Annotated in this window: 97 protein-coding genes and 1 tRNA gene (2 of these 98 only partly in view); 34 read left to right on the plus strand and 64 right to left on the minus strand. The window is 63.3% G+C overall.

The genetic code is table 11. The features are described from left to right. A protein-coding gene (locus FYJ91_RS11480) for a PadR family transcriptional regulator (protein WP_149522450.1) crosses the window boundary here: on the plus strand, window positions 1-372 show its 3' portion. 252 nt of this gene lie to the left of the window's left edge; the window shows 372 of its 624 coding nt (coding positions 253-624); the start codon falls outside the window, past its left edge; it ends in the stop codon at window positions 370-372. Then, window positions 369-653 carry a DUF2218 domain-containing protein gene (locus FYJ91_RS11485; protein ID WP_149522451.1) on the plus strand — a complete coding sequence of 95 codons (285 nt, stop codon included), beginning with the start codon at window positions 369-371 and terminating at the stop codon, window positions 651-653. Before FYJ91_RS11480 ends, FYJ91_RS11485 begins: the two co-directional genes overlap by 4 nt. Here FYJ91_RS11485 and FYJ91_RS11490 read toward each other — a convergent pair. Together FYJ91_RS11490 and FYJ91_RS11495 are read right to left on the minus strand one after the other, a co-directional pair. Beyond that, on the minus strand, window positions 650-1,720 hold the full coding sequence (locus FYJ91_RS11490; RefSeq protein ID WP_246152586.1) for a DUF418 domain-containing protein: 1,071 nt from the start codon (window positions 1,718-1,720) through the stop codon (window positions 650-652). The genes FYJ91_RS11485 and FYJ91_RS11490 overlap by 4 nt on opposite strands. A gap of 74 nt (window positions 1,721-1,794) precedes the next feature. Continuing rightward, window positions 1,795-3,864 (minus strand): S9 family peptidase, encoded by a 2,070-nt coding sequence (locus FYJ91_RS11495; RefSeq protein WP_425474017.1) that lies wholly within the window; start codon window positions 3,862-3,864, stop codon window positions 1,795-1,797. A gap of 161 nt (window positions 3,865-4,025) precedes the next feature. Between FYJ91_RS11495 and FYJ91_RS11500 the strand changes: the two genes are divergently transcribed. Continuing rightward, on the plus strand, window positions 4,026-5,810 hold the full coding sequence (locus FYJ91_RS11500) for an aminopeptidase P family protein (RefSeq protein WP_149522453.1): 1,785 nt from the start codon (window positions 4,026-4,028) through the stop codon (window positions 5,808-5,810). A 165-nt stretch (window positions 5,811-5,975) separates the two neighbouring features. Next, window positions 5,976-6,521, plus strand: a complete 546-nt coding sequence (locus FYJ91_RS11505) for a CAP domain-containing protein (RefSeq protein ID WP_149522454.1) — start codon at window positions 5,976-5,978, stop codon at window positions 6,519-6,521. Here the strand turns inward: FYJ91_RS11505 and FYJ91_RS20630 are convergent. Then, a complete protein-coding gene (locus FYJ91_RS20630) occupies window positions 6,515-6,667 on the minus strand; it encodes a hypothetical protein (RefSeq protein ID WP_181008472.1) in 153 nt (50 codons plus the stop codon). The two genes, FYJ91_RS11505 and FYJ91_RS20630, sit on opposite strands and share 7 nt — an antisense overlap. Before the next feature lie 121 nt (window positions 6,668-6,788). On the opposite strand from FYJ91_RS20630, the gene FYJ91_RS11510 reads away from it, so the two are divergent. The 6 genes from FYJ91_RS11510 (at window position 6,789) to FYJ91_RS11535 (ending at window position 13,393) form a co-directional block, all read left to right on the plus strand. Next, window positions 6,789-6,863: transfer RNA gene (locus FYJ91_RS11510), tRNA-Thr, on the plus strand. 303 nt (window positions 6,864-7,166) lie between these two features. Continuing rightward, on the plus strand, window positions 7,167-8,363 hold the full coding sequence (locus tag FYJ91_RS11515) for a DUF932 domain-containing protein (RefSeq protein ID WP_149522455.1): 1,197 nt from the start codon (window positions 7,167-7,169) through the stop codon (window positions 8,361-8,363). A 32-nt stretch (window positions 8,364-8,395) separates the two neighbouring features. Then, the gene (locus FYJ91_RS11520; RefSeq protein ID WP_149522456.1) at window positions 8,396-8,740 is read left to right on the plus strand and encodes a DUF2958 domain-containing protein; all 345 of its coding nucleotides are present in this window, start codon (window positions 8,396-8,398) and stop codon (window positions 8,738-8,740) included. 179 nt (window positions 8,741-8,919) lie between these two features. Then, window positions 8,920-11,052, plus strand: coding sequence for a ParB/RepB/Spo0J family partition protein (locus tag FYJ91_RS11525; RefSeq protein WP_149522457.1), 2,133 nt, complete (start codon window positions 8,920-8,922; stop codon window positions 11,050-11,052). Window positions 11,053-11,109: 57 nt separating this feature from the next. Continuing rightward, a complete protein-coding gene (locus FYJ91_RS11530; protein WP_149522458.1) occupies window positions 11,110-12,156 on the plus strand; it encodes a DUF7146 domain-containing protein in 1,047 nt (348 codons plus the stop codon). Between the two features lie 304 nt (window positions 12,157-12,460). Beyond that, on the plus strand, window positions 12,461-13,393 hold the full coding sequence (locus FYJ91_RS11535; RefSeq protein WP_149522459.1) for a DUF2493 domain-containing protein: 933 nt from the start codon (window positions 12,461-12,463) through the stop codon (window positions 13,391-13,393). A 118-nt stretch (window positions 13,394-13,511) separates the two neighbouring features. On the opposite strand, the gene FYJ91_RS11540 is transcribed toward FYJ91_RS11535, so the two are convergent. Both FYJ91_RS11540 and FYJ91_RS11545 read right to left on the minus strand, forming a co-directional pair. Continuing rightward, complete coding sequence (locus FYJ91_RS11540) at window positions 13,512-16,358, minus strand: hybrid sensor histidine kinase/response regulator (protein WP_149522460.1); 2,847 nt, start codon at window positions 16,356-16,358, stop codon at window positions 13,512-13,514. A gap of 1 nt (window position 16,359) precedes the next feature. Continuing rightward, window positions 16,360-17,868 (minus strand): ATPase domain-containing protein, encoded by a 1,509-nt coding sequence (locus FYJ91_RS11545; protein WP_219822589.1) that lies wholly within the window; start codon window positions 17,866-17,868, stop codon window positions 16,360-16,362. A gap of 353 nt (window positions 17,869-18,221) precedes the next feature. On the opposite strand from FYJ91_RS11545, the gene FYJ91_RS20635 reads away from it, so the two are divergent. From FYJ91_RS20635 to FYJ91_RS20640, 9 genes are all read left to right on the plus strand, one after another. Continuing rightward, window positions 18,222-18,386: a hypothetical protein gene (locus FYJ91_RS20635; protein ID WP_181008473.1), complete on the plus strand. Its 165-nt coding sequence runs from the start codon at window positions 18,222-18,224 to the stop codon at window positions 18,384-18,386. Between the two features lie 129 nt (window positions 18,387-18,515). After that, window positions 18,516-18,911, plus strand: a complete 396-nt coding sequence (locus tag FYJ91_RS11550) for a hypothetical protein (protein WP_149522462.1) — start codon at window positions 18,516-18,518, stop codon at window positions 18,909-18,911. 636 nt (window positions 18,912-19,547) lie between these two features. Next, window positions 19,548-19,874 (plus strand): DUF736 domain-containing protein, encoded by a 327-nt coding sequence (locus FYJ91_RS11555; protein WP_149522463.1) that lies wholly within the window; start codon window positions 19,548-19,550, stop codon window positions 19,872-19,874. 224 nt (window positions 19,875-20,098) lie between these two features. Next, window positions 20,099-20,365, plus strand: coding sequence for a transcriptional regulator domain-containing protein (locus FYJ91_RS21100; RefSeq protein ID WP_425474019.1), 267 nt, complete (start codon window positions 20,099-20,101; stop codon window positions 20,363-20,365). 88 nt (window positions 20,366-20,453) lie between these two features. Continuing rightward, window positions 20,454-20,888: a DUF2285 domain-containing protein gene (locus FYJ91_RS21105; protein ID WP_425474020.1), complete on the plus strand. Its 435-nt coding sequence runs from the start codon at window positions 20,454-20,456 to the stop codon at window positions 20,886-20,888. Between the two features lie 139 nt (window positions 20,889-21,027). After that, on the plus strand, window positions 21,028-21,291 hold the full coding sequence (locus FYJ91_RS11565; protein ID WP_149522465.1) for a helix-turn-helix transcriptional regulator: 264 nt from the start codon (window positions 21,028-21,030) through the stop codon (window positions 21,289-21,291). Beyond that, the gene (locus FYJ91_RS11570) at window positions 21,291-21,860 is read left to right on the plus strand and encodes a S26 family signal peptidase (RefSeq protein WP_149522466.1); all 570 of its coding nucleotides are present in this window, start codon (window positions 21,291-21,293) and stop codon (window positions 21,858-21,860) included. The genes FYJ91_RS11565 and FYJ91_RS11570 overlap by 1 nt, the downstream gene beginning before the upstream one ends. Then, on the plus strand, window positions 21,857-22,528 hold the full coding sequence (locus FYJ91_RS11575) for a lytic transglycosylase domain-containing protein (protein ID WP_149522467.1): 672 nt from the start codon (window positions 21,857-21,859) through the stop codon (window positions 22,526-22,528). Before FYJ91_RS11570 ends, FYJ91_RS11575 begins: the two co-directional genes overlap by 4 nt. A gap of 100 nt (window positions 22,529-22,628) precedes the next feature. Next, window positions 22,629-22,793: a hypothetical protein gene (locus tag FYJ91_RS20640; protein ID WP_181008475.1), complete on the plus strand. Its 165-nt coding sequence runs from the start codon at window positions 22,629-22,631 to the stop codon at window positions 22,791-22,793. Window positions 22,794-22,872: 79 nt separating this feature from the next. Here the strand turns inward: FYJ91_RS20640 and FYJ91_RS11580 are convergent, their stop codons facing one another. Further along, a complete protein-coding gene (locus FYJ91_RS11580; protein ID WP_219822590.1) occupies window positions 22,873-23,145 on the minus strand; it encodes a conjugal transfer protein TraD in 273 nt (90 codons plus the stop codon). A 37-nt stretch (window positions 23,146-23,182) separates the two neighbouring features. Continuing rightward, window positions 23,183-23,488: a conjugal transfer protein TraD gene (locus FYJ91_RS11585; protein WP_149522469.1), complete on the minus strand. Its 306-nt coding sequence runs from the start codon at window positions 23,486-23,488 to the stop codon at window positions 23,183-23,185. A 153-nt stretch (window positions 23,489-23,641) separates the two neighbouring features. Between FYJ91_RS11585 and traA the strand changes: the two genes are divergently transcribed. Together traA and FYJ91_RS11595 are read left to right on the plus strand one after the other, a co-directional pair. After that, on the plus strand, window positions 23,642-26,284 hold the full coding sequence (gene traA / locus FYJ91_RS11590; RefSeq protein WP_149522470.1) for a Ti-type conjugative transfer relaxase TraA: 2,643 nt from the start codon (window positions 23,642-23,644) through the stop codon (window positions 26,282-26,284). Next, complete coding sequence (locus FYJ91_RS11595; protein WP_149522471.1) at window positions 26,281-28,047, plus strand: type IV secretion system DNA-binding domain-containing protein; 1,767 nt, start codon at window positions 26,281-26,283, stop codon at window positions 28,045-28,047. The genes traA and FYJ91_RS11595 overlap by 4 nt, the downstream gene beginning before the upstream one ends. Window positions 28,048-28,230: 183 nt before the next feature. Here FYJ91_RS11595 and FYJ91_RS11600 read toward each other — a convergent pair whose 3' ends face one another. The 11 genes from FYJ91_RS11600 to FYJ91_RS11650 all read right to left on the minus strand — a co-directional run bounded on the left by FYJ91_RS11600 (window position 28,231) and on the right by FYJ91_RS11650 (window position 48,811). Next, window positions 28,231-29,154 (minus strand): M14 family metallopeptidase, encoded by a 924-nt coding sequence (locus FYJ91_RS11600; RefSeq protein ID WP_219822591.1) that lies wholly within the window; start codon window positions 29,152-29,154, stop codon window positions 28,231-28,233. A gap of 72 nt (window positions 29,155-29,226) precedes the next feature. Then, window positions 29,227-33,885, minus strand: coding sequence for an NAD-glutamate dehydrogenase domain-containing protein (locus tag FYJ91_RS11605; RefSeq protein ID WP_149522472.1), 4,659 nt, complete (start codon window positions 33,883-33,885; stop codon window positions 29,227-29,229). A gap of 49 nt (window positions 33,886-33,934) precedes the next feature. Continuing rightward, entirely contained in the window at window positions 33,935-35,164 is a 1,230-nt protein-coding gene (locus FYJ91_RS11610; RefSeq protein WP_149522473.1) for a DUF3422 family protein, read from the minus strand. A gap of 281 nt (window positions 35,165-35,445) precedes the next feature. Beyond that, the gene (gene putA, locus FYJ91_RS11615) at window positions 35,446-39,081 is read right to left on the minus strand and encodes a trifunctional transcriptional regulator/proline dehydrogenase/L-glutamate gamma-semialdehyde dehydrogenase (protein WP_149522474.1); all 3,636 of its coding nucleotides are present in this window, start codon (window positions 39,079-39,081) and stop codon (window positions 35,446-35,448) included. A gap of 199 nt (window positions 39,082-39,280) precedes the next feature. Continuing rightward, window positions 39,281-39,781 carry an Lrp/AsnC family transcriptional regulator gene (locus FYJ91_RS11620; RefSeq protein ID WP_246152663.1) on the minus strand — a complete coding sequence of 167 codons (501 nt, stop codon included), beginning with the start codon at window positions 39,779-39,781 and terminating at the stop codon, window positions 39,281-39,283. A gap of 5 nt (window positions 39,782-39,786) precedes the next feature. Continuing rightward, window positions 39,787-40,806 (minus strand): DMT family transporter, encoded by a 1,020-nt coding sequence (locus FYJ91_RS11625; protein WP_246152587.1) that lies wholly within the window; start codon window positions 40,804-40,806, stop codon window positions 39,787-39,789. Between the two features lie 189 nt (window positions 40,807-40,995). Next, window positions 40,996-41,796 (minus strand): aspartate/glutamate racemase family protein, encoded by an 801-nt coding sequence (locus FYJ91_RS11630; RefSeq protein WP_149522475.1) that lies wholly within the window; start codon window positions 41,794-41,796, stop codon window positions 40,996-40,998. 24 nt (window positions 41,797-41,820) lie between these two features. Then, on the minus strand, window positions 41,821-43,494 hold the full coding sequence (locus FYJ91_RS11635; protein ID WP_149522476.1) for a hydantoinase B/oxoprolinase family protein: 1,674 nt from the start codon (window positions 43,492-43,494) through the stop codon (window positions 41,821-41,823). A gap of 3 nt (window positions 43,495-43,497) precedes the next feature. Next, a complete protein-coding gene (locus FYJ91_RS11640; RefSeq protein WP_149522477.1) occupies window positions 43,498-45,579 on the minus strand; it encodes a hydantoinase/oxoprolinase family protein in 2,082 nt (693 codons plus the stop codon). A 180-nt stretch (window positions 45,580-45,759) separates the two neighbouring features. After that, window positions 45,760-48,024 (minus strand): TonB-dependent receptor, encoded by a 2,265-nt coding sequence (locus FYJ91_RS11645; RefSeq protein WP_246152588.1) that lies wholly within the window; start codon window positions 48,022-48,024, stop codon window positions 45,760-45,762. 40 nt (window positions 48,025-48,064) lie between these two features. Next, window positions 48,065-48,811: an aspartate/glutamate racemase family protein gene (locus tag FYJ91_RS11650; RefSeq protein ID WP_246152589.1), complete on the minus strand. Its 747-nt coding sequence runs from the start codon at window positions 48,809-48,811 to the stop codon at window positions 48,065-48,067. A 195-nt stretch (window positions 48,812-49,006) separates the two neighbouring features. Between FYJ91_RS11650 and FYJ91_RS11655 the strand changes: the two genes are divergently transcribed. The 5 genes from FYJ91_RS11655 (at window position 49,007) to FYJ91_RS11675 (ending at window position 52,990) form a co-directional block, all read left to right on the plus strand. Beyond that, the gene (locus FYJ91_RS11655; protein WP_246152590.1) at window positions 49,007-49,630 is read left to right on the plus strand and encodes a helix-turn-helix domain-containing protein; all 624 of its coding nucleotides are present in this window, start codon (window positions 49,007-49,009) and stop codon (window positions 49,628-49,630) included. A gap of 127 nt (window positions 49,631-49,757) precedes the next feature. Next, window positions 49,758-51,047 carry a spinster family MFS transporter gene (locus FYJ91_RS11660; RefSeq protein ID WP_149522478.1) on the plus strand — a complete coding sequence of 430 codons (1,290 nt, stop codon included), beginning with the start codon at window positions 49,758-49,760 and terminating at the stop codon, window positions 51,045-51,047. Continuing rightward, window positions 51,047-51,610: a peptidylprolyl isomerase gene (locus FYJ91_RS11665; protein WP_149522479.1), complete on the plus strand. Its 564-nt coding sequence runs from the start codon at window positions 51,047-51,049 to the stop codon at window positions 51,608-51,610. The genes FYJ91_RS11660 and FYJ91_RS11665 overlap by 1 nt, the downstream gene beginning before the upstream one ends. Before the next feature lie 16 nt (window positions 51,611-51,626). Next, entirely contained in the window at window positions 51,627-51,989 is a 363-nt protein-coding gene (locus FYJ91_RS11670; RefSeq protein ID WP_149522480.1) for an STAS/SEC14 domain-containing protein, read from the plus strand. 17 nt (window positions 51,990-52,006) lie between these two features. Beyond that, window positions 52,007-52,990 carry a LysR family transcriptional regulator gene (locus FYJ91_RS11675; RefSeq protein ID WP_149522481.1) on the plus strand — a complete coding sequence of 328 codons (984 nt, stop codon included), beginning with the start codon at window positions 52,007-52,009 and terminating at the stop codon, window positions 52,988-52,990. Window positions 52,991-53,001: 11 nt separating this feature from the next. Here the strand turns inward: FYJ91_RS11675 and FYJ91_RS11680 are convergent, their stop codons facing one another. The 25 genes from FYJ91_RS11680 to FYJ91_RS11800 form a co-directional block, all read right to left on the minus strand. Beyond that, on the minus strand, window positions 53,002-53,223 hold the full coding sequence (locus FYJ91_RS11680) for a helix-turn-helix domain-containing protein (protein ID WP_149522482.1): 222 nt from the start codon (window positions 53,221-53,223) through the stop codon (window positions 53,002-53,004). Window positions 53,224-53,497: 274 nt separating this feature from the next. Further along, a complete protein-coding gene (locus tag FYJ91_RS11685) occupies window positions 53,498-54,691 on the minus strand; it encodes a TrbI/VirB10 family protein (RefSeq protein ID WP_149522483.1) in 1,194 nt (397 codons plus the stop codon). Continuing rightward, a complete protein-coding gene (gene trbG, locus FYJ91_RS11690; protein WP_149522484.1) occupies window positions 54,688-55,530 on the minus strand; it encodes a P-type conjugative transfer protein TrbG in 843 nt (280 codons plus the stop codon). The genes FYJ91_RS11685 and trbG overlap by 4 nt, the downstream gene beginning before the upstream one ends. Window positions 55,531-55,532: 2 nt before the next feature. Then, the gene (gene trbF / locus FYJ91_RS11695; RefSeq protein WP_149522485.1) at window positions 55,533-56,222 is read right to left on the minus strand and encodes a conjugal transfer protein TrbF; all 690 of its coding nucleotides are present in this window, start codon (window positions 56,220-56,222) and stop codon (window positions 55,533-55,535) included. Continuing rightward, on the minus strand, window positions 56,219-57,532 hold the full coding sequence (trbL, locus tag FYJ91_RS11700) for a P-type conjugative transfer protein TrbL (protein ID WP_149522486.1): 1,314 nt from the start codon (window positions 57,530-57,532) through the stop codon (window positions 56,219-56,221). The genes trbF and trbL overlap by 4 nt, the downstream gene beginning before the upstream one ends. A 3-nt stretch (window positions 57,533-57,535) precedes the next feature. Further along, window positions 57,536-57,904, minus strand: coding sequence for a putative entry exclusion protein TrbK-alt (trbK-alt, locus tag FYJ91_RS11705; RefSeq protein ID WP_181008476.1), 369 nt, complete (start codon window positions 57,902-57,904; stop codon window positions 57,536-57,538). Then, a complete protein-coding gene (trbJ, locus tag FYJ91_RS11710; protein WP_149522488.1) occupies window positions 57,897-58,643 on the minus strand; it encodes a P-type conjugative transfer protein TrbJ in 747 nt (248 codons plus the stop codon). The genes trbK-alt and trbJ overlap by 8 nt, the downstream gene beginning before the upstream one ends. After that, complete coding sequence (gene trbE / locus FYJ91_RS11715) at window positions 58,640-61,093, minus strand: conjugal transfer protein TrbE (protein ID WP_149522489.1); 2,454 nt, start codon at window positions 61,091-61,093, stop codon at window positions 58,640-58,642. The genes trbJ and trbE overlap by 4 nt, the downstream gene beginning before the upstream one ends. A 5-nt stretch (window positions 61,094-61,098) precedes the next feature. Further along, window positions 61,099-61,377, minus strand: coding sequence for a VirB3 family type IV secretion system protein (locus tag FYJ91_RS11720; RefSeq protein ID WP_246152591.1), 279 nt, complete (start codon window positions 61,375-61,377; stop codon window positions 61,099-61,101). After that, window positions 61,377-61,691, minus strand: coding sequence for a TrbC/VirB2 family type IV secretion system protein (locus FYJ91_RS11725; RefSeq protein ID WP_149522490.1), 315 nt, complete (start codon window positions 61,689-61,691; stop codon window positions 61,377-61,379). The genes FYJ91_RS11720 and FYJ91_RS11725 overlap by 1 nt, the downstream gene beginning before the upstream one ends. Then, window positions 61,688-62,617 (minus strand): P-type conjugative transfer ATPase TrbB, encoded by a 930-nt coding sequence (gene trbB / locus FYJ91_RS11730; protein ID WP_149523327.1) that lies wholly within the window; start codon window positions 62,615-62,617, stop codon window positions 61,688-61,690. The genes FYJ91_RS11725 and trbB overlap by 4 nt, the downstream gene beginning before the upstream one ends. Before the next feature lie 272 nt (window positions 62,618-62,889). Beyond that, a complete protein-coding gene (gene xth, locus FYJ91_RS11735; RefSeq protein WP_149522491.1) occupies window positions 62,890-63,711 on the minus strand; it encodes an exodeoxyribonuclease III in 822 nt (273 codons plus the stop codon). Continuing rightward, complete coding sequence (ligD, locus tag FYJ91_RS11740) at window positions 63,708-65,600, minus strand: DNA ligase D (RefSeq protein WP_149522492.1); 1,893 nt, start codon at window positions 65,598-65,600, stop codon at window positions 63,708-63,710. Before ligD ends, xth begins: the two co-directional genes overlap by 4 nt. Before the next feature lie 73 nt (window positions 65,601-65,673). Continuing rightward, the gene (locus FYJ91_RS11745; protein WP_070158206.1) at window positions 65,674-65,856 is read right to left on the minus strand and encodes a DUF3606 domain-containing protein; all 183 of its coding nucleotides are present in this window, start codon (window positions 65,854-65,856) and stop codon (window positions 65,674-65,676) included. A gap of 72 nt (window positions 65,857-65,928) precedes the next feature. Beyond that, window positions 65,929-66,504, minus strand: a complete 576-nt coding sequence (locus FYJ91_RS11750; protein ID WP_149522493.1) for a 3'-5' exonuclease — start codon at window positions 66,502-66,504, stop codon at window positions 65,929-65,931. 30 nt (window positions 66,505-66,534) lie between these two features. Further along, window positions 66,535-66,999 carry an SRPBCC domain-containing protein gene (locus FYJ91_RS11755; protein ID WP_149522494.1) on the minus strand — a complete coding sequence of 155 codons (465 nt, stop codon included), beginning with the start codon at window positions 66,997-66,999 and terminating at the stop codon, window positions 66,535-66,537. A gap of 142 nt (window positions 67,000-67,141) precedes the next feature. After that, complete coding sequence (gene eda, locus FYJ91_RS11760; protein WP_149522495.1) at window positions 67,142-67,750, minus strand: bifunctional 4-hydroxy-2-oxoglutarate aldolase/2-dehydro-3-deoxy-phosphogluconate aldolase; 609 nt, start codon at window positions 67,748-67,750, stop codon at window positions 67,142-67,144. Continuing rightward, window positions 67,747-68,757 carry a glucokinase gene (locus FYJ91_RS11765; RefSeq protein ID WP_149522496.1) on the minus strand — a complete coding sequence of 337 codons (1,011 nt, stop codon included), beginning with the start codon at window positions 68,755-68,757 and terminating at the stop codon, window positions 67,747-67,749. Before FYJ91_RS11765 ends, eda begins: the two co-directional genes overlap by 4 nt. Further along, on the minus strand, window positions 68,754-70,574 hold the full coding sequence (gene edd / locus FYJ91_RS11770) for a phosphogluconate dehydratase (RefSeq protein ID WP_149522497.1): 1,821 nt from the start codon (window positions 70,572-70,574) through the stop codon (window positions 68,754-68,756). The genes FYJ91_RS11765 and edd overlap by 4 nt, the downstream gene beginning before the upstream one ends. After that, the gene (locus tag FYJ91_RS11775) at window positions 70,571-71,242 is read right to left on the minus strand and encodes a 6-phosphogluconolactonase (protein WP_149522498.1); all 672 of its coding nucleotides are present in this window, start codon (window positions 71,240-71,242) and stop codon (window positions 70,571-70,573) included. Before FYJ91_RS11775 ends, edd begins: the two co-directional genes overlap by 4 nt. Next, complete coding sequence (zwf, locus tag FYJ91_RS11780) at window positions 71,235-72,680, minus strand: glucose-6-phosphate dehydrogenase (RefSeq protein WP_149522499.1); 1,446 nt, start codon at window positions 72,678-72,680, stop codon at window positions 71,235-71,237. Before zwf ends, FYJ91_RS11775 begins: the two co-directional genes overlap by 8 nt. 66 nt (window positions 72,681-72,746) lie before the next feature. Then, window positions 72,747-74,042 carry a sugar MFS transporter gene (locus tag FYJ91_RS11785; protein ID WP_149522500.1) on the minus strand — a complete coding sequence of 432 codons (1,296 nt, stop codon included), beginning with the start codon at window positions 74,040-74,042 and terminating at the stop codon, window positions 72,747-72,749. Window positions 74,043-74,064: 22 nt separating this feature from the next. After that, a complete protein-coding gene (locus FYJ91_RS11790; RefSeq protein ID WP_246152592.1) occupies window positions 74,065-74,937 on the minus strand; it encodes an acid phosphatase in 873 nt (290 codons plus the stop codon). Between the two features lie 4 nt (window positions 74,938-74,941). Next, the gene (locus FYJ91_RS11795) at window positions 74,942-75,733 is read right to left on the minus strand and encodes a DUF1868 domain-containing protein (protein ID WP_149522501.1); all 792 of its coding nucleotides are present in this window, start codon (window positions 75,731-75,733) and stop codon (window positions 74,942-74,944) included. A gap of 86 nt (window positions 75,734-75,819) precedes the next feature. After that, entirely contained in the window at window positions 75,820-78,078 is a 2,259-nt protein-coding gene (locus FYJ91_RS11800; RefSeq protein ID WP_246152593.1) for a TonB-dependent receptor, read from the minus strand. A 194-nt stretch (window positions 78,079-78,272) separates the two neighbouring features. On the opposite strand from FYJ91_RS11800, the gene FYJ91_RS11805 reads away from it, so the two are divergent. Then, the gene (locus FYJ91_RS11805) at window positions 78,273-79,442 is read left to right on the plus strand and encodes an ROK family transcriptional regulator (protein WP_149522502.1); all 1,170 of its coding nucleotides are present in this window, start codon (window positions 78,273-78,275) and stop codon (window positions 79,440-79,442) included. Here the strand turns inward: FYJ91_RS11805 and FYJ91_RS11810 are convergent. From FYJ91_RS11810 to FYJ91_RS11855, 10 genes are all read right to left on the minus strand, one after another. Then, complete coding sequence (locus FYJ91_RS11810) at window positions 79,381-80,694, minus strand: MFS transporter (protein WP_149522503.1); 1,314 nt, start codon at window positions 80,692-80,694, stop codon at window positions 79,381-79,383. The genes FYJ91_RS11805 and FYJ91_RS11810 overlap by 62 nt on opposite strands. Window positions 80,695-81,042: 348 nt before the next feature. After that, window positions 81,043-81,642, minus strand: a complete 600-nt coding sequence (locus FYJ91_RS11815; RefSeq protein WP_425474046.1) for an alpha-ketoglutarate-dependent dioxygenase AlkB — start codon at window positions 81,640-81,642, stop codon at window positions 81,043-81,045. Continuing rightward, window positions 81,639-82,055: a thermonuclease family protein gene (locus tag FYJ91_RS11820; protein ID WP_149522504.1), complete on the minus strand. Its 417-nt coding sequence runs from the start codon at window positions 82,053-82,055 to the stop codon at window positions 81,639-81,641. The genes FYJ91_RS11815 and FYJ91_RS11820 overlap by 4 nt, the downstream gene beginning before the upstream one ends. 10 nt (window positions 82,056-82,065) lie before the next feature. Further along, on the minus strand, window positions 82,066-82,329 hold the full coding sequence (locus FYJ91_RS11825) for a DksA/TraR family C4-type zinc finger protein (RefSeq protein WP_061935724.1): 264 nt from the start codon (window positions 82,327-82,329) through the stop codon (window positions 82,066-82,068). Window positions 82,330-82,386: 57 nt separating this feature from the next. Continuing rightward, on the minus strand, window positions 82,387-82,677 hold the full coding sequence (locus tag FYJ91_RS11830; protein ID WP_149522505.1) for a hypothetical protein: 291 nt from the start codon (window positions 82,675-82,677) through the stop codon (window positions 82,387-82,389). Beyond that, window positions 82,664-85,924, minus strand: coding sequence for an error-prone DNA polymerase (locus tag FYJ91_RS11835; RefSeq protein WP_149522506.1), 3,261 nt, complete (start codon window positions 85,922-85,924; stop codon window positions 82,664-82,666). Before FYJ91_RS11835 ends, FYJ91_RS11830 begins: the two co-directional genes overlap by 14 nt. Continuing rightward, complete coding sequence (locus FYJ91_RS11840) at window positions 85,921-87,726, minus strand: DUF6504 family protein (protein ID WP_149522507.1); 1,806 nt, start codon at window positions 87,724-87,726, stop codon at window positions 85,921-85,923. Before FYJ91_RS11840 ends, FYJ91_RS11835 begins: the two co-directional genes overlap by 4 nt. Then, window positions 87,644-88,420 (minus strand): ImuA family protein, encoded by a 777-nt coding sequence (locus FYJ91_RS11845; protein WP_181008477.1) that lies wholly within the window; start codon window positions 88,418-88,420, stop codon window positions 87,644-87,646. The genes FYJ91_RS11840 and FYJ91_RS11845 overlap by 83 nt, the downstream gene beginning before the upstream one ends. An 88-nt stretch (window positions 88,421-88,508) precedes the next feature. Then, entirely contained in the window at window positions 88,509-88,751 is a 243-nt protein-coding gene (locus FYJ91_RS11850) for a DUF6582 domain-containing protein (RefSeq protein WP_149522508.1), read from the minus strand. A gap of 81 nt (window positions 88,752-88,832) precedes the next feature. Beyond that, complete coding sequence (locus FYJ91_RS11855) at window positions 88,833-89,420, minus strand: SOS response-associated peptidase (RefSeq protein ID WP_149522509.1); 588 nt, start codon at window positions 89,418-89,420, stop codon at window positions 88,833-88,835. Window positions 89,421-89,565: 145 nt separating this feature from the next. Here FYJ91_RS11855 and FYJ91_RS11860 point away from each other — a divergent pair, with 145 nt between their 5' ends. Continuing rightward, a complete protein-coding gene (locus FYJ91_RS11860; protein ID WP_149522510.1) occupies window positions 89,566-90,000 on the plus strand; it encodes an SOS response-associated peptidase family protein in 435 nt (144 codons plus the stop codon). Window positions 90,001-90,107: 107 nt separating this feature from the next. Here FYJ91_RS11860 and FYJ91_RS11865 read toward each other — a convergent pair whose 3' ends face one another. Beyond that, on the minus strand, window positions 90,108-94,100 hold the full coding sequence (locus FYJ91_RS11865; RefSeq protein WP_149522511.1) for an nSTAND3 domain-containing NTPase: 3,993 nt from the start codon (window positions 94,098-94,100) through the stop codon (window positions 90,108-90,110). 438 nt (window positions 94,101-94,538) lie between these two features. Here FYJ91_RS11865 and FYJ91_RS11870 point away from each other — a divergent pair, with 438 nt between their 5' ends. The 6 genes from FYJ91_RS11870 (at window position 94,539) to FYJ91_RS11895 (ending at window position 101,933) form a co-directional block, all read left to right on the plus strand. Next, a complete protein-coding gene (locus tag FYJ91_RS11870; RefSeq protein ID WP_149522512.1) occupies window positions 94,539-95,339 on the plus strand; it encodes a sigma factor-like helix-turn-helix DNA-binding protein in 801 nt (266 codons plus the stop codon). Then, window positions 95,336-95,905, plus strand: a complete 570-nt coding sequence (locus tag FYJ91_RS11875) for a hypothetical protein (RefSeq protein ID WP_149522513.1) — start codon at window positions 95,336-95,338, stop codon at window positions 95,903-95,905. The genes FYJ91_RS11870 and FYJ91_RS11875 overlap by 4 nt, the downstream gene beginning before the upstream one ends. Then, the gene (locus tag FYJ91_RS11880) at window positions 95,905-99,339 is read left to right on the plus strand and encodes an ATP-dependent helicase (RefSeq protein ID WP_149522514.1); all 3,435 of its coding nucleotides are present in this window, start codon (window positions 95,905-95,907) and stop codon (window positions 99,337-99,339) included. The genes FYJ91_RS11875 and FYJ91_RS11880 overlap by 1 nt, the downstream gene beginning before the upstream one ends. Before the next feature lie 104 nt (window positions 99,340-99,443). Next, on the plus strand, window positions 99,444-100,205 hold the full coding sequence (locus FYJ91_RS11885) for a multiubiquitin domain-containing protein (RefSeq protein ID WP_149522515.1): 762 nt from the start codon (window positions 99,444-99,446) through the stop codon (window positions 100,203-100,205). Window position 100,206: 1 nt separating this feature from the next. Further along, window positions 100,207-100,647, plus strand: coding sequence for an MPN domain-containing protein (locus FYJ91_RS11890; RefSeq protein WP_181008478.1), 441 nt, complete (start codon window positions 100,207-100,209; stop codon window positions 100,645-100,647). Then, on the plus strand, window positions 100,647-101,933 hold the full coding sequence (locus tag FYJ91_RS11895) for a hypothetical protein (protein WP_149522517.1): 1,287 nt from the start codon (window positions 100,647-100,649) through the stop codon (window positions 101,931-101,933). The genes FYJ91_RS11890 and FYJ91_RS11895 overlap by 1 nt, the downstream gene beginning before the upstream one ends. A gap of 32 nt (window positions 101,934-101,965) precedes the next feature. Here the strand turns inward: FYJ91_RS11895 and FYJ91_RS11900 are convergent, their stop codons facing one another. The 10 genes from FYJ91_RS11900 to FYJ91_RS11940 form a co-directional block, all read right to left on the minus strand. Continuing rightward, a complete protein-coding gene (locus FYJ91_RS11900; RefSeq protein WP_149522518.1) occupies window positions 101,966-105,130 on the minus strand; it encodes a UvrD-helicase domain-containing protein in 3,165 nt (1,054 codons plus the stop codon). Next, window positions 105,127-107,790 carry a PD-(D/E)XK nuclease family protein gene (locus FYJ91_RS11905; protein WP_181008479.1) on the minus strand — a complete coding sequence of 888 codons (2,664 nt, stop codon included), beginning with the start codon at window positions 107,788-107,790 and terminating at the stop codon, window positions 105,127-105,129. Before FYJ91_RS11905 ends, FYJ91_RS11900 begins: the two co-directional genes overlap by 4 nt. Window positions 107,791-108,015: 225 nt before the next feature. Further along, on the minus strand, window positions 108,016-109,302 hold the full coding sequence (locus FYJ91_RS11910; RefSeq protein ID WP_149522520.1) for a tyrosine-type recombinase/integrase: 1,287 nt from the start codon (window positions 109,300-109,302) through the stop codon (window positions 108,016-108,018). Between the two features lie 483 nt (window positions 109,303-109,785). After that, the gene (locus FYJ91_RS11915) at window positions 109,786-111,447 is read right to left on the minus strand and encodes a recombinase family protein (RefSeq protein ID WP_149522521.1); all 1,662 of its coding nucleotides are present in this window, start codon (window positions 111,445-111,447) and stop codon (window positions 109,786-109,788) included. Next, the gene (locus FYJ91_RS11920; RefSeq protein ID WP_149522522.1) at window positions 111,440-111,880 is read right to left on the minus strand and encodes a DUF2924 domain-containing protein; all 441 of its coding nucleotides are present in this window, start codon (window positions 111,878-111,880) and stop codon (window positions 111,440-111,442) included. The genes FYJ91_RS11915 and FYJ91_RS11920 overlap by 8 nt, the downstream gene beginning before the upstream one ends. Before the next feature lie 2 nt (window positions 111,881-111,882). After that, a complete protein-coding gene (locus FYJ91_RS11925; protein ID WP_149522523.1) occupies window positions 111,883-112,422 on the minus strand; it encodes a DUF3489 domain-containing protein in 540 nt (179 codons plus the stop codon). A 157-nt stretch (window positions 112,423-112,579) separates the two neighbouring features. Beyond that, window positions 112,580-112,726, minus strand: a complete 147-nt coding sequence (locus tag FYJ91_RS20645) for a hypothetical protein (RefSeq protein ID WP_181008480.1) — start codon at window positions 112,724-112,726, stop codon at window positions 112,580-112,582. Between the two features lie 45 nt (window positions 112,727-112,771). Next, window positions 112,772-113,194 carry a Ros/MucR family transcriptional regulator gene (locus tag FYJ91_RS11930; protein ID WP_149522524.1) on the minus strand — a complete coding sequence of 141 codons (423 nt, stop codon included), beginning with the start codon at window positions 113,192-113,194 and terminating at the stop codon, window positions 112,772-112,774. 73 nt (window positions 113,195-113,267) lie between these two features. Then, window positions 113,268-114,776 (minus strand): DUF2779 domain-containing protein, encoded by a 1,509-nt coding sequence (locus FYJ91_RS11935; protein WP_149522525.1) that lies wholly within the window; start codon window positions 114,774-114,776, stop codon window positions 113,268-113,270. Window positions 114,777-114,779: 3 nt separating this feature from the next. Further along, window positions 114,780-115,343, minus strand: the end of a protein-coding gene (locus tag FYJ91_RS11940) for a PDDEXK family nuclease (protein WP_149522526.1). 636 nt of this gene lie beyond the right edge of the window; only the last 564 of its 1,200 coding nucleotides appear in the window; its start codon lies beyond the right edge, outside the window; the stop codon is at window positions 114,780-114,782.

Genomic DNA, 115,343 nt, shown 5'->3' on the forward strand with positions numbered 1-115,343 from the left:
GAGGAGCTGACCGGCGGCGCCTATGCCCCCAGCCCCGGCATGATCTATCCCACTGTCACCATGCTGGAGGAGATGGGCCAGATCGCCGAGCAGGACGGCGCGGCATCAGGCAAGAAGCGCCTGTTCGCGATCACCGATGCGGGCACCGCCGAACTGGCCGAGCAGGCCGAGCAGATCGAGGCGTTGTTCGCCCGCCTGAAGGCATTGGCCGAGGAGAGCGGCGCGGACGATCGATCGCCGGTGCGCCGTGCGATGATGAACCTCGCGATGGCGGTGCGGATGCGACATCATCGTGGTGCGACGGGCGAGATCAACCACGAGATCGCCGCGATCCTCGATGAGGCCGCGCGCAAGGTGGAGCGCCTGGCATGACGCAACATGTCGCCCAGGTGCCGACCACCAACGGCAGCCGTTACCTCCAGCAGCTGTGCAAGCATTGGAGCCACAAGATGCCGGTCGAGTTCGACGCGCAGGCGGGGAAGATCACCTTCCCCAACGGTACGATCGCGACGCTGGCGAATGCGGCCGAGACGCTGGACGTAACGATCGACGTCCCCGAGGGGGTGGATGCCGCGCAGATGCAGAAGGTGGTGGCCGATCATCTCGACCGCTTCGCCTTCCGCGAGGCACCGCTGACGTTCGCTTGGAACTAGCCGGTGGGGCGCCGCCCGTAGGTGCCCCATCGCCACAACCATTCCATCGGGCCGTAGCGGAACCGGGTGAACCAGAATGTCGCGAACAATGCCTCGGCGACGAGAATCAAAGCCGCGACGCCCCATTCGCCCCAGCCGTTGAGCCGGCCCCATAGCCCCAGCCCGAAGCCCGAGAAGATGACCGCCGCGAGTGCGGACTGGCCGAGATAGAGCGTCAGTGCCATCCGGCCCATCCGCGCGAGCGGCGCGAAGGCGTTTCGGGCATGCGGCCACAGGGTCAGCACCAGCCCGGCGTGACCCAAGGTCATCCCGAGCCGTGCAACCTGATCGACCATCGCGGTCCACCCGGTCGGGTTCCCGTCATTGCCGAAGATCGCGATCGCCTGCGCGATGCGAAGCGGGAGCCCGATCGCATAGCCGGCGATCAGCATGCGCGGCCGCGCGCCCTCCATCCAGTCGCCGCGCCATAGCGCCATGCCGACGAGCATGAACCCCGCCGATTCCGCAATCCACAGGATCGACGCGATATCGAGCGTCCATTTCGCGGTGACGTGGCTGAGATAGGCGAGATTGTCGGCATAGCTGCCGTGCCGCGCCGCCGCCTCGGTCGCCAGCGTCTCGGGCGAATAGAGGAACTGATCGGCGGGCATCAGACCGATCTCGATCGTCATCAATACCGACATCAGCCCGATCGCGACCAACCCCGCGACCAGCAGGCGGTGGGGCGATCGATCGCGAAAGGCCAGCACCGCGATCCCCGCGATCGCATAGGTCGTCAGGATGTCGCCCGGCCACAGCAGCACCGTCCCATTCGCGACGCCGAACAGGAACAGCATGGCCAGCCGGCGCAGATACAGGCCGTCGCTTTTCCCTGATCCTTCGAAGAACAGCAGCAGCCCGATCCCGAACAGCATCGAGAACAGCCCGCGCATCGTGCCGAACACGAAGAGCTGCGCGATCGTCCAAACCTGCCAGTCGGGATCGGCGAGGCTGGGCGCGGCCATCGGCCGCTCCATCCCCACCGGCCCCGCCATCAACGGAATGTTGATCAGCAGAATGCCGCACAAGGCGATCCCGCGCAGCGCGTCGATCGCCTCGATACGCTGTGCGGGCGCGGTGGGGGCTGCTTCGGACAGGGCGATCAGTCCGCGATCTGGGTCAGGACGAAGGCGAAGGCCTCGGCATCCTCACGCAGGCTGTCGAACCGGCCCGATTTGCCGCCATGGCCCGCGCCCATGTTGATCTTGAGCAGCAGCAGGTTCGCGTCGGTCTTCGCATAACGCAAAGCCGCCGCCCATTTGGCCGGCTCCCAATAGGTGACGCGCGGATCGTTGAGGCCACCGGTGATCAGCATCGGCGGATAATCCTGCGCCGCGACATTGTCGTAAGGGCTGTAGCTGCGGATCAGATCGAAGGCGGCCGGATCGGTGATCGGATTGCCCCATTCGGGCCATTCGCCAGGCGTCAGCGGCAGGCTTTCGTCCTGCATCGTGTTGAGCACGTCGACGAACGGCACGTCGGCCACCACCGCGCCCCACAGATCGGGATCGGTGTTGGCAACCACGCCCATCAGCTCGCCGCCCGCCGATCCGCCGTTGATCGCGATATTGCCCGCACTGGCGAAGCCCGCGTCGATCAGCCCGCGCGCAGCATCGGAGAAATCGCGGAAGGTGTTCCAGCGGTGGGTCGCCTTGCCCTTCAGATACCAGTCATATCCCAGATCGTCGCCACCACGGATATGCGCGATCGCATAAGCCCAGCCGCGATCGACGAGGCTCAACCGGATCGTCGAGAAGCCCGGCGGGATCGCATGGCCGTATGCGCCGTAGGCGTAGAGAAACAGCTTGCCGCTGCCGTCCTTCGGAAAGCCTTTGCGGTAAAGGACCGACACCGGAACCCTCGCGCCATCCCGCGCCGTGATCGTCAGCCGCTCGGTCGCGTAGAGCGAGGGATCATAGCCCGAGGGCAGCTCCTGCACCTTGAGCGTGGTCAGCGCGCGGGCGGCAGGATCATAATCGAATACGGTCTGCGGCGTGACCATCGAGGCATAGCCGATCCGATAGGCGACCGGATCATATTCGGGGTTCGAGCCGAGCGAGGCGGTATAGCTCGCCTCGGGGAAGGCGATGCGATGCTCGGTGCCGTCGTAGGATCGCAGCCGGATCTGATCGAGCCCGTCGACCCGCTCGGTGATCGCGAGGTGGCCCGCAAAGCTGCTGATCCCGCGCAGATAGACCTGATCCGAACCGGGGATGACCGTCTCCCACACGCCCGGCGTCGCCGGATCGGCGACCGCGACGCGGAAATTGACGTGATCGTCGTTGGTCAGAATCCACAGTTTGCCGTGCGCGCCGTCGACCGAATATTCGCGCTTCTCCTTGCGGGGCGAAACGAGGATCGGCGCGGCGGCGGGATCACTCGCGGGGACGAGGCGGATTTCGCTCGTCTGGTGATCGTGCGTGTTGAGCGTGATCCACTGCCGATCCTGCGTCAGCCCGATGCCGACGTTGAAGCCGATATCGTCGGTCTCCTCATAGAGCGTGGTGTCGGTCGCGGGATCACTGTCCAGGATGTGCAGGCGGGCGCGATAGGTGCGCCAGTTGTCGTTGACCTCGGTATAGGCGAGGCTCTTCGAATCCGAACTCCATGCCGTCGCGCCGTTCGTCACCGCGCTGACCGTCTCGACATCCTCGCCGGTCGCGAGATCGCGGATCTTCAGGACGAAACGTTCGGACCCGTTGCTGTCGCTCGACCAGGCCATCAGCCGCCCGTCGGGGCTGACATCGAGCACCTGGAGCCGGAAATAATCGTGGCCCTCGGCCTCAGCGGGTTCGTCGAGGATCACCTCGTCCGCGCCGCCGCTTGCCGGCTTGCGATACCAGACCCGATATTGCCCGCCCGGCCGGAACGCCCACCAATAGAGGAAGTCGCCATCCTTCTGGGGGACGCTGGCGTCATCCTCCTTGATGCGCCCTTTCATCTCGGCGAACAGGGTTTCGACCAGCCCCTCGTGCGGCTTCATCGCCGCGTCGAAATAGGCGTTCTCTTCGGTGAGATAGGCGAGCACGTCCGGCTCATCGATCACCGGATATTTCTGATCCTTCAGCCAGAAATAGGGATCTTCGACAGTCTGGCCGTGCCGCTCATAGCGGTGCGGGCGGCGTTCGGCGGCGGGAGGATTGGAGAGTTCGGGATTTGTCATCCTAACCATCTAACCACGCTCCCTCGTCATTGCGAGCGTAGCGAAGCAATCCATTCCGCAGTTCGGAGTGGATTGCCGCGTCGCCTGCGGCTCCTCGCAATGACGAGGGAGGGTGACGATGGGAGGGCGCAAGACTATCTTGGGCACAACACCATTTCGAAAGCCACACAATGTCCGCCTATGAAGACCGCCTGAAAGCCCTGCGCGAGGAACTGGCGCGGCGCCGGCTCGACGGGTTCGTCGTGCCGCTGACCGACGAGCATATGAGCGAATATGTCGGCGCCTATGCGCAGCGACTCGCATGGCTGACGGGGTTTCAGGGGTCGGCGGGGTCGGCCGTGGTGCTGCCCGCCGAGGCCGCGATCTTCATCGACGGGCGCTATACGCTGCAGGTGCGCGATCAGGTCGACGGCAAGCACTGGTCCTACCAATCGGTGCCGCAGACGAGCACGGCCGAATGGCTCGAGAAGAACGCCCCTGACGGCGGACGGATCGGCTATGATCCGTGGCTGCACACCAAGGGCTGGGTCGAGGCCGCGAAGAAGGCGCTTGCGAGCAAGGGCGCCGAGTTGGTCGCGGTGGATACCAACCCGATCGACTCCGTGTGGCCCGACAAGCCCGCGCCATCCGACGCGCGGCTGGTCGTTCAACCCGACGAACTGACCGGCCAGGCATCGGCGGCCAAGCGCGCCGAAATCGCCGACTGGCTGGAGAGCAAGAAGGCCAACAGCGCGGTGCTGTCCGCGCTCGATTCGATCGCCTGGACCTTCAATGTGCGCGGCACCGATGTCGAACGCACCCCGGTCGCGCTGGCCTATGCGCTGGTCCATGCCGATGCGACCGCCGACCTCTATGTGGCATCGGACAAGATCGACGACGTGGTTCGCCAGCATCTCGGCAACGGCGTGCGCGTGCATGATCGCACCGCGTTCGAACCCGCGCTGCGCGCGCTGGCGGGCAAGACCGTCGCGGTCGATCCCGAACGCGCGGTCGCGGCGATCTTCGAATCGCTGTCCAAGGGCGGCGCGACCCTGATCGAGACGCGCGATCCCGCGGTGCTGCCCAAGGCGATCAAGAATGCCGTCGAAGTGGCGGGCCACAAGTCCGCGCAGGCGCGCGACGGCGCGGCCCTCAGCCGCTTCCTCCACTGGTTGTCGGTGGAAGCGCCCAAAGGCGAACTCGACGAACTGACCGCGCAAACGAAACTCCGCGCCTTCCGCGACGAAACCGGTCTGCTGCGCGATCTGAGCTTCGACACCATATCGGGCGCGGGCCCCAATGGCGCGGTCGTCCATTATCGCGCCAGCGAGGAAACCAACCGCCCGCTCGAACGCGGCAGCCTCTATCTGGTGGATTCTGGCGGCCAATATCAGGACGGCACCACCGACGTGACCCGCACCGTCGCGATCGGCGAGCCGACCGCGGAGATGCGCGATCGTTATACCCGCGTGCTGAAAGGCCATATCGCGATCGCGAGCGCCATCTTCCCCAAGGGCACGCGCGGCGGGCAGCTCGATATCCTCGCGCGCCAATATCTGTGGGCCGCCGGCCTCGATTATGCGCACGGCACCGGGCACGGCGTCGGCAGCTATCTGTCGGTGCATGAGGGACCGCAGCGTATCGCCACCTTCGGCGGGGGCGACGAGCCGCTCCAGATCGGCATGATCCTTTCGAACGAGCCGGGTTACTACAAGACGGGCGAGTACGGCATCCGCATCGAGAATCTGATTCTCACCGTGCCCGTCGCAATCGATGGCGCCGAGAAGGAAATGTACGGCTTCGAGACACTCACGCTCGCCCCCTATGAGCGCGCGTTGATCGATATTTCGATGCTGACGGCTGACGAGCTTGCGTGGATTAACGCCTATCATGCAAGGGTTTCCGCCGAAATCGGCAGCCAGCTGGAGGGCGATGCAAAAGCGTGGATCGAGGCGGCGACGGCCGAACTGAATTAACCTTAGTTAACGCCTCACCGCGCCGCGGGCACGCTTCACAGAAGCGACGCCCAGTGTTAAATAATCCGACAGCGAAGGGGCCGGCTCCACGGGGGACATTGGCGGCCTGCCCCTGCGTTTGCGCCTGCCGGCAGAACCGGTTGGCGGATCAGGGCATAGGGTCGGATGCGTTTGCTTGGCTGGCGCCGGATTATCGTTTGCGTAAGCGCGGCGCCCCTCATCTGGGGGGCGCTGGGTGGCGCTGCGCCGTTGTGGACCGTCGCCGACGTCGATCAACGCCTGCTTGCCGTCCACAATGCCGAACGCGCCCGACTGGGCATCCCGCCGCTCGTCTGGAACGACAAGCTCGCCGCGCGGGCTGCGCAATGGGCCGACGAACTGACCGAGATGGACGGGCTCGAACATGCCGACGACGCCGATTATGACGACGGCAGCTCGGTCGAGGGCGAAAATCTGTGGCGCGGGACCAAAGGCTTCTACACGCCCGAACAGATGGTCGGGCTCTGGATCGACGAGCGCAAGATCTTCGTCAACGGCCCCTTCCCCAAGAACGCCACCAACGGCCGCTGGCGCGACGTGGGCCATTATACCCAGCTCGTCTGGCGATCGACGACCCAGATCGGCTGTGCCATCGCGGCCAGCAAGGAGGACGAGATCCTGGTCTGCCGCTATGTCGAAGGCGGCAATGTCATCGGCGAGAAGCCCTACTGAGCCTCGGGTTCGTCGGCGCCTGCAGCCGCCTTCGCATCATCCTGCACAGCACGCGCCTGCGCCTTGCGCCGCTTCAGATTTTCGCGAAGCTGCCGAGCGAGCCGTTCGGCGCGATCTTCGGGGGTGGAACGGGCGGATCCGGACATGACGATGCGATGCCATCGTCCGCGATATGCCGCAACCGCCTTGACGGACGCCCCACCATTCGCCATAGCCCCGCCACCCCGAGCGGCTACCCGCCGCACGGCGCCGCAATTTGCTGGCGATGCTGCCGTAGCTCAGTGGTAGAGCGCATCCTTGGTAAGGCTGAGGTCGTGAGTTCAATCCTCACCGGCAGCACCAGCATCCCGTGAAAACTCAATGACTTAACCACCCCTTCGGGGGAACGCGGACTATTACGCGCAGCTCCCAGGAGCAAACGTAATAACCGCGTAATTCCCGTGAGGTGTAGTGGTTTCGGCGCAATATACGCGATTGTCTCAGGGGAAGGCTTTCCCCTGCCGCCGCGCCAAAGTCGCGACGGACCCCTTCTGCGGGCGGCTCCGCCCCCGCAACGCCCCGATAGAGAGTGAGAGGAAAACCGGAATTTCCGTGACGGGTAAGGGCTGAGAGAGAGGCTCTCGGCGCCCGTCGTGGAGATTTCCCATGGCGACTATCCTCACTCAATCCGACACGTCCCGACCGGTCTCGGCTGGCTACAAGGTCGATATTTCTCGCGGTCAACGCATCGGCCGCGCTTCGTCCGAGTGGTTCTCGCGTCCCGACGACGAGCGGTTCCTGTCGCTCTCGTCGCTCCATGCCGCAGTGAAGACACGGGCGGATCGCGCTACGGCTCGCACTGTCGAAACTCGCGACGTCCAGGTTGAGGCCAGCCGGGACGATGCGGAGCGGCTGGCTCTTCTCATGCCCGGTCGCGACGAGCCGGTCGTGCCGACCCACTGGTCGTTCGGCCAGCTCTGCAGCCTCGTCGGTGCCCCCTCGGGCTACCTCCGGCAGCTTCCGGCACCGCTCGCCGCGATCAACATGCAGCACGGGCTGCTGTCCCATCGAGCCGAGCTCATGAAGATGCTCGAGACCGATGATGGCCGGATCGAACTGCGTGCCGTCACCGGTCCGGACTATGGCCGCATCTGGGATCATGAGCTGGTCGCGGCGGTGATGAAGATCGCGGGCGACGGCACCGGCGACACGCGTTGGAAGGTGCCCGGCCTGCTTGACTGGTCGACCATGACCCACAATCCGTTCGTCGAGGTGACCAAGGATACGACCACGCTCTACGCGAGCGATCGCGACGTCTTCCTCTTCCTGGTCGACGATGCGCATCCGATCGAAGCGGGCCGTCTCCCGAATGGCGATCCCGATCTCTTCTTCCGGGGCTTCTACGCCTGGAACAGCGAGGTAGGCTCGAAGACTCTCGGCATCGCCTCCTTCTATCTTCGAGCGGTCTGCATGAACCGCAACATCTGGGGTGCGGAAGGCTTCGAGGAGATCAGCATCCGCCACAGCAAGTTCGCCGCCAATCGCTTCGCGCATGAGGCGGCGCCGGCGCTGGAGAATTTCGCGACGTCGTCGCCAGCGTCGTTCATGGCTGGGATCAAGGCTGCGCGAGAGCGTATCGTCGCCCGGAGTGATGACGACAGGCAGGATTTCCTGCGCAAGCGTGGCTTCTCGAAAGGCGACACCGACCGGATCATCGCGACGGTGCTCGACGAAGAGGGCCACCCTCCCGCCTCTATCTTCGATTTCGTCCAGGGCATCACGGCGATCGCGCGCGACAAGCCCCATCAGGACACCCGCCTCGAGTTCGAAGGCAAGGCTGCGAAGCTTCTCGCCAGGGCCTGACACCCATCCTGCTAAAGGAAAGGAGCGATCCGATGATCGTCCTGACGCCGACTGCCCGCTTCGCGTTGCGGGCAAATCATATCAACCGCCGGGCCGCCGCCGAACGCAGGCAATTCGAGCCCGACCCGACCCCCGTGATCAAATTCTTCAACCCACTCGGGGCGCAGACCTGGCTCGCCACCGAGCTCGCCGACGACGACGATGCCGTCTGGGGACTCGCTGACCTTGGCTTTGGGTGCCCGGAGGTTGGCCCCTGGTCGTTGAGCGAGCTCTCCTCGATCCGGCTGCCGTTCGGCATGAGCATCGAGATCGACCAGAACTTCTCATCCGGCGTGCCGATTTCAGTCTGGGCGGCATGGTCCCGCCGGACCGGATGATCCTCTGGACCGAGGCGCTGTTCCGGCGGTCGCCCCCAACCGGCCTGCCTCCCGATCACTGACCCATATTCGGGCTCTGGCGCGGCTCTCACCCTCTTAGAGGGAGAGGGCTGCGCCGGCTCCATGACGGGTTGAGGGTCGAGAGAGAGTCTCCCGGCCGCCCGTCATGGAGAAGACCCATGACCAAGCATGTGAAGATCGTCCTCAGCGGTTCGCGGGACATCCCGTTCAATCAGCTGGTGCTGAGCCAGGCCAACGTCCGGCGCGTGAAGGCGGGGGTCTCGATCGACGCCCTCGCCGCCGACATCGCTCGCCGCGGCCTGCTCCAGAGCCTGACGGTCCGCGCCCAGCGTGATGCCGAAGGTAATGAGACTGGCCTGTTCGAGGTGCCGGCCGGCGGCCGCCGCTTCCGCGCGCTCGAAAAGCTGGTGAAGCAGCGTCGGATGGCGAAGACAGAGCCGGTGCCCTGCATCGTGCGCGATGACGACCAGATCTCGGCTGAGGAAGACTCGCTCGCCGAGAACGTCCATCGCGAGGCGCTGCATCCGCTCGATCAGTTCCGCGCGATGCAGCAGCTCGTGACCCAGGGTACCGACGTCGAGACGATCGCCGCCACCTTCATGGTGACGCCCGCCGTCGTGAAGCAGCGGCTGCGCCTCGCGTCCGTCTCTCCCAAGCTGCACGAGGTCTACGCCGAGGACGGCATGACACTCGAACAGCTGATGGCCTTCTCGGTGTCTGAAGACCATGAGCGCCAGGAGCAGGTCTGGGACATGCTCCAGTCGAGCTACAACCAGCAGCCCTATATGATCCGGTCCAAGCTGACGGAGCAGTCGGTTCGCGCCACGGACAAGCGCGTCCGCTTCGTCGGACTTGACGCCTATGTCGCTGCCGGCGGCTATGTCCTGCGCGATCTGTTCGAGGACGATCAGGGCGGCTGGCTGCAAGACGTGGCCTTGCTCGACCGGATGGTCGAAGAGAAGCTGAAGGCGGAGGGCGCGCGCATCGGCGAGGAAGGCTGGAAGTGGGTCGCGGTCGCGGTGGACTTTCCCTACGACTATGACGAAGACATGCGCATCATCGACGGCGACCAGCCGGAGATGACCGAAGCCGACGAGGCCCGGCTTGCGGCGCTGCGCGAGGAAGCCGAGGCGCTCGAAGAGGAATGGTCCGGCGCGGCCGACGTGCCCGACGAGGTCGATGCCCGCGTCACCGCGATCGACGAGGAGATCAGCGCGATCGTCTCGCGCCCGCTCGTCTATCAGCCGACTGAGATGGCGCGCGCCGGCGTATTCGTCAGCATTGACAGCGACGGCTCGCTCTACATCGAGCGCGGCTATGTTCGGCCGGAAGACGAGCCCGCCCAGGAGCCTGCTGAAGCCGCGGAGCAGGACGTCGAGCTGCCTGCCGATGACCAGCGCGAGACTGAGGATGGCGGCGCCCGCCCGGCGATCGTCACCAACGGTGGCGCGCCTGGTGCGGTTGATCCCGGCGAAGAGGATGAGCAGGACGACCTGCTCCGCCCCTTGCCCGACCGTCTCGTCACTGAGCTGACCACGCATCGCACGCTCGCTTTGCGCAATGCGGTGGCCTCTCACCCGCAGGTCGCGTTCGCCGCTGTTCTCCACGCGCTCGCGCTCGACACCTTCTACCACTACTCCTCGGGCACGAGTTGCGTCGAAATCTCGGTTCGCGGCGGCAGCCTCGGCACCCACGCGCCGGGCATGGGAGACAGCGCCTCGGCGCGCGCGATCGACCAGCGGCACGAGAGCTGGGCCGAACGCTTGCCCGATCAGCCCCAGGATCTCTGGGACGTGCTGATCGCGCTCAGTGCCGAGGATCAAGCGGCGCTCTTCGCGCACTGCGCGTCCTTCGGCATCAACGCGGTCTGGGAGCCGGCCAACCGCTACAATGACGGTCGCGTCTCCGCGCGGACTGTCTCGGGCCGGATCGAGCACAGCCATGTCCTCGGTCGCGCCGCCGCTCTCGACATGGTCGCCGCTGGCTGGACCGCCACCGTCGACAATTACCTCGGCCGGGTGACCAAGGCCCGCATCCTGAGCGCGGTCGACGAAGCGAAGGGCGCCGAGGCCGCGGCGCGCCTGTCGGGTCTCAAGAAGCCCGAGATGGCCAAGGAAGCTGAGTCTCTGCTTGCCGATAGCGGCTGGCTCGCCGAGCCCCTGCGCACACCGGCGCTCGAAGCGGTCGAAGAACCGGCGGCGATCGACGGCGAACTGGTCGTGGAGCCCGAGGCGGCCCAGGAGCACGATGGTCTGGAGGACGAGGAGTCCTTGGCCATTGCCGCTGAATAGCTCAGCGCACCTTGGGGCCTGTCGGATCGGCAGGCCCCATATTTTTGGGAGACGCTTATGGCCTCCATTGCTTCGGAGATTTCTCAGCGGCTCGCCGATAATGCCGAAGCCGTCTGTCGCCGCTATCTGTCCAAGGGCCGAAAGGAAGGCCGTTATTGGCTGGTCGGTGACGTGCACAACACGCCCGGCCGCAGCCTCTATGTTCGCCTATCCGCGTCTCCTGATGGCCGCGGCGCCGCCGGCAAATGGACCGACGCCCAGAACGGCGATCATGGCGATCTTCTCGACATCATCACCGCCGCGCGCAGTTGCCGCACGATGCGGGAGACGCTCGACGAGGCCCGGCGCTTCCTCAGCATGCCGATCACGCCTGCGACCGAAGATCCGCCAGCGCGTCGCACCAAGGCTCCGACCGGGACACCCGAAGCGGCTCGGCGTCTGCGGGCGGCATCGAAGCCAGTCTTTCACAGCCTGGCGGCGACCTATCTGGCATCCCGGCACATCACCGACCTCACCGGCTGCGATGCGCTCGGTTACCACCCACATTGCTGGTATCGCGCCTCGGAAGACGACGATCCCGATGTCCTCCCCGCATGGCCCGCGATGATCGCTGCCGTCACGGATCTGGATGGCACCATCACTGGCGTGCACCGGACCTGGCTGGCGCCCGACGGTTCCGACAAGGCCCCCGTCGTCTATCCCCGTCGTGCCATGGGCCATCTGCTTGGCCACGGTGTCCGCTTCGGGCAGAGCGGCAGGGTCATGGTCGCTGGCGAAGGTATCGAGACCATGTTGTCGCTTCGCCAGGTCATGCCCTCCGCCGGAGCGATCGCTGGCCTCTCCGCCGCACACCTTGCCGCCATCCTGTTCCCGGCCGGACTGCAACGGCTCTATGTCGCCCGCGACGACGATCCTGCCGGAGCTGGCGCCGTCGCGACGCTGACAGAACGTGCGACGGCGACGGGCATCGAGATCGTGCCGCTCGAACCGCGCCTCGATGACTTCAACAGCGATCTGCGGACCTTTGGTCGCGAACGCCTCGCGGCCAACCTTCGTGCCCAGCTTCGGGCCGAGGACGCTCAGCTCTACCTGAGGACGGAGTGAGGCGGTCCGGTCGTCCACGACGTTTCAGCGGACGATTGTCAGACCTCATCGTCTAGGGCGGGCCGCGCCCGGCCTTCCTTGAGAGGGCGACTGCGGCAAACGGCCCGGGCCGGCAATGGCTGCGCCGCGGCTATTTTCCGCCGGGGCTGCGCCCCTTTGCATCGCGAACCAAAATAGCCGCGCTGCGCCATCCTTCGCTGGCGCTCCGGCCGCGCTCTTCAAGCGCGGTTCTGGCCCGGGCCGCCTGCCGCCGGTCGTCGCCAGGAAGGCCGCGAGAGGCGCGGCTCCAGCGACGGAGGATCACATGACCATCGACACCGATCTCGACGAAAACGAACCTCAGCCCGGTTCCACCGCCTACCTCCTGCAGGAAATGCAGCTCTACGGTCACCGGCCCTTCGAAGATGAGCCCGACTACCGCCCGTTGCCGGACGCCCGTACAGCCGGGGGCGCCATCGCCGACATATTCGAAGCCTTGATCTCTTCTCTGATCGACACTCGGATCGAGCCCGACCTCGAAAATCTCGCCTGGGGCATCGTCAATGTCTTCCACCGTGCCGGCGAACGGATCGAGCGCGAGCTCGACGACAACGAGCGCGCGCAGAAGTGCCTCCAGCGCGAGCAGGACGGCAGCGAGGTAAAATCGGTCGAGCTGGAAAGGCGCATCGCCGAAGGCATCACGATGATCGAGCGCCGCGACACTATGGAATTCTTCAGAGACGCAGCCGCGGACCAGTTCCGCACGCATATCCGCAAGGCGTGGCTTCCTCGCTCAGGTGCGATGGTCAACCGCAAGATGCTGACCTCGGCGGTGCTCGACAGCCGCAAGCAGATAGAAAGGCGCGCATATCAGGATACCCGCGTCCTTAACCCCGACGGCGTCCTGATCGCATTCACCGGAGGGGCCGAGTTCAACGATCACCAGCTGATCTACGCCACGCTCGACAAGGTTCATGCTCAGCTACCCGACATGATCCTGCTGCACGGTGCGACACCGACCGGAGCCGAACGCATCGCTGCCTGCTGGGCGCGCGATCGCGACGTGCCGCAAAGGCCGTACAAGCCCGACTGGGAGCGCCATAAGAAAGCTGCACCGTTCAAGCGCAATGACGCGATGCTCGAAGCGGTTCCGAGGGGGGTAATCGTATTCCCGGGCACAGGCATTCAGGACAACCTCGCCGACAAAGCTCGCAAAATGGGCATCCGCCTGTGGGACTGTCGGAAGCGGTCAAACTGAAAGCGGCGACTACCCCGCCGTTCACCCCCGCTCCAATTTGGTCCGGTCTTGTCAAAAGCTGTCCAACAGACTGGTGAAACGCGACAGTCAGAGAGCAGATGCATGAATGAGTGGCTGCTTAGTGCAGCAACGCCAGAAGCGTTGTCGCCAGTTCATCTTTACGAAACGGCTTCGTCAACCTTGGACGGTCCGCATCTACGCCTGCCATTTCGGCATAGCCGGACACCAAGAGAACGGGGAGTTCCGGGCGGATGTGTTGCACATGGCGGGCGAGTTCGGTCCCCGTCATGCCCGGCATGAGGTGATCGGTAACGACGACATCGAACGCCTGATCACGCTCCAGCATTCGCACCGCCTCATCAGCAGAACTCGCTTCGACCACGGCGAAGCCGAGATCGGCGAGCATGTCGGCAGTGCTCATACGCACCAGCTCCTCGTCATCGACAAGGAGGGCTACTCCGCGGTCGGAGACTTCCTCTTCCAACCGGTTAGCGTTCGACGGCAAATCCGCTGCTTCGGTGCTGACGGGGAGCCATAGCTCGACAGTGGTGCCCATTCCCGGTTGGCTTTCAATTGTCAGCGCTCCACCCAGTTGGGAAGCCAGACCGTGCACCGATGACAGGCCGAGGCCAGTCCCTTGGCCGATGCCCTTGGTTGAGAAGAATGGCTCGATTGCGCGGGCGAGCGTCGCCTCATCCATCCCCGTACCGGTATCGGCGACCGAAAGGCGAATATAGGTTCCGCTAGCGAGCTGCGATCGATGGTCGCCGTCTACAGTCTCCGTGCTCGCCGTTATTCGCAGCGTACCACCGTCCGGCATCGCATCGCGTGCGTTCACCGAAAGGTTCAGAAGCGCCATTTCCAATTGGTTCGGGTCAGCCCGGCCCGGTGGCAGGTCTTCGGCGACATCCATGACAACCCTGATTTGTGGCCCCGTAGTGCTCTCGACCAGATCACCCATTCCGGCGACGAGCGCCGCCACGTCGACAGACACGGCTTGGAGCGGCTGACGCCGCGCAAACGCCAACAATCGCTGAACAAGCGTGCGGGCGCGCTCCGCCGATTGCATAGCGCCGGCGATAAGCCGCTGCTCACGCTCGCTACCGATGCCTCTGCGCTGAAGCATGTCGAGAGAACCGACGATCGGGGTCAGAAGATTGTTGAAGTCGTGAGCCACGCCGCCGGTGAGCTGCCCCATTGCCTCCATCTTCTGGCTTTGGCGCAGCGCGTCCTGAGCGCGGGCAAGCTCCGCCTCGCGCGCCTTTGCGTGGCTGAGATCGCGGCCGATCGCGATAAAGTTCACACCATCGGGTTCGGGCGCCACCGTCCACTCAATTGGCTTCCACCCGCCATCGCGCGTGCTGATGCGGTTTTCAAAACGCGCAGGCTGCCCCGTGTCCCGCATATTTTCGATTGCCGCCAATGTGGGCGGAGCATCGTCCGGATGCATGAAAGTGGCGTAGCCGTTTGAGAGCAATTCGCGCTCAGACCAGCCCAGGACCTGCGTCCAAGCGGGACTTACGGCTGACATCATGCCGCCATAGTCGGCCCGGGCAAGCATATCCTGCGACAAGTTCCACAGTCGGTCGCGCTCCGCCACACGCGCCTCGACCTGTAGCTCAAGTGTCTCGTTCAGCTCGCGCAGGCGCGCCTCGCTATCACGGAGGGCATGTTCGCCCCGGGCTCGCTCGACGGCGCTGCGCGTGCGCTCCGCGAACTCGCGGATAAGCGCAAGGTCGGCATCGCTCCAGTTCCGCACTTTCCCGTCATTAACGAAGAACACCGCCGCCAGCCGTCCGCGCTCCAAGACAGGCGCGTTCACGAAGGAACGCGTAGACTTGGCTTCCAGCGCGTCGGCGGCGGCGCCGGAAGTGCGCGGGTCAGACCGGGCATCGGCTATTACCGTGAACTCGCCGCGTTTAAGGCTGTCGATAAAGGAGCCATAATCCCTCAGCGAGGTAGTTCCGGCGAGGCTTTCGACCCCAGGCGCTGTCCAGTCACGATCGACGTAGAGCGTTTCGGCGTCATGATCTATCGCGCCGTACCCGACGCGCGTAACGCACAGCGTTTCACCTAAGATGCGCGCGGCGGCACTGGCGATGCCGGCCGGCTCCTGTACATCCTTCAGCGCCTCAGCGAAGTCGACCAGAGCCACGCGCCGGATCTCGGCCGCCTTTCTCTCGGTGATCTCCAGCACGCTACCTGCGACGCGAAGGCAACGGCCTGCTGCGTCAAACACACCACGGCCTTTGGCAGCGACCCAACGCTCGACGCCGTCTTCCTTCCCGATCGTGCGATATTCGACGTCATACAAGGCACGCGTGGCCGGGTCGGCGGCGGCGGCGTAGGCCAAGCTCGTCGCTTCGCGATCGTCGGGGTGTAGTCCGTTGTAGAAGTCGGCCATCGTGACCGGAACGTCCGGGGAGATACCAAACATCGCCTTGGTACGTGCTGGCCAGATCAAGCGGTCGTTGACAGCATCCACATCCCAAAAGCCCATCTCGGCGTTCTCGACCGCTAGTCGGAGCCGTTCCTCGCTTTCGCGAAGCTGCGCGGTTGTGTCGCGCAATTGGTATTGGCGGTCTCGGGCCTTGAGGGATGAGCGGATCGCCCCGAGCATCGCCTCCGCATGGAGAGGACGCTCCAGCAATACAACGTTGCCGAGCTCTGCAAGGCGATCGGTAGCGGATATCGACCGCGGCGAGCGTGATCCGTTGGCCAGCACCACGAAGGGGACGTCCGACCATGCAGGCTGTGCTGCAACCCACGAGGCGAGTTCGGAAAGCGGCGACGTCGCCAACGCCTCTTCCGTGATCAGAACCGTGCCCGCGCCTTGTTCGAGCATTTCAACGAGGTGGGACTGATCAGAGCAAATCTGTGCGTCGATGCCGTGTCGTGCCAGGAGCTCGGCGGCGATGGCGGCGTCCCGACCGCGGGGAGCGAGGATCAGAACCCGCTTGTGCATGTCAATCGCGTCGATTTTCGGGATCGATCTGACTAGCCATCAACGTATCCCGCGTGCCAGAGAAACTGGGCACGCCCGTCAGAACGCCTTGGAACCTGTCTAGTGGCTCACCCAATCGCAGCCCGTCGCTGCCGATCTGAAACTCCCGGATCGTCCTTTCGTGCCGCGCCGTCCGTGTTTTGATGACGGAGATGGCTTGGCGGACCTCGCCCAACGCCTCGAAGTAGCGCAACTGGACGACCGTATCGGAAAGGTAGCTCAGGTCCACGTCCGCCCGAATGTCGCCAGCGATGCCGTGGAGTCCGAGGATAAGAAGGCTGACGACACCCTTTTGCCCGAGATAACTCAGCATCTCGTGCATCTGGATAATGAGAAACTGCTCGTTAGGCATCGCCTGGAGGTAAGCGTTGAGACTGTCGATCGCGATCATGGTCGCCCCGCCGTCGACCGCTTCCTGAATGCGACCAGCGAACTCGCCCGGCGACATCTCGGCCGGATCGATGGCCCGCAGTTCGAGCAGGCCGCTGTCAATGTACGGCTGCAGGTCTAGACCGAGCGCAGCGCTCCGCGTGAGTAGCGTCGGCGCGCGCTCATCGAACAGAAAGTAGGATGCTTTCTCGCCGCGCTTAAGCGCCGCCTCAACGCACTGGATCGAAGCTGTCGTCTTGCCGACTCCTGCCGGTCCCGAAAACAGCGTGGCGGTCCCGCGCACAAGTCCCCCACCGAGCAGCGCATCCAGCTCAGGCGAGCCGGTCGAGACAGATTCACCGCTTTTCTGGGTTGTGTGGTCCGAAGCGACCAGCCGCGGGTACACACACAACCCACCCCGCTCGATCTCAAAATCGTGATAGCCGCCCCTGAATTGGCGCTGGCGCATCTTCACGACATGCAGGCGACGCCGCTGAGAGCCGAAACCCGCCAACGTCTGGTCAAGCGAGATCACGCCATGGGCGATACTATGCAGTTGGAGGTCATTCCCACTCGCGCCTTTGTCGTCGAGGACGAGCACCGTGCAGGCACGCGTAGAGAAGAAGTGCTTGAGCGCGAGGATTTGACGGCGATAGCGGATAGGGCTCTGCGCCAGCAATCGCAGTTCGGAAAGGCTGTCAAGGACGAGGCGGGCAGGACGGATCTTGTCCACCTTTGCCATGATGTCGCGGACCGTTTCTCCGAGCTCAACCTCGCTGGGGTGCAGCAGCGTCTGCTCCTGATCCTCGCCGAAACCGTCGGGCGGAACCATCTCGAAGACGTCAACCCCCTCCAGTGACCAGCCATGCGCTTCGCCGACGGCGCGTAGTTCGACTTCGGTTTCCGCCAACGTGATGTAGAGGACGGTCTCTCCCACAGCGGCGCCGGCGAGCAGGAAGCGCATTGCCAGCGTCGTCTTGCCAGTGCCTGGGGTGCCTTCGACTAGGTACATGCGCTCGGGCGTGAGGCCGCCGTTAAGAATATGGTCCAGGCCGCTCGTTCCGGTCGAAGCCAATCCGGTCTCTTTATCGTTAGGCGCCACTCTCGCTCCTCCGTTGCAGCCGCCCACGCGCAGGCTCGACTGCCGAAGGTTGGGTCAAACCAATATGATAGCGTCATCGGCGAGCGGAAGCGATCACAACGTTTGTTCGCGACAAAGCCTGGACCTGCCCTCCGACACCGTCCGGCCACGGCACCAATCCCCGCTCTTTGAGGCGCTAGTCCTTCCCGGACCCGCGCCCTTGTTCGATCAACCCATAAAGGGTCCGCTATGCTCCGCATGCGGCCGCTGTTCGGCCTGCGCCCTCACGGACGCGGTGATCGCAGTCGCGCGTCCGGATGCGTCGGCGCCTGTCGAGCGGGGAGTGGCTCCGCTCAGAACGACAGGAGTCGGCCATGAGCCTCGAAGCCGCACAGCGTTACGCCTGGAACCTTGCTTGCACCCTCAAGGTCATCATCATCCTGATCGAGACCGATGAAGGCTATAACGCGATCCCCAGCGACGACTATGATGGCGACGTCGAGCGCGTGGTTCGAGAATATGATGTTCACGCAAGCTGATCTGACCAATCAGTCCGATCGGACGACCCCGCCGGCGGTTTCTCTGGCGGGCCAATTCTGCTATTATACTGACGCGCTGTGGTGGCAGGTGGAAGCGCTTCCAACCAGTTGCCACGAGGATACGACGCCATGCCGATCATGCTTCCCTTGACCCTTCTTGGGGCCGGTTACCTGATCTACCAAATCTTCGCTGGAGCCACGCTGGCTTTGCCGATCGCTCTCGCCATAGCGGCCGGCTTCGGCGCCGCCCATTTCGGCTCCTCGCCTTTGCTAGCCGCCGTCATCGGCTTGATCGCGTTCGTGGGTGTCATCGGCACGAGTAGGTTCGCAGCGCTGAAGCTTGGCGGCCCTTACACGCGGGGGGCTCTCGCCGCGCTCTTTGCCATTCCGGCGGCGCTCGCCGGATATTCCGTTGCGCATGCGCTGGGCTGGTTTGCGGGCGGAACAGGCATCATCGCTGGCCTGATCGGCGCCGCACTGTGCGCTGCAATCGCAGCCCATCGGTTGATTCGTCCCGCAATCTGATCTTCACATCCGCAAGGCTCCAGTTCGCCCCGCCCGGTCGCTCCGGGCGGGGCTTTTCATCTCGGAACATCACCAACTGCCGGAAGGCGTGGTGAGTGGCTGTGTCTCCTTTCTAGTCGTCGTTGTTGCGCGTTGGAGGCGGATGCTCGGGACCCGCCTCATCCCATTATCAGCGGGTTCTTCGTGGCCTCTTGTTTGACGCCTGATCCGCTGTGGCCTTTCCTGCGATGGCGAGAATTCATTTGTCGGCGCGGTGTCGACGATATGGGCGTCACCCCTGTCTGCACCCGATTATATCCGGAGCCACGATCGCCATGTCGGGCTTCTGGAACGGTGCCGAGAAGGACGCCACGTCTCCTGTCGGCGGATCCAGGCCAGTGCCCAAACGGCCTCTCTGAAATGGCTTGATGACCGGGACCGGCTTCGCCTCTGCCGCTCATGGCCACAACGGCTCTGGGTCACTTTTTTCCCCTACCGGCTGCGCCGGCATTCCTCGCGGGTCAAAAAAGCGCCCCGGCGCCGTCTTCCGCTGACGCTTCAGGTCTGACGACTGCGTCCGCGGCAGTCCCGGTCATGTCCCAAGCCATCGAGACCGTGATGGGCACGGACCTCGTGGATCAAGACTGGAGATATGAAATGGCTACCATCGGCACCTTCAAGAAGACCGCGAACAACGAGTTCGTCGGCGACATCGTCACCCTCAGCGTTCAGGCCAAGGGCGTCCGCATCGTTCCCGACAGCAACCGCGCCAATGACAATGCGCCCTCCCACCGGGTGATGGTGGGTCGGGCCGAAATCGGCGCCGCCTGGACCAAGCAGTCCAACGAAGGCCGCGATTATCTGGGCCTCAAGCTCGACGATCCAAGCTTCAACGCTCCGATCTACGCCAACCTCTTTGACGACGAGGACGGCGAGACGTTCAATCTCATCTGGTCGCGCCCGTCCCGCCGCAACGGCGACTGAGCCGACCGCAAACCCCGCCCGGATCGACCGGGCGGGGCTTTCTTTTGGTCCATTTTGAATATACTTATTAACCACTTGCGATAAGTTGCGACTTATTCGCAAATAAGCTGTGGCGTCGTTGCGCAGCGCAGCAATCTGAACATAGGTTATCCCCACAGGGGGCATCGAGGAGTTTCACGATGCCAGGATATAACCGCTTACGCTTACCCGCCCAGTATCGGGCAATGGTCACCTTGAACGCGCGGGGCTTCGCGTGGGAATGGCTGCGTCGTAATCCCGAGTTCCGCGACAACTGGGATGCGGCCAATGATTCCGCGCGACGTGCCAGCCGGAACTCGGAAGCCGCCGTCGGCCGCTCCGCTCGACGGATCGTCCAAATCTCGAAGCATCCTTTGGCACGGAGGTGGTCCCATTGGGGCCTCACCTTTCGCACCCGATTTAAATACGTCGGCGGTCGACGAACCGCCGATCGCTTGGCGTCCGGAAGTTGATGCGTCCGTACTGACGATCGTTCGACCGGTGCCTTGGGCAAGGGCGATCGGCGATCTCCGCTTCGTCTTCGAACGCTGGGGTGACCGGGTGATCCGCATCGCCTCTCCGGGCGGAACGCATCTGCTGATCCGGCGCCGCGGCGCGGCCGAACTGCAGCTCTGGCTTCCGTCCGGACTCGCGCCGACGACCGGGGGAAGCTTCGGGATCTACCTCCATCCCGATGCCAGCCACCCGAGCCGCGTTCACGCAGCCGCGACGTTTCGTCGCTCGATCGGGCATGGCACCCCCATCCGCGCTGCGCCTTACGCGCAGGCGCATCGGCACGCGGCAATGCTCTATGTCCATGATCTTGCACAGGACGGTGCCAGCCTCCGCGACATCGCCGGCATGGTTTTCGATCAACCACCCGAGGACTGGCGATCGAGTTCGATACGTTCCGATCTGCGGCGTCTCGTCGATGCCGCAGCCCAGATGATTGCTGGGGGCTATCGTCTGCTTCTGGGGACACGTCCGCCATCCTAGCAGCGACTGCCGGTTCGATGTGGTCGCAATCCATGCCCCCTCGTTCCGGCCACCACGAGCCTTCTTTCCTCGCCGATCATGACCGGGTTCGCGAGGCGCTTGGCACGCGCCTCGCTTCCTTTGCTCAAGGAGCCCGGTCATGCCCGATATCATCAAGGACACACGTTATCTGCGCACCAAGGAGGCTGCTCATTATGTCGGCCTCTCGGCGCGCACGCTCGAAAAGCACCGCACCTATGGCACTGGCCCCGCCTACCGGAAAATCGGCGGCCGTGTCGTCTATACGCTCGAAGATCTACGTGCCTGGGCAGATCGCGGCGCATGCGCATCGACGTCGGATCCGAACAACGGTTCGGTCCCGCCGGCCGTGCGCCGACCCGACCAGGCGCCGGAGCACAACTAATGGCCGTCGCTCCGCATCGTCAGCCGAAGTCGAACGTCAAAGGCGGCCGATCGCGTCGTCGCTTCGCTCGGCTTGCCCTGTTCGCTGTCAGCACCGCGGCGCTGGCGGGCCTAACCGTTCCGGCGATCCACCATCCCCGTCTGCGCTTCGTCTGGAACGCGTCGGCGAGCGTGCCGCTCGGGCTGTATCGCCTTGCCCCGGCCACGGCGTTGGGCGTCGGCGACATGGTCGCGGTGCGACCGTCGCCCGCGCTCGCGCGCTTCATGGCCGAGCGCCGCTATGTCGAAGCGAATGTGCCCCTTCTGAAGCCAATCGCGGCAACAAACGGCGCGACCATTTGCCGCAACGGGCTACGCGTGGCGATCGACGGGCGGACAGCCGCCGCCGCGCTGGCGCGCGATCGTTTTGGCCGTCGTCTGCCCGCATGGTCGGGATGTTACCGGCTGCGACCGGACCAGCTGTTCCTGATCGCGCCGTCGCACCCGGACTCGTTTGACAGCCGCTACTTTGGGCCGGTCTCGCAGACCCAGGTGCTCGGAAGCGCAACGCCGCTGTGGATCTGGTCATGAGCGCGGGAACGAAGATCGCGAGCGGCATGGCGGCGCTGCTCGCCGCGAGTTGGTCGCTCGGCGCACAGGCCGCTTCGCCCGCAGTCGCGAACGCGTGTGCGAACTATGCGTCGGAAGCCGCCAATCGATCAGGCTTGCCGATCGACATCGTGCTGCGAGTGATGATGGCAGAGTCGGGCGGCAATCCCCGCATTGTCTCATCAAAAGGTGCGATGGGCTGCATGCAAATCATGCCGGCGACGTGGAGCTATCTCAGCGGGCGCTACCGTCTGGGGGCCAATCCGTTCGACGCGCGGATGAACATGATCGGCGGCGCCATGTATCTCGCGGAGCTGAGCTCGCGCTATGGCTGGCCCGGCGCGCTTTCGGCGTACAACGCCGGTCCCGGACGCTACCAGCGCTATGTTCGGAACCGCGTGCCGCTGCCGGCCGAAACGAGCGCCTACACCGCGCGCCTCGGGGGTAAAGTCGATCCTCGGCCTACGGTGGTGCTTGCGCCTCGCTGGCAAGAAGCATCGCTGTTCCTGGCGCGAAGGCCTCTGGAAGAAGTGCCCGAGCAGCCCGCCCAAATTGCCTTCTCCGCTGCTGCCAAAGGGGGACTGACCAATCCACTCTTCCCTCTGTCTCCAGGCCCGGAGCAGGACGAAAAGACCGGCGTTGCCCGATGATGTGGGACGCTCGACCCAATTGGGAATCGCGTGTCCCCGCGCTGCCATTGGACTATACTCCCCAATCCTCCGCCACTGGTGCATCCGAAGGAGCCAGATCATGTTGCACATGGAGAAGGCGATAGAAGCAGCAGCCCGGGCGCTCTGTCGGGCGGAGGGCAACCCCGAGAACATCAAGTTCGAAGGCAAACCCATGTGGCAGAGCTATGTACCCGCCGCGACTGCTGCAATTGATGCTGCGTTGCCGCATTTGCGAGACCGCTGATTTGCAAGCCCAAGCTACGATTGCGGTGACCCATGAACGCAGACCGTGCCGCAGTCAGCAGCTCGCACCGGAGGCGGCATCAGGCTTCGGTATCTGAGGTGGTATTTAGAGCTTTCAGCTTCGCGCTTCGAGATCTGGAAGCTTCTTCCGCTTCGGTCGCGAACGCGCGGGCGCCACGTCGCCGGTACAGCAGCTTTGCTTGTGCCGCGTCCTCGCCCTGGAGGCGAGCCGCCAGATCGAGAAACGCGCCATACAGCATGGCCCGGTCGTCGTCCGCGAGCGTGACGAGTCCGGCTTTTTGCACGAGGCCGCCGAGCTCGATCAGATGTTTGGTGCGTTCGCGCCTGGCCACAACCCATTCTCGCGTGTCGATCCTCGCCCTTGCCGCCTCAAGCCGGTTCCGTGCCTGCCTCAGCCGTCTTGCCGCTTGCATTGTTGCCATTAGCGCGGCGCGAGGATCGCCGGCTTGTCTCCCGAAAGAATTGCGCTCCTCGCGCGCTCCACTTCGTCATGATCGCCTTGTCCGTTTCTGCGACGACCGCAAGCAAGGCGCCGGCAAGGAGATCGGGGTCGAGCGCATCGGCGCCGGTCGCCTCGATCAGTTCGCCGAATTGCTGGATCTTGCGCTGCTTGAGCATCTTGGCCCTGTCGTTGAGCGCCTTAAGCTCGGCGTCGAAATCCCGCACCTTCCGCATCGTCGCATCTCCTGTCTGCTGGTCGATGCGCTCTAGCTGGGCGGTCTGAGGCCCGGTTCAACGCTGCAAATCTCTCCGGAGCGCTCTAGCGTAGGAGAGCGCGCTTATACGTCGTACCGACGTCGCGAGTTCAGGCGTAGATGGGTTGCCGCGATGGCGATCTATCACTTTTCGGCCAAGGTCATGGGGCGCGGCACCGGCCGCAGCGCGGTGGCGTCGGCGGCCTATCGCTCCGCCTCGCGCCTGCATGACGGGCGGCTCGGCCGGCATCACGACTTCACCAACAAGGCGGGCGTCGTCCATTCCGAAGTGATGCTGCCGGAGGACGCGCCTGAGCGGCTGCGTGATCGGGAGGCGCTGTGGAACGAGGTCGAGGCGACCGAAAAGCGCAAGGACGCGCAGTTCGCCCGCGAGGTGGAGTTCGCGATCCCGCGCGAGATGACGCGGGACCAGGGCGTCGCGCTCGCCCGGGAATTCGTGGCCCGCGAATTCGTCGAGCGGGGCATGGTCGCCGATCTCAATGTGCATTGGGACATCGGCGTCGATGGCGAGGCCAAGCCGCACGCACATGTCATGCTCACAATGCGCGAGGTTGGACCCGAGGGGTTCGGCCCGAAGGTGCGCGAATGGAACGCGACCGCGTTGCTCCAGCAATGGCGCGAGAATTGGGCGACGCACGTCAACGTACGACTGGCACAGCTCGGCATAGAGGCGCGGATCGATCACCGCAGCTATGACGCGCAGGGCATTGAGCTGGAGCCGCAGCACAAGATCGGCGCGGCCGGCGCACGCCGCGAGGCGAAAGGCGAAGATGCCGAGCGCGCGGCGGACCACCGCACTATCGCCCGCGACAACGGTGCTGCGATCATCGCCGATCCGCGCATCGGCCTGGAGACCCTGACCCGCCAACAGGCAACGTTCACCGTGCGCGACCTGGCAATGTTTGCGCATCGCCATTCGGAGGGAAAGGAGCAGTTCGACCGCGTGCTCGCCGCCATGCGCAACCATGAAACTCTCCTCGCGCTCGGCCGAGACGGGAACGGCGCCGAACGCTTCACGACGACCAGCATGATGAGCGCGGAGGAAGCGCTGGTGCGCGACGCCGAGCGCCTTGCCTCTGCGCGCATTCATGCGGTCTCCCAGGGCGATGTCGGGCGAGCTGTCCAAAGCAGCGAGGCACGCGGCATGCGGCTCGGATCCGAGCAGCGCACCGCGCTTGACCATGTGCTGCGAATGCCGGGCTTGGCTCTGGTCGTCGGCTATGCCGGCGCCGGCAAATCCGCGATGCTCGGCGTCGCGCGCGAGGCATGGGAGGCCGCCGGCTACACTGTTCGCGGCGCCGCGCTGTCGGGCATCGCGGCGGAGAATCTCGAAGGCGGGTCGGGCATTGCGTCTCGGACGATTGCCAGCCTCGAACATGGCTGGGCGCGCGATCGCGACCGCCTCACTTCGCGCGACGTGCTTGTGGTCGATGAGGCCGGCATGATCGGCACGCGCCAACTCCAGCGCGTGCTTGCCGAAGCGGCGGGTGCCGGCGCCAAGGTAGTGATGGTCGGCGACGTCCAGCAGCTTCAAGCGATCGAGGCCGGCGCTGCGTTCCGGCTGCTCGCCGAGCGCCATGGCGCCGCCGAGATCGGCGAGGTGCGTCGGCAGACCGCCGAGTGGATGCGCGAGGCGACCCGCGCCTTTGCCACCGGCCGAACCGCTGAGGCGATCGCCGCTTATTCGACCGCGGGCATGGTTCATGCCGTCGACACGCGAGACGCGGCGCGCGCTGCCCTGATCGATCGCTGGGACACAGAGCGCCGTGCCGCACCCACCGCCAGTCGCATCATCCTCACGCACACCAACCAGGAGGTTCATATGCTCAATCGTGCCGCGCGCGAGCGGCTCCATGCTCAAGGCGAGCTCGGCGCAGATGTCGCGGTCGGCACCGAACGTGGTCTGCGCGACTTCGCCGACCACGACCGCATCCTGTTCCTCAAGAATGAGCGCGACCTCGGTGTAAAGAACGGCACGCTAGGTCAGGTCGAAAAGGCGGAGCCCGATCAGCTTGCGGTGCGGCTCGACGACGGGCGTCGCATCAGCGTTGATCTCAAGACCTATGCCCATGTCGATCATGGGTATGCCGCGACCGTCCATAAAACGCAGGGCATGACCGTTGATCGCACGCATGTGCTGGCGACGCCGGGGCTCGATGCGCACGCTTCCTATGTTGCGCTTAGCCGCCACCGTGAAGGCACGGCGGTTCACTATGGCCGCGACGATTTCGCGGACGAAGCCGCGCTCCGCCGCACGCTCTCGCGCGAGCGGCCGAAGGATATGGCGCTCGATTACGATCGGCCGGCGTCCTCGCCTCGGTCCCGATCGCAAGCCGTAACCAGCGCGCGCGCTGGCGACGACGGCGGTCTTACCACCCCTCGCGAGCAGCCGCGAGGATTGGCAGCGCTGGCGTCGCGCGTGTTCGGTCGCGCCGGTGAAGAGCGCATGGCAGTGCCCGATCCCGCCCGCGAAGCGAGTAGGGATCACGCCGTCGATCACGGCGGCGGGGCCGCCCGTGAACCGGTAAAGGATCAGCCCGCCGTGCGCGTCACGTCTGCGACGCAAGGCAAGGGTGCGGACACCAGTCGTGGTGCCGACCCGACGAATAGCGAACAAGCCAAGGCGCTGCGCGCCATGATGGCGGCGCGCGAGCGTGCCCCTCGCCAAACGGCGGAGTCCATGCGCGAGGCGCTGGCGGCGGCCAAGAAGGCGCCGGGCATCTCGCGCGATCACGATTATGGAGTCGAGCGATGACCAACACTGCCGGCGTGAGCGGCGGCCGGGCCGGCTCCGAGCCTGTTGTCCAGCAGATTGCGTTTCTGTCGGCAGTGGCCGCGATCGCAGCATGCTGGCCGCTCGTCCGTGACCTCGTTCCGGAAAACGGTCGCTTCGCGCTCGCCGATCTGGTGCGCGAACATTGGGCCCATCGGCACGCACTCGAACCGTGGCTGGAGCAGCGCTGGGCCTGGCTCGCTGTCCACGGCTACCATCTCTGGTTCGCGCTCGCCGCGCTTCCCGGCGTGATCGCGGCCGCGATCGTGCAGGGCGCGGATCGCCGCACCTTCTGGCCGCTCGTCCATGCGCCGATCGGTTGGCTGGGTGGAAGCGTGCTGGGCTATTGGCTCTACACCAGCTTCCGTGCCGACAGCTGGCCGCTGGCGGTCATAACACCGGCAGCCGTCAGCTTCCTCGCCGGTGCAATCGCTGCCCGGCTCGCCGCCAGTCCGCGTAAGGTCACGCACCTGCGTGGTACGCGGGTCGCCGTGTTCACCGGCGGACGAGGCGGGCGGCTCAAAGCTCGGCTCGTCGGCGGTGTGACGCTGGCGGGTTTGCCGCTAAGCCGTGAGGACGAGACAATGCATGTCGCCGCGATCGGCGCGACCGGATCGGGCAAGTCGACGGCGCTGCGCGCGCTGATGGCCGACGCGGTCCGTCGCGGTGACCGGCAGGTGGTGGCCGACCCCGACGGTGCAGCGATGAGCGCCTTCTTCGAGCCGGGCGATATAATCTTGAATCCATTCGATCGGCGCTGCGCGCGCTGGGATCTGCTAGGCGAAGTCGAGCGTCCAGGCGACTATTCCTTTCTCGCGCAATCAGTTCTGCCCCACCTCGGCATCGGTGAGCATGACCAGTGGATCAGCTATGCCCAGCAGCTGCTCGCGGCGGCGTTGGAGAATTTCGGTCGGCTCCGGCTCGGCACGACTAGGGACCTCATCACGATGCTCGCCTCGGGATCGGTCGCCGAGTTGAAGCTGCTCTGCCAGGGCACGGCAGCCGCCCGCTACTTCGAGCAAGGGGGCGAAAAGATGCTGGCTAGCATTCTGGGAACACTGGCGCCTGCCGTGGGGAACCTCCGGTTTATCGCGGAATTGAACGGGGAGCCGTTCTCTATCCGCAAATGGGTGCGATCCGGAGCGGGGTCGCTTTGGCTTCCCTACACCGCCAACCAGGTGGCGGCGTTGCGCGGGCTCATCTCCTGCTGGATGAACATCGCCATCCTCGAAACGCTGTCGCTCCCGCCCGATCGTGATCGCCGGATCTGGTTCCATATCGACGAGTTGGACGCACTTGGACGGATCGAAGGGCTGAAGGACGCGCAGGCTCGGCTAAGGAAATTTGGCGGTTGCGTTGCAATCGGCTTCCAGTCGTCGGCGCAGGTAAAAGCCATTTACGGCGAGGGCGCGCATACGATTATCGAGAATTGCGGAAACCTGCTGCTTCTCCGTGCTGGCCTCAGCGAGGGCGGCGGAACGGCCGAGCTAGCCTCGGCTCTGATCGGCAGCCGGGAACTCGAAAGGGATGAAACCAGTCGATCACACACGCGCGGCCGCTATACGTCCCGCTCGTCTTCCACGCAGAGCCGGCGAGTTGTCGAAGACGTGACTCTCGCAAGCGAGATCATGCAGCTGTCCAACCGGGCTGGATTTGTGAAAAAGGCCACAGTAGCAGACTGGCGGCGAGTTCAGTTTTCCTACGTGACCTATCCCGAGCGTGTAGCGGCGTTCGAGCCAAATTAGCACTCATGACGTCCACATTATCAGTCCCGAAAAGGCCGGGTATCTAAATAGCAAAACTCTAGCAGTGGATCCGCGTCGCCCGGCACTTCGGACTATGCCGTGCGACGTGGACCCCGCCAGTGATGGAGGTCGCCGCATCCGAAAGGACCAGTGTAAACGGTCGTACTGCTCCCTGCGCAGGGATCACTGATGCGCTAGCGCATAGTTGAGCGCTGCACGTATTGCGGTAGTTTGTGCCTGGGTGCAGATATGGGGTGTGGAGCGGGGACTGTCGGGATAAACCTCCGTCGTCGTCGTGTAGCGCGCGCCCGTGATCGACGCGCAAAGCTCCAGATCGGCCAGCGGGTATTCGATCACGCCGGGCGCCACGACCTGCGAGCCAATGATTTTGCCCTGCGCATCCGGTGGCGCGATATGTGTAACCCGCTGAACGGCTGAAATGATCGCATGTTGGAACGCCGGCTGCGGGTTTGCGCTGTCGTCGACAAGATAAAACCCATCAGGTATGGACCCTTGCACGAAGGGCTTGCCGTCACGCGCTGCCAAAGCACGGCGAAACTCGGCTTCATCGCTGTCGGTCGTCTCGTGCAGATCGATATGAACGAGAAATTCTGCGTTGAGCGACTGGACCAGCCGCACCAGTGCGACCGCTTCCTGAGCCGGCCCATCCGCACGGAAATTCCGGTTAGGATCGATGGCGTCAAAATTCCATCGGTTGATCCGTTCATAAGCCCAAGGGCTTACGCACGGCACCACAACCAAGTTGATCTTGCCCTCAAAGGCCTTTGCGTCGCGTTCGAGAAACTCGATCGCGCCCATCACACCACTGGTTTCATATCCATGCACCCCGCCGGTAACGAGAGCGTTCGGAAGATCGGGATCGAAACGACTGCGCAGCGCTAACAACACGAATACCTCGCCGGCATAGTCGATCCGACCATATTCGATTTTCTCGAAGCGAGCCGAAAGGCCCTCGATCCGAGGCACGACATCTTCGTCGTAACGGCGCTGCCTCCACTGACGAGCGCGCCAGGCGTCGACTTCAATGTCTCCCCAGGGCTGTCCGGCTGCACCGATCGGGTAGGAAGGAGCGTTCGTCATGATCATCCAACTGTCGAAAGAAGCTGCAAACGGGGTGTCTGATCTCGGCATATCGCCAAGTGGAACGATTCGACAGCGTCATGCCCCGCCATCGGCAGCTCGGCGCGTCAACAGCGTACGCGCCTGATTGACCAGTTCGGCAAGCATGGGGGCAGTTGTGGTTGGTGCGGCGCGAATGCGGTCTGCAAGCGCCCTAAACCGCTCTAGCGCCGCCTGATGGTGTGCAAACCATTCTTCTAGGTCGATCAACGTACCATCGCGTTGCGTTCTTAACAGAAAGTCGGAGCGTAGCTGCTGGCAATCCCGCGCGATCGCGCGGACCTGGAGTCGTTCCCAAGCATCGACAACATTGAGCCGCGATGCCGAGGACGATGCCCAAGCCAGGCTGAGGACCTCTCCGAGCCGGGTGTAGGCTTGCTCTACGTCGAGCACGTTACCGCCGCCGATTGCAGCTATGCTGGAAATCCGGCTCGCTTCGCTCAGCCGGTGCAGAATAGCGATCCGTTGGGAGACACTCGCATGTGCGCCCAGCGATGTGATGTGCCCGGCCAAATCGGTGGCTTCGTCGGAGGCCTGCTCGCCCTCAACCAAACTTAAATCCAGCTGATGGATTCCGGGCGCAAGGAATGCGGCGATCCCGTGGGGAAGCGCTGATTGCGGCGCGCTTCGGAGGATGTTGGCGACCTGCAGACGGCAGAGCCTGGCCATGATTTCGAGCAATTGGATACGAGCGGCTTCGTCGATCTGTTCCCGTTCGATCGCCGCGAAAGTCTCCGACAGTCCGAAAATCTGATCGCAGGCGAGATATGCACCTGCCACTCTGGCCAGGCTGACACCTTCCTCGTCGACCAACTCGAATAGGGCTTTGAAGCCGAGACGATTGACTACGATATTTGCGATCTTCGTGGCGAGGATTTCCCGTCGAAGTTGGTGCGTAGCGATGGCCTCGTGATGATGCTGCCTCATCGCCGGCGGAAAACTGTCTGAAACAAGTCCCATGAGCGCTGGGTCACTCGCTAACGGCGAAGCTTCGATCGCCGTCTGCAATGTCAGTTTCGCATGTGACATGATGACGGCGAGCTCGGGGCGCGTGAGCCCTTTGCCGTCTCGCGCGCGACGCGCGAAATGATCGTCGCTGCCGAGACCTTCGATGTCACGGTTGAGACCGTGGTTCGCCTCCAGATAGGCAATGACCCCGATCTGCGAAGCAGCCTGCGCAGGACCTCCGCGTTCGGCGATCGAGAGCGCAAGGGACTGGATGCGGTTATCTTCCAAGACCAAATCAGCGACATCGTCTGTCATTGCTGCGAGCAGGGCGTTACGATCTTCGGGCAGCATCTTTCCGGAAGCGACCTCCGCGTTCAGCGCGATCTTGATGTTCACCTCATTATCAGAGCAGTCGACTCCCGCCGAGTTGTCGACGAAGTCGGCATTCGATCGCCCTCCAAGTAGGCCGAACTCTATACGACCCGCCTGCGTGATCGACAGATTGGCCCCTTCGCCAATGACTTTGGCGCGCAATTGGTTTGCATCGACACGAAGGGAATCGTTGGCCACATCCCGGGCGTGCAGATGCGTTTCGTGACTGGATTTGACGTAGGTGCCGATGCCACCGAACCATAGCAGATCTACCGGCGCCTTGAGGATTGCCCGGATGATCGTCGCCGGATCGTGCTTGCCGGCATCGAGCCCGAACAACCCGCCAGCCTCTGCGGAGAGCGCAATCTCCTTTTGCGACCTGTCGTAAACTCCTCCCCCGGCTGAAATTCGCGTCGGATCATAATTCTGCCAGCTGCTCGACGGCAGGGAGAAAAGCCGCTGCCGCTCTTCCCAGCTCAGGGCCGGATCCGGTGAGGGATCGATGAAGATGTTACGATGGTCGAATGCCGCGACGAGGCGGATCGATCGGCTCAACAGCATGCCATTGCCAAAGACGTCACCGGACATGTCGCCGCACCCGACGACCGTTATGGGGTCGCACTGGACGTCGATCCCCAGTTCCGCGAAATGCCGCTGGACGGAAACCCATGCTCCGCGCGCGGTAATGCCCATCGCCTTATGGTCATATCCATTGGAGCCGCCGGACGCGAAAGCGTCCCCGAGCCAGTAGCCTTGCTCAATGGCTATGGCGTTGGCCACATCCGAAAAGGAAGCTGTGCCCTTGTCGGCTGCAACGACGAAATAGGGATCGTCCGGATCGTGGCGCACCGTCGCTGGCGGATGAACGATCGCCCCATCGATGACATTATCGGTGAGGGACAATAGCGCCCGGATGAAGACCTTGTAGCTTTCGGTACCTTCCGCAATCCAAGCCGCGCGGTCGCGAGAAGAGGGCAGGTTCTTGGGATAGAAGCCTCCCTTGGCACCCGTCGGTACGATCACCGCATTCTTTACGATTTGTGCCTTAAGCAGCCCAAGGATCTCGGTTCTGAAATCGTCACGGCGATCGGACCAGCGAAGCCCACCGCGAGCGATCGGGCCTGCCCGCAAATGGACACCTTCGACGCGCGGGCTGTACACCCATATCTCCCGCCACGGCCGAGGGGACGGGAGCCCAGGCACGTTAGCGCTATCCAGTTTAAACGCGAGCGCTTCGTCACCTGACGCGCTGAAGGCATTTGTCCGCAGGATCGCCTCGATCACCCCCCAAAGGCGCCGCAACATCCTGTCGTCATCGATCGCCTGCACATTGGTCAGGCCGTCGCGGATGTTAGAGCGTGCTTGATCGGCCCGAGCCTCGGAATGATGGATCGGATCGAGGCGCGCGTCGAACAGGGCGATCAGGCTCTTTGTTACGACGGGTGCGTTCGCCAAGGCGGCCGCGAAGGTGCTCAACCCATAAGGCACGCCTGTCTGTCGCAGATATCGAAACCACGCGCGGAACAGGACGACGGCGCGGGGCTCGACCCCAAGCCGCACGACCAAGTTATTGAAAGCGTCGTTCTCGGCGTGCCCGCTCAGAACAGCGGCAATCGCGCTCTCGATGGTCGGCCCGTCCTCCAGAATGCCATCTGTGACTATAGACGGGGCTTCGACGAGAAATTCGTGTATGTTGCCCTTTCCGTCCGCAAGTGCAGTCGGAATCTCCTTGAGGACGATGAAGCCGAAATTCTCAAGAACCGGGACCACATCCGAGAGCGGCAGAAATTCTCCCGTACAATATATCTGAAGGCGCAACCGGGCGGCTGCGTCTGGCTCAGGTGCGTTGAGACGAACCGCCCGATCAGCGTCAGACGCGAGTTCGGAAAGCATCATGATATCGCGAGCGGCATCGCGTGCGTCGCATCGGGTCCGGAATCCCGTCGGAAAGGCTTCGGCATATTCGCGCGCCAAGCTCGCGGCTCGATCGGGAGACATGAATTCTGCAAGCGCGGCGGCCACCGCAGGACGCCATCCTCGCAGCATCGCCTGGACGCGGTCATCGATCGCCGCCGCCGCAGGTACGCGGCCTGCTCCGACCAAGCTAATGATATAGCGCACAAGCGCCAAATCGCCGTCGCCAATGTCGACGGACCACGTCACGACCTTTCCGCGCGCCTCGTCTGCGATAAGCTGGCCAATCGCCGCCCGCCGGTTCGTCGTGAGATCGAAGCGGTTCAGCCAAACGAACGCGAAAAGATGGCCCCCGAGCGTCTCACGAACCAGGACGGTTTTGGACCGCGGCCGATCGACGAGCGACATTGCGGTGAGAGCAACCGATCGTAGCTCTTGGGGTTGAAACCCCGTGAGCAAATCATGCGGAAGCCGACGAATCGCATGGATCAGGGCTTTGCCCGCATGCGTGAAGGGGTCGAAGCCAAACTCGTCGGCCAGGATGCGAAGTTGCTGCCGCAGAAGAGGAACCTTGTCCGGGCGCGTGGCAAGAGCATCAGATGACCAGAGGCCCGCATGGACGCTCAGACCGCTTATGGAGTCCCCTCGCATGACGGGAACGACGATCAGGTCGAATGGGACGCGGCGATGAACCGGGGAAATCCGCTCGGCCTTGAGGAGAAGGGGAGCCGTATGACCGGCCTCGAACCACTCCAGAGCAGACCGACAGGACGCAGCAGATAGCCAGGGCTCTGCCCCCGAATTCAAGCCGAGCGACGCTTCGACCGCACCGGCCCGATCAATCCGAGCATAGGCGAGGAGCGTCATTCTGCTGTCGAGAAACCAGGCGAGCAATTCAGCGGCCTCGTCGCTCTTCAGCATGCGGGCGCTTGATCGAAGCGCTTCCTGCAGCAAAGGATAGGCCTCCACCGCTTCCCGCACCGCACCCAGGACGTGCTGGATCTCCTGCGTCAAAAGCGGCAAGGCAGCGGGATCGATCCAGTCGATCTCCATGTAGATAAGCGACTCCCGGTTCAGCTCGGCAATGTTGGCCGCAGCTACCTGCTTCAGCGTACCGGATCCATCTCGCTGCATCGCCATGATAGGGTGGAGAAGCCGATGAATGGCGATCCCGCGCTCGGCCATCAATGCGGCGACGGAATCGACGAGGAACGGCATATCGTCGTTGACGATCACCAGACGCATGGGCCCTTGGTGGCTCTTTGGATCGAGTGGTTCCAGGCCGATCGCAGGGTGCCCCTGCAGTCTCCTAAGAGCCATCGCACTAATGAAATCGACCGCTGCGCGGCGCAACTCGCTATCGAATTGCTCAAGTTCCCCAGGCAGGGCTCCATTCGTGAGCAGGCTATCGATCGCGCGGTGGAGTTCGGCTTCGGGTAGGCATCGCTCGGTAGAGGCGGTCATGCTTTTCTCTCGGTCAAAAATGGTTGTCAGCGCCGAACCAGGTCAGAGCTCAGGAAAGGGAGGGATCAGCATCGATGTGATGTCGTCGGACCCGGCGCACAGCGAAAGCGACGGCAGCGATGATCGGAATCGTAACCAGGCTGGTCAGCAACTCGGGTTCGACCCGTGCACGGACAGGTTCGAGGCCGGCGACCAGAAGATGGAACAGGCTGGCCACATAATAAGCAATCGCGGCGACCGATAAGCCCTCGACGGTTTGCTGCAGCCGCAGCTGGAGCCGTACCCGGTTTCCCATCGTCTCGAGGAGATCGCGATTTTGACTTTCGAGCGTGATCTCCACCCTGGTGCGCAGCAACTGAGCGGCGCGCGTCAGCTTTTGCGCGAGGGTGGCCTCCCTCTCCGACACCGTCGCACACGTCCGAATTGCTGGCTCGAAACGTCGCGAGAGAAAGGATGCCAGTCCGGGACCGCCCATATCTGGCCGCTCCGAAAGCGCGAGGAGGCGAAGTCGAACGAGCTCGGCATAGGCTTTGGTTGCACCGAACCGAAAGTGCGTGGACGCGCTGCTCCGCTCAAGATCTACCGTCATGGACGTCAGTCGATCCAGAAGCTCGCGATTGTCCTCCAGCGTCGACGCGGCGTCCATTTTCTCCATGAGCGAAGGGAGCTCATCCTCAATCCTGCCCATGATCACCGCAGCCCGTTCCGCAACGGGTAGCCCTAAAAGCGCGAAGCATCGGTAGGTTTCCGTCTCGAGAACGCGCTGCACTGTCGCGCCCGCGACATCGGACGGCATGTTTCGATTGATGATCGTGATATCGACGAAGCCCTCTGCATTTTCCGCAAAGTCGGTCGATATCAGAGCGCGCCCGTCCGCGATCGACGCTTGGACCATGGCCGCCGGTCGCAATCCTTCCGAGACGAGACGAAGGTCCACCGCCACCAACAGCCGCCCGGGTGGGATGAGGTGCTCAGGCCAATCCGCCTTATGCCCAAACGGCACTACGATTGTGTAGGTGACGAACTCGCCGTGACGCTCCCAAAGAAGGTTCTCCGTCGGTATCGACAGATGCCGCCTCTCGACTTTTGGCCCCACGGGGGTGCACCGTGCAGCCAGCTGTTCGACCCGCTGAGCATCCTCCTGCGCTTCGCGTGCGCTCGTTTGAAATGCGAAATGGAGAACCCGGCGCGGGGCGTCGACGGCCGTGAACGGACGAGCGTGCAGCTCAGCCAGAACACGTGATCGATCGGGGTGGCTTGGTAACATCAACATCGTCATGGCGGGGCCGGGACCAATCGTTACGTCGGTGCCCGCCCCTGGAGCGGACACAGTATCAGGTCAGACCGACCCGAGCGCTTCATCGGCTCCGGACGAAAAGAAGGGCCGCGGCAATAGCCCCGGAGCCAATCGTTCGATCATTGCGAAGCAGCTTCGAAGGGATGACTGTGCGTCGTTCGTCATCCGTCGCATTGGAAGGCACGGGGTTGTGAGATTTCTTTGCATCCATCGCTATTGATCCTTCTGATGTGTCGCGACCGATTCAGTCTTTTCCGGGCAGCTCATCCGATTGCCATCAAGCTTGCATTGCCGCCGGCGGCCGTCGTGTTGATCGAAATCGAAACCTCTTCGAAGAGACGATCTAAAGGGTATGCCCGGGGACCGAGACACTCGGCTTGAGACGCCGCATGCACAGGCACTATCTCCGCAAAGCGGGTCGTGATTGATCGGACGACGTCCAACAGGCGGCTACCTGATCCCTCGACCAGCACGCCAGCGCAGCCAGTGTGCGGTGGATGCTGGAGGCGCTCAGCGACCGCGGCAGGCAGATCTGCCGGCAGCGGCATCCCTTCGACATGGGCGTCACAGCCAGCGGCGAGCGTGGCTGCAATCTGTTGAAAGAGTCCATATTGGGTTTCAGGCATCAGCAAGAGCTGACCACGCGGATGAAGCTCATAGATATTCCGCTCACCGACGGGTCCAGGGAGCGCCAGCTTCTGGTGAAGGCGCGACACCGCGGCGTAATCTCGTGCATATGAAGCGGCGGCTTCAAACTGCCGTTCACTGAGCCAGGTTGCAAAAGCGAGCAGTGCCGGGTCCGCCTTAGCGTTCTCAATCGTAGGATGAACCAACGGGGTTTGGGTCAATCGTCCAAGGTAAAGCGGCCCGCCCGCCTTCGGTCCGGTGCCAGAAAGCCCACGGCCGCCAAAAGGTTGGACGCCGACGATAGCCCCTATGACGTTGCGGTTGACGTAAAGATTGCCGGCGCGGACCTTGGACGTCACGAAGTCGACTGTTTCGTCGAGCCGCGTATGCAAGCCAAACGTCAGGCCAAAACCTGTTCCGTTGATAGCCTTGATGAGATCTTCGAGACCGTCACGTCGGAAGCGTATGACATGCAATATCGGCCCGAACACCTCGCGTTTAAGATTAGCGATACTGTCGATCTCGATGATCGTCGGTGCGACAAACGTCCCCTGCTCGGTCCCTTCCGCGAAGCCAACTGTTTCGACGCGAAAGCCTTTGCCGCGCATGTCAGCGATATGTTGATTCAGATTTTCCAGCGCCGGAGGCGAAATCACAGGGCCGACGTCGGTGGATAGGCTGTCCGGGCGGCCGATCCGCAGCTCCGCGACGGCTCCCTTCAACATGTGAAGGGTCCGATCGGCAATCTCGTCCTGCAGGCAAAGGATTCGTAGAGCCGAACAGCGTTGTCCGGCGCTATCGAAAGCCGATGCGATCACGTCCAGCACCACCTGTTCCGCCAGAGCAGAGCTGTCGACGATCATTGCGTTCTGACCGCCGGTCTCCGCGATGAGCGGTATCGGCGCCCCACGCGGCGAAAGTCTTGTGGCAAGCTGTGCTTGGATCAGACGCGCAACCTCGGTGGAGCCCGTAAACATGACACCTGCGGTCTCGGGCGCCTCAACCAATGCCGCTCCGATCGCGCCGTCACCGGGCAACAACTGCAGCACGTCGCTGGGAACTCCGCAGGCATGAAGCAGGCGGACGGCTTCAGCGGCGATGAGCGGTGTTTCTTCGGCAGGCTTAGCCAGCACCACGTTTCCGGCCGCAAGCGCGGCGGCGATCTGGCCAACGAAGATGGCGAGGGGAAAATTCCAGGGGCTGATGCAGACGATGGTGCCCAAAGCCTCCGACTGCTTTCCAAGTGTTTCGCGGGCCTGAACCGCATAGTAGCGTAGGAAATCAATGGCCTCGCGAACCTCACCCACAGCGTTGGCCGCTGTTTTCCCAGCCTCGCGGATGGCCAAGCTGATGAGGGGCGCCATATTATCCTGCACAGCATCTGCCGCCCGTTCGAGAATCTCGGCGCGTTGTTCGACCGAGATGGCCCGCCAAGATTTTGCAGCCGAAGTTGATCGCCTCGCAGCCTCTCGCGCGTCGCGGGGCAGCGCAAAGGCCACCCTACCAACGACATCCGAAGTGTCGGCGGGGTTGACGACGTCATGCTCTTGGCGCTGCACTTCCGCGGTCGCCAAAACCGGGACTGCCCGCCATTCTTTAGACGCACTGGCGGCTAGGGCCTGGGAAAGCGCGGCAAGCGCTGCCTCGTCGCTGAGGTCGACCCCTGCGGAGTTGCGTCGATCAGGGTAGAGATCGGCAGGGAGAGCGATCTCAGCATGCTTCTGGCCCAGCGGAGCGGCTCCCGGAACCGCCACTGTTGGATCGGTGATCAGTTCGTCAATGGGGACGGTGGGATCACCGATCCGGTTCACAAATGAGGAATTGGCGCCATTCTCCAGCAGCCGGCGCACCAGATACGCGAGAAGTGTTTCATGGGTTCCGACCGGTGCGTAGATACGGCACGGCCGATTGAGATTTTGAGCACCTACGACTTCATCGTAGAGTGGCTCTCCCATTCCGTGCAGGCACTGAAATTCATAATCGCCGATTTCGAAATCAGGTCCGGCCAGATGGAAGATGGTCGCCAGGGTCTGCGCATTATGTGTCGCAAACTGCGGGAAAATCTCACAGGGAGCGCTCAGGAGCTTTCGCGCGCAGGCAATGTAGGCAATGTCCGTATGGACCTTGCGCGTATAGACCGGGAAATCGAGCAAGCCGTCAACTTGCGCACGCTTGATTTCAGCATCCCAATAGGCGCCCTTGACCAGTCGCACCATGATCCTGCGCCCGCTTCTGCGCGCAAGATCGACGATCCAATCGATGACAAATGGACATCGCTTCCCATAGGCTTGGACGACGAACCCCAAGCCATTCCACCCGGCAAGCTCAGGGTCGAGCGCCAGACCCTCAAGCAGGTCGAGAGAAAGCTCAAGACGATCGGCCTCCTCAGCGTCAATATTGAAACCTATATCATATAGCCGCGCGAGACTGGCCAGCCTCCTCACCCGAGGCAGCAACTCGTCCACAACCCGACGGGCCTGCGAACGGGAGTAGCGCGGATGCAGTGCCGATAGCTTGATCGAAATTCCGGGCCCAGCGTAGATGCCGCGCCCTGCAGAAGCTTCCCCGATCGCGTGAATGGCTTGCTCATAGTCCCGGTAGTAGCGCGCTGCGTCCTCGGCGGTGGTGGCAGCCTCGCCGAGCATGTCGTAACTGTGCGTGAAACCCTTTGCCTCTACGCTTCGGGCACGCCGCAGAGCATCGTTGATCGTCTCTCCCTTGACAAACTGCTCTCCCATCATGCGCATTGCAAAGTCCATTGCGCGTCGAATGACCGGCTCGCCGGCGCGCGCGATCAGCCGCGTCAGCGCTGGTGCGAGGCCACGCGCGGACTCTTTGTCCAACAGTTGGCCGGTGACGCAAAGTCCCCACGCCGTAGCGTTCACGAAGAGCGACCGGCCGCCGCCGATGTGAGCCGCCCAATCGCCGCCAGCCACCTTGTCTCGGATGAGTGCGTCGCGCGTTGCGCTATCAGGTATGCGCAGGAGCGCCTCCGCGAGGCACATCAGCGCAACCCCCTCCTGGCTCGAAAGGGAAAACTCTCGGACCAGCCCCTCTACGCCAGAGCCTGTTCGCTTCGCACGCAAACGAGCGATGAGCGTGCGCGCCGTGTCCCGCACTCTCTCCACGGTTTGGGCATCAGGCGTTGCCTGCTCCAGCAATGGGGCGATGCAGTCCGGCTCCGGCCGCCGATACGCGGCCGTGATCGACTGGCGCAGCTTGCTGGGGGGGCTGATCGGCTCGGCAAAAGCCGCAAAGGTCGCTCTGGTCATAACGTCGAAGATGATAGCGACGGCGTCGGAATCAGACCGACTTCAAACGGCCATTCAGCACGAAGATCGACTTATTTTAAACAAGTTGGCAGGCGATTTTTCAAGTGCTTGAAGGACAGATGATCGATTCGACTGATGCTCTGCCGCCCGGGGTGATTGCCGTTTCCATGAAGGGACCTGTAGGCTTCGCGAGGTGAGATTATCTGGCGGATTCTCGTATTGTTTCCATCGCAACATAGGTTGAGGTGCTCGCTACGTGCGGCAGAGCGGAAATTTGCTCCCCGAGGACAGTCCTGTACTTTCGAATGTCTGATGTCCGCACCTTCAGGAGATAATCGAAGCTACTCGCGATCATGTGACACTCCTCGACCTCTGGAATCGTACGGACCGCCAAGTTGAACTCCGTAAGCGCACTCTCCCGGGTGTCTAGGAGCTTCACTTCGACAAAAGCGACATGATCGAGACCAATTTTTTGAGGATCAATGATGGCACGAAACGCGACAATGACGCCGCGTTCGCACAGGCGCTTTACACGCTGTTGGCAAGGGGTCTTCGATAAGCCGACCTGATGAGCCAGCTCAGTGAACGTCACACGACCATCATTTCGCAACGCCTTCAGGATTTTGCGATCGAAATGGTCGAGGTCGGGAGTATCTGAAGGATGCTCGGGCGCCACGTTGCCGCCTTGGACTTTCGGCAGCCCGTTCACCGAACGCCGCCCGTAGACATGACTATCCGCAAAAAGCGCCCGTCTATCGCTGCCAGGCCGAGTGCTATGAGCGCCATTCCGAGAATATGCGCGGGCAAGAGCGTCTCGCCGAGAAACACGATCCCGAGCAGCATGGCGACAGCTGGTACCGTAAACGTAACGAGCAGCGCCGTACTCGCGCCGACGCGCGCGATTAGCTTGAAGTACACAAGGTAGGCAAAGACAGTCGAAATCAAAACCGCCCCCGCCGTCGCGGTCCAGACGGTTGGTCCAGGCATAGGCAATGTCCACGGGCGGTCAATCCAAAGCGCCACTGGAACCATGATTACCGCAGCTACGCAGAATTGCGCCGTGGAGACGGCAAGAGGAGATGGATCACCCTTGAGGTATCGCCGCGACAAGACTGCGGCTGAAGCATAACTCAGAGAGGCTCCGAGGCAGGCGCATTGGGCCAGTAAGTCGACACTGAGCCCAGAAGCTGCATCATTGCCAGCCATGGCGGCAACGCCGGCAGCGCCCAAGAGCACAGCCGCAATCTTAGAGGGGGTAGCGCGTTCATCATCCGTGAAAAAATGAGCGATCAGTACGCCCCATAAAGGCGTTGTCGCCGTGAGGATGCCAGCAAGTGAACTAGAAATCGATTGTTGAGCGAAAGCAAGGAGGGCAAACGGAAGAACATTGTTAAGTAGGCCAAGCCCAAGAAATATGGGCCAGTTCGTCATATTTGGGAATTTCAGGCCGGCCGCGCCCATCCACCCTAAAAGGGCGGTGGCAGCTAAGCCGACGCGAAGCATGACGATTGTAAGGGGGGGCAGGGCCTGCAGTTGAACGGTTGTGAAGTAGAACGCCGTGCCCCACATCAATGATAGCGCGCAAAGCAAGCCCCACGCGCGCCCATCCATGGGCTTGCTAAGGGGTGCAGCAGCAGTGTGCCCTGCCGCAGAAAGTGTGCTCCTGTCTGCGGCGGGATGTCTGGTCGACCCTTCTTTGTCGAGTTTATCGCGAATTATGTTCATCTGGAGCTCTCGGCGTCTCAGGGGCGGTCATTGAGTAGTCTTGGAGCGCCATCCAATTCGGTGCTCGTTGATCGCGAGGTTGATGCTCCGCGCGTGGTCAGTCCGTCGATGCCCCTTCGAGCTGCCCTTCGATGGTCGAGCCCGCGATCATGAGCAAAAGCGCATTATGCGCAGTGCATGGCTCCGCGTTTAGATAACCGTTCGATTAAGCTTAGGCTGTGTCTGGAAAAGGCCAAAACTGCGCATTTCCTCTTCGCTCGGCGCTTCGCAGCTCCACGCCCGGCTAGGTTGCCAGCCGAACTGGCGCTTCAGTCGTGCCAGATGCTCAGCATGTTTGAACGGCGCGATCACGGCATCGATCACCGGTACACCGATCTCCTTTTGAACCTCGGCATAGAATCCAAACTCTAGCGTACAGCCGAGAACAATCGCCTCGGCACGATCCTCCTCCACGGCACGACGGGCCTCTTCAATAATCCGTTTGCGCGTGAAAGCATGGTCCTTCTGGAATTCCGGGACATTCATGCCCAAGCTCCGAAACGACGCCAGCCGGCTTCCCATTCCGTAACGTTCGACCGTATTACGCATCTGCTCGATCCATTTGTCGCGACCGACGATGATAGAGAAGCGATTGGCGAGCGCACTGGCAACGGTTAGGCAGGCCTCGCAAGGAGCGATGATGATCGCGTTACCCGAAAGCTCGCGGGCATCTTCTAGAAAACAATCGTAGAAACAGCCGATGACCATCGCATCGATGCCATTTTGACCCGCATCTCTCGCAGTGGCGACAATCCGATCGCCCATCAGCGCTTCATATGCGCGATATTCCAGATGCGGCGGACTGAACGGCATATCGAAAGACGCGACCTCTACCTCTGTACCCGGGAGGCGGATGTCCGAGAGCAGTCGCGCAATAGGCTCATCGAATGTCGTCAGGCCGATTGGTCTTAGCCAGCGTACACGAATCGGCTGTTCGCAGGGGTCGTACATGCCCGTTTCTCCCAAGTGCTCCAGTTAGGCCGGCTCGTAACCGTAATCGCGAGTCGCTTGCGCGGTAGTGACAAAACCGTTCTTGATGTCTTTTTCGAGCAATTCGCGTGGACGTCGCCTGGGGTCGCCATAGCCGCCCCCTGTCGCAGTGTAGATGCGGATCACCTCATCGCGCTCGACCGGCACGGTCGTGCACATGCCGAAGCGCTCAACATCGCCGCCGTGGCGGCGCACTTCGGCATAGTTGTTCGACCCTTCTTGCCCGCCTGACAGCGCCCAAGGACGCGACGAGGTGCGGGCGGCGGCATAGGTCAAGAATGCACGCTCGGCGGTGACGCGATAATCGAGCACGACGCCCTTTCCGCCCCGATATTCGCCGGCTCCACCATCCTGATCGTGGAATGCATACTGAGCGACTTGTAGGCCGTAGCGCGCTTCGAAGAGTTCGCAGGGAATGTTGTAGGTTTCGCCGTTCGAGCTGCAGAACTGGCCAGCGTCGCCATCGCTGTCGTGGCACGCCCCCCAGCCGCCGACCAACGGTTCGCCGATCACGAACAGTTCGCCGGTGTCGGGGTGCAGTCCGGAGATGAAGGTCGCGCAGACGGATTGCTGGTGCCCAGCGGGGAGACGTTGGGGCAGAACCGGTGCCAACGCCTTCCAGAACACATCGACTGCGGCGTTCCGCGCTTGGAAATTCATTGAAACTGGGGCCGGCGGCTGCGCGGTGAGCACCGTGCCTGGGGGACAGACCACCTCGAGCATCCGGAAGCATCCGCCATTCGCCGGGATGCCTGGATCAGTGATTGCCTTGAACAGACAACGCGCGCCGGTTAGCAACCCAGCATATGTCGTATTCACCGGTCCGGGCGCCTGCGGAGCGGAGCCCGTAAAATCGGCAATCAGCCGATCCCCGGTAATCGTCACCTTGATCTTGACAGCGAAGGGGCCATTACCGAGGCCGTCATCCTCGATGATATCCTCGGCCTCATAGACGCCGCTTGGAATGGTCGCCAGCGCGGCGCGGGTCATCTTCTCACCATAGTCGAGAAGTTCATCCATCGCCTGAAGCACCATTGGCGCGCCATATTTAGCGACCAGCTCCAGAATGCGCTTCTCACCGACTCGCGCCGCGGCAACGCCTGCATGCATATCACCGATCGTAGAGTCGGGCAGTCGGACGTTGTCTCGGATCACCTGCACAAGGGCCTGGTTGATCCGGCCTTCTTCGTAGAGCTTGATGAATGTGAAGCGGAGACCTTCCTGATAGATTTCGGTCGAGCTACTGGAGACGCTACCCGGCTGCGCGCCACCCACCTCAGTCCAGTGCGCCTTGTTGACCGTCCAGGCGATCAGCGTCGTCTCATGGAATACCGGGATCAGGATCGCGACATCGGAAAGGTGTGTGCCACCACCCTCATAGGGAGTATTGGTGATGAACACGTCGCCGGGCTTGATCTCGTCGAGATCGTGATGATCGAGCGTCGATACCACCGCAGTATCGAGCGCGGCCAGAAAGGCTGCGACGCCATTGCCCTGTGCTAGAAGGTTACCCGTGGCGTCCGTGGCGCCAACCGCGAAGTCAGTGCCCTCATAGATAATCGGGCTCATGCTCGTCCGCAGCATTGCCTGAAACATTTCCTCGCCGACGGCGACGAGCGAGTCCTTGATGATATCGAGCGTGAAGATGTTCGTGGTCATGGATCAGGCCTCCTCAACGAAGGACAGGTGGATGTGATAGTTGCCTAACCGGTCGATCGTGACCCGGTGACGAGGCGGGATAACGCAGGTGACCGAAGGCTCCTGGATCACAGCAGGGCCGTGGAACTCCATGTCCGGCTCAAGAAGCAAGCCATCGTAGATAGTCGCCGTGTGAACGCCATGGACATCGTAATCGACCTGGCGCTGACCTTTGATGGCATCGGCAAGCGCGCGGCCAGTCTTCGGCTTGGGTGACAGTGGCGGCTTGGGAACAACGAGTTTGGCAACGAGGTGGAAGTTGACCAATTCGATAGCGCTATCCAGCCGATAGGTGAACCGCTTCTCATGCGCAGCATGGAAGCTGGCGGCCGTTGCGTCGATATCGATGCGGCCGACATTGGCCCCGGTGCAGGGTACCTTTACTGTATGCTGCTGCCCAGCGTAGCGCATATCGACTAGATATTCGAAAGCGATATCCTGTCGCGTGAGCGGTTGATCCTCATCCGAGTAATCGTTGAGCGCCTCCGACTCGAGTTCGCCGAAAATGTCCCGAATGAGCGAGGAAGATCCAGAAGCCAGCGGCACCATGCGGGTGCGCAGATAGTCGCGACGCAGATCGGTCAGCAACATGCCCCAGGCCGAAAAGACCGACGAATTGACGGGGATGATCACGTGAGGAACCTTGAGTTCTTCGGCCAACGCGACCGCATGCATTGCGCCGCCACCTCCGAACGCCATCAGCGAGAAGTCGCGCGGGTCATGACCCTTGTTGGTCGAGACCAGACGCAGCGCCCGGGTCATATTGGCGTTCGCGATCCGTATAATGCCACGTGCGACTTCTTCGCGGCTCATGTCGAGTGCTAGCTGCAAAGGCGCAAAGGCAGCATCCACGGCCTTCCAGTCCGGTTCACGCTCGCCACCGACAAAGCTGGCAGGATCGATACGACCCAGAACCAGGTTCGCGTCAGTCGTGGTCGCCTTGGTGCCGCCATGGCCGTAAGCAGCGGGCCCCGGCCGCGCCGCCGCAGAGTGAGGACCGACATGAAGTTTGCCGCCGACGTCGACCCACGCGATCGAACCACCGCCATTGCCGATCTCGACTATGTCGGACACGGGCGTCTGGATGGGATAGCCCGGGTTCTTGCCATCTCTCTCGATATAATATTCGGTCGTGACCTTGACTTGCCCTTCCTCGATGAGCGTGCATTTCGCGGTCGTGCCGCCGATGTCGAGGACTATCAGATTGTGATAACCGATCGCCTCGCCGACATAGGCTGCAGCGAAGATACCGCTGGCGGGACCCGACTCTACCATCGTGATCGGGTTGGCTTTGGCGGCGCGGGCCGTTGTGATCCCTCCGTTCGACTGCATCATGAACGGCTTTCCGGCGAAGCCTTGATCGGAGAGCTTCTTCTCAAGCGTACCGATATAGCGCTCAGCGATGGGATGGACATAGGCCGAAAGCACTGTAGTGCTCGTCCGCTCATATTCGCGCCATTCCCGACTAACGGCGTGCGAGGCGAGGATCGATACTTCAGGCCACAATTTGCGGATGCGGTCGACCGCCAGCTGCTCATTCTGGGGATTGATGTATGAGTGAAGGAAAACGATCGCGATCGCCTCGACGCCCTCATGCTTGAACGCCGCGATCATGTCGGGGAGAGGAGAGAGGTCCACTGGACGCTCGATCATGCCCTTATAATTCGTTCGTTCCGTAAGTTCCGCGCGCAAATGGCGCTCGACGAATGGCTTGGGCTTGTGGAAAGCAAAGTTGAAGAGGTCCGGGCGGTTGCCGCGCGCGATCTCCAGTACGTCACGAAACCCGGCTGTGGTGATCAGCGCCGTTTTTACGCCTTTACGTTCGGTCAGCGCATTTATGACGACGGTTGCGCCATGTGCAAAAAAGTCTAGGTCGGCAGGGGAGATTTTCGCCTTCGCGAGGGATCCAACCACACCTTCCTCGAAATTGGGCGGCGTCGTATCGACTTTGGCGATACGAACTTGGCCGGACTGACCCGTCGCGCGATCGACCTCGTAATAGACGAGGTCAGTAAATGTCCCACCAACATCGGTTGCCGCACGCAATTCACTTACTCCGATTAGTCTTACGACGAATATTAATGCATCCGAAGGTACCTTCTGGACGCCGTCAACTTGAATTCTAGCCTGGACGGTAGCTTCTGTCCGTCCGTTCAATCAAACTGTTCGACGTCGAAGGAAGTGGTCGGTCATTATACCCGATCGACCGACCACCCTGCGGGCAAACTAGAAGCGGAAGTCCACATCCAACCCGAACGTTCTCGGCTCAGCTGGATATGTGAAGCCACCCGCCACGAACTCAGCGTTGTACTTCTTGTCGAACGCGTTCTTGGTCCATGCGGTAACCCGCCATTTGCCATCCGCTGCGCCGAACGAGAGCCGGGCGTCATACAGATCGAAGGCAGAGCGAGCACCGGCGGTGTTTAGGGTTTCCCAGAACTGCCGCCCCTTGTGATGCATGTCGACGCGCGCCGTCAGCGTGCGATCGTCGGTAACAGGGATGGTATACTGCGTGCCCAGATTATAGCCGAACTTCGGAACGTACGGCATGGTCTTCCCAATAGAAGCCGGCGACGCGCTATATTTTTTTATCGTCGCGTCGGTGTAGCCCGCGTTGCCATAAATCTCCCAGCTTTTGACCGGTCGAACGTTAAAGTCGACTTCAAACCCCTTCATCGTCGCTTTGTCGATGTTGGTAATGATCTGGGCGCTCGCCTCAGGAATGAAAACGAAGTACTGCGAGTTGCTGAACCGCGTGTAGAATGCAGCGCCGTTGATCGTGACTGCCCGGTTCAGGAACTGCGCTTTCCAGCCCGCTTCATATGATGTTGAGATTTCCTTCTTATAGTCGTCCGTGACCAACGACGCTGGGTTCAGACGAAGGGCAACCGCCCGCACGCCGTCCTGGTTGAAGCCGCCGCTTCGGAAGCCCTTGGAATAGCTCGCATAGATGGACGTGCCCGTGTCGATCTTGTAGCGGATCGTCGCCTTGGGCTGCCAGGCGTCGAATGTCGCCTTGCGGAAGGTCCCCGGGGTGCCGACGGGGTTGTAGGTCGGAAGCGAGCCGGCATCCCGGATCTTGCCCGTGTTGAGCGAATTGCGCTTGTCATGGTCATAACGCAGGGCGCCCGAAAGCTCGAGCTGATCAGTGAGGTCGTAATTCAGCTGGCCGAAAACGGCATACGACTTTTGGTGATTCGTGTCCTTCGTATTGTTCGTCGATGGATTGACGCTCACCGCAGGGTTGTAACCGGGCAGGACAACACCGGCTCCGGTATCAATACCATTGGCTCGGTCCGACTTCCGATCCAGATCGAGATAGTAGCCACCGACAATGTATCGAAACGCCTGGTCATTGGACGATGTCAAGCGAAGTTCGGTGCTTTTCGCATGCCACTTGAAGCCGCTCGTTTGCGTGGTTTGAACAGCGCTCGTGTACGGGCTCGCGTCACCAAGGGTGAGTTCACTGACCCAATCGTACGATGACGTCGAGGTTAGGGTGCCAATGGACGTCTCGAGATCGACCTTGAGAGACGTCGAGAACAGCTTTCGCAACGCCGTGCCGTCGACGTTCGAGTTAAGCGGGGGCCCGTAGTCATCGGGCGATCCTGGCCGTGAAGCCGTCGAGCGGAGGGACGGATAAAACTGGTAAGCTCCCGTCGCGGCGACAACATTGTTTCGCTTGAAGTAGATCGCACCCGAAGACGTCCGGTTGTACGATGCGCGATAATCCACCTTGAGGTCATCTGACGCCGCGTAAATCACCCGGCCGCGAATGGCCGAGTCGCGCAGCGAATCGACTTTGTTGTTGAGAAAAATGTTCTTCAGATAGCCGTCACGGCTCTTGAAGGAGCCCGAGAGGCTGCCGAAGAGCTTGTCCTGGACGATTGGGCCGCTGACACCGCCCTGGGCCTTATGCTGACCACCATTGCCGAACCCGATCGTGCCACTGCCGAAGAAATCGTTGGACGGTTCGCGGGTCGTGATAACGATGGCTCCAGCGATTGCATTGCGCCCATAAAGCGCGCCTTGAGGGCCCTTGAGGACTTCGATCTGCTGGAGATCGAACAGTTCGGAGTTGAACTGATTGCTGACCGTTTGAAGGACGCCATCAACCACGACAGCGACAGGGGACTCTCCATTACGAACCTGAGAGATACCTCGGACCGTGATAAAGGCCACACCCGGTTGTTGAGTTTCCGCGATGGAAACGTTCGGCGTGAGACCGATAAAATCAGCTGGACGTTCAATGCCTGCATCTTGAATGTCCTTCGCCCCGAAGCTCGACACCGAGATCGGAACGTTCTGAAGCGCCTCGCTACGGCCGCGCGCGGTCACGACGATCTCGCTCGTCTCCTCAGGGGCAGCAGTCTGGGCTGCGCCACCCGCATCCTGAGCATGGGCGCCATGGATCGCGATAATAGTCGACCCAAGCGCTGTACCGATCGCCAGAAACTTTCTCATGTTTTTCATGTTCAAGACCCCCTTCAAGGTTCGCTCTTCCTGCTGGACGCGGCGGTGCCGCGCCCGGTTAACCGCGCTCTTTGAGCGTCGGAATTTCGTAGCCTGACCGCTCTTTGGCGGGCGGTGTCGGATAGCCGTGCTTGCTGTGCGTGAGGCGCGTGCGGGCAAGTGCAGCCGCACTGAGGATAGTCAGCGGCGGCGAGTCGATAACAGGGACCGCCAACCCCCTCTCGCGCAGCTGCCCCTCCATAATCCGGTCCATGTCTTGGAAACAGCCGCATCCCAGCACGATCACATCTGCGCCGTCCTCCACGATGGCGGCGGCCGCTGCATCGACGAGGCGGTCAAGCGCAGTGCTATGATCTCCGCCAATGTCCAGAACGGGAATATTGACCGGACGAACGGATGCCAGCTTGCTCTCAAGGCCGAAAATACGCGCCTTAGTCTCGTAGTTGGCGACGCGGCGATCGAGCGTGCACAGGATGCTGAATTTATGACCCAGCATCGCCGCATAGTGCATCGCCGTCTCGCCGATTCCGAGGACAGGAATGGTGACTGCTTCGCGCGCGGGATGCAGCGCCGGATCGCCCATGCACACAATCACGATGGCATCGGCACCCGCGTTTTCTGCTCGAATCGCTTCCGCGACAACTTCGGGACCAGCGAACATCTCATCAAACTCAGACTCGATCGATGCTGGCCCGCGAGAAAGATGGGACTGCGTAAGCTTGAGATCCGGCCCTTCCAGATGCCTGAGAACGCCAGCGAACTCGAACTTAGTCGTGGTTGGAACAATCAGATGGACGGTGACCAAAGCTTTTCTCCCAGACGCCCGCACCCCCGCGGATGCCGACCAACGACATAATGGCAGAAATTATGCTATGGCGGACTTTCTGCGATAGCGCAACATACGACCGTCGCTTATAGTGGATTTGCGAAAAAAAGTGCACTATGAGCGACCGCAGAGCACATACTACAAATTATGCTATATACTATGAAGAGGGCCAGCATGGGCAGTGCGGACAGAAGCGGGCGGGCCGTAGAGATGGGGCGGGGTCGACGCCGGAAAGATCGAATCAACATCGGACCAGCCGTCCGCGTCAGGCGTAAGGAACTGAAGCTCACGCTCAAGGACCTTGCTGATCGCTCGGGGCTTTCAGTAGCGTTTATTTCTCAGGTGGAGCGCGGAAAAACCGCTCCATCGATAATCTCATTGTTGCAGATCTCCGAAGCGCTTGGCGTCAACGTCAATTACTTTGTGGAAGCCACCCAAGAAGAGAAGCTGATCCGTCGCGCTCGGGATCCGGAGTATATCGAGGTCGCGTCGCCAACGACCTATATCCGCCTAAGCAACTCTTTTCCCGAGCAGAAGCTCGAACCCTTCATCTTCATCCTTGCACCAGGTCATGTGTCGACCTCCGCCAATATTGGAGAAGGACATCTTGGCGAAGGCTTCCTCTATCTCCTCGAGGGGCGGATTTCAGGCGAGTATCGGGGCGCATCGTTCAGCCTCTCTGAAGGCGACAGCATGCACTATCAGCTGACGAGCTCGCTAATGCTCAACAACCCAGGTCAGCAGGAAGCGAAACTGCTGTGGGTCGGCTCCGTCGTGCTGTTTCCCGCCCATGACTGATGCGGCAGGTCGGAGCGGGGCTCCCGTCATTATACCGTCGGCCGCCTCCAAGCCCGAGCGCCTCCAGTCTCTCGATGAGGCGTACTTGGGCTATCCTTCTGCGGGGCGCGCTTGGTTCGCAGTGGCCATGCTGACCGGTGTCTACATCTTTTCGTATGTCGACCGCACAGTGCTGACTCTTCTCGTTGGCCCCATCCGGCGAGATTTGCAGATCAGCGACACGGAGGTCAGCCTTCTGCACGGTTTTGCCTTCGCCATTTTCTATACGTTTCTGGGCCTACCGTTCGGACGACTTACCGATCGCTATCATCGTATCGGCATCGTCTCGATCGGAATTTTCGTCTGGAGTGTGATGACCGCGGTTTGCGGTTTCGCACGTACCTTCGGGCAGTTGTTTCTGGCGAGGATTGGCGTCGGCGTCGGCGAAGCCGCCCTTTCGCCGGCAGCCTATTCGATCATCACAGACTATTTCCCTCCGGATAAGCGTTCGCGCGCGCTGAGCATTTACGTGCTCGGGAGTTACCTCGGGATGTCGCTGGCCTACCTTATCGGCGGTGGCCTTGTGGCGCTGCTGGAGAGTGCTCCCACGTGGGACGTTCCCCTCGCCGGAGCCCTAGAAGGTTGGCGCATCGCGTTTCTGCTCGTCGGTCTCCCAGGGCTTTTGCTCGCGCCGTTGATCTGGATCGTTCGCGAGCCGCGCCGACGCGGGACTCTTCAGCAAGCTGGCGCGGCGATGAAGTCCGTCCCCATCGTCGAACTGCTTGGCTATATGCGTATTCACTGGAAAACCTATTCCGCTCATTTCCTCGGCTTTGGCCTGCTGTGCCTGCTGATCAACGGCATGGCGCTCTGGACGCCCACCTTCTTGATCCGGGTTCATGGCTGGGGAGTGGGCCAGGCCGGGGCTGCCTATGGCTTGATGATCGGCATTTTTGGCGGATCGGGAGTCGTCGCCGGGGGCTGGATTTCCGACTATCTCCAGAAGGGCGGACATCGTGGGGCCTGCTTTATCGCCGCGGCCGTTGGCTCGGCGCTTGCAATTGCTCCCACGATAGCCATGCCGATCGTGGGTGACAGCCGACTGATGCTCCTTCTCATGGCACCGGCACTATTCTTCGGGGGAGTCCCCTTCGGACTCGCAGTCTCCGCGCTCCAGCAAATCACTCCAAATCAGATGAGAGGGCAGGTCTCTGCCATGTACCAGTTTTTCAACAATCTTCTCGGCATTGGCTGCGGTCCGCTCGCTGTTGCGCTCGTGACGGACTATGCCTTCAAAGATGAGATGGCCCTTGGATATTCGATGGCGATCGTCGGCGGCGTATCCGCCCTTATCGCCTCAATCATTCTTCTCCTTGGGATCCGACCTTATGTGACGAGCCTACGTCTAGCTGACAGCTGGAAGCGAGACGGCGACTAATGACGAACATAATCGGCGACATCCGCCACGTAGAGATCGTAACGGCTCTAGGGTCGATCCGTGTCCGGATTGATGTGGCCGCCGCTCCCATCACCGCGATGAACTTTCTGACCTACGTCGACTTGGGCCTATTCAATCGGACGGAATTCTATCGGATCGTCGCGCCATGCAATCAGATTGGGCAAGAGGTACCGATCAACGTCATTCAAGGGGGATTTCGCGAGGACATCAAGGCCCCCCGCCCCTGCATCAAGCACGAGCCGACGACCGAGACGGGACTTCACCATCGCGACGGGGCTATCTCGATGGCTAGATTTGCTCCCGGGACCGCCGCTGGTGCCTTCTTTATCTGCGTTGGCGATCAGCCAGTGCTTGATCACGGCGGATCGCGAAATCCAGACGGCGAGGGGTTCGCCGCCTTCGGTCACGTCGTCAGCGGCATGAATATCGTACGATCGATTTGGGCACGGGCAGAAGAGGATGCGTTCATAAGGCAGCCAGTTCCCATTCTATCCGCCGCGGTAATAACGGACGGTCTCCAGCCACCGCCCAAAGGCGGGTAACAGAACGGGAGCTGCTATGTACACGGTGCAATACAGATCCACGGAGGATCTTTTGGATATCACTTGGTCCGGCCTGTTCACATCTGCTGACATGGCAAGATATGCGCTGGATTGCAGCGATATCCAAGCGCGCGAGGGTTTCAAGGCCGGGTTTCGTCTGCGCATCTGGCTGAGGGACGGGCACCCACTGCCACAGGAATCTTTAGCAGCGCTTGCTGGCGCGTTCACTGACTTCCCCAAGCCGAGCCGGCAAGCTTGGGTGACAACGAGCCCACTAGCGCGCCTGCAAATCAAGCGAACAATGCTTTGGTCATATGCGAAAATCTTCGAATGCCCGAACGAAGCGCTCGCTTGGCTCACCGGACCCGATGCTAACTGACCTAGATATTGTAGATTATGCAACGAAGAGCGAAGCTGGCCACGTCGGATGATGCGCAGTTCACGCACAACGCTGAACTGCAGGCGCCGGTGAGAGGTACTCGCCGCCTTTTGGCTCGCCCCGACTTCTATCAGCTTGAGACCTTCCTGCGGGTGGCCGAAGCGCGCAGCTTTGCCGCAGCGGCCCGCCATTTGGGTATTTCGCAACCGGCTGTCAGTCAGACTATTGCGCGTCTGGAAGAACTCTATGGTGGCGATTTGTTCGAGCGCCGCCGAGGTATGCCCGTCATGTTGACGCTGCTGGGACGGTCAATTCTTCCCAAGGCCAAGCTCCTCCTCTTCATGGTCGATACGCAGATGCAGCGCGCAGCGACCATCGCGCAGAGCCTAGCCGGGACGCTTACCATAGGCTTCTCATGCTGCCTCGGGCACGGCCCTTTCAATGCGGCCTTACTTGAGTTCCGACAAACCCGTCCCGATGTCGAGCTTCGCTTTGTTGAAGGGCTCGCGAGCGATCTTTATCGCCAACTCAACGAGCGCGTCATCGACGTAATGTTCGTGCCACTTCTCCCCGACCTTACCTCCAGTCCGAACGAACAGGAGCGGCTGTGGGACGAACGCCTGTTCGTCGCACTCCCCCTCGACCATCCTTTAGCGGTCAACGATGATGTGCGATGGGCGGATATTTCTGCGCTGACGATCCTGCTGCAGTCCTCCGAAGGCGACATGTCGCCTTATCGCCTGCTCGGGGCGAGAATGGCTGACCGTCCTTTCGAGAGCACTATAAACTGTGTATCGTCAGCAACGTTGCTCGACATGGTCAAACTTGGGCTGGGCGCAACCATTGTATGCGGATCAGCCGCGGGCGCGCGGGACGACCTCGCTTTTCGGCCGATCGTCGATGAGAATGCGCTATGCTCGATACAGGCCCTGTGGCCTAAGGATGATCGTAATCCGCTACGTCATCGCCTGCTTGCCACCGTCCGCAGCCACGCCACTTAAGCGCATCCTCGCTACCTCTTACGCCCAACCTCGCTGATCAGGTCGCAGGGGCTGATATTCAGCGCTGCGGCGAATTGTCCGAGCTTTGTGACACTGGGCGACACTTTCGCACGCTCGATCGACCCCAGATAGCGCAGGCTGACACCAAGCCGATCCGCCATCTCTTCTTGCGTATGCCCGCGTTCGTTACGAATTCGGCGGAGATTGGTGGATAAAATATGCTTCAGGTCCATCCACCATCTGATCACCGCATAGGCACGATCGTTCTAGGAACGATCGTGCCTATTCGTTATGCTGGCTCTATATGCTGGACGGGGTAGGACCATGCCTGAGACGACGCGCACACCAGCCCAGAACCGGACCGAGGCGTTCCGGCTTATCGAACTGGCGCGTGCGCTTCTCACTGGCTCCAACACGGAGATCGCTGGCCTTTTCCTAGACCAAGCACTTGAAGCCCTGAATTGCGCTGGGATTCAAGGGAACGCCCCAAGGGAGAAAAGCGAGACCTCAATCGGGATCCCACGGGACGAGCAATAGGTCTCGGTTGAGAAGTACACGCACCCGCGCGCCCGGTCGGATCGTGATTGTCGGTTGCACATCGAGCTGGCGACTGACGATCTTGTCTCCCGCGCTCTCGACGGAGCGACCCGCGCTCTCGCGGATTGCGAACGCGATATCGGCATTGTCCCCGCCACCGGTCGCTGCATTGGCGCCCACCCCAAACACCGTCGACAGTAAGCCCGCCATGAGAAGCTTGCCGGTGTGGTTGTCCACGCGATCGGTAAAACCCGACTGGCCGCCAGCGTCCGTCCCAATCATTCGGTCGAGATCGATCGAGCGGCCATCGGGAAAGATCATCCTCGTCCATACGACGAGCGCTCGCGACTGTCCGTAAGTGACACGCGCATCATACGTGCCAATCAGCCTTGTACCCTGCGGGATAAGCCGAGTCCGACCGCTCACACTGTCGAACACATCCTCCGTCACCTGCGCCACGACCTGACCCGGAAGGTCGGAGGAAAGACCCGTGATAAGGGCCGCGGCGATCGTCGAGCCGGCTGATACAATATAGCTCCCGGCGGCAGGCATGATCCGCCCGCTGTTGATCGTCGGTTCCCGACTGCTATTCGCGATGAAAGCTGCCTTCCGGTCCTGTGCATCCGCGCTTGGCGCCGCCGCCGGCGACGCGCCTGGCGGTTGTTCGGAAAGTGGAGGTGACGCGTCCGCCATCGAAGTGGCGGGCGCACCCCTCGTGCCTTCGGCCGTCGATGCGAACAACTTACTTCCGCGCGCGCTCTCCTGGCTTTGCCGACGCCGCTGTCGTTCGGCCGCAAGGTCATTGCTCGTGGTCGATGGACCGGCCCCGTTTCCGTCCGGTGGCGGTGTCGTCACCGGCTGCGCTGTCGCGGGCGGCGGACCGATGCTTGCCGACGCGGCCTGCGGCAGATCGCTATAACTCTTCGGAGCGTCCGCCAACGCATCGGTATTGCGCCGTTCGATCGAGACGGTTTCCTGCGGTCCCTGGGTCCGGTGGCTGTGGGTCAGACTATAGCCGAGGGCGGCGGCCACTCCGAGCGCGCTGACCCCGGTTAGCGTCACCAGCGCCTTGCGCGACAGTCGTCGCGGCGTCGGAGCCGGCGCCCGCGTCGCGATCGGCTGCCGGGCAACCGGTTCCGTGCTCGGATCGTCAGCCAGGCTCATGACCGCTGCTCCCGGGCGCGCGTCCGCTCGATCCGGACGATCTGCTGGCGCTTCGTGCCGAGCCGGAGTTCGGCCATCGAGAACAGACGGTCGACGACGATATAGCGGCCGGAAACGCGGTAATTCACCAGTTCGGCCTGGTTCTTCTCGCCAATCAGGAACAGCGGCGGCAGCTCGCTCTGCGCGATCGTATCCGGGAACAGCAGATAGGTCTTAGCCCCGTCATCGAACACCTCGACCGGTTTCCACGGAGGGTTTGCGCCCGACATCCGGTACGCGAAATCGAGCTTGGCCGGATCGATCCCCGTCTGGACCTGCGTGTTGGCAACCGCCGCCGCTGCTTCGATCCTGGCCCGGACCGCAATCAGCTCGTCCTGAGGATAGGACCAGCCGACACTGGCCATATAAGTCGCCGACGTGGAGCGGAGCTCGACATGGTACGTCCGCTTGTTGGTGTTGATGACGAGGTTGGTCCTGAGGCCAGGGTCGGTCGGCTTCACGAGTATATGCGTGCGCCGTCCCGACCCGCTGCCGCTCGCCGCCTCTCCAATCACCCAGCGCACGGTGTCGCCAGCCGCGACCGTGCCGGTATCGGACAGCGTCTCGCCTTCCTGCAGCACGATGTCTGTGACTTGGCCCACCGCGGCATAGACTTGGTAGAGACCGCCCGGTGCATAGACGAACAGCTGCGTTGCGCCTTGCCATCCTGCGGCACGCGGGCTGACCCGCGCCGCTTCGGTCGCAGCGGCGACCGGCCGAGCCGATGACGGTGCAGCCTGAGCGAATGCTGGCGCCGTCGCGAGCAGAAGAAGCGGCATCACGATGGGAACGGTGCGCATGGTCATTCTCCGAGATCTTGCGACCAGCTGATCGCGTGGACGTAGAGGCCGAGCGGATTGCGGCTGAGCGTCGCCGCGTCGCTCGGGGTGCGGATCACAATGGTCAGGATCGCCGACCAATGGGTGGTCGCGGCGAGCTGGCCATGCTCGTAGCGGCGCTCGTCCCAGGCGACCCGGAAGCTGTCGCCAGAGGCGCGCACGACATTCTTCACGTCGACGGAGATCTGCCGATCCGCCAGTTCGGCGAACGGGTCGTTGGCCCGAGCATAATCGTTGAGCGCTGCCGCGCCCTGCTCGGTCGTGAAGTCGTAGGCGGCGGCGAGGTTCTGGCGCAGCACGATCGGATCGGCGGGTCGCGACCGCACATTCTCGATGAAGCGCGCGAGGTGCCATGCGATCTGCGGATCGGTGGGGCGATAGTCCGTCGTGGCCGGCGCGACCGAACGGGCCGCACCTAGGCGATCGACCTCGACCACATAGGGCACGATATGTGACCCGAACCGCAGCCGCAGATTGTCCACCACAGACAGCGACAGCAATGCGGTCGCGCCGAAGGCCATCAACCGCCAGCTGTTCGCCTGGACCCGCGCCGAGCCGATACGATCGTCCCAGGCCTGACCGGCACGCTGATAAGGAGTCTCGGGCAGGGGCTCGCGCCCGAAGCGCGATGAGGGGCGACGAAACGGATTCATGAGCGATCCTCCAGCGAGATGTGAGCCGATCCGCCGTGATGGTCGGCGGACCGTAGGGTGTGGGCAGCGAGGGTGGCGCCCTGGACCATCGCCTGTCGGCGGCGCAGCTGCTTGGCCCAAGCCGGAGCGGCTGCCGGCGCTGCGGCCGGCGCGACGGCAGCCTCACCGGATGGGAGCTCCGACGTATGACTGCTCTCGCCGCCGCCAGGTGCCGGTTCAGCATCAGAGCCGGCGATGTCCGGGCCGCTGCTGGTGCCACCACCGCTGCCGCCACCTCCCGGCGCTCCGGACGGCGGGGGAACCGTCGGAGCGCCGCCCGTCGGCACCGGGGGAGCGGGCGGCGCCGACGAGGATCCGCCGGCGGAGGGCGAGCCAGCGGACCGGGAGAGGGTTGAAGCGGCGGCAGAGCCCGCCCTGCCAGCGAGGCCGGCGGCGCCTGCCACGCCCATCGTGGCGGCAGCCCCCATCCCGGCGACGGTCGCTCCCGTGGCCACCGCAGCGCCGGCACCGAGCTGCGGGCCGCCCGAGATCAGGCCAGAGGCGATGCCGGGACCGAAGATGGCGAGGCCGAGAAGAGTGAGCGCGGCGAGCGCGAGGCTGGCGACCTGTTCGAGTGTCGGCGTTCCGCCGAAATCGAGCACGAACTCGTGGAAGATGGTCGAGCCGATGCCGATGATAACCGCCAGCACCAGCACCTTGACGCCCGTTGCCATGACATTGCCGAGCACGCGTTCCGCGAGGAAGGCGGTGCGCCCGAAGAGACCGAACGGCACCAGGACGAAGCCGGCGAGCGTCGTCAGCTTGAACTCGATCAGCGTCACGAAGAGCTGGATCGCGATGATGAAGAACGCGAGCAGCACGATCGCGAAGGCGAGCAGCAACACCGCTATCTGCGCGAAATTGGTGAAGATGCCGACCGGGCCGGCCAGCGCCGTCGCCTGATCGTAGAGCGGCCGCGCCGCATCGATGCCGGTCGCGGCGATCTTACCAGGATGTAGAAGATCGTCGGCGCTACCGGAGCCGGCCGCTTTCAGGCCGATGCCGGAGAAGCTCAGAAAGATAATCTTGGCGAGACCGTTCCAGTTGGAGATGAGGAAGGCGAAGAAGCCGACCTGCAGCGTCTTACGGACCAGCCGGGCGACGATGTCGTCGCCTTCGCCCCACGTCCAGAACAGGAAGGCCAGCGTTACGTCGATTACGATCAGCGAACTTGCCAGAAAGGCGACGTCGCCGTGGATCAGACCGAACCCGCTATCGATATAGTGCGCAAAGGTATCGAGAAACCGATCGATGACGCCCGTGCTTTCCATCGCTCAGCGCTCCGGGATCTGACTGACGGCAGGCGACGACGCGGCCGCCGGCCGCGGAGCCACATAGCTGCGGCTCTCCCCGAGAAAGCGGCGGCGATTGACCTCCCACGCCTGCTCGCAGGCTGCGTCGGTGCTGCCAGCAGGCAGCGCCCGGCAGCGCAGCAGTTCCTCCATCAGCGGACCGCCCCCCGCAGACGGCGCGGGTGACGCATCGTCCGCGGCCACGGCGAAGCGCGGTGCCGACGGCACGGGATCGCGCAACGCGATCAGACCGATCATGCCGGCGATCGTGCCGACGCCGATCGCTCCGATCGCCAACGTCGGCCATTTCGGCGAGGCCGGCCGGCGGCGTGGTGCCTGCTCCTCAGTCATGGAACAGCGCCACGCTCTGGGCGACATAGCCGGTCCCGGGCTGCGAGAAGCGCCGCGCCTCCTCACGGCCCTGCGCCTCGTCAGCGGCGGCCCGCGCGGATTGGATCGCGTTCGCGCGGGCCTGGGCTGCCAGCATGGCGGTCAGGTCGGCCAGCTGGCGCGTTTGCAGCGCGATCAGCTGATTGCCGGCTTGCGCCGCCTGAAGCGCGCCCGTCGCACCCTGGCTCGCCGTTACCAGGGTGTTGGTCTGCGCGGCCGTTCCATCGAGATTGCCGGTGACGGTGGCGCCGGTGCGCAGCGAGTCCTGATACGCCGCCAGCGTATCGGTCCAGCGCGCCTGCGCGTTCGCTACCAGCGTGCCCGACGGCGTCCCGGCGAGCGATCCCGACGGATAGCGCTGGCTGAACACCTGGTCGATATTTTCGACGCGGTAGGCGATCTGCTGAGCTTGGGTGATCAGTGCCCGCGTCCGGCCGATATCCTGCTGGATCGTCGACAACACCGACGTCGGCAGGTTGGTGAGGTTGCGCGCCTGGTTGATCAGGCTCTGCGCTTGATTCTGGATCTGCGTGATCTGGTTGTTGATCTGCTGGAGGCTGCGCGCCGCCGTCAGCACGTTCTGGGCATAGTTGGTGGGATCATAGACGATCCCGCCGAACTCGGCGTCGGCCGGCGTGGCGGCAGCCAGCGCAAGCGCGGCGGCGCTCAGCGCCAGATGGGTGATGCGAGAGCGGATCATGCGAAAGCCTCCTGCGATTCGAGGGTGGGAGCGGTGAGAAGGTCGGCGGCCCAGGACAGGCCGCGGTGGCGCAGCCAGGCGGCGGCGAAGCCGTCCGCGCCGTTCCGCTCGATCAGCGCGCTGATCGCGTTGAGGTCGGACCGGGACGAGGCGGCGGCGAAGGCGAGCGCGACGGGGCCTAGCCCCAGGTCGAACAGCCGGTTTCCGAGCGAAGATTGGCAGTAATAATCGCGCTTCGGCGTTGCCGAGGCGATGATTTCGATTTGACGATCGTTGAGCCCGAACCGGCGATAGACGCCGGCGATCTGCGGCTCGAGCGCACGCTCATTGGCGAGGAACAGCCGCGTCGGGCAGCTCTCGATGATGGCGGGCGCGATCGCCGAGCCCTCGATGTCGGCGAGGCTCTGCGTCGCGAACACGACGCTCACATTCTTCTTGCGGAGCGTCTTCAGCCATTCCTTGAGCTGGCGGCCGAACAGCGGATCATCGAGCGCCAACCAGCCCTCGTCGATCAGGATCAGCGTCGGCCGGCCATCGAGGCGGCGGCCGATCCGGTGGAAGAGGTAGGCGAGCACCGCCGGAGCCGCGGTCGTGCCGACCAGACCTTCGGTTTCGAACGCCTGCGCGTCGCTCTCGCCGAAATGCTCGACATCGCCATCGAGGAGCCGGCCATAGGGTCCGGCCAGCGTATAGGGCGCGAGTGCTCGCTTCAGGCCCGATGCCTGGATCAGCACGGTAAGGCCGGTGAGTGTGCGCTGCTGGACGGGCGCGTCGGCAAGGCTGCCGAGCGCCGTCCAGAGATGATCCTTCACCTCCGGCGTGATCGCAAACTCCTCGCGTGCGAGGATCGCCGCCAGCCAGTCTGCCGCCCAGGCACGTTCGTCGAGTTCGTCGATCCGCGCTAGCGGCTGCAGCGACACCGGCGCGGCCGTGCCGCCCAGTGCGCCGCCGAGATCGTGCCACTCGCCGCCGACGCCGAGCGTCGCCGCGCGGATCGAGCCGCCATGATCGAAGGCGAAGGCCTGCGCTTCCCGGTAGCGGCGGAACTGTAGCGCCATGAAGGCGAGCAGCACGCTCTTGCCCGAGCCGGTCGGGCCGACGACCAGCGTGTGGCCGACGTCGCCGACGTGGAGCGACAGGCGGAATGGCGTCGATCCCTGCGTTCGCGCATGGAGCAGCGGCGGCGCGTTGAAGTGGGCATCGCGATCGGGGCCGGCCCAGACGGCGGATACCGGCATGATGTGGGCAAGGTTCAGCGTCGAAACAGGCGGCTGGCGGACATTCGCATAAGGGTTACCCGGCAGCGAGCCCAGCCACGCTTCGAGCGCGTTCAGCCCCTCGGCGATGCAGGCGAAATCGCGGCCGCGTACGATCTTCTCGATCGCCTGGAGCCGCAGGTCGGCATCGCGTGGTGTGTCGCCGAGAACGGTGATGGTGGTCGTGACGTAAGCATAGCCGGCTATGTCAGCGCCAAGATCCTGCAGCGCCGCGTCGGCTTCGGCCGACTTGTTGGCGGCGTCAGTATCGACCAGCACGCTCGCCTCGTTGGTCAGCACCTCCTTGATGATCGCGGCCAGGCTCTTGCGTTTGGAGAACCACAGCCGGCGAATGCGCGCGAGCATCCGCTGCGCCGACACCTTGTCGAGGCAGATCGCCCGCGTCGTCCAGCGATAGGCGAAGCCGAGCCGGTTGAGCTCGTCGAGCATGCCCGGCACCGTCACAGCCGGAAAGCTGGTGACCGACAGGGTCCTTAGATGCTTGGGCCCAAGCTGAGGCGCCAGACCGCCGACCAGCACTTCGTCCGAGAGCAGCGCATCGAGGTGCATCGGCGTCTCGGGCACGGCGATCCGCTGATCGTGCGTCGAGATTGTCGAGTGAAGATAGGTGAGGGTTTCGGCGTCCGAGAGCCAGGCGGCTTCGGGCATCACGCCTTCGATCATGTCGAGCAGGCGCCCTGTATCGCGCTCGAAATCGTCGAGATGATCGGCGGCCGTGGCGACACCTGCCGCGCCGCCTTCGTAGAACAGCGCCGACGCCTTCGATGTGTCGTCGGCCGGGGGCAGCCACTGCAGCGTCAGATAATAGGCGCTGGTGAAGTTCGGCTGGGTGACGTCCGCGCCTTCGAACTGGTCGCGTCGTTCCTCGTCGATCAGCGCCGAGACAGAGTCGGCGAAGCCGTCCGAAGCGGGGTAGCCCGGTGACTCCTTGCGCTGCGCCTCGACATAGATCGCCCAGCCGGTGCCGAGCCGCTTGAGCGCGCTGTTGAGCCGGGCCGACGTGGCGATCAGCTCGGCCTGGGTTGCGCTGTCGAGATCGGGACCGCGAAAGCGGGCGATCCGCAGGAAGCTGCCATCCTTGTTGAGGATGATGCCGGGCGCGATCAGCGCCGCCCAGGGCAGGAAGTCCGAGAGCCGCGACGCGCGGCGGGCATGTTCACGCAGGAACAGCATGGAGCTTAGCTTTCGAAAAGAGTGGGAAGCGCGATGTGGCGGCGGGCGACGGGGAGGATCTGCGGGTCGCGGCGGGCGGCGAAGACGGCCAGGCCGTGACCGACCACCGCCATTACGATGCCGGCGATCCAGAGCCTCAGGCCAATGCCGATCGCCGCCGCCAGCGTCCCGTTGACGATCGCAAGCGCACGAGGGGCGCCCGCGAGCAAGATCGGCTCGGCCAGCGCCCGATGGACGGGCGCCGCGTAGCCGGGCAGATCGCCCCCCATCATGGGGTCCTGCATCAGACGAGCGCCCCGCCGCCAAAGCTGAAGAAGCTCAGGAAGAAGGATGAGGCGGCGAAGGCGACCGACAGGCCGAACACGATCTGGATCAGCTTGCGGAAGCCGCCCGACGTGTCGCCGAAGGCAAGCGTCAGGCCGGTGATCACGATGATGATCACGCCGATGACCTTGGCGACCGGGCCCTGCACCGAGTCGACGATAGACTGCAGCGGGGTCTCCCAGGGCATACCCGAGCCGCCGGCCCAGGCTGGCGACGAGGTGAGGATCGCGGCAGCGAGGAGGCTGGCACGCTGAAGTTTCTGCAAAGGGGTCATGAGGCTGCTCCTGTGGCAAGGTGGATGTGGAGAAGGCGGTAGGTACCGTCGGGCTCGAGTCCTTCGACGCGGACGAGCTCGGACAGCCGACGTTCGGCCCCGCGGCCGGTCAGCACTGCGATCACGTCGATCGTCTCGGCGATCAGCGCTCGCGGGACATGGGCAATGGCTTCGAGGATGAGCTGCTCAAGCCGGTGGAGCGCGGCGATCGCGGTGCCCGCGTGGATCGTGCCGATCCCGCCGGGATGGCCGGTGCCCCAGGCTTTCAGAAGATCGAGCGCCTCGGGCCCGCGCACCTCGCCGATCGGAATGCGATCGGGGCGGAGGCGCAGGCTCGAGCGCACCAGGTCGGTCATCGTGACGCCGGGTGCGGTGCGGAGAGCCACGACATTGGCCGCGTCGCAGCGCAATTCGCGCGTATCTTCGATCAGGATGATCCGATCGCTGCCGCCCGACGCGACGCCGAGCAGCGCGTTGGTGAGCGTCGTCTTGCCAGTCGAGGTGCCGCCGGCCACGAGGATGTTAGCGCGCGTTTGGACCGCCTGCGCGAGATACGCCGCTGCCGTGGCAGTCATCGTGCCGGCCGCGACATAGTCGGCCAGCGCCAGCGGCAGGCTTGCCGGCCGACGGATCGAGAACACCGGCTCGGTGACGACCGGTGGCAGCAGCCCCTCGAACCGCTCCCCGCCTTCCGGCAATTCGGCCGAGACGCGCGGAGCGCCCCTATGGACCTCGGCACCGACATGGTGGGCGACAAGACGGATGATGCGCTCGGCCTGGAGCGGGCTCAGTCTCTCATCGGTCGCCGCTATGCCGCTGTCGAGGTGATCGACCCACAGCCGCCCATCGGCATTGAGCATGATCTCGGCGACATTTGCGTCATCCAGCCAAGCCGCGATCGCCGGGCCGAGCGCGCTCCGCAGCATCGCGGTTCCGCGTGCGTGAACGATGGCCGATGGCTGGGTCACTTGAGCCTGTCTCCGTGGGTCGAGAGCCGCACGAGCGGCGTCGGAGACAGGTAAAGAATGCCAAATTCGGCGGCTTACAACAGCATTCGAGGGGCGTCGTAGGACCGGCGACAGCCGGATATATTAGCGCGGAGCGGACAAGCGCGCGTTCGCGGCTGCAGCTTAATTGTACGGGCTCGCGACGCGAATCGGCTGTCTATTAAACGCCGTCGACGGCCCGACGCGAGAAGCTATGCTTTTCCCCCGGCCGCCGCCCCCGACCTGCGGCGCCGTTTCGGCTTATCGGCCAGTTCCACCCAAACCGGTGCATGGTCGCTGGTTTTCTCCCAGCCCCGGACGTGACGATCGACCTGTGCATCAACAAGCCGATCAGCCAGTGCCGGGCTCAACAGCAGATGGTCGATGCGCAGGCCGGCGTTGCGGGCATAGGCATTCCGGAAATAGTCGAAGAAGGTATAGATCACCTCGCCAGGGTGGATGGTGCGCAACGCGTCGGTCCAACCCTGGTCGAGCAACCGGAAATAGGCCGCCTTGACCTCCGGTGCGAACAGCGCGTCGTCGAGCCAGCGCTCCGGCTTGTAGACGTCGAGATCGGTGGGCATCACGTTGAAGTCACCCGCGAGCATGACCGGCGCGCCCGTCTCCAGCAGGCCGGCCGCATGTTCGATCAGCCGCTCGAACCACCTCAACTTGTAATCGAACTTCGGGCCGGGCCGTGGATTGCCGTTCGGCAGGTAGAGCCCGCCGATCAGAATGCCGTTGACCGCCGCTTCGATATAGCGGCTGTGGCTGTCGTCCGGATCTCCCGGCAGCCCGCGGCGGGTCTCGTGGATTTCGCCGACCCGGCTCAGGATGGCGACGCCGTTCCAGCTCTTCTGGCCGTGCCAGATCGCATCATAGCCGAGGTCGCGGATCGCTTTTTCCGGGAACTTCTCCTGCGGCGCCTTCAGCTCCTGCAGACAGACGATGTCGGGCTGATCCTCCTCAAGCCAGCGCAGCAACACCGGCAGGCGCCCGTTGACGCCGTTCACATTGTAGGTGGCGACCTTCATAGATCGGGCAGAACCTGGTCGGCGCGGCCCCAACCGGCGAGTGCTTTCGAGGCGGCGCGCTTCACCAGCTCGGCAGCGTCGCCGACATGCCAGTGGGCAGGCGTGTCGATCGTTTCCATCTCTTTCCAGCTGATGGGGGCCGCGACCGGCGCGCCAGCCCGGGCGCGCGCACTGTACGGCATGACTGCGGTCGCGCCCCGCTGGTTGCGAAGATAGTCGACGAAGATGCGGCCCTTGCGCTGCGCCTTCGGCAACGCGGCAGTGAAATTGTCCGGATCGCTTTGCGCGACGGCCTGGGCGAGGCGGTGAGCGAAATCCTTCACCTCCGGCCACTCTGCCTTCGGCACGAGCGGGGCAATGACGTGGATGCCCTTTCCGCCCGTGACCATAGGAAATGTCTCAAGGCCAATCTGCTGAATGATCTCCCAGAAGTGGAAGGCCGCTTTGCGCACCGCCTCGAAATCGAGTCCTTCGTCCGGGTCGAGATCGAAAACCAGACGATCGGCTTTCTCGACATCCTCGATCCTGGCACCCCAACCATGGAACTCTATGGAGCCCATCTGGACGCAGGTCAGAAGGCCATCGGGGGTGTCGATGTACAGGTACGGCTCTTCGTGCCCGTCCTTCTCCATGATCCCGACATGCTTGACCGTGTCGCCGAAGCTCCCGGCGTCATGCTTCTGGAAGAAGCATTTCTTCGCGCGGCCTTGCGGGCAGCGCACCAAGCTGATCGGACGCGACCCCACCCACGGCAGCATGATCGGCGCGACCGCCGCATAATGATCGGCGAGCTGCCCTTTGGTGATGCCCGAATCCGGATCGATCACGCGATCGCGATTGCTGATCTTGACGCTGCTGGTGGCGGGCGCCGCGATCTCGGCCACGGGCTCTTCGGTTTCCAGCACAACAGCCTCGGGTTTCTTGTCCTCACGCAAGCCTAGGTAGCTCGGGTGCCGTAGCGTCCCGTCGTTCGTCATTTCGGTATAAGCGATTTCGGCGACCAGCTTTGGCTTGAGCCAATGCGCGCCGCGCACTTCGGCCCGGGGCGCCTTCACCGTTGGTGCCGTCTGTTCCAGCGGCGCCATGATCTCCATCAGGCGAAACAGTTCAGCGGTGTCGAAGCCAGTGCCGACTTTACCCGCGTACCGGAGCTCGCCCTCGTCATGGACGCCAAGGATCAGCGATCGGAACGCCCGGCTCTTGTCCGAGGGCGTCCAGCCGACGACGACGAACTCCTGACGCTTGATGCACTTGGTCTTGACCCAACTGCCGGCACGCGAGCCCACATATTTCGAGCTGGCGAGCTTCGAGATGACACCCTCGAGCCCAGCCTGGCAGAAGCTGTTGAGCAGCTTCTCACCGCTGCCCTGAATATGATCCGAGAACCGGATATGGTCCGACTTGGCAGGCAATATGGCCTTCAGCCTGGCCTTGCGTTCGAGCAGCGGCAGGCCGGTCAGATCCTCGCCATCGAGTTCGAGCAGATCGAAGGCATAATAGTCGATGGTGGCCGGCGCGCCCTTGAGCGCACCCTGCAGCGCCTGAAAGCTCGACTTGCCGTCGGCATCGAGCACCACCGCCTCGCCATCGATCAGCGCCGAGCCCACCTTGAGCTTGGCGGCGTCCTTCAGGATGCTCGGAAAGCGCTCGGACCAGTCGAGACCCGACCGTGTGTAGGCGCGTGCCTCTCCGCCGCCGATCGCCACCAGCGTTCGGTAGCCATCATATTTCATCTCGTGGAGCCAGCGGTCGCCAGCGGGGACGGCATCGACCAGCGTGGCAAGCTGGACGGGCCGGAAAGGCGGCGGCTTGGATACGGCCGCGCTCGATTGGCCGCCGGTCGCTTTCGCCGGACGCTTCGAGCTCGTTTTGATCGCCGCGCGCGCCATGCGCGCTATGCCTTCTGCCTCATCCCCAACAGACTCCTGTAGCCGAGGAGTCGTTCCCGAGGACGGGTGCCGCTTATTTCAGTTTCGCAGCTGCGGCGTTGAGCTTCTCGCGGTCGTTACCGACTTTCTTGATCAGGTCTTCCGCCTGTTGCTTGGTGATGCCATGCTTGCGGGCAAAGTAATTCACCTCATAGCCTTCGCCAGCGGCGACCTGGCGCCGGTCGGCGCCACCACGTTTCGACTTGTTGTCAGCCATGCTTCTCTCCTTCTCACCTTGAATCGATGAGAGGACGACCAGTTCCGAAGGCGGTGGCACTACCGGTGAGGGCTATCCGCCTGCGCACCATCGGGGCGGGGCTGCTATACCGTCACGTGCCATAGCCTGTGCGGTGGTGCGGACTTGCAGCCAGCGCGCATATTCCGCCTGCGCATCTGCCAGCGCGCGGTGAACGGGCTGATGATCGTCTCCGCGTGAGTCCGTCCAGGCGAGCAACTCTGCAACTGTGTTAGCCAGCCGCTCCGGCGGGACGATGTCTGACAGGATCGCCGCCGCGCATTCACGGTTCGCATCGTCGCTGTCGCGAAGTCGGAGGCTGTGACGCGGAAACCCTGCGGCCCGCAGAAGCGCACTCAGCCATTTGCCGTCCCATGATGGAGCGCTGGCAAGCAGGTCATGGCCGGTAAGGATGTCGACCATGCGGCGGGCGACAAGCTCATGCGCCGTGCCGTCGGCAAGAAGCGTGGCGTGGCGGATATGGTGGATCGCCTCGGCGGCTGGGCCCCAGTCCGTCCATGCCGGAGCAGGCCGGATCAGATACTCCTCGGATCGACCGTCCTCGAAGACCCAGGCGACTTCGATCGGGTAGCTGAGCGACGAGGCTTCGAAATCGAGGAACACCAGCATGCCCTAAGAACGCCGGTGTCACCCGTTCGCTCATTCCAGCAGATTGGCGAGGTTCTTCAGCGTCGACTCCATGCCGGCCTTGTGATCAGCCTCGCTGATCCCCGGCGGCACATTCTCGACGATGAAGGTGACCTTCGTGCCGTCGCGCACGGGCATCAGCCGGGTCGTGATCGTCATCGTGCCGCCGAACGCGGGATCCTCGCTCTCGAAGGTGACTGCCTCGACAATCTTCTCTTCCGGAACCAGCTCGACGAACCGCCCTTCAAAGATGTCAGCGGCAGCGCTCGATTTGCCTTCGCCGGCCTCAGCATCATCGTAGATGAATGCCATGCGATAGCCGCCACCCGGCCGCGGATCGAAGTGGAAGATCTTTGCCGTCATGCCCTTCGGCGGTCGCCAGGACATGACAGTCTCAGGATCAAGGAAGGCACGATAGATGGCCCGTGGCGACGCCAGGATGGTGCGCGCTGCTGAATGGGTGGCGGAGTCGGTCATCCTGATCTGGATAGAAGGTGCGCCGCATGGCGACCAACCCAAAAGCGAAGGGCCGCCCTCACGGGACGGCCCTTCCATTGTCTTGCCTTCGCGGTCAACTTAGGCGAGCCAGCCCCTCAGGGCCAGAATTCAGGATCATGCGCTATGTCCGACCATGAACAAGCAAGGCCGCGTCCGCGATTGCACGCACGTCGGCGACGCCATTTTTGACCAGCCAACTCCCACCAACGCAAGCGACGTGAGGCTCGGCCAGCCAATCGCTGGCGGATGCCTGAGAGATCCCGCCAGTCGGACAGAAGAGCGCGTTGCCGAACGGCGCCGCGAGCGCCCTGAGCGCCGGGATTCCACCAGATGTTGCCGCGGGAAAGAATTTGAAATGGCGAAGGTCCATATCGAGCCCGCGCATCAGGTCTCCGGCGGAGGCGATTCCAGGGAGGAAGGGCACTTTGTTGGAAAGGGCGGCGTGGCCCAAGCGATCTGTTAGGCCCGGCGACACGATGAAGCTCGCGCCGGCACCGAGCGCGGCGTCAAGGTCTTTGGGATTGAGCACAGTCCCGGCCCCGACGATAGCGCCTTCAACTTTCGCCATCTCAGCGATGACCTCGATGGCACATGGAGTGCGCAATGTTACCTCGAGCACTCGCAGGCCGCCCGCGACAAGTGCTTCTGCAATGGGTAGAGCCGTCGCCACATCGTTGACGATGAGCACCGGGATGACCGGCGATACGCGCATGATTTCATCGATGGTCATTGTGTGTGCTTCCTTGCGAAAGCTGCCGCGGCACCGAATAGCCCCGGCTCTGAGAGCGTGATCAGCTTGACCGGCATGTCGCGCAGCATCGTCTCGAATCGGCCTTTGGCTGCAAAGCGTTCGGCAAAGCCGGAATGCGGGAGATGGCTGGCAAGGCGAGCGCCCAGACCTCCTGCTATCACCACTGCCGAAGCGCCTTGTATGAGCGCGATGTCTCCGGCGACTGAGCCGAGCGTCATGCAGAAGCGGTCCAGCGCAGCAACTGCCAGCGGGTCGCTACCATCGAGCGCCGCGGTCCAGAGTGCCTTGTCGTCGGGCGCTTCGATGACGTGGCTCTCGAGGCGGGCGAGAGCTTCGTAGAGCGCGCGAATTCCGGGTCCGGATACAATCCGCTCGACAGACACTCGGCGCGTGTGCTGTCGCATCGCCGACAGCAGCCCATCCTCGAACCCGTCAAGCGGGGCAAAGTCGCCGTGTCCGCCTTCGGTTTCGACCACCCGGTAGGCGGCACCATCGCGCAGCAACTGGGCAACGCCAAGTCCGGTCCCCGGTCCGATGATCGAAATCACGCCATCGTCCGGTATCGCCTGCTCGGGCCCACATAGGTGGATAAAATCGCCAGGCTCGGCTTGCGCGACGGCATGCCCCACCGCGCCAAAATCGTTCACGACAATATAGTTGTCCACGTTGAGACGCTCGGGGATCAGCGCTCGCCGCACGACCCAATGGCTATTCGTCAACTGGAGAACTTCGCCCGACACCGGGCCTGCGAACGCGATCGCTACAGCCCTCGGTAACGGGGTGGTATTGAGCGCAGCAAAGGCTTGCCAAGCGGTCTGGAAGCTCGCGTACTCTGCGGTTTTCAAGGTGGTCGGTGTCCCGAGCGACTTGACCCGGCCATCTTCGACCGTCGCGATAGCGAAGCGGGCATGGGTTCCGCCGATATCGACGGCCACGACGTCGCACTTGTGCGCCTGTGCTTCCGTCACGATGGGACTCGCGCTCATAGATCTGCACCGGCAAGCATCGCCGAGGCACCCTGTTCGGCATCATTGGCGCCGACGCGCATGAACCCGAACAGCTCCCGCCCTGTGCCAGTCCCGGCAATTGGCGGCGCGGCCGGGGCACGTCCCTCAAAGACGATCGGCGCGAGCCGAACTTCGAGACAGCCTGCGACTGCATCGAGCCGCACAACGTCGCCATCGCGAAGACGCGACAATGGCCCTCCGCCCATTGCCTCCGGGGTGACATGGATCGCCGCAGGAACCTTGCCGCTCGCTCCAGACATACGTCCATCGGTGACGAGTGCGACCTTGAAGCCCTTGTCCTGTAGCACGCCAAGCAAAGGGGTGAGCTTGTGAAGCTCAGGCATCCCGTTTGCACGCGGCCCCTGGAAACGCACGACGACAACGACGTCCCGATCAAGCTCGCCCGCTCTGAAGGCGGCGGTCACTTGATCTTGATCGTCAAAAATTCGCACGGCGGCTTCGATCGTCCAGCGAGCGCGATCGACCGCGCTGGTCTTGAAGGTAGCCCGGCCCAGATTCCCCGTGACAAGCCGCATCCCACCATCCGGCAGGAAGGGGGCGTCGTAAGCCCGAAGCATGGTCTCGTCGCGCGAGTTGGCAGGCGCATCGGCCCAAACCAGAGCGTCGCTGTCGAGCATTGGCTCGCGTGCATATTCGGTCAGGTCGCCGCTCGAGACTGTCACCAGATCGCGGTGAAGCAGGCCGCCATCGAGGAGGGTGGAGATGGTGTAAGCCATGCCGCCCGCCGCCTGAAAATGGTTCACGTCGCCCGAGCCATTGGGATAGACCCGCGCGATCAGCGGCACGGTGGCAGAAAGGCGGTCGATGTCCTCCCAGTCGATCAGGATGCCTGCGGCGCGCGCGATCGCAGGCAGGTGGATGACATGATTGGTCGACCCGCCCGTGGCGAGCAGACCGACTGCGGCGTTCACGATCGCCTTCTCGTCGACGCATAGGCCCAAAGGTCGATAATCGTCGCCGTCCCAGCCGATCTCGGCGAGGCGGTGAACGGCGGCGCGAGTCAGTTCCTGGCGCAGCTTGGTGCCAGGATTGACGAAAGCGGCGCCGGGGATGTGGAGGCCCATCACCTCCATCATCATCTGGTTCGAATTGGCGGTGCCGTAGAAGGTGCAGGTGCCGGCACCGTGATAGGAGGCGCTTTCGGATTCGAGCAGTTCGTCGCGCCCCACCTTGCCCTCGGCATAGAGCTGTCGGATGCGCTGCTTCTCCTTGTTTGCGAGACCCGAGGGCATCGGCCCCGCCGGCACCAGTATGGTCGGGAGATGGCCGAACCGCAGCGCGCCGATAAGCAGGCCAGGCACGATCTTGTCGCAGATGCCCAGCAACGCCGCGCCCTCGAACATGCCGTGGCTCAAGGCCACCGCAGTCGACAACGCGATCGTATCGCGGCTGAACAGCGACAGCTCCATGCCGCGCTGGCCCTGCGTCACCCCGTCGCACATCGCCGGCACCCCGCCCGCCACCTGCGCGGTGATCCCCGCTTCGCGCGCGAACAGCTTCATCTGCTCCGGATAGCGCCCATAAGGCTGATGCGCCGACAGCATGTCGTTGAATGCGGTGACAATGCCGATGTTCATTCGGCCGCCTTCCCGGATCGTTGCCTTATCCTCTCCGGCGGCGGCAAAGCCGTGTGCGAGATTGCCGCATGACAGATTGGGGCGGTCGACGCCGTTGTCGCGTTCTCGCCCAATCAACTCGAGGTAGCGAGACCGAGAGGATCGAGACCGTTCGATTACCCTGTCCGTAACGGCGGAAATGGCCGGTTGAACTGTCATCGCATTTGATCCTCGGCCCAGTGCACCGTGACCAGACCTCGCGCTCGGCGAAGGAACGCTGCGAGAGGGCTTGTCTCTGACGAGGTGAGCGCACGCTCCAATGCAGCACGTTTCGCTTTTCCTGCGCAGACCAGCAGCGTGCGGTTCGTTTGCGTAAGTGCAGTCAAATTCCAGCTGCGCCGCGCGACCGGCGCATTGATCGGTACCGGGTCCGGCATCGTCTCGATGAGGTGACGAGGATCGTCACCGTCGACGGGGAAACCGGGAAACAGTGAAGCGATGTGGCCGTCAGCGCCCATGCCGAGGATCACCAAATCGAATGGGAGGTGAATGTCGCTGGCTGCCTCCGCTCGATCGAGCGCGACAAACTTGGCCGCAGATCCGCATCGGCCTTGGAAGACCCGCTGCAAGCTGCCGATGTTAGACAAGGGGTGATCGAATGGCACCTGCCGCTCGTCGGTCGTCGTGATCGTGATCCGGTTCCAAGGAAGGTGGTACGACGCTAGGCCAGTGAGCATCGCGATTTGCGAGCGCCCACCGGGCAGGACTACGCTGCTGGTCCCGTTCATTGCGCAAATAGCGATCCACGTCGCGGCCTCTTCGGCGACGATCCTCGCGGCAGCAGCGGGCGATGCGTGGTCAACGATTTCGATCAGGCACTCAGTCATGCCAGGTCACCCCATCTCGCTCGGTCAAGGCAATTGCGGCGGACGGTCCCCAGGTGCCAGCGGCATAGGGTTTGGGATCAGACGCCGCTGCCTTCCATCCGGCTCTAATGCGATCGATCCACTCCCACTGCGCCTCGACCTCGTCACGCCGAACGAAGAGTGTCGGATTGCCTTCGATCAGATCAAGGAGAAGCCGCTCATAGGCGATGCGCCGCCGCTCACCGGAAAAGGCTGCGGTCAGCGAAAGGTCCAGCGGCACTTCACGGAGCTGAATCCCGTCTCGATCGAGGCCCGGCTGCTTGGCCATCATCAAGAGGCTGATGCTTTCTTCGGGTTGCAGGCGGATGATGAGCCGGTTTGGCTTGAGAGCGGTGCCCCGTGTTTCAAAGATAGAATGGGGTACGCCGCGAAACTGTACGACAATCTTGGATTGCCGGATTGGAAGCCGCTTTCCCGTTCGCAGATAGAAAGGGACGTTTTTCCAGCGCCAATTGTCGATGTGGGCCTTGATCGCGACGAAGGTTTCGGTGGGGGAGCCGGATCCAAGCTCGTCACAATAGGAGGGCACCACCGCGCCTGCGATGGCACCGGACCGATATTGGCCGGCAACGGTGTGGCTTTCGACATCCTCCGCCGTGATACGCCGGAGTGCCCGCAACACCTTCACCTTCTCATCTCGGATCGCTTGGGCGTTGTAACTGGATGGTGGCTCCATCGCGACGAACGCGAGGAGCTGGAGCATGTGGTTCTGAACCATGTCGCGAAGGGCACCGGCACCATCGTAGAAGCCGACCCGCCCCTCCAGGCCGACGGTTTCTGCGACCGATATCTGGACATGCTCGATGCCCTGCGCATTCCACATCGGCTCGAGGAGGGTATTTGCGAAGCGCAGCGCGAGGAGATTCTGGACGGTTTCCTTTCCAAGATAATGATCGAGGCGAAACGTCTGCTCCTCGGAGAAGAACTCGGCGACGGCATCATTGATCTGCGTCGAGCTGACCAGATCGTTGCCCAATGGCTTTTCCAGAGCGATCCGCGCGCCATCGGCAGTCAGGCCGGCACCGGCCAATCCTTCTATCGTCGGTCTGAACAGCGATGGTGCGGTCGACAGAAAGATCGAGAGAGCGCCTCGATCCGGGCCGATCTTGCCGGCAAGCCTGGCGAACCCTGACGCGTCGCGCGCATCAACATTGACATACTCCAGCCGGCTCAAGAACCGCTGGATGGTCGCTGCGTCGAGGCGAGCGCCTTCGATCGTTCGCTCAAGCGCGTCAGACGTCAGCACTCGAAATGCCTCGTCGTCCAATGAACTGAGTGCTGTTCCGACGATCCGCATATCCGGCGGCAACAGGCCGTCGGCCTCAAGGCCGAACAGCGATGGCAGCAACATACGTTGCGATAGGTCTCCGGTTGCTCCGAAGAGCAATAAGGTGGGCATGTGAGTCCTTTTCGTCGCTTTCGTTGGCGGCCTGCGCGAAATCGCGCGCGCCAGAACGGGCGCAGGTCAGAAGTCTGGTTTTCGCGAGATCAGCCCAAAAGCGACGATGACGGCATAACAGATCGCTGGGATCAGCAGCGACGCGCGCAAGCCTGAAATGTCCGCCATCAGGCCGGTCAGAGGCGGAATGATCGCGCCGCCGACGATGGCCATGCAAATCACGCCCGAACCTTCGGCGGCTCGCTTGCCCAAGCCGACACTCGCCAGCGAGAAGATCGTCGGGAACATGATCGAGTTCATCAGGCCGATTGCTAGCAACGCCCAACCGGAGACGGCACCAACGGTATTGGCCGAGATGAGGATGAGCAGGATCGCGGCGGTGGCGACGCCGGCCAACACCTTGCCCGGATTGATGACACGCAGAATACCCGCGCCGACGAAACGGCCGACCATGGCGCCGCCCCAGTAAAAGGCGACATGATGTCCGGCGGCTTCCTGGCCAAGATTGAGCGTGTCCGTCTGCGTGAGATAGCTGACGATCAGCGAGCCGATCGCGACTTCGGCCCCCACATATAAAAAGATGCACAACGCGCCGAACGAGAAGCGCCGCTGCCGGAGCAAATTGAAGGCGCGCAATATCGGGGCATCATCCGTGGCCGTATTCGCGAGTCGTCCGCGCCGGAGCCAGACCACTCCGGCCACGACCACGAGAGCGGCAGCAAGGCCGAGATAGGTTTTGACGACCACCTGGGCTTCGGCCGCGCGATAGGCGTCAAGCGCGGTGCCCGACAGCGTCGCCACGTTCACTTCGTTCAGCGAACCGAGGATGAGTATCGAACCCACGATCGGGAAGATGGTCGTGCCAAGCGAGTTGAACGCCTGGGCGAACGTCAGGCGACTGCTGGCGGTGCGTGCCGGCCCAAGCAGCGAAATGAGCGGGTTAGCGACGACCTGCACGGTCGTGATCCCGGCCGCGAGCACAAAGAGTGCGAACAAGAAAACGCCGAACGTGGCGGACGCGGCTGCCGGGATGAACAGCAGACAGCCCGCCGTCATCGTCAAGAGGCCGATCGATGCGGTCGTCATATATCCGAACCGCCGCACGATCGCCGCCGCCGGCACCGAGATCAGGAAATAGGCCGCGAAAAACGCCGATTGCACAAGCATGGCTTGCGCGTAGCTGAGCGTGAACAGGTCCTTCAGCTTCGGGATGATGACGTCGTTCAAACTGGTGATGCCGCCGAACACCAGGAAGAGAGCGAATACGAAGATGCGCAGATCCGGAGCGTCGACGCCGTTCTCGGGCGATCCGCCGGCGGCAACCGGATCCGTCGATGAAACGGCTTCGACGTTCAACTGCATAGCTCTCTCCTCTCGCAGGACGTCAGCGGCCAACCCGCTCCGGATGGTTTTGCGGCGTGAATATTGATGGAATGATCTGGTCGCCAGGCGTTCCGATGATGCTATTCGCTGCGGCTTGGCGTTTCAGGCGATCCAGTTCCCGAAGAGCGGCTGCCATGTCTGCTTGGAACCGTGGACTCCGCTGCATCACAGTGAGCGTGGCAGAGGCGGACAACCGCCCCGCTTCGACGGCGCTCGCGTTGTGCACCCCGCACACGATCCTACTCTCGCCATAGGCGCGTCCACGCGCCAGGATCTGAGAGGCCCGTCCCGGTAAGAGTTGAGCAAGCAAGCTTGCCCAGGTCCAGCCACGGGTCGTGTGACCCGAGGGATAATCGTAGCTGTCGCTCACTTCCGCAGCGGGTTGGCAGATCGGCCCCGCGTCGATTTTGAAAGGCCTCTGCCGTCGAAAATAGTTCTTTGCCTCGTTGTTAACGCGAGCAGTGTCTGCAGCGGCGGTCACCAGGAGCGCTGTGAGCCGAGGCGCATTCTGCGGCGTCAGATTCAGTCCGGCGGGACCGCTAAAGTCTTGCAGCAGGTCTGCCGGCCTTTCGCTCACGTCTCGCGTTGCGAGCCGCCAACGATCACTGTTTTGCAGCCCCCGGGTCTTCAGGAAGATCTCGCGATCTGCGTCGTATCGCGCGTCCCCTTGCACCGGGGCGGGCGGAACCACGTCGATGATGCTAAACCGTGTGGCCGGTAAGTAAGTCTTGGCCGGATCTAACTCGCGAGCGTCGCACCCGGCGTGAATACCAAGGCCGGCAATTAAGATGATCGCCGATCGCGAAGCCCATTTCGCCAAGGCGCCGCGGCGGAGGTGGTCGACATTCTGCGACTTCTGATAAGGAACTACCACGTGTCTAATCCAAATACATGATGCGATGAAAGGCGAACATGTCGTCGAAGGAGCAGAATTCGGGCGCTCCCAGCGTGATCATCGGCGACTTCGATGCGAGTTGCTGCGCCCAGCGATTGAACGTCCTCGCAAAGGTGACCTGCTCAGCCGCGGTCAGCCAGGCCACGAAGTAGCCCAGAGAGATGTGGAAGCGGTAAGTGTCTGGAGTCGGGATTGGAACTTTGGTCACATCTGAGATCGCAGTGCGCAGGTCTGCAAGCTTGCTGCGTTCCGCCTCATCGAATGGAAGTAGCCGTAGCGTAAGCGGAGCGCCGTTCGTCGGATCTTGAGACGGGTCGACTTTCATCCTTATCGGCAGCTCACACTTAAGACGTGACGCCTTGAGCCGTTCCGCGAGGATTTTGGTGCACCGCTCGATCGGCATGGTGAGCGGAAGATCGCCTGGCCAGGACTTGCGCTCGCGGGGCTTGTCGTTCGCTCCGCCGAATATTGTCATATGGTAACTCGAGGGCGGAAGCAGCGCTATTTTGCGAACGAACGGATGTGAAGGAGCTTCACGATAAATGTCCAAGAGCGCGTCGAAGCAGCCGGAGTGTTCACCTTGCTGGGGGACATGGCAAATAAGGGTATTGCCCGCGAACGGATGAACACGCCCGTCGGCGTAGAACTTCGAACCGACATCGGGCGGATAGGTGGAACGCGTTGCTCGCGCCGCGACGGGTGTCCCCACGACCGCTGTAGCACCAGCTGCCATAAGACCAAGAAAGTGGCGTCGGTCGGTTGGCTGCATCGTCATATACGCGGCTTCTTCAATTGCTTGGCTCCCCCGCTGAGGGGGGAGCCTTCTGGTCGGACATGAGCCGGACGTCCGGCTCGACTTCTTCAGTACGCGAAATGGAAGTTCGCGCCGACGTAGCGACGATCATCCCGCGGAACGAAGCGCACCACCCCTTGGCCGAACGTCCCCAGGTTGGTGGAGTAGGACTTGTCCGTGATGTTCTTCACGACAAAATTCAGTTCCCACCGATCGCCGCCCAGCAGACCGAGCGAAGCGTTCCAGATCCCAAACGCGCTCTGCGCAGTCGTAGGCGTCTGGTTGATGCTGTACTGGACCTTGCTTTGCGCATTTGCGTCGGTGGTCAGGCGGATCGAAAGGTCGCCGCTCAGCGGAATTTCGTAGCTCGCGCGGACGTTGCCCTTCCATTTCGGCGCATACGGCAGCGGCTTACCATTGATCTGACACGACGCGGCTGCACCGACAGGGCAAATGAAATTGTCGACGCGAGCGTCGGTGTAGGCACCGCCCGCCGAAAGCGTAAAAGCTCGCGACGGCTGGAGCGCCACGTCGAGTTCGACGCCACGGGTCGAAACCCTGCCTGCGTTGATCAGGCGAGTGACCGGCGACCCGTTGAATGTATCGAAGAAGTTGACCTGATAATTTTTGAACTTGTCGAGAAAGGCTGCGATATTGAAACGCAGCACATCGCTGAAGAAGCGCGACTTCAGGCCGATTTCATAGGAATTGGACGTCTCCGGCCTGAGTGCCGACGTGTCCTGCGGTAACATGCTGAATGCGACGTTGTACGCCGGCCCCTTGTAGCCACGGCCATAGGTGAAATAGGCCATAGCCTTCGGCGTCAGGTCATATTGCAAACCAGCACGGCCTGAAAAGCCCGTGTTGCTCGTATTGCCTCCGGCCGTAAATGCGGTCTGGATGCCCGTGACCGGCGTGGGAGACGTCGAGGTTCGCGCGAAGGAGTAGCGTAGCTCATCCCGCGTCACCCGGGCGCCAAGCGTTGCACGAAACCGGTCGGTAAAGTGAACATTCGCCTCCCCGAAACCAGCATAGCTTTTGTTGGTGACGCTATAGTTGGCGACGCCAAGGAAGCTTGCTCCGGTGCCGAGCGTCGTGGTGCGCTGATAGCGCTCCGTATCGTCACCCTGGAAGTAGAAGAGACCGACTTGATAGTCGATGAATTGGCCTTTCGGAGACGCCAGCCTCAGCTCCTGGGAATATTGGTCGAAGCTCAGATTTCCGATGTCGTGCTGCTGAGGAAATGCGGTTGTCGCCCCCGGAAGGCGGTCTTGATCCTGCGCTTGATCGTTCTTCCACCCGCGCCAAGCGGTAATCGACGTGAGAGTGTAATCTCCGATATTCCAGTCGATCTGGGCCGACAGCCCATAGTTCTTGTCCTGGGCATTGGTGAAGTAATTGGAGTTGATCGCACGGTTTTCTGCACCCGGGACGACGGGTGCGATTGCCGCCGCGAACGCGGGGAAGTTTGTCACCGCATTGGTCGGGTATGCCACCAGCGTCGTCGAGGACACGACGCCCTGCGGGGTCGTATTCTTCGCATCGGCATAGTCTCCGATCAGCGTGACCGTGAGATTTTCGGTCGGGGTAAACTGGAGCTTACCCCGCACGCCCGCATTGCGGAAACCGTTGACCGTGCTGTTGTCGAACACGTTCTTCACGTTGCCGTTATAGTGCGAATAGGCACCGGTGAGGCTGAACGCGACCTTCTCGCCAAGTGGACCGGAGACACCCGCACGAGCCCTCCACTCGTCGCCGCCCGTGTAATATCCAAGGTCGAAGAACCCGTGGAACTCATCACCGGGAGCGCGCGTGACGATGTTTACCGCACCGACCGAAGCGTTCTTTCCGAAGAGGGTTCCCTGCGGGCCACGCAGGACTTCGATATGATCGATGTCCATTAGGTCCATGCTGGCCTGACCCTGACGCGCGAGCACCACGCCGTCGATCACGGTTGAAACCGTGGGCTCCACGCCGGGCGAGGTCGATACCGTACCAAGGCCGCGGATGAAGAGCGCCTGGTCCTTGGCCGATGCCGTGTTACGGAAGTTCAGAGAGGGGACGATCGCTGAAATCCCCTGCAGGCCGGCGCGATTTTCGGAACGCAGGACGTCGCCACCAACGACCGAGATTGCAATCGGAACCTTCTGGAGCGGCTCCGCACGGCGCGTAGCCGTGACGACGATGTCGCTTGCCTCGGTCGCGCCCTCGGCGACAGGCGGTGCAGTGTCCTGGGCATGAGCTTGCGAGCCGAACGCCATAGCGATCATCGCTGCGGTGCAGGCTGTGCTCGTGAAATGCACGACGTTTGAGCGATTTACAGACATTCCGATCCTCCTCTAGCACGGTATGGATGCGTCGAAATCACTCGCCGCAAGTCCGCTTGGCAGCCCCTATGCCACCAACGCGCCGCAAATACACTCACAAAGTGTAGGTTTAATGACATTATTTTCTGAAGGCGCTGTTGTTTCCACGCGCGGCAGGTGCGATCACCCAAGGTGATAGGAGAATTGCTGGCAAAATGTCCGAGAACGGTCCCTCATTTGCGAAGCTGATGAACAGCGAGCGAGGCGTGCTTGATGCACTGTTCCGCGCCGGCAGCACCACGCAGGGCGACTTGGTCAATGCATTCGATCTGACTCAGCAATCAATCTCACGCATCGTGGGTGGATTGGCGGACCGACAGATGGTCGCCGCTGGTCGAAAGGTGAGCGGCGCAAAGGGATATCGGACGTCGGCGCTCAAGCTCGTCGGAGACTTTGCTCATTCGATCGGCGTGTCGATTACCGCTGGGACGGCATCGCTCGTGGTGATGAACTTTGCCGGTGAGGTGGTAGCCCGGCGCAAGGCTCATCCCCGTACCATGGGCGTCGAAAATGTTGCCGTCTGGATCGAGGGCGAGATGCGAGGCGACCTCGGGGAGGATGTTCGGCGCGGTGCCTTTGTCGGCCTTGGTATCAGCATCGCAGGCTCGTTTATCGATGCGCGATCTTTCAACACGCCGAGCTATCTTGAAGAGTGGGCCGGCATCGACGTTGAGGAAGTGCTCCGGACGAGGATGGGATGCGCAGTATTTGCCGAAAACGACGGTAATGCCGCGACACTGGCCGAGGGTATCCTCGGAGTTGGCCGGTGGGCTCCGAGCTTTGCGTACCTTTACCTCAGTTCCGGTGTAGGCGGTGGCCTCATGCTGAACGGTGACCTCTGGCGCGGGCGCTACGGCAACGCAGGCGAATTTGCGGGTGGCCTGCCGCCAAATATTTACCCGTTCCCGAATCTGGAGCTCCTACGTGTGCTAGCTGCGCGTGACGGCATCAACTTCGAGACTGTCGACGAGCTCGTGTCCAATTATGATCCGGCTTGGCTGGCGATCGATGAGTGGATCTCTCGTGTCCATGACTCTGTTTCCATCATCGTCTCGAACGCAACGGCCATCCTCGACCTCGACGCCATCGTTCTGGGAGGTCTCATCCCGACCGATTTGGCCCAGCGCTTGGCGGCCAAGGTCGAAATGTTCGACCAGCGACGTCGCTCGGTCGCCCGTCCGATTGCAAGGCTAGTGCCTGCGGAAGTGCTATCGGACGCGGCGGCCATTGGGGCAGCGATGCTTCCGCTACGCGCGACCTTTTTTACGCCGCAGGGCGTGCGGACTCCCATCGCCGCCGCCAGAGGAGCAGGAGCAGAACAGTGAGCACGCCGGCGGTTATCGGCGGCAGCGTCATCCCTAACAGCAAGCGGCTGCTTGTCACTTCGCGGAACGACGAATCCTCAAGCAACAAGCCGATCCCTGCCGCGCTGGTCGCTAGCGAGAGTTTCGCCGAAGCTGTGAACACGCCGTAGGCGACGCCCTCATTTCCGGCGCCGGTGTCGGCAATGACGTCTCCATATGCCGACCATAGGGCCGCGCCGACACCGCCGCTGCTGACGCCAAATAAAAGGGCGGCAGGCAGGATGGACCATGCGACGCCCGTGCCAGCTGCTGCAAAGAGGGCAGCAGTCACTGAGATGCTAAGGCAAGTGACCGTTATCTTTATGGGACCGGAGCGATCTTTCAGAGCGCGAAGCCAAAATGGCTGCCCGAGCACCATGCCGACCGAGATGAGTGAGATCGTTATCGTGCCAAGAACCGGATCCAGGAGATGCGATGCGGCGTAATAAGGAAGGAGCTTGGTGAACACCGGGCTCGCGAAGGAGGTGATGAACATCGCCGCGATCAACAGCCAGGCCAGCGAGTCGATTTTACCGCCGAGGGGCTGAACCGAAGTTTCGGCTTGGACAGGCAAGGTCGGACCATGACCCTCATCCCGCACCGCGAAATAAAGCATCGCACAGGCGCCGACAGTGACGATCGCCATAAAAATACCGAGGCCGAGCAGCAGCGGCGCGCGCATCGTCTCGACTGAATAGACAAGAGAGGCCACCGTGCCGGCAACCGTTAAGGCAGCAAGACCGCTTCCGGCTAGTCGTGCAGCAGCGAGATAAGTTCTGTCTGCGACCGTGCCGACCGCCGAACTCAGCATGGCATTCTGCGGAATATCGATGAAGGCATAAGCGATCCTGAACAGCAAGATCGCGACTGCAGACAACGTCAAAGGTGCTTCCGGTCTCATTGCGGGGACCGCAAAAAGGAACATGAGGGCTGCCGATGTCGCCAACGCTCCCATGAACTGAAGATGAGCGGCCGATACGGCGCTCGAGAGGCGGCGTTTGAGGAGCACACCCACCACTACGTCCAGTAGGGCACTCAGCAGAAAGCTTCCGCACAGCACCCAACCCACAGAGGACGGGCCGAGTTGGGCAACTTCGGTCAGCAAAAACGCAAACAGAGACTCGCTTCCATACCAGAAGATGCTCTTGCCGAAGTGAGCAGACGCGTACGCTACGGTTAGCGACCGGAGCGGCTGGACGTTAGTAATCGGCTCCGCGGTAGACATCGAGTCCATAATCGCTTCCGCGCGCTTCGCGCACACAATCTCCTGATCGCCATGACTAGCCGTCCGATGGCGCTGAGGTAAGGCGGGCTCGTATTAATATAGATCGTTCCGTGCCTAAAAGTGCCGCTCGTTAGAACTCCCGAATTTCCTGGCGACCAACCCAAAAGCGAAGGGCCGCCCCTGGCGGGACGGCCCTTCCATTGTCTTGCCTTCGCGGGCAGCTTAATCGAGCCGGACCCCCACGGTGGAGGCCATGCTCACTTCAGTCGCCGCAGTCGGCGTGGGACAATGAGACATTCGACCACCTCCTTTCCGTTGTTGAACGATACAGCGGATGTGGGACCTCAGCCGCCAAATTCAATCCGCCAAATCGCTGTGATGCAATGATTTCGACGCGCCGCGATCGCTGAGGCTGCGGAACGTGATCGACCAGCGAGGCAGCTCCATCGGGACGATGCTGTGCTCCCATTGGTGACGAACCTCGCCGGCCAGATGATAGATCGACCGGGGCGCAAAGTCGGCTTTCACGCGAGCGAACCCGCTGGCAGTCCGCTGGCGCAAGCGCAGGGTCGCGGCGTTGCCGAGCGAAATGCCGACGACATGTTCGAACACCGGCCGGTCCTTGTGCCAGCCGATGCCCGCGCCCGGATCGTAGCGGATCAACAAGGCCTGGACGAGCTGATCGGGCGCGAGGCCCGCGAAAGCGGCGGCCCGCGCTTTCACCGGCTCGAGCCACTCCGGGAGCGGATCGGTCGGCTCGAACCGGCCGCTCTCGAAATCGTAGCTCCAGCCGAACGACCGGGTCAGGCGCTTGCCCGTCCATTGTTGAAACCGGAACGGGCTGAGGCCCTCGCCATCGATCTTGCCGATGAGGGAAGCCTCTTCCTCCGCGGAGATGATCTCCGGCCGCGTGGCCAAGCCCGCGACGAGCGGGGCATCGAAGAGGTCGGCCATCATGATCGTGGCCGCCAAGCGCGTCCGCCTTCGATCCCGCCAGCCTGGCGCAACAGGAGCCCGAGCGGGCGACCGCCAAGCGTGCAGGCGGCGACCACGCGGTCATAGCTGCGCCGTCCGGCGCGGCAGACCAGGGGCTTGCCCATCGCCAATCGTTCCAGCCGCCGCTTGGCTTCGCGGCCGCCGGCTTCGTGCAGTTCAGGCGCGTAGAAGTCCGCGAGCCGGACCTCGATCCAGCGATCGGGGCGTCCAGCCGGTCCGACGCAAAGGCCGTCGCCATCCCCAACGTAGCGGACGACCCCGGCGAAGGTGGTGCCCTTGGCGGGCAACGCGCCCTCGCACGGATCGGCGAGCGCAGGAGCGGACCAGGCGCAGGCGAGGAAGCTCGCCGCGGCGATAAGGTTCAGGCGGTTCATGGTCGCAAGATCAGCGCAGCTGGCTGTCCTTGCTGCCGCGCCGGTTGATGCCGGAATAGGTCGGGCGCTTGTCGCGAGCCGACTGGCAGGACACGCAGGTTCGCGCGCCCGGCAGCGCGCGGCGACGCGCTTCCGGGATCGGCTCGCCGCATTCTTCGCACTCGGCCAGGCCGTCGCCCGTGGGCATGCGCGCACGCGCGCTCGCCAGCGCGTCCTTCACGCTGTCCTCGATCTGCTCCTGAACGGCGCCGTCGGGCGCCCAGCCATTGGCCATGCGTGCTCGTTCCCGCGGAAGTGCTTGTTAAGGGCTTGATATAGGAAGTTGGTGCGGTCATTTCATCCTCGCGGGATCTTCCGAGAGAGCGCCGTTGCTGCGGAGCTGGCGCACGATGCCGTTATAGGCGGCGTGCAGGCCCTGGCTTCGGCCGATCTCGTGATCCGACCCGGCTGCCTCCCAGAAGGCGACCAGCCATTCGTCGGGACAGCGGCCGCGCAGAACCCAGAGCGCCAGCGCTACGCCGCGCGTCTGCACCTTGCCCTTGATGGCCGTGGCCTCGCGCAGGACATCGACCGCGCGTTCGATGGTGCCGGTCGCACGGGCGCTCGCCTCAATGGAAGTCATGGCTGCGGATGCGGAGGATTTCCTCTTGCTCCTGGATCGTGCCGAACGGAGGCGACGCCAGCGTGCGTCCGCGCGGGAAGCTCGGATCGCGCGGGTCAGGTCCGCCGCCATTGTGGGCGCCATCGCCGCGGCCCGGCGCGACCGCGAAGTTTGTGCGACCAATCGAGCGGAGCATGTCGTCGTGATCGGTGATCCGATCGCAGATGATATGGATGACCTCGCCTTCCTTCTGCAGCCGTCCGCGCATCGCGATCATCGATGCGGACATGACCTGGCGCCGGTAGATCTCGAACCTGTCCGGCCAGAGGATGCCGTTGGCGATGCCCGTCTCATCCTCGATCGTGATGAATAGGACGCCTTTGGCCGAGCCGGGGCGTTGGCGAACAAGGATGACGCCCGCGACCTCGACATTGCGGCCGTCGCGGATGGTCGCGAGATCGGCGCAGCGGACGATCCGCATCGCGTCCAGTTCACCGCGCAGGAAGCTCATTGGGTGGCCGCGCAGCGACAGCTGCAGCGAGCGATAATCCTCAACGACCTCGCGCCCGGCGGTCAACGGCGCCAGCGTCACCGTCGGTTCCATGCCCTCCGGAGAGAAGCTCGCCTCGCGCGCATCGGCGGCGGCGAACAGGGGAAGTGGGGCTTCGCCCAGGCCTTTGACCTTCCACAGGCCCTGCCGTCGATCCTCCGCGATGCAGTGGAAGGCGTCGGCTTCGGCCAGACGTTCAATCGCCACGCGCGGCACGTCGGCGCGCCGCCAGACTTCCTCGACGCTCGCATAAGGCGTGTCGCCTCGCGCCACCGCGATCTGGGCACCATGGATGTTGGCAAGCCCGCGCACCTGCCGGAAGCCGAGGCGGACGGCCATGAAGCGCCCGCTTGTCGGCTCCAGCGTGCAATCCCAATGGCTCTGGTTGATCGAGACCGGCCGGACCTCGACACCATGCTTGCGGGCATCCTGAACGATCTGCGCGGGGGCATAGAAGCCCATCGGCTGGGCGTTGAGCAGCGCCGCACAGAAGACGTCGGGGTGGTGATGCTTCACCCAGCAGCTCGCATAAGCGATCTTCGCGAAGCTGGCGGCATGGCTTTCCGGAAAGCCGTAGCTGCCGAAGCCTTCGATCTGCTTGAAGGTCCGCTCGGCAAAATCCTTGGGATAGCCGCGGTCGATCATGCCATTGACCAGCTTGTCGTAGAAATGGCTGACGCCGCCGGTCAGCTTGAACGTCGCCATCGCGCGGCGGAGCTGATCGGCTTCGACGGGCGTGAACCCGGCCCCGACAATCGCCACCTTCATCGCCTGTTCCTGAAAGAGGGGCACGCCCAGCGTCTTTTCAAGCACGGCGCGGAGCTCGGGCTTGGGATATTCGGGCTTCTCCTTGCCCTCACGGCGGCGGAGGTAAGGATGGACCATGTCGCCCTGGATTGGCCCAGGTCGCACAATCGCAACCTCGATCACGAGATCGTAGAATTCCTTGGGCTTCATCCGCGGGAGCATCGACATCTGCGCCCGGCTCTCGATCTGGAAGACGCCCAGCGTGTCGGCGCGCTGGATCATCTTGTAGACCTCGGGATCATCGTCCTGCAGGTCCGCCATGCCGACATGCAAGCCCTTCTCCTGCTCAAGCAGGTTGAAGGCGCGGTTCATGCAGCCGAGCATGCCAAGGCCGAGCACGTCGACCTTCATGAACTTGAGCGCGTCGATATCGTCTTTGTCCCATTCGATGATCTGCCGGTCTTCCATGCGCGCCGGCTCGATCGGCACGAGATCGTCGAGCCGGTCCTGGGTCAGCACGAATCCGCCGGGGTGCTGCGACAGATGTCGGGGCGTGCCGATCAGCTGCCGCGCGAGGCGGAGCGTCAGCTTGAGCCGGTGATCCTGGGCATTGAGGTTGAGGCTCTCGATCTGCTCATCGCTGATCCCGTCCATTGACCAGCCCCAGACGAGGCCGGTCAGCATCTTGGTGAGATCGCGCGGCAGACCGAGCGCCTTGCCGACTTCGGCCACCGCACCGCGCGTGCGGTAGCGGGTAACGACGGCGGTCAGCGCCGATCGATCGCGTCCATAGGTCTCGTAGATCCACTGGATGATCTCCTCGCGGCGCTCATGCTCGAAATCGACGTCGATATCGGGCGGCTCCTTGCGCTCGCCCGACACGAAGCGCTCGAACAGTAGCTCATGCTGGATCGGGTCGATCGAGGTGATGCCGAGCAGATAGCAGACGCAGCTATTGGCGGCCGAGCCGCGCCCCTGGCAGAGAATGCCACGTCGCCGGCTCTCCGCGACTATCGCATTGACCGTCAGAAAATAGGGCGCGTAACCGAGCTGGTCGATCAGTTGCAGCTCATGGCCGATCTGGTCGCGATAGCGCTGCGGCACCCCGTGCGGGAACTTCGCTGTCACCGCCGCCTCGGTCATTTCAGCCAGCGCCTGCTGCGCCGTACGCTCGACCATCACCTGCTCGTAGGGGTATTGATACTGGATCTCGCCTAGGTCGAAGGTGCAGGCACGCGCGATGTCAGCGCTGGCCTGGATCGCGTCGGGAAACGCGCGGAAGCGCCGCTCCATTTCCGCAGGCGGTTTCAAGTGCCGGTCCATGAAGCGCTCGCGCCGATAGCCGAGTGCATCCACGGTGGTTTTCTCGCGGATGGCCGTGACCACGTCCTGCAGCGGCCGTACCTCTGGGCTGTGATAGAGCACGTCACCGGTTGCGACGGCCCGCACCGCGTACCGGCCGGCCAGCGCGGCCAATTCATGGACCCGGATCGCATCGTCCGGCCGGCGTCGGAACGAGAGTGCGCAATAGGCGCGCGCCCCAAACGCCGCTGCCATATCGATGAGCTGCCGCCCGGTGGTCTCGTCCGGCAGATCGGGCACAAGAATGCCGACGAGCCCTTCGGCATGATGGACGATGTCCGCCCAGTCGAGGATGCAGAAGCCCTTGCCGCCGCGCGCCTTGCCGATCGACAGCAGCCGGGTGAGCCGGCTCCACGCGGCGCGATCTTGCGGGTAGAGCAGAAGCTCATGGCCCCCGGTCGCATGGACGCGTGCGCCGGGGATCATGCGCACGCCAGTGGTCTTCTGGCCATCCCAGCCGCGGACGACGCCCGCAACGCTGCCCCAGTCCGCGAGCCCGAGTGCGCCATGGCCCTGGAGCGCCGCCGCCGCGAACAACTCTTCCGGCGAGCTCGCGCCCCGCAGGAACGAGAAATGGCTCATCACCTGAAGTTCGACGTACGTCATCAGCCGAACATCCCATGGATGTACCAGCTGAGATCACCGGTCTCGGGCTCGACGCCATCACCGCGACGGAACAGCCAGAACCGCTCGCCGCTCTCGACCTCGACCCGGAAATAGTCACGCACCGCCCACAGCTCGGTGTCGGTCCGCCACCATTCGCCATGGATTCGCTCCGGGCCATCGCCGACCGTCACACGATAGGCTTGGCCGCGCCAGGTGAAGCGCCGTGGTGGATGGTCAGGGAGCAGCGCCACGACATGGGTCAGATGCTCCGGTCGGCGCAGCATGCGGACCGGGCGCTTCCACTGCGGCCAGCAGGCGGGTTCGTCGAGCGGGCTGACCCGCCGCGTGGCGCGTTCGGGAACGTCGCTTTCGTTCGGAGCTACCCGGAACACCGCGGCCTCGCCCGCGCGGCCGACAAGCTGATCGATCGCCGGCGCGAGGTCCGTCACGGCCGTATCGGACGTGATGAGCGATCCCGCCGTGCTGGCGCCGAGCGGCTCGCTGTGCGGCACGGTGAGGTGCATCGCCTCAATGCCAAGACCGGGCCCGATCCGATCGAGCTTCAGCGCGAACATGCGCTTCAGGTGCTTGGCGTCGCGCGTTGCCCGTGAGGCGCCAATGACGATGCGCTGCGCTTCGCCATCGACTCTGTCCGCCACCAGCATCGCGGTGCGAACACCAAGGCCGCGCTGACGAAGCACGCCGATCAGGTCATCGACGAGATCCGAGATTACCTGTGTGATGCTCTCGGGGGTGCCGATCGGCTCGAGCAGACGACGCGACACCTCGGGCGCCTCGAACGGCACAACCGGTGTGATCGGCTCGGCGACATGGCCGAGCGCCTGGTCGAGGCGGGTCACCGCATCGAGGCCGAGCCGCTTCGCCATCGGCCCGCGCGGAAGGCGGATAAGGTCCGCCACCCGCTCCAGACCGAAGCGTGCCGCCGCAGTCAGCGCGGCCGTCTCAAGCCTAAGTGCCGCAACCGGCAACTCGGCGAGCGCCGTCGCCTCGGTTCCGGAACCGAGAATGAGGATGTCCCGGCCGCCATAGCGGGCGAGCGCATGCGCCGCGCCAGGCGTGCCGGCGATCGCAATGCGTGCCGTGAAGCCCAGCCGCTGGAGGAAGCGGAGCATTCGGCGGCAGAATCGCTCCTCGCCGCCGAAGAGGTGGGTCGTGCCCGACAGGTCGAGCCACAAGCCATCGTCGCCCGACACGCTCGCGGTCGGCGTCCAATGCATGACGCCATGGAGCGCCAGCCGATCAAGCCACGCCTGGTCCCCAGCCGGATCGGCATCTCGCACGTCGAGATCGGAAACCAGGGCCCGGGCGTGGGCTGCCACCATCCCCGGCGTCAGGCCCAGCGACAGTGCGACCGGACAGGTTGAGCGGATCACCTCGCGCTGCCCAACACGTTCAATGAGAACGGTCGGTCGATCATGGGCGGGATTGATGACGGGCATCGGCGCCACGCCGCGCCCGCCTTCGTCGGGCGGCATCACCTTGAACGGATGCTCGACCGGTTCCGAACGGCGCCCCAGCATCCGCATCGGCGGACGCTGATGGGCGGGCAGCTGTGCTATCTGGCCGATGACCTGGGCCTTGCTCGGGCCACCATCGCGCGCCCAACGCGCGCCGGGTCGCCAGCCCCCACCGCGTGGGACCGAGCAGGCGCCGGGGTCATCGTCGACAGGCGAAGCGAGCGGCGCTGCTGGAGCGCGTAGTTCAAGCGGCCTGGCTGGCCGCTCCGACCGCCGCAGCCGCTCGATGGCGAGCTGGGGCAGGTAGAGCGAGGCGACCCGTGTCATCGCAAGCCTCGAGCACAATAGAGAAGGGATTGCCGCCCCGCTGCCGCACGAGCTCGACCGACCAGCAGGCGCGGCCGACGCCGGGCGCAGGCAACGGGACCGAGGGTGCGCAGCCAATGCGCCAGCGCGTCATTGCCGCGGATGGCCGTTCGAGCGGATCACGGCTGGTCCTGGCCCAACGCCGGAGGAGCAGCATCGGCGTTCGGCCATCGGCTGCCGCCAGCTGCAGCCGCCGAGTGGCGGTCTGGTCGGCGACCTTCACCTCGGCCACCACGGCGGAGAAACTGCCGTCGCGAAGCGAGTCCTCGGCGAGCGCCAGCGCCATCGTCTCGTTCTTGCCTTGGAGGTAGAGCAGCTTCGCGGCCGGCAGGCCGGCCTGTTCGAGACCCGGCGCATAAAGATCGAAGCGGGTGAGTGCCCAGGCGACGTTGGCGCCGGGCACAGTAGCGAACCGGGCGGCAAGCCCCGCGACGAACAAGGTTGCAGCGGCATCGTCGCCGAGCGTCGGCGAAGCAGCGGTGATTTCGTGGAGACCGCCGCCGTCTATCCCGCCCGCCCCAAGCCGACTATCGAGCGCGTCGATCCCGAAAGCCAGCACCGGCCCGCGCTGGCTTTGGGCCTGCGCAAGCTGCGCGCGAAGCGCGGCTAGCTGATCGGCGGACGGCCGATCGAGGGACGACGGTTGGGCGGACATCGGGCAACATCGACTCACTTGTTCGCGTTATGTTCCGATGAGTCCGGAGATTCGTCAAGGCTTGTGAATCCCTCAAGGAGCTGCTGACCTAGCTCTTGCCGATCTCGCGCCAGGATTTCTCGCTGATTTCGACGTCGTGTTTTTTTGCAGCTGCCTTGATCCGCTTCCAGGCATCGTCGCGTTCGTCGTCGCTCACGTCCTTAACCTGGTTGAAGCGTGCCACCGCGTTGCGGACATGGCTCGCGTTTTCGAGCGGTTCCTTCCGCTGCTTCGGGAATGCGAACGATCCCTTGGAAAGGTCGTCGCGGTCTTCGGTGCTGAGCTTGGCCATTATCGCCTCCTGATCTCCGCACACAACGGATGAGGAAGGCGGAGGGTTCTGCTCAGGCGGCGGCCGGGTTTTCCCGTGCGCTCACCCGACCTGCTCGACAGCAAGGCTGCCCGCCGGAAGGGCCTTGAGAATGGCCTTCGCCGACACCGAGGGGTCCAGCCAGTCGGCCCAGTCCGTTCGATTGAGGACCGCGATCTGACGGTCGTGAAATGGCCCGATGTCCGGCCCAGGATCCATCGTCAGCATCGTGAAGGCTTCACCGACATCCGGATTGCTCCGCCATATGCCAGCAATGCAGAACCAGGGCTCTCCCTTCTTCGTGAAGAGCCATTTGTCCTTGCGCTTTTTCTTCGGGTCCTCGGGGCTCGTGAATTCATAGAAGCCGTCGGCGAGGATCAGGCAGCGGCCGGTAGTGAACTCACGGCCGTCCGATCGAAAATTGTAGACCGGCTTCTTGTTGGGCGCTGGCCAGCTCCATCGACGCTGCACGAGCTCGCCCTCCAAACGGCTGGTACCGGTGCGCACGATTGGCGCTGTATCGGTGATCTTGATGTCTGCTCGCGGCGCGAGGTTGGGGACACCCTCGGGCGTTTTGATCTTGATCTTGAGACCGTCGAGGTCCTCGATAATCGAGGCTACGTCCACCTCCAGCCGATAATCATTGCACACGCGGTCAGCCTTTCTTGCGATCCGTCGTCGTTCCCATTATGTTCCATACACCATGGAGTCGCCAACACCCTTCGATTCGGAAGCTCCGCTCGGGAGCCGCCGTGCAATCATCCGGCGAAACCCGGACGATGCCAGCGAAATCGAAATGGTGGAGGCGACCTGGGGTTCCGATCCACGGTTCGGCGCCGGGGTTACCTATCGCTTCGCGCGCTCGGAGGGGAAGACCTTTCCGAGCCATCGCTGCCTGATCCCGGCCAGCGAATTCCACATGACGGTCGGCGAGAAGCGCTATCGCGTGACGCTTGATGGCGGCAATCACTTCTATCTCCCCGGCATCTGGGAACCGGCAATGGCCGACTGGCCGCTCTGCTACCGGGTCATCACGGTCGCTGCCAATCCGGAGGTCGCGCGATATCAAGAGCGCCACGGTGCGATCATCCAGCGGCGCCAGGTGATGCAGTGGCTCGACGCTCAAGTGCCGGAGACCGATCTGCTGATGACCCCGCCCACGCGGACTTTCGTCGTGGAGGAAATCACCTCGGGCTCCATGCGAGCTTCGCAGCAGGTGCTAGCGCTCTAAACAGCGAGCCGCGATCGCGCTCTTGACCGACTTATGGATCGTGCGAACGCGCTCCTGCGCGGACGATACGAGGCGGCCCATCCCATCAACGAGAGTTTCTCGCGTCCTCACGGCTTAGCGATACGACCGCTCATCCATTTTCTGACCCATCGCTGACGTTTGATATCTCCGAGCCCATCCAAGACCGATGCAGGCAAAAGCTCTTGTTCGTCGCTGAAGAGGCCACGCGCCGGATGCCCCTCGGGCAGCAGATCGAGGATTGCCCGGGCAGCCCCGAGATCGCGATCATGAAGGAAGTAAGCACCGAGAACGGCCAGCGAGCGATCCGCGTTCGAATTAGCCATGCGTTCGCACAGCGCAATAGCTCTCTCGATCGGAGCATGGTGGCAGACAAGCACCACCGCTGACGGCGCTAGCGCCGCGCCAAGCCTGACGATCCGTTCCGGGGTGAACGGAGCCAGCAACTCATCCTCAATTGTGGCGGCGAAGACTAGGGCATCAAGCGCGTCGAGCCGAAGCAAACCACGATCGCGGTCGCCGAATAGCGCCCGAATTCTCGTGCGAATTGCGGGGGACCCGCAGTCGGCTGCGACCCGCAGACATCCTTGGCTGAGCGCTCGATCCGAGGTGGTCGTCGCTAACTTTATGAGCTGGTCACTGGTCTCGTCGGATAAGGGGGCGTAGGCCGCAAGCCCTTCCACTGCCTCCCGCGCGATCGGGTAAGAATCAGGTTCGTTATGGGAAGGGTCGGCGTCCGACCACGTGTCGCCGGTCAGACGCAGCAATACCGGGAAGTGATCGGGATGCGGCTTCGCTGCAATCGCGCGCACCAGTGCCTGACGAACATGTCGGCCAGGATCGCCGGCCAGCGCGAGGATTTCGACGGGGAACGGCGGATCAGTTCGGCTCACCAAGAACTCGATAGCAACAACCCGCGCACTCGCCCGAACGTGCTGACGGGCCTTCGTGATGGCTTCTCCATCCTCGATCTCGACCGCAGCCGAAGCAGCGGCCTCTGCCAAGTCCTTGTCCTCGGTCTCATTCAACCATCGGCGAACCGCCTCGACCGGCATCACGCCCGCCTCAATCAAGAGCGGGACGACCTCCGAGAGGATGCGAGGCCGCGCCGTCTCAGCCGCTTGCCGCAAAATTTCAACCGCTTGATCGCTGAGCATCGCGGCACGCGACCGCCCGAGAAGCAGCGCCCAACCGACCTCGCGGTAAGCGGGATCCAGCGCCCGAATAAGGCTCGCCATTCCGGTCTTCTGGAGCTTGGAATAGCGGCGGCGCGCAGCGATCAGGTCGCAGAGGAAGGCAACGCGCAGGGCGGCGGTTGGAGAAGAAGCGAACGCCTCGGCAAGAAGGTTCTGGTCGACGCCCATGGCGCAGGCGATGGCGGCCTGACTATCGCTTTGCTCTGGAATGCCGGCGATCAGCGCTTGCTTGAGCTTCTCTCTGAATTCCGAATGCCAATGTTGACGCAGCGCGTCCCACGCCGCGTCCTCATGTCCGTCCGCCTGAGCTGCAGCGAACATCGCTGACAGCTCCTCGAGACTCGGGGCGGCTGTGGCATCCGCGTCGCGGATTGCGCGTGCCCAGTAATATCCGAACTCGGACGCGCGATTATGTCCGGCGAGCTCCTTCCAATCGCCGGCCGCACGGACGGCTTCGATATAAAGCTCAACAATGATGCCAGATGCATAGCCATCGTCGTCGTGGCCGGAGGTGTAATACTCCTCGAACCCATAGTCGCACTCGCCGTCGGCAATGAGCCGCCACCTTTCCGCATTTTTCGCACGCTGGGCATCATCGCCTGCAAGATCGTCGAGTGCTTCTTCGAACACTGCTTTGAAGGTCGCAAGATCACGTAACGCGCCGGTCACGACCGCCTCGATATTCGAGCCGTGACCCATGCCAACCAGACGGCGCGCGGCATGAAGATAGGCGGGCTCAAGCCCAGTCGCGATACGGTCGAGTGCCAACGGGAATTTGGCACCATAGGAACCATGTTCGTCGGAAAGCTGATCGCGAACGAAACGCTCGGCGATCAGAAAGGAGCGTGGATCCTGCGAGATTCGATCATACCACGCGTCGGGGAAGTTCGGTGCCTTCCATCGGTCAATGAAAAAGGCCGCGCCTCGCTGGACGCTGGTCAACAACCAACGGGCCAGTTCCGATGGGTTGGAAGCCTCACTGCCTACGTCGCTGGCTAGCTGGAGGAGCTTGGGAAAATCCGCGGATGGATCGACCAGAGCAGCGTCTAGCCAACCATCGATTGCAGCTTGGGCGGCAGCGGGAACGTCGAAGGTCAACGCGCCGCCTTCGACGCCGGCGACGAGCCGGCGCCCTTCGTCGATCAGGCGAGCGGCCGTCTCCATCCCCCACTCGACGTGCGGTTGCGGGAGGGTGGTGAGCGCGGTCAGCAGCGCTGCAAAAGCCGGCTCATATCGAAACAAGTCAGCCTTCAGATGACTCTCGAAACCCGCCCGTACACTCGGATGCGCGAAGGCGACCGATGTTGTCGGCTGTCGAAGATGGCGCGCGGCGATCATCGTGTCGATCAGCTTGTCGAGACCATTGGCAAGGTCAGGCGCGGCGAGCCGTAAGGACCGCATCAACGCAACGAGCTGCGTGCGATCGAACGATCCCCGTGCCGCCAGCATGCCCCAGATCGCGGCAGATTGGCCCGTTGTGTCGGCATGGGTCAGGAAGCGGTCGACTACGCCCTCGACCGCATCACGATGAGCAAGACCGATCAGGCGATGGAGCCATTGCCCGTCATTCTCGCCCTCCACACGACCGGACAGGAGGTTGGCGAAAAATAGGTCGAGCTCAAGCGGCTTTTCGAGCACGCGGAGAACGTCGGATCTAAAACTGAGCGCCTTCGCCTGAAGCTCGGGCGGGAGGAGATCCATGCGCTTATCGTAAATCTGGGCGAAACGACCGTTGAGATACCGATCGGCTTCCAATTCGATCGACCATGGAGCAACGCCACCGACGGCTTGTGCGCCGCGCAGCATGTCGCTTCGCGACGTAACCACGAACTGATTGTCGCTACGGGCGTCGCGCAGCATGCGCGGAAGCTGCTCGGTCCACGTCTCGGAGCCGGTTCGCAGGCTATTCTGCCCCCAAGGATCTTCGAGATAAAAGAGCTTCGGTCCCGTCTGAACGATTTGCCGGATGCTCGAGGGGTCACTGTTCGGATTGACCACGACTATGTCGAGCGCCCCGTTGCGCTTACGCGCCTGATCGCACAGCGCGCGTGCAGCCAGCGTTTTGCCGGTTCCAGATGATCCGGCGATGACCACCGCGTTCTTCTTTTCAATCTGTCGGATCATGTCGGGGAAATTGGTGGGTTCCACGAAGGCATCGAGCTCCGCGACGCTCGCAAGAAATCCGCCGTGGGAGCGGACCGTGCCTAGCAGATCATTATAACCCCAGACCCCCGGCGAGGTGCCGCGCATACGCGCCTTGGCTTCTTCACGAAGTATGTTGAGACATGCTTCCTGCCGATCCTTAGGAACGCGAAGGATAGCGGTCAGTATATGTTCTAACTCATATTGGAGCAGCTTGGGCGTCAGACCGGCATAGATGGCAACTCGCCGTTCCGGCGCGTCGGGCAGGATGTCACGCAATGAGGCCGGGAAGTCGTCTCCTTCCGACTGCTCCTCAAAATCGCCGACGAGTAGACTGCGAGCGACGCCCGACACATCGGCATTCGTCACGAGCAGGTACCGAGTATCGGGATCGGCGAGGTGGTCCTTGGCCGGGGTGCGCCGCTTGCCGTGTTTAAGGAGGCGCTCGAAATCGGCGAGCGACCACGGATCTCCGCCGCGCAACTTTACTTGCATGATGAGCCGGGCGGCAACGCCCAGCTCCGCCCGCGTCTCGATATGTCCGGGATCATCTTCTGTGAGTTCGACCTCGATATCATCGGCATTCGCTGGTTCCAGCGTGATGCGCGACGCGGATTTGGTGACGAAAAGGATTCGCAGCGCCGCCAGGATCGAAACGTCGAGCTGGTAATCGTACCCGGCCAGCGCGGCTGCGGCGCCCGAATCATTACCGAGGGCGGGGCTGGGATTGGCTGGCGCGTTCATCGGCAAACATTAGCCTGGAACGAGTGCAAATCGACAGCAATGTGGATGCCATCAATGCTCCTCGTCGACATAAAGTTTAGGGCGTCCGGCGATTGTCCTGGATTGACGCCCCGCGCCTGATAGGCGTGGTCTGACTGCCGTCCGCGGTTCTATCGTTTGCGGTGACCGCATCGAGCTTGTCCTGGTTATTCGCAAATCTCTTGATCAGTCATCCTTCGAGGCGTGTCACCACTATAGGTGCCGCGCCTGAATTGCCGGGCCGTGCCGAAGCAGGAACCCAAGTCCGCGCGCGAATATAATCGGGTCCCCGTTTCCGATCGGAAATGCGACCATCGCTTTACCCGCAGGACAGGCATGTAAAGCGGGCGCCACCACAATGGCGACGTTTGCGGTTGAGTGACGATCCGGAGTGGATCACAGTATCGGACGGGAGGAAAGATGGCGGAGAACGACGGGGAGGGCGACGAGACCATCCCACCGCTGCGCAAGCGCAAGCCGGATCAGACTCTGTACACGCGCCAACCGGAAACGGAGCGGCTGCTGGCAGGCCTCCTTGGGCTCCCCGAACGCGAGGCCCTCGAACGGGCCGCAATCACGCGGCGGAGCGACCCCGGCTGGCTCCGCGGCGAATGCCTCGTCTTCATGATGCGCCGCGCGTCGCGTCGCGGCGACAAGCGCTCCTATCAGCGGTGGTGTCGGCTCCTGCTGGAGCGAGTACGTGCACAGATGCCACACGGGCGCAGCGGAACGTCGTTGAGCACACTCGAACTCGCCATGGCCGAATACGGCGTGGACCGCTTTGCCAAGCTGCTCGGCCCGGACCTGTCGGGCTACAACGAGGCGCTCGACATCTACGAAGCCGTGTTCGACCTCGCATTGGCGCGTCTGCGTACCGATGCGCTCAAGACCACATTGCCGAAGCGGGACGACACGAAGCCGAAGCCCACCTACGTCGAATATGGCTCCGACCCGCGCGTCGATCTCGAGGTGGAGCAAGCCAAGGCCGAAGAAGACCTGTTCGGCATCGCCCGCCGCAACGACGAGGATTTCCGATTGAAGGCGTGGGAAGCGATTGACGCGCTACCAACGGAACAAAACAGGATTCTCACCATGATGAGGGAAGGCGTGCCGCCAGGAGAAATGGCGAAGATACTCGGGCTTGAGCCCAAGACGCTGTACAACCGCAAGATGGCAGCACTGAAGGCCGTGCGGGACGCGATCGGGAGTGTGGGACGATGAGCGCGGAGGAACCAACACTGGATGCCGTGCTCGAGGCTTTCATGATGGACGCACATCAGAACGGCGCGCTTGCGACCTACCTACAGCGCCATCCGCAATTCTCGCTGGAACTGATCGACCTTTCACACGAAATGCATCGCGTACCGGGCGATGAGCACCCACCGCTCGATCACGCCGCGCGGACATCGATGGATGCCGTCGTCGCGCGCGTTCTCGAGGCCTGGCCAGTGCAAGAGGGATCGCGCAACCTGTTCGCGGAACTCAGGCCCGCGGACTACGGTCGGGTCTCTAAAACGATGGGCGTGCCGCGCGGGGTGATCGGAGCCGTGAAGGATGGACTGGCGATCTGGTCCACCATTCCCGGCAAGTGGCTGGCCCGCCTGGCCGCAGCGCTTGGCGGCACGGTGGACGAACTGCGCGCGAGCATCGGAGGTGCTTCCCCGCAGGCGAGCTACAAGTCCGAGGCTCGACCTGAACGGAAGGAGCCAGTCCCGTTCGAACAGTTGCTGATCGAGGCGCGTGTGGACGACGCGCGCCGGGCCGAGATCATGGAGGACGGTGACTGATGGACGCTGTCGAGACCTCGCGGCGGGAGGCGGCGGCACTGCACGCCGCCGCTCTTGCCCGAGGTATCGATCCGTGGAAGCCACTGGAGTTGGTCCTCGGCGAGGTCGAGCGCGCCGGCTTCGAGGCCGAACCAAGACAGAAGGGCGCAACCCAGCTGGGAAACGCTCAGGCGAGTTTCGACCCGGAGCTGGGCCTCATCCTTTACACCGATGATGGCACGGATTTCGACCGCGCCTTCCTGATTGCCCACGAACTCGGACACGCCTTGCTCGGTGACGGCGAGGGCGCGTGCGACACCGATCAGGAGCGCTCGTCTGAGGCCGCTCCCGAAGGTGAGGAGCGGATAGTTGCCCATGGCCCGCGTCAGCGGCGCGAGGTACAGATGGACTTGTTCGCCCGCGAACTCCTGCTCCCGCGCCCTTTCGTCAAGGACTTGCACCTCGGCAAGGGCATGAGCGGAGCTGCGATTGCCGCCAGGATCGGCGCGACCAAGGGGGTCGTCTATCAGCAGATGCTCGACGCCTTGCTTCTCCCTGAAACTCCCGTCGATTTGGCTCCGCGTCCGCGTAAGCCGCTGAACCAACGCCAGCAGGTGGCGGCGGACCACCGTGGATGCGCCTATCTGCTGGAGGCGGGGCCTGGCACCGGCAAGACGCAGACGCTCACCGCGCGGGTGTCGGCGCTGCTTGCCGAAGGCGTCGATCCTCGCCGTATCCTCGTGCTCACCTACTCCAACCGCGCTGCCGGCGAATTGACCGGTCGAATCGCCGGCGCGCGTGGCGATGCGCTGGCGGCGATGTGGATCGGGACCTTCCACGGCTTCGGACTCGACATACTACACGCGTTTGGCGACCGCATCGGCCGGACCCGCCGGCCGACCCTTCTCGACCGCGCTAGCGCCGTCGCGTTGCTCGAAGACGAGCTTCCGCGGCTCGGCCTGCGCCATCACCGCGACATGAAGGACCCGACGACCCTCGTGTCGAACATGCTTGATGCGATATCGCGGGCACAGGACGAGCTCTGCGACTGCAAGCGCTACGCATCGCTCGCTGCCGCTATGCGTGACGCAGCGGACGTACTCGAAGGCGAAGCGCGGGCCGCCGCCATCGAACGCGCCGAGCGGGCGGCAGAGATAGCGGTTTTCTACGCGCATTATGAGAAGCTCAAGCTGGCCGACAATTTCATCGACTTCGGCGACCTCGTCATGTTGGCAGTCGACCTGCTCGAGAACGACGCCGCCGCGCAGGCGCATTACCGAGGCAAATATACCCACGTCCTCGTCGACGAATATCAGGACGTGAACCGCGCCAGTGTCCGTATGTTGAAGGGGCTGAAGCCCGACGGCCAGGGACTCTGGGTCGTCGGTGACGCGCGGCAGTCGATCTACCGCTTCCGCGGGGCCTCTTCTCGCAACATGGCGCTGTTCGCCGGCGACTTCCCCGGTGCTGAACATGGAGACCTGATCGAGAACTACCGCTCGACGGAGGAGGTCGTGCAACTGTTCACCCATCTCGGGCAAGGTATGACGCCGGTCCGGGGCGAAGGCGATCCGGAGCCGCCGCCGTTCGAGCCCCTGACGTCGGTGCGCGGCCCTTCCGGTGTTACGCCCGAGTTGATCGTGGTCCGCGAGAACGCGTGCATCGCTCCCGTCATCGCGGACGAAATCCTCGCCGACGTCGCAGCGGGTGGACGCTACCGAGACCATTGCGTGCTGGTGACCGGCAACGACCGCCTCGCCGTCATCGGGCGCGGTCTAGAAGCGCTCGGAATTCCGGTGCTCTTTCTAGGCAGCATCTTCGAACGGCCTGAGATCAAGGACCTGCTCTGCCTCTTGTCGCTGACCACCGATCCGTGGGGCGCGGGCCTCGTGCGCGTAGCGTGCATGCCAGAGTTCCGCATGGACCTCCAACAGGTCATCGAGACAACGACCGCGCTGAAGAGCGTCGCCGCGGGCGGTTCGAACGCGCTACTGGATACCGACAAGGCCGCAGCGCTCTGCCCATCGGCGGCGGGTCCACTGGCGTCGCTTGCACACGCGCTGTCCGAGGTCGGATATGCCAGCAACCCCTGGTATGCGCTGGCTGGCATCCTGCTCGATCGCTCCCCGATCGCAGCGCGCCTCGCTTCGGGAACCTCCGCTGCGGACCGCTCCCAGGCGATCGCGGTCTGGCAGTTCATGAACTTTGTGAAGGCGGTGGGCGCACGCGAGAAGCCGGCCATCCCGGCGTTGCTGCGGCGTGTCCGGCGCCTGCTTCGCTTAGGCGACGACCGCGACCTGCGCCACCTGCCGGCCGCTGCCTCGGGGATCGACGCGGTCCGCCTCCTGACGATCCACGGCGCGAAGGGGCTCGAGTTCCCGTCCGTCCACCTGCCGGGTCTTAACGCCGACACCATGCCCAAAGCCGCTCACTACGGGCGCCCGGCTTGTCCTCCACCGGACGGCATGATCGAATTCGCCCGGGGTTCCGTCACCGAAGAGCTCGCGATCAGCCACGAGGAGGAGCAGGACTGCCTGCTCTACGTCGCGACGTCGAGGGCTCGGGACCGCCTCCGGCTCTACCGCTGCTCCGAAAAGAAGGACCGTAAGCCGCGCGCCGAATCCTCCTACGTCGCGCGCCTCGCAGGTCGGCTTACCTCGCGCGAAGCAGCGCCGTCGCGTGAGCCGTCGGTTCCTGCGGACGCGATTCCCGTCCCCATAACGGTGCCGGCGACGCTCAGCCTCGCAGGATGGAGAATCGAGACTTACCGCAAGTGTCCCAGGCGTTTCCTCTATATGCAGCTCTTACGCACGGGCGGAGCGACCGACCGCACCACCTACGGGTTGGTGCATGACATCGTAAGGAGGGTATGTCGCGACATCGCCGCGGGTCCGACCACACCGAGTGAGGTGGAGCTCGAGCGTTTGACGCGCGCTGCATGCGACGTTCCGGAGCTTTCCGAGCATGGCTATTACGCCGATTTCGTGCAGCTCGCGGTCGAGCTCGTCGCGTTCTACGGAGGCGAGCGCCGAACCCTCGCGGCCGCCAGCCACACGGCAGCCGCGATCGGGGTCGGGATCGACATCGTCGAGATCGATGCCCACGAGATCCTCGACGAGAACGGCTCGGCCGTCCTGTGGATCGTCCAGACCGGCCACCAACGTAGTAAGGCGGAAGAGGCGATCGACGTGCGCGCGGCCGTGGTGGGCGCGATGACCCGTATGTCGGGCTCGCGCGTCGAGATGCTCAATCTGGCCGACCGGCGCCGGGTCACAGTTGCTCCCAAAAAGGGCGCTGAGGGCCACTTCCAGCGTATCACCGCCGCGGCCTTGGCAGGCATCCGAGCCGGCTCCTTCCCCAAGCTCGACAACGCTGGACCCCGCAGCTGTGGGAACTGCCCGGCGCTGATGATCTGCGATGCACTGCCCGCGGGCGCCGCGATGGTGACGATCTAATCACACCTTGCGAGCCGACAGACGGCCAGCGCTTTTCCGATCCAACACGTGGCTTCGATTGACCGTGCAGGACCCCCGGAAGGGTTCGCATTGGAGCTTCGAAGATGGATTATGAAAAAATCGAGAGCGGCGCTGACGGTCCCATGCGGGACGACGGTGTCGAGCTGAACCAGACGACCGACTACCGTCTCAACTATGGCGATGGCGGCCTGACGTTCCGTCAGCTGGTGTTCGCGGACCCGGTGCCCGTCGGGCGCCAGATCCTGGAGCATGCCGGCGTTCGCGACGTCGAGCAGTACGCGCTGGTCGCGCTCCTGCCGGGCGGCGCCATGGAGGACATCCGCCTCGACGAGCCGATGGACCTTCGCGGGCGCGGCATCGAGCGCGTCGTGGCCTTCCGCACCGACGTGCTGCAGCGTGCCTTCCTGCTCGGCCGCGACATGCTCTGGGGCCGTCCCGACATCAGCGGGCACGACCTCTACGCGCTTGCCGACCTGGCGGAGGGCGAGGCGCTCTACATCGACGTGCCGGGCGGAACCGACATCCCGGTCCCGCGCGACGGCATGGTCGACCTCGCCAAGCCGGGTGTCGAGCGTTTCGTCGCCGGCCCGCCGCACCCGCCGGCGGGCTTCGACATCGCCGTCAGCTACAACGGTATCGTCCGCACCGTACGGGTGACGCCGGGCGAGACGATCGCGGCGCTGATCGAAATGGTGCGGCCGCAGTTCGGCAATCCGGGCGGTGACCTCGTCCTGGTGGATGCGGCGTCGGGACGGGTGCTCGAGCCGACGCACACCATCGCGCAGGAGCGCGTCCAGCCTGGCGCCCACCTGCAGCTGCGGCCCCGCACGGTGCAGGGCGGCTGACATGCCGACGCTTCTGCCACGGCATGTGTTCGACGAGACCTTCGACCGCCTCCGCTCCTGCGGGGGCGGTCGTCGCGAATGCCAGGCGCTCTGGGTCGGACCCTGGTCCGATCCGGAGCGCGTGACCCGCGTGGTCCATCCCAAGCACAGCGCCAGCGCCGTCGGGTTCACGCTCGAGGACAGCTGGCTGACATCGTTCTGGAAGTCGCTGGCGGATGCCGGGGAAGGCGTCAGTGTCCAGGTGCACACCCACCCTGGCGCCGCCTACCACTCGGCGACCGACGACGCCTTCCCGATCCTCGCGGTACCCGGCTTCCTCAGCCTCGTCATCCCCCGCTTCGCACTCGGCCCAACCGGATTCGACAGCGCGTTCCTCGCGCGCCTCGATGACGACGGGCGCTGGCGCGAGGTGCCTATAAAAGACCATCTGGAGCTCATCTGATGTCACTCAACGAAGCACTTTCGCGCACCCTCCTCCTCATGCGGACCGACCTCGACGCCTCGGTCCCCGACGGAGCCTTGGTCGATGCGCTGACTTCCGTCCGCGTGGTGCTCCACGCGGGCGCCGACGCGATGGCGACGCATTCCGGGCAGACCGCGCTCGTCACCGCAGCACTCACCATGGCGCGGTCGGGCCATGAGGTATGGATCGACGGCGCAGACGTCGACACCATCGGTGCGCAGCCGCCGCTCGAACCCGGCAACCTGATCGACGCCATCGTCGCGGTCGGCCAGGACCTGCTGCCCGGCTGCTCGATCGCCCGAGGAGCCCCGCCGAATACTGACCTCGCGGTCACGATTGGCACGGTCGCCACGAGCATCGGGTCTACCCGCCGCATCGCGATCGACGCGGGTGATTGGTGGGGGCGGATCGCGCCGCAAAGCGCCGGTTGGTCCGGGTTGGACTGGCCGCTGGGCGGCATTTGCGCCGGTGTGCTGGTCGCCTCGGAGGCGTTCCGGATCGCGATGCGGCGGCTCGCCAACCATGCCCGCGCCCGCGACTATTTCGATGAGCTTTATGCGGAAACCGCAGACGCCACCTTCGCGTTGGCGCCGGAGAACACGCCGAAGACTATTTCGCTCCCGCACTTCGACCTTGTCAGCGGCGGCGCAATCGCGAACGCGGCGCTATTCGCTTTGGCCAGGCTACCGGGGGTGGTCGGCAGCGGCCGGGTGCTCGACGACGATGTGTCCGCGCTCAGTAACCTCAATCGGAACGCGCTACTGGTGCGCGGCGCGCTGGAGATCGCCAAGGTGACGGACCTCGCACGTCGCGCGAAAGGTATTGCCATCGATCCCGAGCCCGTCCGCTACGTCATGGGCATGCCGGTAGCGCCTATTGTGCTGGTGGGCGTCGACGACATTCCGTCCCGTTGGGCGGTGCAGGCGGCGGCGCCATACTGGCTGGGGGTCGGCGCGACGGAGGGGTTCGCCGTGCTGGTCTCGTCCCATACGCCGGGCCAGGCTTGTGTCGGGTGCCTGCACCCCGCCGCGGCGTCCCCGACCGGGCCCATCCCGACCGCTGCGTTCGTGTCCCTCCTGTCAGGCCTGTTGCTCGTCGCCCGCTGGCTTCGGTCGCTCGGCCTCGAGGGACCGGCGCTTGCCGACCAGCAGGCCTTTATCAACGCACTGCGTCCAGAGGGCTGGACCTATGGCGCGATGCCTGTCGCCCCCAATTCCAGCTGCCCGGTCGGCTGCGCGGCCTCCACGACGCGCACAGCGGCCTGAGTGCGACAGACGCCGATCGCCCAATCCCAGGGTCAGCGGATCTCGATCCGTGTCATGACCGCGGCGATCGGCTGGTGCACCCAATACTCGAAGCGCGTCCGCCCGGTGACGCGCTCGATCGCGCGGGCGTAGACCGAGACCTGACCCGCGAAGGCGCGCAGGCGCTCCTCGTCGAGCGCGACCGAGCCGGGGAAGCTCTTATGGTCGATGATTGCATAGCCGTCGCCGAGATCGACCAGCAGGTCGAGGCGACCGGATAGCACCTGCAGGCCGTCCTCCGCGTGCACCGGCCACTCGCGGAGCGCGGTCGCGCCCGCGAACCGCGTGCCAACGAATGTGTGAAGGCGATCGGCGATGGTCACCAGATCCGCCGGCGCCACATGGGGCACGCCCCAGCGCAGGAGCGCGGCCTCCGCCTCGGACGTCCGCACCTCAAGGCCAGCGCCTGGGTCGTCGGAAGCGAGGAATCGGTGAATCGCCTCGCCAAGCAGCTGCAGATCCGGATTGCCTACCAGCGGGATACGCGCGCCGAGCCCGTCCGTGCCCGTTACGACCACCCCGGCATCCTTCAGCACCGCGTCACTCGGCCGTAGCCGTAGCGGCGGATGCGCGACACGCGCCGTCGTGGGACGGCCGTATTCGATCACGGTCTCCGCTGCCTCCTCCACAGGCTGCAGAACCTCGGCGCAGGGCCGCGCCGGGAAGCGCGCGGCGGCGACGGTCACCGCCGCGCCTACGTCCGCGATGAGAGGCGAACCCGCGTCGTCCGTAAGCTCGTCGAGCCACGGCAGGGCGCCACCGGTCGTGGCAAGCACGAGATGGTCGCGCGCGCGCGTCATGCCGACGTAGAGCAGGCGCGTGCGCTCCAGCCGTTCGGCGGCGATCGCGGCGATCCCCTGCGGGCTGACCGGAGCGCTCACATCGAGATCGACGTCCTTTTGCTGCTCGCCATAGGGCCAAGGCCAGTAACGCAGCACCCGTCGAGCAAGTGGAGCGCCCCAATCGGGTGAACCCTCATCCTCGGCAGTCAGCCCGAACGGTGACCCGCGCGCCGGCGCGTCGAGCTCGGTCAAGACCACGACGGGCCATTCGAGGCCCTTTGCACCATGGTAGGTCATGATATTGACCGCGTCGGGATGCGTGCTCTCGGGCTGGCGTGCATCGTCGCGGTCAGCGATCCATGCGCAGGCGCCGGCCAGCGTGGCGGCCTGACGCTCCGCGCGCTGTTCCTCTTGATAGCCCTCGACCAAACCCCTGAGTGCTTCAAGATTCTGCAGGCGCTGCTCGGCCTCGCCCCAGCGCAGGATGGTGTCGAGGACAGTGTCTGCGTGAAGCAACGCGTCGAGCACTTCGGCTGGCGTCAATTGCGGCGCACGTTCACGGATCACCGAGAGCGCTTCGGCGAACGGGAGCTGGGCGACGAGGCCCGCGCGTGCGTCGGCTTCGAAAACGGCGGCGAACCAGCCTTCGCCGTCTGTGCCGAGACGGGCAAGCTCCGCGAGCGCGAGCGTGTCGCTGCCGTCGGCGATCCAGCGGAACGCGGAGAGCGCGAACTCGATCTCGGGTTGATCGAGAAGTCCCGAGCGCTCGACGGCGACACGGACGCCGTGCGCCGCGAGCGCCGCCGCGAGATCGCTGACTTGCGCATTACTGCGGCAAAGCACCGCCACGTCGCCGCCGCGCGCACCGCGCGTCGCACCACTCCGTTCGGTGACCGGCCAACCGGCGGGGTCGGCGAGCAGGCCGGCGATCCTGCTGGCGAGCATCGCCGTGCGCTCGTCCTTCCGCTTGCCCGTCATCGGAAGGAAGGAAAGGGCGGCCGGGAATGCGGGATCCTCAGTCCGTGCGCATCCCTCGAAGCAGATCTCCTCCTCGGCCATGCCGACCCGCAGCATGTTCGGGGCAATCGCGGCGTTCACGAAGTCCGCCAGTTGCGGCCGTGTCCGGAAGGAGCGGCGCAGATATGCCACCCCGCCGCCCGATGCTGCGGTGATCGCCGCCGCCGCCGCCGTGGTGAGCGCCGGGTCGGCGTCGCGGAAACCATAGATCGACTGCTTTGGATCACCGACCCAGAGATTGCGGCCGGCAATGCGCGAAAGCGCGGTGAAAATGGCGATCTGGATCGGGCTGGAATCCTGAAACTCGTCGACGAAAACGGCACCGATCAGCTCGCGCAGTCGTGGGCCATTCGCCGGGTCGGAGATGATTTCGAGCGCAAGCATTTCCTGGTCGACGAAGTCGAGCAATCCTCGCGCACGCTTGTGCGCAGCATATGCCTCCATGCACCGCGCTGCGCAGTCGAACACAAGTTCTAAATAGCGCTCAATATCGGCTCTCAGCGCGGGATGACGGGGATGGGCAGCCGCCGCGGCGATCACTGCCGCGAACAAGCCCGCGTCCGCCTTGGTGGCGCCGAGCTTGGTGAGCCGCGCCCAATCCGACCACGGCAGCCTGTCGCCTGACACCAACGTCCGTAGGGTCTTCTCCACAACGGGGACATCCTTGGAGAGCGTCGTGGCCTTGAGACCTGCGCGGCCACGCTCGACCTCGACCACGCACGACTCAAGCGCCAGGCGAAGAGATTGATCGAGGGCGTCGCCCGTCTCGCCGGCCGCTGCGGCGGGCAGGAGCGCAACAAGGCTAGTTGCCGAGCGTTCGGCGCAATGCGCGAGCCTGTCGGCGGGTATTCCATTTGAGCGCGCGAGGTCCACGGCGCGCCTGACCTCGTCATGCCATCCTCTGATAGTCCTGCCATGCGCCGTATAGCTTCGCGCCTGCAGGCCGAAGCGCTCGGCGACCTGCGCGATCGCCGGGCCGCTTTCCTCGATCACGGCGCCTACAGCGCGGGAAAACACCGCAGCCTGACGATCTTCCGCAATGACCTCGGCGACCGGGGACCTCCCGAGCTCAAACGCGAACTCCGCGATAAGCGATCCGCACACTGAGTTCACGGTGCCGATGCGCGCCGAAAGCATCGCGGCCGCGAGATCGGCCCGACCGCCCTCGATCAGTCGGGCCCGGATACGGCCCGACAGCTCCGCCGCTGCGCGCTTTGTGAAGGTGGTCGCCAGGACGCGGTGCGGCGGTATGCCGCCCATAACCTCCGCCACGATCTCTTCGACCAAGCGGTAGGTCTTGCCGGTACCGGCGCTGGCGATGATCGTATCGACCTTGTTCTGCACGTTAGCCTCCGTCATGCCAGCCCCCTGACACGGCACAGCGTTGCATAATCGCACCAGTCGCAGTGCACATCGCGAGTGATGCCAAGTGCGGCGGGAATGCTGTCCTCAACACCTTGTACGCCCGTCGCGAGAAGCGTCCCTGCCTCCGCGCCCTCTCGCCACGTCCGCCAAGCCGCGAGGATTGCGGCCCAGGTGTCCGGAAAGGAACGTGCCCCTTCGACTGGTCGCCCTACGAGGCCGGTGCCGGCCAAGGTCAGGAACTGCCGCTGGTTCAACAGGAAATAACCGGCCCGGTAGGGGCTGTCGCCAGCGACCAGCGCGCCGTAGGTCGCGAGCTGGACTGCGCGGCCGGTCGCAATCTCATTGACACGCGAACGGTCGCTGCGCGTCCACTTCAGGTCCACGATTACGGCGTGTCCGGCGCGGTCGCGAGCGACGAGGTCGACTGATCCCTGCATCGCGAGCAGGGTCTCGAAAATTCCGCTGACCTGTTTCTCGGTCGCCTCTACCGTCAGATCGTTCTCCGCGAGGCAGCTAGCGAGACTGGCCATGGCCGCAGGAAGTCTTCGCCGCGCCGAGTTCAGCTCTTCGGCGAACTCCGGGTGTCGGAGCGGCGCTGCCAACTGATCGATCCGCCCCTCGAGCAGATCGGCTGTGCGCCGTTCGGCCTCTGCTGGACCGGGCGGATCGCCGGGCGCGAACACCTCTCGAGCGATCGCATGCGCTAGATTCCCTAGCAACTGGTTTGCATCGGGGATCGAGCGGACGCGACCGGGTCGTAGCCTTGCGACATGCCGCAGGGCCCACATCAGCTGACAGGAAAAGAGGTTTTCGAGCGACGTCGCAGATTCCGCCGCCCCGGCAATACGTGCCGAGAACCCGCTGGGTACGGTCCAGGCGAATTGTGGGGCGGGAAGCGCTCGTGGCTCGATGGCCCGGCGCCCGATGGTCGTACCAGCAAGTTCGAGTGTCGGCCCGCGCAACGCCGCCTCGAGGGTGACGCGCGTCCCTACGCGGTCCAGCGCCGGCTTCAGGCGATGGGCAAGCGGATGCGCCATCTCGTCCGCCTCGCAACCGGGCCCTCCCGAGACAAAGACGATGCGCTCCCTCGCATGCATGACCGATCGCTCCCAGGCCGCACTTGCGGCCCGGGCGGCAAGCGTCATATCGTCGGCGGGACAGCCAGCTGCCGCGAGCTCTTGCCGCTCAGCATCGGTCCAAGGTGAGCGGTCGGCACCCTCGCGGGTAGTAGAAAAGTTCCACCAGACCACCGTGTCCCGCGGCGCCCAGATTGCACCCGGGTGAGGGACGCTGCGCCATTGCGCGGCCTCAGCCTGCGAGCCTGGATTCGGGTGCCCGATGTCGAGCGCCTGATCTATCACTCGCTCGACCAGCAGACGCGGTATAAGATCGCGGCCAAGCGCCGCGAGCGCCGCGCGCACTTCGCCGGCCAACGTTGATGTCAAGGCGTAGAGCAGGTCGCCGGTGGCAGCGTAACGGCGTACCGCCCACGCGGTTACGCGGTCGCAGATGCCGAGCGCCTGCGGGAGCGGCATCCCGGATACAGGATCTGCCATTTCCAGCTCAGTCCACTCCCGCCAACGGGCGAGCCTGGGATCTACGGCGGCGAGAGCGTCCGTGTCGTCTACGGCGTACTCGCGCTCGTTGGCGGCGATCGCTTCCCAAGCTTCGACCCATTCGGGGCCGCCACGGCCAGGCGCCTGCTCGAGGGCAGAGGCGAGCCGCCGCGCCGCGCGTGGAGCGATCGGAGAGGCTGGGAAGATTAGCAACTCCATGAGGGCCTGCGGATCAAAAGGCGCCCAAGCCCCTCTAAAGGCGAGCAACAGAAGCTGAAGGGAACCACGGTGGATCGACGAACGGCTCCGACCAGCCCGCGGCTGGCCGGTTGCATTCAGCCCGTGGTCTAGGAGGTCAGTGTCATCCTCTTGTGCTACGAGCGCCACGTTACCGTGCTGGCCGGCGAACCACTGACCCAGCACCTCCGCCGCAAGGGGCTCGCTTGCCGAGGTTGCCAGCGTCACGGAGCCGTCAGCGCCGGACTCGGGCACGACCCCGTCAGCGATCCACCGCTGCAGGCGGCCGAGCGATGTGGTCGGCGCCGCAGCGGCGGTGATCCCCACGTCCTCTACGGAGCAACCGAGGACTTGAAGCCTCTCCACCACACGGCGCAGCGGTGACGGGAGCAGTTGTGCGGAATCAATCAACCGGAGGCTCGTGATCGGCGTGTTCGTCGATCCGTCAAGTTTCACAAGGATAGCGGTAATTCGATCAGCAAGGCCAGGAGCAAGATCGGTTGCAGCGTTGGAGGCCATGGCCAGCTGTTTGAGGCGCATTCCGGACCAGGTCGCTTCGCTACGCCAACCGAGGCCAACGAGCTCGTCGCGCCAGCCGAGAAGGGTTCGCGCCGTAGCCCAGGGGTCCATGGCTAGGGAGCGAGACCAGAAGTAGTCGCCGTCGAGCGCTTCCAGAGCCGACTGGAATCCGGCGATCCGTACCACCTGTGGGCGGCGCGGACCGCCCAGGCCCACCGCCGTCTCTAGGATATCGACAAAGCCCGCCGGGCCTACGACGGGCTGCCCCAGCGCCCCGGTGCCGACGCCACCGTGATCAGGGCTGGCACCACCATCTGCCCAAAGGCCAAACACTACGTCCATTTCGATATTCCCTCCCAAGGGAACCATGTCAGTTCGATAGTGATAGACGCAATCGGCTTCTTGTCCGATCTGAGCAGAATCAGTTGGGACGAACCACCCGCGACGTGATCACCGGTCTCAATCAAGACTAAGCGAAGCAAATTGCGCCGATCGGAAAGCCGCACTGAATTTTGCGGCTTTTTTCGGGGCTCAACTCAGAGAAGGTCAATCTCCCGCGACCAACAGCTAGGCCGCCAGCCGCCCGCCGCCATCCATCTCCGAGTGATCGCGAACGCTGTTCGCTCGACCGTCTAACAAGTCGGCAATTTTGGCCGAAACTCGATCGACCGCTTCTCGCAGCGCTTCCTCAATATGGATGTATCCCTGTGTAACGCCGCGCTTTCCGTGCCCTAGTAGGGCCGCGATCGTAAGCTCGGTATATCCCAGGTCGCCCGCAACGCTGCCGAACGTGTGGCGAAGCGTGTGAGCTGTCACGCCTTCGATTTTGGCTGAAATGCAGAGCCGCTGCAGAACGTCCGGGACCTGCTTATAATGGCTGTCGCCAGAATCGGACGGGAACACATACGGGCAGCTTGCAATCTCGGGCTGGGCCTCGATGACCGCCAGGGCCAACTTTCCGATTGGCCGGTCTTGAGCGCCGGATTTCGTGTCGGGGAAGTGGACCGCGCTGCCTTCGGCGTCGACCCAGGCTCGCTCCACCTCCTGCGCCTCCGATAACCGAAATCCACTGAGCGCGATTAGGCGCACCGCCGCGAGGCCGGTCGGACTTTCGTCGCGGCTCGCAGCTAATCGCATGGCGGCGCCGAGCTTGCCAAGCTCGATCGCGCTCAATCGCCGCGTCCGACGACTGCTCGCCATGCGGCGTGCGCCCTTTGCGGGGTTGCTGTCGATAACGCCCAAGCGCACCGCATGCTCGCACATTGAGTGGAGCGTCGAAATGACACGCGACGCAGCGCCGCTTCCGCCAGTTGTCTTCCGTCCGCGACCCTTGCCCTTGTCGGCGGCGCTCTTCCCGCCGGCAATGTCGGCCTGCATTGCTTCGATGTCCGCTGGCTTGAGCCCGCTCACCTTTCGATGGCCGATTAAGGGCCGGATATGACGATCGATACGGCTCCGCTCCATGCGGACCGTGGATGCCTTGATCGGCAGGCGCCGCCGTCCGAGCAGCCGGCCGGCTTCAGCTTCCTTAAGATACCAGTCGCACACCTCGCCGATCGTTGGCGCCGCACGCTTGGCTTCTTTCACATCTGCCGGGTCCACGCCGCGCGTAACGTCGGCAAGCATCCGGATCGCCTCCTTGCGCGCCTCATCCACTGAGAACACAGGGAACCGCGCGTAAACGCTCCGACGCAGTCTTCCATCGGGGCTTCGATACTGAAGCACATACGACTTAACACCGGTCGAGCCCACCCGAACGCCAAACCCCTTCAGCTCGCCGTCCCACAGGAAGGTCTGGCCAGCAGACGGCACCTTTGCGCTCTCGATCATATGGGTCGTAAGTTTGCCGGCCATCACTCTCTACCTCGGGCAGCGATATTACGCCGGACGCCGTCGCATGAAAAGTAATAAGCGCGTAATCGCATTGCCGGATGGAAGCGGCTATATATGGGCTGGTTGTCTCCGAGATAACTGACGGTTTTGCAAAGATTTTAAGGCAATATCGCAGAATGGGTGGGCAACGGATATGAAGCTTTCGCTCGTTGGTAAGGCTGAGGTCGTGAGTTCAATCCTCACCGGCAGCACCACCCAGTCCGTGATTTCACCGAAATCCGGCTGGGTTTGAAAGAGGCCCCAAAAAGCCCGCAGTTCCGCGCCTTTTTTGGCGATCGGTTTTCAGTTCAGGACAGAGATGGCCCAATTCTCGCACTCGAAGCGAGAAATGTCGGCCTTCGTCTCTGGTCGCCACTTTCGTGTCCTGACTTTACATTCGCCCCGAAATGCGAAGGCGCGCCTCCGGAGGGAGACGCGCCCAAAGAGCAGCGAGGGGGTTGCGGATCAGGTGAAGCCGAGCGCCTTCCTTTGCTCAGGCCAGGCAATCGGCAACTCCGCCACCCGCAGCAACGATCGGGTAGTCATCTCAACCGGCTGGCGCCCTTCCAGAATCGCCGTGACGATGTCGGGGGCGAGGAAATTGAGACGCGCCATCCGAATCATGTGGCTCCGCGATGCTCCCCCCTTCCCCTTCTGCAGCTCTGCCCATACCGAGCGACCGGATGCGAGGAGCTGGATCAAACGATCGTCTCGCTGTGCCGGCCGCGCTTCAGGCGCCGCGTACACCAGCCTCAATTCATGTCCGCGCCGCTTCAACGAGACAGCGACCTCGACCCTGATCTGTTCATCATCCGTCAGACCTGACGCATCCGCTCCCACCTGCTTCGCGAGCCGCATCGCGCTAAACTCAATCGTGACGAGCTGCTGCTGCACGAAAATCTGGGCATCGAGCATTTCCAGCAGAGCAGCGAAGGCCAAGGGCTCACTGCTATCTGTGATCAGAAATGATGCATTGCCCACGCTGGAATGACCGGTTCCAAGCTCAGCACCGAGCCGATGTTGATCACCAAGGAAATCAAACAGCCCTTTCTGAACAATTTCCTCCACGTCACCCGCCGGGATGCGCCAGACCGATTCAGCCTGCCCCTCGCGATAGCGAGATGCATAGTAGCGATAACGGCGCGTCCCATGGTTGGAATGCACCGACATCATTGGCCGGCCAACGCCATCCTCAATCCGTCCATTAAGCGGGCTGACCAAAGTCTTGCGCGGTCGAGGCTGGTGCTTGGCGCCACTCAGCAGTGCCTGGCTAGCTTCCCACAAATCGAGCGGGACAATGGCCTGGTGCTCACCGTCGTAGGTCATGTCGCCATGCCGGACCCGACCGATGTAGATCGGGTTGCGCAGCAGATAGATCAGGGCGCCGCGCGTGAAGGGCTGTCCCCCACGCATCCTGCCATCACGCATCGCACTGGTCTTGGTGACGACATGACGCCTGTTGAGGTCGCGGATCAGGGCAGTGATCGAGCCGAGCTCGACGTGGCGCTGGTAAATAAGTCGCACCGTCGCCGCTTCGGTCTCTTTGATGAGGAGCTGACGGTCCGAGGCGTCGTAACCGAGCGGCGCCAGGCCGCCCATGTACATTCCCTTCTTTTTGGAGGCAGCGATCTTGTCGCGGATGCGCTCGCCGGTCACCTCACGCTCGAACTGGGCAAAGGAGAGCAGAACGTTGAGGGTTAGCCGGCCCATGCTCGTTGTGGTGTTGAAGGCCTGCGTTACAGAGACGAAGCTGGCGCCCTTGGCATCCAGGATCTCAACGATCTTGGCAAAATCCGAGAGTGCCCGGGTAAGCCTGTCGACCTTATAGACCACGATGATGTCGACCCGGCCGCTCTCGATGTCGGCGAGCAGCCGCTTGAGCGCCGGCCGCTCCATCGTTCCACCCGAATATCCGCCATCATCATAGAGCGCCGGGTCGAGCACCCAGCCTTCGTGCCGCTGGCTGGTGATGAAGGCTTCGCAAGCTTCACGCTGGGCATCGAGGCTGTTGAAGCTCTGGTCGAGCCCCTCCTCGGTCGACTTGCGGGTGTAGACCGCGCAGCGAACGCGCCGGACGCCGACATCGCTCGAGGTTGCAGGTGCTGAGCGTGGGCCGCGCTTAGCCATGAGCCGCCTCCCCCTGCCGCGGCGGCGGGGGTCGGCGCTTTATCCCGAAGAATTGGGGCCCCGACCGGTGGGTGTTCGTAATTTCCCGCGCAACCTGCGTGAGGGAGGCGAAACACCGACCATCATAGAGGCAGCCCTCATCGGATACCGTGACCGAGTGCAGCTTGCCTTGCCACTCACGAAGCAAGCGCGTGCCCGCCTTTATCTGGATAGGGGGCTCAGGCCTCTCGGCAGGGTCAGCGGCGATGGCATCAAGCATCCGGTTAGCCCAGGCGGGAAGCCCGCCTTGCTGCTTCGTTTGGAGCCGATGCCCGAGAGCCAGACGCAGCAGCGAGGCAGGCGCGTCAGGTGCTGCTGCGTCAAACAATGTGAGCCACGCTTGCCGCAGCTCCCCTGACGACATCGTCGCCAGGGTTTCGAGCCGATAGGCCACGCTCAAGCTTCCGCAGCGATGGCGTAGCGGGTCACGCCCTCGGTCTTGCCCGACGAAATGGCGTATCCCTTTTTTCGGAGGCCGGTCAGAGCAGCGCGCGAGGTGTGGGGCAACCAGCCCGTCATCGCCATGATATCTGCGATGCTCGCACCACCTTCGCGACGAAGCAGATCGACCAGTTTAGCAGCCTTGGTATTTTCGCGAGGCGCGGCGGGTGCGTCCGGCGAGCCTGCGGCCGCATCGCGGGTCTTGCCCCCTCCCCCATTCGAAGGAGCTGTGGCTTCGTTTCCACCATCGAGAAGCTGCCGCCCCGCGTCGCTGATCATCACGCCATAGAAGATGTCGTCATCATGCCGCCAGCTCTTGGCCTGCTCGCTAACGGTAAACTCGGTCGCGAGGCCCTTATCAATAAGGGCCTGGACCGAGCGACGGATGCGGTCGAACCGGGTCCCGAGGCTTTCGGCGGGCGGCAGCAGGCTGCCATCATCGCGTGCGGCAGCGGTCGAGAGCAGCACGAGCTGCATATCGGTGAGCTTGGTCATGGGTGGTCTCCTGATCGGACCGGCACCACGCCGGCCCACCACCCAGAGCCCCGCAAGTTCTCACTTGCCGGGGCCGCGGCCGCCTTTTCAGCGCCCGCTCTTCACGGACACAGCAATGCTCGACGTGCCCACGAAGTCGAGCAGAAAGTCGGGATTCTTACTCCTTCAGCGCGGCCGCCAGAATTGCGGCCAGCGTTTCCTCGGCGCGAGCGCGGATCGTCTCATCTTTTGACGAGAGGTCGTGCCGAAGCCATTCGGGGAGTTGGCTCAACTTCTCGGTCAGCCGACGCTCGATATCATTCATGCCTGCGCCTTGCGGCCCAAAGCTACAGGGGCGCAATAGCCTGGATCAGGATGTCCGCTTCGGGCGGCCACGCCTGGCCACCGGTTTGGTGCCGAGGCCATGCTTGAGCGCCAAGTCCTTGCGCTGCGCAGCGTAATCTGGCGCGGTCATCGGGTAGTCGGCCGGCAACTTCCACTTCGCGCGATATTGATCAGGGGTCAGATCATGCGACACGCCGAGATGGCGCTTGAGCATCTTCTGCTTGGTGCCGCACTCGAGACAGGTGATCGCATCGGGCTTCACCGATGAGCGAACCGACACTGCTGGCTCCTGCGGTACCTCCGGCACGACCACGGGTTGGCACAGGCCAGCAAGAGCGGCGTAAACACTCTGAATAAGGGCTGGCACATCAGCGACATTGAGGCGGTTATTCTCGACATGGCTGGCAACGATTTGTGCGGTCAACTCGATGAGGTCGTTATCAGCCATAGTATCTCCGTCGGTACATCGACGGCGTAGGACAACTTCTCTCCCGCGCACAGAGATTAGTCGTTGCTTCAGATCAAGCTACGCTTTGGGCCCCCAACATGCGGTCGAGCACGACCTTCATCGCCAGCGTATCGCGCTCGCAATAGGTCAAAAGCGCCTTGCGTATCTGCTCGCGGCGGACATCGTGCGTTTCAGGCGCGATGGCTTCGAAATACGCCACCTGAGCGTCGACGCCTGATTTCACATCCTCCAGACCATCATAGGCAAGGTCTGGTGCGATGGTCGGCAGGACCGCCTTGATCGACCAGCTGCCGCGCTGGTCGCGATGATAATAATGACGGCGCACGACCGGCAACAAATCGACGAGGCGGCCGGCCAGGCAGCGCAGACGTTCGGCATGGTCCGGAAATTGATCTGCCAGCTTGAGCAGACACCCACGTTCGAAGCTCGCATTCCACGCAATAACGGCGCCGGTTTGGGGCAGGCTCGCCAACGCCGTGGCGCACGCTTCGCGCGGGTCCGCCCCATCGAGAGACAGCCACTCGCGATGCTCGAGCGCCCCGCCGGCATCCTCGATATGCGCGGAGAATTGGAAGGGCACCTGTGCGAAGGGTCCGGTCCCGATCCAGCGCGGTATCGCGAACTGGATGGTCTCAAAGTCGAGATAGGTTCGAGGCCAGGCCCAGGATGCGGTCTCAGCGCGGATCGCCTCTGCATCATGATAGGGGACGCCGCTCAATGTCGCGGCATGAACGCGACGCAGCCGGTCGTTGGTCATCGCGTCCGCTGGAACATCGCGGAGATCATCGACACCCTTCAACGCCCAATCCCGCGCGATCTTTTTGCCCGCGATGTCAGGCAACAGGAATGCCGGCCATTCCGGCCCCGGCGGCATATCGCGCCAGCAATAGGTTTTGAACGAGCATGGGAAGGGCGTGTCGCAGTGGGCGCCGGGTTCGCGAACAGGCTCGGGCCCCGCAAGCGCGTCGCGTGCTGAACTGACGATAGCGGCGCGCCCGTCGATGATGGGCTCGACGCTGCCCGCGATGTCGGCGTCGGCGAAAAGACCGACATAGTCGCGCTCTTCTCTAAGGTTGAAACTGCGGTCGAGATGCCGAATGGCAGCCGACGCGATAGGTACGCCGTTCCCACGCATGACCCAAAGCTGGGTCGCAAGGTCTGCAAGGTGATATTCTTTAAGGCCGGTCGTGCTTTTGACCTCAGCGACGTGCCAGCCGCCGTCGGCGGGAATCATCAGGTCGACACGAATGAGCACATCGTCGTGGACAAAGGTCGCCTCGAAGATCGGCGCGTTCCAACCGGAGGCCAGGAGAGCTTTGGTCTCGTCGACCGCAGCACCCATGCCGCGACCTGCCTCGATCATGTGGCCGCCGGGCAATAGTGCGCAGGCGAGCGCGCCCACCTCGTGACCAACCGCCATGCTGCTGGTGACCGCGGTCGTTTCGTCGGACAGTTCGGAGCCATGAACCGACAGCCACAGCCGCTTCGGACATTGCTCGAACAGCGTAATTCGCGACTTCGACAATCCGCTGCGGCGGGGTCTGGTCGCGGTCTTTTCCATCGATCAGCTATTAGCAGATTCGAGGCGCAGCAGGCGAGGTCGCAGGCTGTTCACGAACTGGTTGGACACGCGCCCGAGCCATAAGCGGTGATCGGCGTCGTCGGCGTCGGACCAGGGCGTTGGCGCTTCCAGCGTCAGGCTGATGTGCGGGACGTTGTCGTGCGTCCACATTGGCGCCGGCAAGCCTGCGTCCACAAACTCGGCATCGATCGCGTCGCGCTCGATATTGAGCTCTTCCCACGCCAGCTCACCTTCGCTGCCCCTGAAGCTCACCGATACACCAATGCGCTGGGTGCCGCCTGACCGGTATGCGTTGACGTAGAGGCCTTGCGACAGCGGGATCTTCATCCAGCCGTTGCCGCCATAGCGGGGGGCTGGCTGGGCCGGATCATCGAAGCGCGTTTCGGCGACAAATTTTTCGACAAAGCGGCGCCATTTTTGCCCGAACTCGCTCGGCGGGCGCGGTGATGATGATCCAGCGTCCTCAGCTTCGGCAGATGCGATGATGACGCCCGGCGCTTCGTTGCGGATGACGTGGCGCTCAATGACCGCAGTACGCGCGAGAAT

The organism is Sphingomonas montanisoli (genome assembly GCF_008274695.1).
Lineage (GTDB): Bacteria > Pseudomonadota > Alphaproteobacteria > Sphingomonadales > Sphingomonadaceae > Rhizorhabdus > Rhizorhabdus montanisoli.

Bases quoted from the DNA above. Each gene is read 5' to 3' on its own strand.
- FYJ91_RS11485 (WP_149522451.1), top strand. From the start codon at position 369: ATGACGCAACATGTCGCCCAGGTGCCGACCACCAACGGCAGCCGTTAC.
- FYJ91_RS11495 (WP_425474017.1), bottom strand. From the start codon at position 3,864: ATGGTTAGGATGACAAATCCCGAACTCTCCAATCCTCCCGCCGCCGAA.
- FYJ91_RS11500 (WP_149522453.1), top strand. From the start codon at position 4,026: ATGTCCGCCTATGAAGACCGCCTGAAAGCCCTGCGCGAGGAACTGGCG.
- FYJ91_RS11505 (WP_149522454.1), top strand. From the start codon at position 5,976: ATGCGTTTGCTTGGCTGGCGCCGGATTATCGTTTGCGTAAGCGCGGCG.
- FYJ91_RS20630 (WP_181008472.1), bottom strand. From the start codon at position 6,667: ATGTCCGGATCCGCCCGTTCCACCCCCGAAGATCGCGCCGAACGGCTC.
- FYJ91_RS11515 (WP_149522455.1), top strand. From the start codon at position 7,167: ATGGCGACTATCCTCACTCAATCCGACACGTCCCGACCGGTCTCGGCT.
- FYJ91_RS11520 (WP_149522456.1), top strand. From the start codon at position 8,396: ATGATCGTCCTGACGCCGACTGCCCGCTTCGCGTTGCGGGCAAATCAT.
- FYJ91_RS11525 (WP_149522457.1), top strand. From the start codon at position 8,920: ATGACCAAGCATGTGAAGATCGTCCTCAGCGGTTCGCGGGACATCCCG.
- FYJ91_RS11530 (WP_149522458.1), top strand. From the start codon at position 11,110: ATGGCCTCCATTGCTTCGGAGATTTCTCAGCGGCTCGCCGATAATGCC.
- FYJ91_RS11535 (WP_149522459.1), top strand. From the start codon at position 12,461: ATGACCATCGACACCGATCTCGACGAAAACGAACCTCAGCCCGGTTCC.
- FYJ91_RS11540 (WP_149522460.1), bottom strand. From the start codon at position 16,358: ATGCACAAGCGGGTTCTGATCCTCGCTCCCCGCGGTCGGGACGCCGCC.
- FYJ91_RS20635 (WP_181008473.1), top strand. From the start codon at position 18,222: ATGAGCCTCGAAGCCGCACAGCGTTACGCCTGGAACCTTGCTTGCACC.
- FYJ91_RS11550 (WP_149522462.1), top strand. From the start codon at position 18,516: ATGCCGATCATGCTTCCCTTGACCCTTCTTGGGGCCGGTTACCTGATC.
- FYJ91_RS11555 (WP_149522463.1), top strand. From the start codon at position 19,548: ATGGCTACCATCGGCACCTTCAAGAAGACCGCGAACAACGAGTTCGTC.
- FYJ91_RS21100 (WP_425474019.1), top strand. From the start codon at position 20,099: ATGGTCACCTTGAACGCGCGGGGCTTCGCGTGGGAATGGCTGCGTCGT.
- FYJ91_RS11565 (WP_149522465.1), top strand. From the start codon at position 21,028: ATGCCCGATATCATCAAGGACACACGTTATCTGCGCACCAAGGAGGCT.
- FYJ91_RS11570 (WP_149522466.1), top strand. From the start codon at position 21,291: ATGGCCGTCGCTCCGCATCGTCAGCCGAAGTCGAACGTCAAAGGCGGC.
- FYJ91_RS11575 (WP_149522467.1), top strand. From the start codon at position 21,857: ATGAGCGCGGGAACGAAGATCGCGAGCGGCATGGCGGCGCTGCTCGCC.
- FYJ91_RS20640 (WP_181008475.1), top strand. From the start codon at position 22,629: ATGTTGCACATGGAGAAGGCGATAGAAGCAGCAGCCCGGGCGCTCTGT.
- FYJ91_RS11585 (WP_149522469.1), bottom strand. From the start codon at position 23,488: ATGCGGAAGGTGCGGGATTTCGACGCCGAGCTTAAGGCGCTCAACGAC.
- traA (WP_149522470.1), top strand. From the start codon at position 23,642: ATGGCGATCTATCACTTTTCGGCCAAGGTCATGGGGCGCGGCACCGGC.
- FYJ91_RS11595 (WP_149522471.1), top strand. From the start codon at position 26,281: ATGACCAACACTGCCGGCGTGAGCGGCGGCCGGGCCGGCTCCGAGCCT.
- FYJ91_RS11600 (WP_219822591.1), bottom strand. From the start codon at position 29,154: ATGATCATGACGAACGCTCCTTCCTACCCGATCGGTGCAGCCGGACAG.
- FYJ91_RS11605 (WP_149522472.1), bottom strand. From the start codon at position 33,885: ATGACCGCCTCTACCGAGCGATGCCTACCCGAAGCCGAACTCCACCGC.
- FYJ91_RS11610 (WP_149522473.1), bottom strand. From the start codon at position 35,164: ATGACGATGTTGATGTTACCAAGCCACCCCGATCGATCACGTGTTCTG.
- putA (WP_149522474.1), bottom strand. From the start codon at position 39,081: ATGACCAGAGCGACCTTTGCGGCTTTTGCCGAGCCGATCAGCCCCCCC.
- FYJ91_RS11625 (WP_246152587.1), bottom strand. From the start codon at position 40,806: ATGAACATAATTCGCGATAAACTCGACAAAGAAGGGTCGACCAGACAT.
- FYJ91_RS11630 (WP_149522475.1), bottom strand. From the start codon at position 41,796: ATGTACGACCCCTGCGAACAGCCGATTCGTGTACGCTGGCTAAGACCA.
- FYJ91_RS11635 (WP_149522476.1), bottom strand. From the start codon at position 43,494: ATGACCACGAACATCTTCACGCTCGATATCATCAAGGACTCGCTCGTC.
- FYJ91_RS11655 (WP_246152590.1), top strand. From the start codon at position 49,007: ATGGGCAGTGCGGACAGAAGCGGGCGGGCCGTAGAGATGGGGCGGGGT.
- FYJ91_RS11660 (WP_149522478.1), top strand. From the start codon at position 49,758: ATGCTGACCGGTGTCTACATCTTTTCGTATGTCGACCGCACAGTGCTG.
- FYJ91_RS11665 (WP_149522479.1), top strand. From the start codon at position 51,047: ATGACGAACATAATCGGCGACATCCGCCACGTAGAGATCGTAACGGCT.
- FYJ91_RS11670 (WP_149522480.1), top strand. From the start codon at position 51,627: ATGTACACGGTGCAATACAGATCCACGGAGGATCTTTTGGATATCACT.
- FYJ91_RS11675 (WP_149522481.1), top strand. From the start codon at position 52,007: ATGCAACGAAGAGCGAAGCTGGCCACGTCGGATGATGCGCAGTTCACG.
- FYJ91_RS11680 (WP_149522482.1), bottom strand. From the start codon at position 53,223: ATGGACCTGAAGCATATTTTATCCACCAATCTCCGCCGAATTCGTAAC.
- FYJ91_RS11685 (WP_149522483.1), bottom strand. From the start codon at position 54,691: ATGAGCCTGGCTGACGATCCGAGCACGGAACCGGTTGCCCGGCAGCCG.
- trbG (WP_149522484.1), bottom strand. From the start codon at position 55,530: ATGCGCACCGTTCCCATCGTGATGCCGCTTCTTCTGCTCGCGACGGCG.
- trbF (WP_149522485.1), bottom strand. From the start codon at position 56,222: ATGAATCCGTTTCGTCGCCCCTCATCGCGCTTCGGGCGCGAGCCCCTG.
- trbL (WP_149522486.1), bottom strand. From the start codon at position 57,532: ATGGAAAGCACGGGCGTCATCGATCGGTTTCTCGATACCTTTGCGCAC.
- trbK-alt (WP_181008476.1), bottom strand. From the start codon at position 57,904: ATGACTGAGGAGCAGGCACCACGCCGCCGGCCGGCCTCGCCGAAATGG.
- trbJ (WP_149522488.1), bottom strand. From the start codon at position 58,643: ATGATCCGCTCTCGCATCACCCATCTGGCGCTGAGCGCCGCCGCGCTT.
- trbE (WP_149522489.1), bottom strand. From the start codon at position 61,093: ATGCTGTTCCTGCGTGAACATGCCCGCCGCGCGTCGCGGCTCTCGGAC.
- FYJ91_RS11720 (WP_246152591.1), bottom strand. From the start codon at position 61,377: ATGCAGGACCCCATGATGGGGGGCGATCTGCCCGGCTACGCGGCGCCC.
- FYJ91_RS11725 (WP_149522490.1), bottom strand. From the start codon at position 61,691: ATGACCCCTTTGCAGAAACTTCAGCGTGCCAGCCTCCTCGCTGCCGCG.
- trbB (WP_149523327.1), bottom strand. From the start codon at position 62,617: ATGCTGCGGAGCGCGCTCGGCCCGGCGATCGCGGCTTGGCTGGATGAC.
- xth (WP_149522491.1), bottom strand. From the start codon at position 63,711: ATGAAGGTCGCCACCTACAATGTGAACGGCGTCAACGGGCGCCTGCCG.
- ligD (WP_149522492.1), bottom strand. From the start codon at position 65,600: ATGGCGCGCGCGGCGATCAAAACGAGCTCGAAGCGTCCGGCGAAAGCG.
- FYJ91_RS11745 (WP_070158206.1), bottom strand. From the start codon at position 65,856: ATGGCTGACAACAAGTCGAAACGTGGTGGCGCCGACCGGCGCCAGGTC.
- FYJ91_RS11750 (WP_149522493.1), bottom strand. From the start codon at position 66,504: ATGCTGGTGTTCCTCGATTTCGAAGCCTCGTCGCTCAGCTACCCGATC.
- FYJ91_RS11755 (WP_149522494.1), bottom strand. From the start codon at position 66,999: ATGACCGACTCCGCCACCCATTCAGCAGCGCGCACCATCCTGGCGTCG.
- eda (WP_149522495.1), bottom strand. From the start codon at position 67,750: ATGACCATCGATGAAATCATGCGCGTATCGCCGGTCATCCCGGTGCTC.
- FYJ91_RS11765 (WP_149522496.1), bottom strand. From the start codon at position 68,757: ATGAGCGCGAGTCCCATCGTGACGGAAGCACAGGCGCACAAGTGCGAC.
- edd (WP_149522497.1), bottom strand. From the start codon at position 70,574: ATGACAGTTCAACCGGCCATTTCCGCCGTTACGGACAGGGTAATCGAA.
- FYJ91_RS11775 (WP_149522498.1), bottom strand. From the start codon at position 71,242: ATGACTGAGTGCCTGATCGAAATCGTTGACCACGCATCGCCCGCTGCT.
- zwf (WP_149522499.1), bottom strand. From the start codon at position 72,680: ATGCCCACCTTATTGCTCTTCGGAGCAACCGGAGACCTATCGCAACGT.
- FYJ91_RS11785 (WP_149522500.1), bottom strand. From the start codon at position 74,042: ATGCAGTTGAACGTCGAAGCCGTTTCATCGACGGATCCGGTTGCCGCC.
- FYJ91_RS11795 (WP_149522501.1), bottom strand. From the start codon at position 75,733: ATGACGATGCAGCCAACCGACCGACGCCACTTTCTTGGTCTTATGGCA.
- FYJ91_RS11800 (WP_246152593.1), bottom strand. From the start codon at position 78,078: ATGTCTGTAAATCGCTCAAACGTCGTGCATTTCACGAGCACAGCCTGC.
- FYJ91_RS11805 (WP_149522502.1), top strand. From the start codon at position 78,273: ATGTCCGAGAACGGTCCCTCATTTGCGAAGCTGATGAACAGCGAGCGA.
- FYJ91_RS11810 (WP_149522503.1), bottom strand. From the start codon at position 80,694: ATGGACTCGATGTCTACCGCGGAGCCGATTACTAACGTCCAGCCGCTC.
- FYJ91_RS11815 (WP_425474046.1), bottom strand. From the start codon at position 81,642: ATGATGGCCGACCTCTTCGATGCCCCGCTCGTCGCGGGCTTGGCCACG.
- FYJ91_RS11820 (WP_149522504.1), bottom strand. From the start codon at position 82,055: ATGAACCGCCTGAACCTTATCGCCGCGGCGAGCTTCCTCGCCTGCGCC.
- FYJ91_RS11825 (WP_061935724.1), bottom strand. From the start codon at position 82,329: ATGGCCAATGGCTGGGCGCCCGACGGCGCCGTTCAGGAGCAGATCGAG.
- FYJ91_RS11830 (WP_149522505.1), bottom strand. From the start codon at position 82,677: ATGACTTCCATTGAGGCGAGCGCCCGTGCGACCGGCACCATCGAACGC.
- FYJ91_RS11840 (WP_149522507.1), bottom strand. From the start codon at position 87,726: ATGACACGGGTCGCCTCGCTCTACCTGCCCCAGCTCGCCATCGAGCGG.
- FYJ91_RS11845 (WP_181008477.1), bottom strand. From the start codon at position 88,420: ATGTCCGCCCAACCGTCGTCCCTCGATCGGCCGTCCGCCGATCAGCTA.
- FYJ91_RS11850 (WP_149522508.1), bottom strand. From the start codon at position 88,751: ATGGCCAAGCTCAGCACCGAAGACCGCGACGACCTTTCCAAGGGATCG.
- FYJ91_RS11860 (WP_149522510.1), top strand. From the start codon at position 89,566: ATGGTGGAGGCGACCTGGGGTTCCGATCCACGGTTCGGCGCCGGGGTT.
- FYJ91_RS11865 (WP_149522511.1), bottom strand. From the start codon at position 94,100: ATGAACGCGCCAGCCAATCCCAGCCCCGCCCTCGGTAATGATTCGGGC.
- FYJ91_RS11870 (WP_149522512.1), top strand. From the start codon at position 94,539: ATGGCGGAGAACGACGGGGAGGGCGACGAGACCATCCCACCGCTGCGC.
- FYJ91_RS11875 (WP_149522513.1), top strand. From the start codon at position 95,336: ATGAGCGCGGAGGAACCAACACTGGATGCCGTGCTCGAGGCTTTCATG.
- FYJ91_RS11880 (WP_149522514.1), top strand. From the start codon at position 95,905: ATGGACGCTGTCGAGACCTCGCGGCGGGAGGCGGCGGCACTGCACGCC.
- FYJ91_RS11885 (WP_149522515.1), top strand. From the start codon at position 99,444: ATGGATTATGAAAAAATCGAGAGCGGCGCTGACGGTCCCATGCGGGAC.
- FYJ91_RS11890 (WP_181008478.1), top strand. From the start codon at position 100,207: ATGCCGACGCTTCTGCCACGGCATGTGTTCGACGAGACCTTCGACCGC.
- FYJ91_RS11895 (WP_149522517.1), top strand. From the start codon at position 100,647: ATGTCACTCAACGAAGCACTTTCGCGCACCCTCCTCCTCATGCGGACC.
- FYJ91_RS11900 (WP_149522518.1), bottom strand. From the start codon at position 105,130: ATGACGGAGGCTAACGTGCAGAACAAGGTCGATACGATCATCGCCAGC.
- FYJ91_RS11905 (WP_181008479.1), bottom strand. From the start codon at position 107,790: ATGGACGTAGTGTTTGGCCTTTGGGCAGATGGTGGTGCCAGCCCTGAT.
- FYJ91_RS11910 (WP_149522520.1), bottom strand. From the start codon at position 109,302: ATGGCCGGCAAACTTACGACCCATATGATCGAGAGCGCAAAGGTGCCG.
- FYJ91_RS11915 (WP_149522521.1), bottom strand. From the start codon at position 111,447: ATGGCTAAGCGCGGCCCACGCTCAGCACCTGCAACCTCGAGCGATGTC.
- FYJ91_RS11925 (WP_149522523.1), bottom strand. From the start codon at position 112,422: ATGACCAAGCTCACCGATATGCAGCTCGTGCTGCTCTCGACCGCTGCC.
- FYJ91_RS20645 (WP_181008480.1), bottom strand. From the start codon at position 112,726: ATGAATGATATCGAGCGTCGGCTGACCGAGAAGTTGAGCCAACTCCCC.
- FYJ91_RS11930 (WP_149522524.1), bottom strand. From the start codon at position 113,194: ATGGCTGATAACGACCTCATCGAGTTGACCGCACAAATCGTTGCCAGC.
- FYJ91_RS11935 (WP_149522525.1), bottom strand. From the start codon at position 114,776: ATGGAAAAGACCGCGACCAGACCCCGCCGCAGCGGATTGTCGAAGTCG.